The sequence below is a fragment of the Streptomyces violens genome (genome assembly GCF_000717745.1).
In the GTDB taxonomy this organism is placed as follows: Bacteria; Actinomycetota; Actinomycetes; order Streptomycetales; family Streptomycetaceae; genus Streptomyces; species Streptomyces violens.
Window position 1 is genome coordinate 513402 of record NZ_JOBH01000001.1, and the last position, 115343, is coordinate 628744.

The 115343-nt window shown below is 72.3% G+C and carries 98 protein-coding genes, 4 tRNA genes, 2 pseudogenes and 1 riboswitch (2 of these 105 cut by a window edge); of the genes and pseudogenes, 52 read left to right on the forward strand and 52 right to left on the reverse strand.

What is annotated here, in order from left to right; translation table 11 throughout:
• The 6 genes from IF04_RS0102230 to IF04_RS0102260 all read left to right on the forward strand — a co-directional run.
• On the forward strand, positions 1-219 hold the final stretch of the coding sequence (locus tag IF04_RS0102230) for a LacI family DNA-binding transcriptional regulator (protein ID WP_030249973.1). Its footprint begins 900 nt before the window's first position; only the last 219 of its 1119 coding nucleotides appear in the window; the start codon falls outside the window, past its left edge; its stop codon occupies positions 217-219.
• A 26-nt stretch (positions 220-245) separates the two neighbouring features.
• Entirely contained in the window at positions 246-1343 is a 1098-nt protein-coding gene (locus IF04_RS0102235) for a helix-turn-helix domain-containing GNAT family N-acetyltransferase (RefSeq protein ID WP_030249977.1), read from the forward strand.
• Between the two features lie 230 nt (positions 1344-1573).
• Positions 1574-2392 (forward strand): sugar phosphate isomerase/epimerase family protein, encoded by an 819-nt coding sequence (locus tag IF04_RS0102240; protein WP_030249980.1) that lies wholly within the window; start codon positions 1574-1576, stop codon positions 2390-2392.
• Between the two features lie 816 nt (positions 2393-3208).
• Positions 3209-5125, forward strand: coding sequence for a glycoside hydrolase family 3 protein (locus IF04_RS0102250; protein WP_078599719.1), 1917 nt, complete (start codon positions 3209-3211; stop codon positions 5123-5125).
• 324 nt (positions 5126-5449) lie between these two features.
• A complete protein-coding gene (locus IF04_RS0102255) occupies positions 5450-6079 on the forward strand; it encodes a hypothetical protein (RefSeq protein WP_106975531.1) in 630 nt (209 codons plus the stop codon).
• Between the two features lie 168 nt (positions 6080-6247).
• Positions 6248-7825, forward strand: coding sequence for a phosphodiester glycosidase family protein (locus IF04_RS0102260; protein WP_051830584.1), 1578 nt, complete (start codon positions 6248-6250; stop codon positions 7823-7825).
• A gap of 57 nt (positions 7826-7882) precedes the next feature.
• On the opposite strand, the gene IF04_RS0102265 is transcribed toward IF04_RS0102260, so the two are convergent.
• The 6 genes from IF04_RS0102265 to IF04_RS0102290 all read right to left on the reverse strand — a co-directional run bounded on the left by IF04_RS0102265 (position 7883) and on the right by IF04_RS0102290 (position 20719).
• The gene (locus IF04_RS0102265) at positions 7883-9325 is read right to left on the reverse strand and encodes a S28 family serine protease (protein ID WP_030249993.1); all 1443 of its coding nucleotides are present in this window, start codon (positions 9323-9325) and stop codon (positions 7883-7885) included.
• 122 nt (positions 9326-9447) lie between these two features.
• A complete protein-coding gene (locus tag IF04_RS0102270; protein ID WP_030249997.1) occupies positions 9448-13311 on the reverse strand; it encodes an ABC transporter ATP-binding protein in 3864 nt (1287 codons plus the stop codon).
• Positions 13312-13418: 107 nt separating this feature from the next.
• Positions 13419-14456, reverse strand: coding sequence for an esterase-like activity of phytase family protein (locus IF04_RS0102275; protein WP_030249999.1), 1038 nt, complete (start codon positions 14454-14456; stop codon positions 13419-13421).
• 107 nt (positions 14457-14563) lie between these two features.
• Entirely contained in the window at positions 14564-17350 is a 2787-nt protein-coding gene (locus tag IF04_RS0102280; RefSeq protein WP_037957958.1) for a discoidin domain-containing protein, read from the reverse strand.
• Positions 17351-17468: 118 nt separating this feature from the next.
• Entirely contained in the window at positions 17469-19157 is a 1689-nt protein-coding gene (locus tag IF04_RS0102285) for a thiamine pyrophosphate-binding protein (protein ID WP_051830586.1), read from the reverse strand.
• A 98-nt stretch (positions 19158-19255) separates the two neighbouring features.
• On the reverse strand, positions 19256-20719 hold the full coding sequence (locus IF04_RS0102290; RefSeq protein WP_030250010.1) for a sodium:solute symporter family protein: 1464 nt from the start codon (positions 20717-20719) through the stop codon (positions 19256-19258).
• A gap of 133 nt (positions 20720-20852) precedes the next feature.
• Here IF04_RS0102290 and IF04_RS0102295 point away from each other — a divergent pair, with 133 nt between their 5' ends.
• On the forward strand, positions 20853-22412 hold the full coding sequence (locus IF04_RS0102295; protein ID WP_245654243.1) for a PucR family transcriptional regulator: 1560 nt from the start codon (positions 20853-20855) through the stop codon (positions 22410-22412).
• A gap of 257 nt (positions 22413-22669) precedes the next feature.
• Complete coding sequence (locus IF04_RS0102300; RefSeq protein WP_030250016.1) at positions 22670-22870, forward strand: hypothetical protein; 201 nt, start codon at positions 22670-22672, stop codon at positions 22868-22870.
• A gap of 85 nt (positions 22871-22955) precedes the next feature.
• Here IF04_RS0102300 and speB read toward each other — a convergent pair whose 3' ends face one another.
• Entirely contained in the window at positions 22956-23936 is a 981-nt protein-coding gene (gene speB, locus IF04_RS0102305) for an agmatinase (RefSeq protein ID WP_030250019.1), read from the reverse strand.
• 214 nt (positions 23937-24150) lie between these two features.
• Between speB and IF04_RS0102310 the strand changes: the two genes are divergently transcribed.
• On the forward strand, positions 24151-24948 hold the full coding sequence (locus IF04_RS0102310; protein ID WP_030250022.1) for a phosphatase: 798 nt from the start codon (positions 24151-24153) through the stop codon (positions 24946-24948).
• A 21-nt stretch (positions 24949-24969) separates the two neighbouring features.
• On the opposite strand, the gene IF04_RS0102315 is transcribed toward IF04_RS0102310, so the two are convergent.
• The 3 genes from IF04_RS0102315 to IF04_RS0102325 form a co-directional block, all read right to left on the reverse strand.
• Positions 24970-25857, reverse strand: a complete 888-nt coding sequence (locus IF04_RS0102315; protein WP_030250024.1) for an acyl-CoA thioesterase — start codon at positions 25855-25857, stop codon at positions 24970-24972.
• Positions 25858-25866: 9 nt separating this feature from the next.
• A complete protein-coding gene (locus IF04_RS0102320; RefSeq protein WP_030250027.1) occupies positions 25867-27024 on the reverse strand; it encodes an acyl-CoA dehydrogenase family protein in 1158 nt (385 codons plus the stop codon).
• Between the two features lie 134 nt (positions 27025-27158).
• Positions 27159-27764: an SACE_7040 family transcriptional regulator gene (locus IF04_RS0102325; protein ID WP_030250029.1), complete on the reverse strand. Its 606-nt coding sequence runs from the start codon at positions 27762-27764 to the stop codon at positions 27159-27161.
• An 85-nt stretch (positions 27765-27849) separates the two neighbouring features.
• Between IF04_RS0102325 and IF04_RS0102330 the strand changes: the two genes are divergently transcribed.
• Genes IF04_RS0102330 through IF04_RS0102345 form a run of 4 tightly spaced genes read left to right on the forward strand, consistent with a single transcriptional unit; the run spans position 27850 to position 33531 of the window.
• Positions 27850-29466 carry a carboxyl transferase domain-containing protein gene (locus IF04_RS0102330; protein WP_030250031.1) on the forward strand — a complete coding sequence of 539 codons (1617 nt, stop codon included), beginning with the start codon at positions 27850-27852 and terminating at the stop codon, positions 29464-29466.
• An 11-nt stretch (positions 29467-29477) separates the two neighbouring features.
• The gene (locus IF04_RS0102335; protein ID WP_030250033.1) at positions 29478-31418 is read left to right on the forward strand and encodes an acetyl/propionyl/methylcrotonyl-CoA carboxylase subunit alpha; all 1941 of its coding nucleotides are present in this window, start codon (positions 29478-29480) and stop codon (positions 31416-31418) included.
• Complete coding sequence (locus IF04_RS0102340) at positions 31415-32350, forward strand: hydroxymethylglutaryl-CoA lyase (protein WP_030250034.1); 936 nt, start codon at positions 31415-31417, stop codon at positions 32348-32350. The genes IF04_RS0102335 and IF04_RS0102340 overlap by 4 nt, the downstream gene beginning before the upstream one ends.
• A gap of 11 nt (positions 32351-32361) precedes the next feature.
• Positions 32362-33531, forward strand: coding sequence for an acyl-CoA dehydrogenase family protein (locus IF04_RS0102345; RefSeq protein WP_030250036.1), 1170 nt, complete (start codon positions 32362-32364; stop codon positions 33529-33531).
• A gap of 18 nt (positions 33532-33549) precedes the next feature.
• Here the strand turns inward: IF04_RS0102345 and IF04_RS0102350 are convergent, their stop codons facing one another.
• Positions 33550-35136 (reverse strand): beta-N-acetylhexosaminidase, encoded by a 1587-nt coding sequence (locus tag IF04_RS0102350; protein WP_030250038.1) that lies wholly within the window; start codon positions 35134-35136, stop codon positions 33550-33552.
• 210 nt (positions 35137-35346) lie between these two features.
• Between IF04_RS0102350 and IF04_RS0102355 the strand changes: the two genes are divergently transcribed.
• Together IF04_RS0102355 and glmS are read left to right on the forward strand one after the other, a co-directional pair.
• A complete protein-coding gene (locus IF04_RS0102355; RefSeq protein WP_030250040.1) occupies positions 35347-35622 on the forward strand; it encodes a hypothetical protein in 276 nt (91 codons plus the stop codon).
• Between the two features lie 45 nt (positions 35623-35667).
• Positions 35668-37488 carry a glutamine--fructose-6-phosphate transaminase (isomerizing) gene (gene glmS, locus IF04_RS0102360; RefSeq protein ID WP_030250043.1) on the forward strand — a complete coding sequence of 607 codons (1821 nt, stop codon included), beginning with the start codon at positions 35668-35670 and terminating at the stop codon, positions 37486-37488.
• 303 nt (positions 37489-37791) lie between these two features.
• On the opposite strand, the gene IF04_RS0102365 is transcribed toward glmS, so the two are convergent.
• A complete protein-coding gene (locus IF04_RS0102365; RefSeq protein ID WP_030250046.1) occupies positions 37792-38313 on the reverse strand; it encodes a universal stress protein in 522 nt (173 codons plus the stop codon).
• Between the two features lie 442 nt (positions 38314-38755).
• Between IF04_RS0102365 and IF04_RS0102370 the strand changes: the two genes are divergently transcribed.
• The 4 genes from IF04_RS0102370 to IF04_RS0102385 all read left to right on the forward strand — a co-directional run bounded on the left by IF04_RS0102370 (position 38756) and on the right by IF04_RS0102385 (position 41521).
• Positions 38756-39061 (forward strand): hypothetical protein, encoded by a 306-nt coding sequence (locus IF04_RS0102370; RefSeq protein ID WP_030250049.1) that lies wholly within the window; start codon positions 38756-38758, stop codon positions 39059-39061.
• Positions 39062-39430: 369 nt separating this feature from the next.
• Positions 39431-40711, forward strand: a complete 1281-nt coding sequence (locus IF04_RS0102375; RefSeq protein ID WP_030250053.1) for a GlxA family transcriptional regulator — start codon at positions 39431-39433, stop codon at positions 40709-40711.
• A 5-nt stretch (positions 40712-40716) separates the two neighbouring features.
• Positions 40717-41337, forward strand: a complete 621-nt coding sequence (gene orn, locus IF04_RS0102380) for an oligoribonuclease (RefSeq protein ID WP_030250056.1) — start codon at positions 40717-40719, stop codon at positions 41335-41337.
• Between the two features lie 108 nt (positions 41338-41445).
• Positions 41446-41521, forward strand: a tRNA-His gene (locus IF04_RS0102385).
• Positions 41522-41614: 93 nt separating this feature from the next.
• Here IF04_RS0102385 and IF04_RS0102390 read toward each other — a convergent pair.
• Positions 41615-42265 (reverse strand): NAD(P)-dependent oxidoreductase, encoded by a 651-nt coding sequence (locus IF04_RS0102390; RefSeq protein WP_030250059.1) that lies wholly within the window; start codon positions 42263-42265, stop codon positions 41615-41617.
• A 104-nt stretch (positions 42266-42369) separates the two neighbouring features.
• Here IF04_RS0102390 and IF04_RS0102395 point away from each other — a divergent pair, with 104 nt between their 5' ends.
• On the forward strand, positions 42370-43257 hold the full coding sequence (locus tag IF04_RS0102395; RefSeq protein WP_030250062.1) for a helix-turn-helix domain-containing protein: 888 nt from the start codon (positions 42370-42372) through the stop codon (positions 43255-43257).
• Positions 43258-43278: 21 nt separating this feature from the next.
• Here the strand turns inward: IF04_RS0102395 and IF04_RS0102400 are convergent, their stop codons facing one another.
• The 4 genes and pseudogenes from IF04_RS0102400 to IF04_RS0102415 all read right to left on the reverse strand — a co-directional run bounded on the left by IF04_RS0102400 (position 43279) and on the right by IF04_RS0102415 (position 47840).
• On the reverse strand, positions 43279-44316 hold the full coding sequence (locus tag IF04_RS0102400; protein WP_030250065.1) for a LacI family DNA-binding transcriptional regulator: 1038 nt from the start codon (positions 44314-44316) through the stop codon (positions 43279-43281).
• A 190-nt stretch (positions 44317-44506) separates the two neighbouring features.
• Positions 44507-45400: pseudogene (locus tag IF04_RS0102405) on the reverse strand (chitinase); the annotation flags it as partial.
• 320 nt (positions 45401-45720) lie between these two features.
• On the reverse strand, positions 45721-47139 hold the full coding sequence (locus tag IF04_RS0102410) for a sensor histidine kinase (protein WP_030250072.1): 1419 nt from the start codon (positions 47137-47139) through the stop codon (positions 45721-45723).
• Positions 47136-47840: a response regulator transcription factor gene (locus IF04_RS0102415; protein ID WP_030250074.1), complete on the reverse strand. Its 705-nt coding sequence runs from the start codon at positions 47838-47840 to the stop codon at positions 47136-47138. The genes IF04_RS0102410 and IF04_RS0102415 overlap by 4 nt, the downstream gene beginning before the upstream one ends.
• Before the next feature lie 136 nt (positions 47841-47976).
• Between IF04_RS0102415 and IF04_RS0102420 the strand changes: the two genes are divergently transcribed.
• Entirely contained in the window at positions 47977-48543 is a 567-nt protein-coding gene (locus IF04_RS0102420; protein ID WP_211259757.1) for a hypothetical protein, read from the forward strand.
• A 13-nt stretch (positions 48544-48556) separates the two neighbouring features.
• On the opposite strand, the gene IF04_RS0102425 is transcribed toward IF04_RS0102420, so the two are convergent.
• Together IF04_RS0102425 and IF04_RS0102430 are read right to left on the reverse strand one after the other, a co-directional pair.
• Entirely contained in the window at positions 48557-49420 is an 864-nt protein-coding gene (locus IF04_RS0102425; protein WP_030250080.1) for a spermidine synthase, read from the reverse strand.
• 56 nt (positions 49421-49476) lie between these two features.
• On the reverse strand, positions 49477-49863 hold the full coding sequence (locus tag IF04_RS0102430; protein WP_051830649.1) for a hypothetical protein: 387 nt from the start codon (positions 49861-49863) through the stop codon (positions 49477-49479).
• Between the two features lie 280 nt (positions 49864-50143).
• On the opposite strand from IF04_RS0102430, the gene IF04_RS0102435 reads away from it, so the two are divergent.
• Positions 50144-51562 (forward strand): NsdA family TPR-like regulatory protein, encoded by a 1419-nt coding sequence (locus tag IF04_RS0102435; protein WP_030250085.1) that lies wholly within the window; start codon positions 50144-50146, stop codon positions 51560-51562.
• Between the two features lie 36 nt (positions 51563-51598).
• Here IF04_RS0102435 and IF04_RS0102440 read toward each other — a convergent pair whose 3' ends face one another.
• Positions 51599-52192 carry a histidine phosphatase family protein gene (locus IF04_RS0102440; protein ID WP_030250086.1) on the reverse strand — a complete coding sequence of 198 codons (594 nt, stop codon included), beginning with the start codon at positions 52190-52192 and terminating at the stop codon, positions 51599-51601.
• Between the two features lie 237 nt (positions 52193-52429).
• On the opposite strand from IF04_RS0102440, the gene IF04_RS0102445 reads away from it, so the two are divergent.
• The 6 genes from IF04_RS0102445 (at position 52430) to IF04_RS0102470 (ending at position 58109) form a co-directional block, all read left to right on the forward strand.
• Positions 52430-53758, forward strand: a complete 1329-nt coding sequence (locus IF04_RS0102445; RefSeq protein ID WP_425428357.1) for a hypothetical protein — start codon at positions 52430-52432, stop codon at positions 53756-53758.
• The gene (locus IF04_RS0102450; RefSeq protein WP_078599725.1) at positions 53749-55377 is read left to right on the forward strand and encodes a hypothetical protein; all 1629 of its coding nucleotides are present in this window, start codon (positions 53749-53751) and stop codon (positions 55375-55377) included. The genes IF04_RS0102445 and IF04_RS0102450 overlap by 10 nt, the downstream gene beginning before the upstream one ends.
• Positions 55374-56732: an AAA domain-containing protein gene (locus tag IF04_RS0102455; protein WP_211259758.1), complete on the forward strand. Its 1359-nt coding sequence runs from the start codon at positions 55374-55376 to the stop codon at positions 56730-56732. Before IF04_RS0102450 ends, IF04_RS0102455 begins: the two co-directional genes overlap by 4 nt.
• Positions 56733-56813: 81 nt before the next feature.
• Positions 56814-57197 carry a hypothetical protein gene (locus tag IF04_RS0102460; RefSeq protein WP_030250093.1) on the forward strand — a complete coding sequence of 128 codons (384 nt, stop codon included), beginning with the start codon at positions 56814-56816 and terminating at the stop codon, positions 57195-57197.
• 163 nt (positions 57198-57360) lie between these two features.
• Positions 57361-57957 (forward strand): bifunctional DNA primase/polymerase, encoded by a 597-nt coding sequence (locus tag IF04_RS0102465; protein WP_245654244.1) that lies wholly within the window; start codon positions 57361-57363, stop codon positions 57955-57957.
• Positions 57958-58035: 78 nt separating this feature from the next.
• Positions 58036-58109 (forward strand) — tRNA-Lys (locus IF04_RS0102470).
• A gap of 67 nt (positions 58110-58176) precedes the next feature.
• On the opposite strand, the gene IF04_RS0102475 is transcribed toward IF04_RS0102470, so the two are convergent.
• On the reverse strand, positions 58177-59388 hold the full coding sequence (locus IF04_RS0102475; RefSeq protein ID WP_342668105.1) for a M6 family metalloprotease domain-containing protein: 1212 nt from the start codon (positions 59386-59388) through the stop codon (positions 58177-58179).
• A 352-nt stretch (positions 59389-59740) separates the two neighbouring features.
• On the opposite strand from IF04_RS0102475, the gene IF04_RS0102480 reads away from it, so the two are divergent.
• The gene (locus IF04_RS0102480; protein WP_051830588.1) at positions 59741-61663 is read left to right on the forward strand and encodes a putative bifunctional diguanylate cyclase/phosphodiesterase; all 1923 of its coding nucleotides are present in this window, start codon (positions 59741-59743) and stop codon (positions 61661-61663) included.
• 203 nt (positions 61664-61866) lie between these two features.
• Here IF04_RS0102480 and IF04_RS0102485 read toward each other — a convergent pair whose 3' ends face one another.
• The 3 genes from IF04_RS0102485 to IF04_RS0102495 all read right to left on the reverse strand — a co-directional run bounded on the left by IF04_RS0102485 (position 61867) and on the right by IF04_RS0102495 (position 64825).
• Positions 61867-62946: an LLM class flavin-dependent oxidoreductase gene (locus tag IF04_RS0102485; protein ID WP_030250099.1), complete on the reverse strand. Its 1080-nt coding sequence runs from the start codon at positions 62944-62946 to the stop codon at positions 61867-61869.
• Positions 62947-63117: 171 nt separating this feature from the next.
• Positions 63118-63846, reverse strand: a complete 729-nt coding sequence (locus IF04_RS0102490; protein ID WP_030250101.1) for a maleate cis-trans isomerase family protein — start codon at positions 63844-63846, stop codon at positions 63118-63120.
• A gap of 85 nt (positions 63847-63931) precedes the next feature.
• Positions 63932-64825, reverse strand: coding sequence for a maleate cis-trans isomerase family protein (locus tag IF04_RS0102495; protein WP_030250104.1), 894 nt, complete (start codon positions 64823-64825; stop codon positions 63932-63934).
• 198 nt (positions 64826-65023) lie between these two features.
• Here IF04_RS0102495 and IF04_RS0102500 point away from each other — a divergent pair, with 198 nt between their 5' ends.
• Positions 65024-65989: a D-2-hydroxyacid dehydrogenase gene (locus IF04_RS0102500; RefSeq protein ID WP_030250106.1), complete on the forward strand. Its 966-nt coding sequence runs from the start codon at positions 65024-65026 to the stop codon at positions 65987-65989.
• An 89-nt stretch (positions 65990-66078) separates the two neighbouring features.
• Positions 66079-67500 carry an amidase gene (locus IF04_RS0102505; RefSeq protein WP_037957966.1) on the forward strand — a complete coding sequence of 474 codons (1422 nt, stop codon included), beginning with the start codon at positions 66079-66081 and terminating at the stop codon, positions 67498-67500.
• On the opposite strand, the gene IF04_RS0102510 is transcribed toward IF04_RS0102505, so the two are convergent.
• Complete coding sequence (locus tag IF04_RS0102510; protein WP_030250111.1) at positions 67481-68002, reverse strand: DUF3830 family protein; 522 nt, start codon at positions 68000-68002, stop codon at positions 67481-67483. The two genes, IF04_RS0102505 and IF04_RS0102510, sit on opposite strands and share 20 nt — an antisense overlap.
• Positions 68003-68303: 301 nt before the next feature.
• Between IF04_RS0102510 and ehuB the strand changes: the two genes are divergently transcribed.
• From ehuB to IF04_RS0102540, 6 genes are all read left to right on the forward strand, one after another.
• Positions 68304-69224 carry an ectoine/hydroxyectoine ABC transporter substrate-binding protein EhuB gene (gene ehuB / locus IF04_RS0102515; protein WP_245654245.1) on the forward strand — a complete coding sequence of 307 codons (921 nt, stop codon included), beginning with the start codon at positions 68304-68306 and terminating at the stop codon, positions 69222-69224.
• Complete coding sequence (gene ehuC, locus IF04_RS0102520; RefSeq protein ID WP_037957969.1) at positions 69221-69976, forward strand: ectoine/hydroxyectoine ABC transporter permease subunit EhuC; 756 nt, start codon at positions 69221-69223, stop codon at positions 69974-69976. The genes ehuB and ehuC overlap by 4 nt, the downstream gene beginning before the upstream one ends.
• Complete coding sequence (ehuD, locus tag IF04_RS0102525) at positions 69973-70623, forward strand: ectoine/hydroxyectoine ABC transporter permease subunit EhuD (protein ID WP_030250114.1); 651 nt, start codon at positions 69973-69975, stop codon at positions 70621-70623. The genes ehuC and ehuD overlap by 4 nt, the downstream gene beginning before the upstream one ends.
• 34 nt (positions 70624-70657) lie before the next feature.
• Positions 70658-71428: an ectoine/hydroxyectoine ABC transporter ATP-binding protein EhuA gene (gene ehuA / locus IF04_RS0102530; protein WP_078599729.1), complete on the forward strand. Its 771-nt coding sequence runs from the start codon at positions 70658-70660 to the stop codon at positions 71426-71428.
• Between the two features lie 270 nt (positions 71429-71698).
• On the forward strand, positions 71699-72457 hold the full coding sequence (locus IF04_RS0102535; protein ID WP_030250116.1) for an IclR family transcriptional regulator: 759 nt from the start codon (positions 71699-71701) through the stop codon (positions 72455-72457).
• Between the two features lie 83 nt (positions 72458-72540).
• Positions 72541-72614: transfer RNA gene (locus IF04_RS0102540), tRNA-Lys, on the forward strand.
• A 60-nt stretch (positions 72615-72674) separates the two neighbouring features.
• On the opposite strand, the gene IF04_RS0102545 is transcribed toward IF04_RS0102540, so the two are convergent.
• From IF04_RS0102545 to IF04_RS0102560, 4 genes and pseudogenes are all read right to left on the reverse strand, one after another.
• Complete coding sequence (locus IF04_RS0102545; protein WP_030250118.1) at positions 72675-73268, reverse strand: lytic polysaccharide monooxygenase auxiliary activity family 9 protein; 594 nt, start codon at positions 73266-73268, stop codon at positions 72675-72677.
• A 163-nt stretch (positions 73269-73431) separates the two neighbouring features.
• Entirely contained in the window at positions 73432-73848 is a 417-nt protein-coding gene (locus IF04_RS0102550) for an SsgA family sporulation/cell division regulator (RefSeq protein WP_245654246.1), read from the reverse strand.
• Positions 73849-73857: 9 nt separating this feature from the next.
• Positions 73858-74559: pseudogene (locus IF04_RS39460) on the reverse strand (SPFH domain-containing protein); the annotation flags it as partial.
• 731 nt (positions 74560-75290) lie between these two features.
• Positions 75291-76649, reverse strand: coding sequence for a peptidoglycan-binding protein (locus IF04_RS0102560; protein ID WP_030250127.1), 1359 nt, complete (start codon positions 76647-76649; stop codon positions 75291-75293).
• A 316-nt stretch (positions 76650-76965) separates the two neighbouring features.
• On the opposite strand from IF04_RS0102560, the gene IF04_RS0102565 reads away from it, so the two are divergent.
• From IF04_RS0102565 to glxA, 4 genes are all read left to right on the forward strand, one after another.
• Positions 76966-77039: transfer RNA gene (locus tag IF04_RS0102565), tRNA-Lys, on the forward strand.
• Between the two features lie 107 nt (positions 77040-77146).
• Complete coding sequence (locus IF04_RS0102570) at positions 77147-77827, forward strand: FadR/GntR family transcriptional regulator (protein WP_030250130.1); 681 nt, start codon at positions 77147-77149, stop codon at positions 77825-77827.
• A gap of 378 nt (positions 77828-78205) precedes the next feature.
• Positions 78206-80110, forward strand: coding sequence for a glycosyltransferase family 2 protein (locus tag IF04_RS35420; RefSeq protein WP_078599733.1), 1905 nt, complete (start codon positions 78206-78208; stop codon positions 80108-80110).
• Positions 80107-82056, forward strand: coding sequence for a radical copper oxidase GlxA (glxA, locus tag IF04_RS0102580; protein ID WP_030250133.1), 1950 nt, complete (start codon positions 80107-80109; stop codon positions 82054-82056). The genes IF04_RS35420 and glxA overlap by 4 nt, the downstream gene beginning before the upstream one ends.
• A 68-nt stretch (positions 82057-82124) precedes the next feature.
• On the opposite strand, the gene IF04_RS0102585 is transcribed toward glxA, so the two are convergent.
• From IF04_RS0102585 to IF04_RS0102600, 3 genes are all read right to left on the reverse strand, one after another.
• Positions 82125-83180 carry a glycoside hydrolase family 6 protein gene (locus IF04_RS0102585; protein WP_030250135.1) on the reverse strand — a complete coding sequence of 352 codons (1056 nt, stop codon included), beginning with the start codon at positions 83178-83180 and terminating at the stop codon, positions 82125-82127.
• Positions 83181-83509: 329 nt separating this feature from the next.
• The gene (locus IF04_RS0102595) at positions 83510-84148 is read right to left on the reverse strand and encodes a sortase domain-containing protein (RefSeq protein ID WP_030250138.1); all 639 of its coding nucleotides are present in this window, start codon (positions 84146-84148) and stop codon (positions 83510-83512) included.
• Positions 84138-84446: a hypothetical protein gene (locus tag IF04_RS0102600; RefSeq protein WP_030250139.1), complete on the reverse strand. Its 309-nt coding sequence runs from the start codon at positions 84444-84446 to the stop codon at positions 84138-84140. The genes IF04_RS0102595 and IF04_RS0102600 overlap by 11 nt, the downstream gene beginning before the upstream one ends.
• Positions 84447-84588: 142 nt before the next feature.
• Between IF04_RS0102600 and IF04_RS0102605 the strand changes: the two genes are divergently transcribed.
• The gene (locus IF04_RS0102605) at positions 84589-85368 is read left to right on the forward strand and encodes an HAD-IIA family hydrolase (RefSeq protein WP_030250142.1); all 780 of its coding nucleotides are present in this window, start codon (positions 84589-84591) and stop codon (positions 85366-85368) included.
• Between the two features lie 34 nt (positions 85369-85402).
• On the opposite strand, the gene IF04_RS0102610 is transcribed toward IF04_RS0102605, so the two are convergent.
• The 8 genes from IF04_RS0102610 to IF04_RS0102645 form a co-directional block, all read right to left on the reverse strand.
• The gene (locus IF04_RS0102610) at positions 85403-86473 is read right to left on the reverse strand and encodes a 2-aminoethylphosphonate ABC transporter substrate-binding protein (protein ID WP_030250144.1); all 1071 of its coding nucleotides are present in this window, start codon (positions 86471-86473) and stop codon (positions 85403-85405) included.
• Between the two features lie 27 nt (positions 86474-86500).
• Complete coding sequence (locus tag IF04_RS0102615; protein ID WP_030250147.1) at positions 86501-87298, reverse strand: ABC transporter permease; 798 nt, start codon at positions 87296-87298, stop codon at positions 86501-86503.
• Entirely contained in the window at positions 87279-88190 is a 912-nt protein-coding gene (locus IF04_RS0102620; protein ID WP_030250150.1) for a 2-aminoethylphosphonate ABC transporter permease subunit, read from the reverse strand. The genes IF04_RS0102615 and IF04_RS0102620 overlap by 20 nt, the downstream gene beginning before the upstream one ends.
• Positions 88183-89292: an ABC transporter ATP-binding protein gene (locus IF04_RS0102625; protein WP_030250152.1), complete on the reverse strand. Its 1110-nt coding sequence runs from the start codon at positions 89290-89292 to the stop codon at positions 88183-88185. The genes IF04_RS0102620 and IF04_RS0102625 overlap by 8 nt, the downstream gene beginning before the upstream one ends.
• Entirely contained in the window at positions 89276-90010 is a 735-nt protein-coding gene (locus tag IF04_RS0102630; RefSeq protein WP_030250155.1) for a phosphonatase-like hydrolase, read from the reverse strand. Before IF04_RS0102630 ends, IF04_RS0102625 begins: the two co-directional genes overlap by 17 nt.
• Complete coding sequence (locus IF04_RS0102635; RefSeq protein ID WP_030250158.1) at positions 90004-91125, reverse strand: TIGR03364 family FAD-dependent oxidoreductase; 1122 nt, start codon at positions 91123-91125, stop codon at positions 90004-90006. Before IF04_RS0102635 ends, IF04_RS0102630 begins: the two co-directional genes overlap by 7 nt.
• 270 nt (positions 91126-91395) lie before the next feature.
• Complete coding sequence (locus tag IF04_RS0102640) at positions 91396-92160, reverse strand: GntR family transcriptional regulator (protein WP_030250160.1); 765 nt, start codon at positions 92158-92160, stop codon at positions 91396-91398.
• Positions 92161-92198: 38 nt separating this feature from the next.
• Complete coding sequence (locus IF04_RS0102645) at positions 92199-93353, reverse strand: ROK family transcriptional regulator (protein WP_245654248.1); 1155 nt, start codon at positions 93351-93353, stop codon at positions 92199-92201.
• Positions 93354-93409: 56 nt separating this feature from the next.
• Here IF04_RS0102645 and IF04_RS0102650 point away from each other — a divergent pair, with 56 nt between their 5' ends.
• The 3 genes from IF04_RS0102650 (at position 93410) to IF04_RS0102660 (ending at position 96041) form a co-directional block, all read left to right on the forward strand.
• A complete protein-coding gene (locus tag IF04_RS0102650; protein ID WP_030250165.1) occupies positions 93410-94531 on the forward strand; it encodes a Gfo/Idh/MocA family oxidoreductase in 1122 nt (373 codons plus the stop codon).
• Positions 94528-94998 carry a heme-degrading domain-containing protein gene (locus tag IF04_RS0102655; protein ID WP_030250169.1) on the forward strand — a complete coding sequence of 157 codons (471 nt, stop codon included), beginning with the start codon at positions 94528-94530 and terminating at the stop codon, positions 94996-94998. Before IF04_RS0102650 ends, IF04_RS0102655 begins: the two co-directional genes overlap by 4 nt.
• Positions 94999-95069: 71 nt before the next feature.
• A complete protein-coding gene (locus IF04_RS0102660; RefSeq protein ID WP_030250172.1) occupies positions 95070-96041 on the forward strand; it encodes a DUF3048 domain-containing protein in 972 nt (323 codons plus the stop codon).
• A gap of 15 nt (positions 96042-96056) precedes the next feature.
• Here IF04_RS0102660 and IF04_RS0102665 read toward each other — a convergent pair whose 3' ends face one another.
• The 3 genes from IF04_RS0102665 to IF04_RS0102675 all read right to left on the reverse strand — a co-directional run bounded on the left by IF04_RS0102665 (position 96057) and on the right by IF04_RS0102675 (position 98221).
• The gene (locus tag IF04_RS0102665) at positions 96057-96914 is read right to left on the reverse strand and encodes a fumarylacetoacetate hydrolase family protein (protein WP_030250175.1); all 858 of its coding nucleotides are present in this window, start codon (positions 96912-96914) and stop codon (positions 96057-96059) included.
• 146 nt (positions 96915-97060) lie between these two features.
• Positions 97061-97804 (reverse strand): YidC/Oxa1 family membrane protein insertase, encoded by a 744-nt coding sequence (locus IF04_RS0102670; RefSeq protein WP_030250177.1) that lies wholly within the window; start codon positions 97802-97804, stop codon positions 97061-97063.
• Between the two features lie 111 nt (positions 97805-97915).
• Complete coding sequence (locus tag IF04_RS0102675) at positions 97916-98221, reverse strand: DUF6412 domain-containing protein (RefSeq protein ID WP_030250180.1); 306 nt, start codon at positions 98219-98221, stop codon at positions 97916-97918.
• Between the two features lie 162 nt (positions 98222-98383).
• Here IF04_RS0102675 and IF04_RS0102680 point away from each other — a divergent pair, with 162 nt between their 5' ends.
• From IF04_RS0102680 to IF04_RS0102690, 3 genes are all read left to right on the forward strand, one after another.
• A complete protein-coding gene (locus tag IF04_RS0102680; RefSeq protein WP_030250183.1) occupies positions 98384-100204 on the forward strand; it encodes an AMP-dependent synthetase/ligase in 1821 nt (606 codons plus the stop codon).
• A 232-nt stretch (positions 100205-100436) separates the two neighbouring features.
• Positions 100437-101960, forward strand: a complete 1524-nt coding sequence (locus IF04_RS0102685; protein ID WP_030250186.1) for a DUF1996 domain-containing protein — start codon at positions 100437-100439, stop codon at positions 101958-101960.
• A 194-nt stretch (positions 101961-102154) separates the two neighbouring features.
• On the forward strand, positions 102155-103165 hold the full coding sequence (locus IF04_RS0102690) for an SCO0930 family lipoprotein (protein ID WP_037957972.1): 1011 nt from the start codon (positions 102155-102157) through the stop codon (positions 103163-103165).
• Here the strand turns inward: IF04_RS0102690 and IF04_RS0102695 are convergent.
• Complete coding sequence (locus IF04_RS0102695; RefSeq protein WP_157847593.1) at positions 103162-103899, reverse strand: class E sortase; 738 nt, start codon at positions 103897-103899, stop codon at positions 103162-103164. The two genes, IF04_RS0102690 and IF04_RS0102695, sit on opposite strands and share 4 nt — an antisense overlap.
• 43 nt (positions 103900-103942) lie before the next feature.
• Complete coding sequence (locus IF04_RS0102700) at positions 103943-105292, reverse strand: DUF445 domain-containing protein (protein ID WP_030250194.1); 1350 nt, start codon at positions 105290-105292, stop codon at positions 103943-103945.
• A gap of 259 nt (positions 105293-105551) precedes the next feature.
• On the opposite strand from IF04_RS0102700, the gene IF04_RS0102705 reads away from it, so the two are divergent.
• Positions 105552-106859: an SGNH/GDSL hydrolase family protein gene (locus IF04_RS0102705; RefSeq protein ID WP_030250197.1), complete on the forward strand. Its 1308-nt coding sequence runs from the start codon at positions 105552-105554 to the stop codon at positions 106857-106859.
• Positions 106860-106890: 31 nt separating this feature from the next.
• Here the strand turns inward: IF04_RS0102705 and IF04_RS0102710 are convergent, their stop codons facing one another.
• The 4 genes from IF04_RS0102710 to IF04_RS0102725 form a co-directional block, all read right to left on the reverse strand.
• Positions 106891-107589, reverse strand: coding sequence for a DUF1707 SHOCT-like domain-containing protein (locus tag IF04_RS0102710; RefSeq protein ID WP_037957976.1), 699 nt, complete (start codon positions 107587-107589; stop codon positions 106891-106893).
• Between the two features lie 36 nt (positions 107590-107625).
• Positions 107626-108603, reverse strand: coding sequence for an ABC transporter ATP-binding protein (locus tag IF04_RS0102715; RefSeq protein WP_030250202.1), 978 nt, complete (start codon positions 108601-108603; stop codon positions 107626-107628).
• A 2-nt stretch (positions 108604-108605) separates the two neighbouring features.
• Positions 108606-109370, reverse strand: a complete 765-nt coding sequence (locus tag IF04_RS0102720; RefSeq protein WP_078599784.1) for an ABC transporter permease — start codon at positions 109368-109370, stop codon at positions 108606-108608.
• 61 nt (positions 109371-109431) lie between these two features.
• Positions 109432-110235, reverse strand: coding sequence for an ABC transporter permease (locus IF04_RS0102725; RefSeq protein WP_030250206.1), 804 nt, complete (start codon positions 110233-110235; stop codon positions 109432-109434).
• A gap of 329 nt (positions 110236-110564) precedes the next feature.
• Between IF04_RS0102725 and IF04_RS0102730 the strand changes: the two genes are divergently transcribed.
• On the forward strand, positions 110565-112859 hold the full coding sequence (locus IF04_RS0102730) for a transglycosylase domain-containing protein (protein ID WP_030250209.1): 2295 nt from the start codon (positions 110565-110567) through the stop codon (positions 112857-112859).
• Positions 112860-112921: 62 nt separating this feature from the next.
• On the opposite strand, the gene IF04_RS0102735 is transcribed toward IF04_RS0102730, so the two are convergent.
• From IF04_RS0102735 to IF04_RS0102745, 3 genes are all read right to left on the reverse strand, one after another.
• Complete coding sequence (locus IF04_RS0102735) at positions 112922-113242, reverse strand: DMT family transporter (RefSeq protein ID WP_030250211.1); 321 nt, start codon at positions 113240-113242, stop codon at positions 112922-112924.
• Between the two features lie 46 nt (positions 113243-113288).
• A riboswitch (guanidine-III (ykkC-III) riboswitch) is annotated at positions 113289-113354 on the reverse strand.
• A 77-nt stretch (positions 113355-113431) separates the two neighbouring features.
• The gene (locus IF04_RS0102740; protein ID WP_019711573.1) at positions 113432-113734 is read right to left on the reverse strand and encodes a GroES family chaperonin; all 303 of its coding nucleotides are present in this window, start codon (positions 113732-113734) and stop codon (positions 113432-113434) included.
• A 151-nt stretch (positions 113735-113885) separates the two neighbouring features.
• Complete coding sequence (locus IF04_RS0102745; protein WP_030250217.1) at positions 113886-114206, reverse strand: DUF3618 domain-containing protein; 321 nt, start codon at positions 114204-114206, stop codon at positions 113886-113888.
• A gap of 250 nt (positions 114207-114456) precedes the next feature.
• On the opposite strand from IF04_RS0102745, the gene bcp reads away from it, so the two are divergent.
• Positions 114457-114924, forward strand: a complete 468-nt coding sequence (bcp, locus tag IF04_RS0102750; protein WP_030250220.1) for a thioredoxin-dependent thiol peroxidase — start codon at positions 114457-114459, stop codon at positions 114922-114924.
• A 307-nt stretch (positions 114925-115231) separates the two neighbouring features.
• A protein-coding gene (locus tag IF04_RS0102755) for an MFS transporter (RefSeq protein WP_169746105.1) crosses the window boundary here: on the forward strand, positions 115232-115343 show its 5' portion. The gene runs 1358 nt beyond the window's last position; the window shows 112 of its 1470 coding nt (coding positions 1-112); it begins with the start codon at positions 115232-115234; its stop codon lies beyond the right edge, outside the window.

Below are 115343 nucleotides of genomic sequence, written 5' to 3' on the forward strand. Positions count from 1 at the left end.
CTGCGGGTCCCCGAGGACGTCTCGGTCGCCGGCTTCGACGATCTGCCCTTCAGCACGGACGCGGTGCCGGCGCTGACGACCGTCCGGCTGCCGCTGACCGAGGCCGGAGCGCGGGCGGGCCGGCTGGCGATGGGGCGGGAGCCGGCGCCGGCGGACGGCGTGGTGCTGCTTTCATCCGAATTGGTGATACGCAAGTCGACGGCTCCGCCCTATTCTTGACTCAGTCAAGGTTTTTGGGGGATGCCATGACCGTCCAGGAATTCCGCCGCTTCAACCGCTTCTACACCAACCTCATCGGCGCGCTCGACTACGGCCGCCATCTCTACAGTCCGTACACGCTCACCGAGGCCCGGCTGCTGTACGAGCTCGCCAACAGCCCTGGTCAGGTGGACGCCGCGGACCTGCGGGTCACCCTCTCCCTGGACGCGGGGTATCTCAGCCGTCTGCTCGGAAAGTTCGAGGAGCGCGAGCTGATCACCACCGGCCGCTCGGAGGAGGACTCGCGACGCCGGCGCGTCATGCTCACCGCGCACGGCCGGGAGGCGGCGACCACCCTGGAGGAGCGGTCGCAGGACAGCGCCGGCCGACTTCTGGAACAGCTGCCCGGACCGGACCGTGCCCGGCTGGTGGAGTCCATGTCGACGATCCGCGAGCTGCTCGGCGACACCGGCCCATCGGATGCCGGCCCGTCGGATGTCGACCGATCGGAAGCCTGTCCGCAGCCCGCGTCCGACGCCCCTTCCGGGTCGGCGTCGGACCAGGTGGCCCTGCGGACCACGCGCCCCGGTGACCTGGGCTGGATGGTGCAGCGCAATGCCGAGCTGTACGCCCGCGAGTACGGTTTCGACCTCTCCTACGAAGCGCTGGTGGCCCACATCGTCGCCGAGTTCGCCGAGCACTTCGACCCGCACTGGGACCGTGCCTGGATCGCCGAGCTGAACGGCAAACCGGCGGGCCAGGTGATGTGCGTACGGGACCGGCCGGACGAGGGGGCGCAGGTCGATGCCGAGGGGGAGAGCGGGGGCACGACCGAGGCGGGAAGCGGGGGCGGGGAAGGTCAGAGCGGTCGGCGGGAGCGGATACAGCGGATACGCACGGCTCGGCTGCGGTTGCTGCTCGTGGAGCCGGAGGCCCGCGGTCATGGCATCGGGGGGCGGCTGGTGGCGGCCTGCACGGACTTCGCCCGGGACGCCGGGTACGAGGAGCTGGTGCTGTGGACCAACAGCGTCCTGACGTCCGCCCGGCGGATCTACGAGCGGGCCGGGTTCGAGCTGGTCGCCGAGCGGCCGCACCACAGTTTCGGACAGGACCTGGTCGGGCAGGACTGGCGACTGCGGCTGTGAGTCGTCGGCCGGGACGGTGAACCGCCGGCTGGGACTGTGAGCCTTGGCTGCGGCAAGGAGCCGTGGGCTGAGACCGTGGCTGCGGCTGTGGCTATGACTGTCACTGTGACGGGGAGTCGCCGGCCGGGGCTGTGGGCCCGGGGGCCCGGTTGCGGGTCGTTGGGTAGTCGTGCGGTGGGGACGGTACGAGGTTCTTCGTGAAGGGCTGGGAAAGGTAGGGCTGTAGGGCTATGCGATTCGCCTTCTCGACGCTGGGCGTGCCCGGTATGCCGGTACGGGACGTGGCCGGGCTTGCCGCCGGTGCCGGGTACCACGGGGTGGAGCTGCGCGCCCATCCGGAGGAACCGGTGCACACGGGGCTCGGTCCCGGTGAACGTGCCGAGGTCGCCAGGGAGTTCGCGGACGCCGGGGTGGAGATCCTCACCATCGCGGGGTACGCGAAGGTCGCCGAGGCTCAGGACGCGGCGGGTGAGGCGGCGGTCGCGGACGAGTTGGCGGGGCTGGTCGGCCTTGCGGCGGATGTGGGCGCCTCGTACGTACGGGTGTTCCCCGGCGCGGGTGACCGGCCGGCCGCGGAGGCCGACGCGGACGCCGCGCGCCGGCTCGGGGCCATCGCGCCGCTCGCCGCGGACCGCGGGGTGTCCGTGCTGCTGGAGACGCACGACTCGCACCGTACGGGGGCCGCGGCGGCGCGTGTGGTCGGGCCGGTGGGGCACGGGTCGGTCGGTGCGCTGTGGGACGTGCTGCACACCTGGCTCGGCGGTGAGGACCCGGCCGCCACGCAGGCCGTGCTCGCTCCCCATCTGGGCTATGTCCAGGTCAAGGACGTCGCCTCGGCCGAGGACAAGACGCCGCTGCCGCTCGGTGCCGGGGTGCTCCCGCTGGCCGGCTGCCTCGGCGCGCTCGTCGGGGACGGTTGGGACGGCTGGCTGTGCTGGGAGTACGAGAAGCGGTGGTACCGCGAGGCCCCCGCACTCCCCGACCTTCTCCGCCCCGGCCGCCAACATCTGGAGCAGCTCCTGACCACGTTGGAGAAGTTGGAGAAGTAAGGGCGAGCCCAGGGAAGGGAGGAGGATGAGCCCGAGGAGGCGAGGATGAGTCCGGGGAAGTGAGGACCTCGGGGCGGCGCTCGGGCGGCTCTTGGGCCCTCGCGGCGGCCCACCGCGCGGCCCTCGCGGCGGTCCACCGCGCGGCCCTCGCGGCGGTCCACCGTGTGCCAGTAGTACCAATCTGTACCAATCTTGCGGGGTGCGGCTGTTCCGGGGAACCCAGGGCGTTGCCGGTCCGTCACAACGACGTACTGCCGGTGAGTCTCCGCAAAGCGGTGTCGGCCTCGCTGCTGGCTGCGTCGCTGACCACCCTCTCCACCGCCTGCGGCCGGCAGCACACCGCCACCGGCGCACCCCCCTCCTCACGCGCCGGTGGCGGATCTCCGCCCGGACCGACCGCCGTTCGGGGACGCCTCCGCCTCAAGCCCGCCTCCCCGTCGCCACGCTCCCGACACCGCCGCGCCCCGCGCCTCACCGTCGCCACGCACCGGCAGCCCCCTCGCCACACCCCGGCACCCCTGCGCCTCCCCGTCGGCACGCCCCGGCGCCCCCGCGCCTCCCCCCTCCCTACCCCCACTCGCGTGATCACCCGGTTGGTGCTGGGGCATTGACCGGCAATTGTTTTCCGGATATCCGTGTCTCCTTGGCAGTTTCCTTCAATACGCCTATATGCCTGGGACTGGGCGGGTGGGAGCGGTCTGTGTCGCGACCCGGCCATCTGGTGCTACCGGCACTGAGGAAGTCGTCGAGGAAGCCTGAGTAAGTCTGAGTAAGTCACCGAGGAAGCCTCCGAGGAGCCCTCCGGAAGGAGCGCACATGCACTCCAGACGTACCGCTCGCCCCAGCCCTGCCGATCACTCCAGAGCCACCGATCACTCTGCCCCCACCGATCACTCCACAGCCACCGATCACTCCGGCCCCGCCGGCCACTCCAGACGTGCCGTCCTGACCGCTGCTGCTGCCGCGGCGACCGCGGTGGCCACCGCCGGTGCCGCCCATGCCGTGCCCGCCGGGCCGGCGCGGGACGTGCGCGACCGCATGCGGGCGCTCATTGGCCGGATGAGCCTGGAGGAGAAGGTCGGGCAGCTCTTCGTGATGCGGGTGTTCGGGCACTCCGCCACCGCGCCCGATCCCGCCGACGTCGAGGCCAACCGCAAGGAGATCGGCGTCTCGAACGCCGCCGAGCTGATCGCGAAGTACCACGTCGGCGGCATCATCTACTTCTCCTGGGCGCACAACACCCGCAATCCGCGCCAGATCGCCGATCTCTCGAACGGTATCCAGAAGGCGGGCGCCGCCCAGCGCGTTCCCGTGCCGCTGCTGATCGCCACCGACCAGGAACACGGGATAGTGGCCCGGATCGGCGCGCCCGCCACCCTCTTCCCCGGGGCGATGGCCCTGGCCGCGGGCGGCTCGCGGGAGGACGTGGAGACGGTCGGCCGGATCTCCGGCGCCGAGCTGTACGCCATGGGCATCCGCCAGGACTACGCTCCCACCGCCGATGTGAACGTCAATCCCGCGAACCCGGTCATCGGCGTGCGGTCGTTCGGCGCCGACCCCAAGGCGGTGGCCCGGTTCGTCGCCGCGGAGGTGAAGGGGTATCAGGGGGCCGGTGTGGCCGCGACCGCCAAGCACTTCCCCGGCCACGGCGACACCGACACCGACAGCCACATCGGGATCCCGTACATCCACCACTCCGCCGAGGAGTGGGAGCGGCTGGACGCGCCGCCCTTCAAGGCGGCCATCGCGGCGGGGATAGATTCGATCATGACGGCGCATATCGTCGTGCCCGCGTTCGACAAGAGTGAGGATCCGGCGACCCTCTCCCGGCCGATCCTCACCGGCATCCTGCGCGAACGCCTCGGCTACGACGGCGTGGTGGTCACCGACTCGCTCGGTATGGAGGGCGTGCGCAAGAAGTACGGGGACGACCGCGTCCCGGTGCTCGCCCTGAAGGCCGGCGTCGATCAGCTGCTGAACCCGCCGGACCTGGAAGCCGCGTACAAGGGCGTGCTCACGGCCGTGGGCAACGGGGAGCTGAGCGAGCGGGAGATCGACGAGAAGCTGCTGCGCATCCTGGTGCTGAAGGAGCGGCGCGGGCTGTTCGCCGGTCCGTACACCTCGCGGCGTGCGGTGGACCGTACGGTCGGCACGCGGCAGCACCTCAGGACCGCCGACAAGATCGCCGACCGCACCACGACGCTGCTGGTCAACGAGGGCGGCCTGCTGCCGCTCTCCCGGCGCAGCGCCCGCCGCGTCCTGGTGGTCGGCGCCGACCCGGCCGCGCCGTCCGGCACCGGCGGCCCGCCCACCGGAGTGCTCGCGCGCACCCTCGGCGAGCTGGGCTTCACCGCCACCGCGCACTCCACGGGCACGGCGCCCACCCAGGCGCAGACCGACGCGGCGGTGGCGGCGCTGGCGGACCACGACGCGGTGGTCGTCGCCACGTACAACGTCACCGCGGGGTCCTCGCAACGGGGGCTGGTGCGGGCCCTGCTGGACACCGGGAAGCCGGTGGTGCAGCTGGCGATCCGGAACCCGTACGACATCGCCCAGCTCGACGGCGTCAAGGCGGCGCTGGCCAGCTACTCGTGGACCGATGTCGAACTGCGCGCCGCCGCCCGGGTGATCGCGGGCCGCCGGGAGCCGAAGGGCAGACTGCCGGTACCGGTCATGCGCGCGGATGCTCCCGGCACGGAACTCTTCCCGATCGGCCACGGCTTGTCGTACTGACCGCATCGGCCACGGCCTGACGTACTGACGCACTCGCCACGACCTGTCGTACTGACCGCACCGGTGCGCCTGTACCGGCGCCCGTACCGGATCTTCCGTACGGCACGTACCGCACGGGCCGTACAGGACCCTCCGTACGGCCCGTACCGCACGGGCCGTACGGCATCCCTCCTACCTCATGCGCAATACGCCGTTCGCGTCTGGCGTGTGCCCGTCACGGCGGGTCACGCTGGGCCGGCATGGCCTGGCATGGCCTGGCATGGCCTGGCATGGCCTGGCATGGACCGGCATGGCGTGAGTGGGGGCGCAGGGGGGACGGTGGGGGTGCGCGGGGCACGGGGCGTGGGGGCGCTGCTGGGCGCCCTGCTGGCGGTCGGCCTGTTGCTGACGGGGTGCCGGCCGTCGACCAGTGCTGAGGCCCGCGACGCCGGTGCCACGTCCCCGACGGGATACGGCGCGGTCTTCCTGGACCGCGGCGAGTGCAGCAGCCGCGGGCGGGCGTCGGCCTTCCGGGAGGTGGCCTGTGCGAGCGGGGCGGCCGCGGCGCGGGTGCTGGCGCGGCACGCCGGGCGGCAGTCCCGGGGGCCGCTCTGTCCTGCCCGTACCGACTTCGTCCTGCACATCAGTCAGCACCGGCCGGACGCCGACGAGGACGGCGACGGCGCGGTCCCGCAGGGGTACGCCTGCATGCGCAACCTGCGCGCGCCGCACCCCGGCGACCCGGGGCAGGGTGGCGGGCCCCGCACCGTGCCCGGCGACTGCGTCTACCTCGCCGCCGGGCTCCAGGCCCGCGAGACGCCCTGCGCCGCAGCCGACGCCAGGGCGAAGCACCGGCCCCAGTACGAGGTGACGGCGACGGTCGGCGACCGGCCGTCCTGCCCGTTCGGCACGGCCCTGTACCTGCGCCTCCCCGATCACTCCACGGGCTGCGCCCGCCGCCTCACGACGGGCTGAGACCGCCCGCCTCCAGGCCTCCAGCCCCTCTTTTCACCCCCCGGTCACCTCTCTTCCTCCCGGCTTCCTTCCGCACGACGACGTTCCGTGATGCCATCCCCGGTGTTCCGATCCCCGCGTCCGCGCCCCCACCCGTCCCCACTCCGTCCCCGCCCCGAAGGAGCCCAGGTGCCGCACCCCCGCACTCCCCTCTCCCCCGCGCTGACCACCACCCTCGTCGTCACCCTCGCCGCGACCTTCGTGATCCCCGGTTCCGCCGCTCACCGGGCCGACGCCGCGGCCCCGGCCGCCTTCTCGCTGCCCAAGAAATTCGACGGCTGGCAGCACGACCGGCTCGCGCCCGGCGTCGACCTGTACCAGGGCATGCTCTCCGGGCGGCCCGGTGCCGATCACTGGACCGTCACCGTGCGGAAGGACGGCGCGGTGCTGCACAGCCGCGAGACGGCCGACGCGCTGGCCGACGGGCTGCGCGGGGCCGGGTTCGCGCCACGTACCGAGGAGGTCCGCTGGCCGGCCGGCTCCGACCGGCGGGGCACGGTCGGGATACGCGTCCGCACCGGCACGTACGGCGGTCAGAACCAGGCCGACAACGCCCGCAAGGAACTGGCCGCCGCGGGCTTCGACGCCGTCAGCGAGTGGACCGGCGGCGACGGCGCGCCCGGTACGGGACTGGCCCGCGTCAAGGTCGCCGTCATCGACCCGCGGGCGTATCGGGGCCGGCTGGACGCCGGTTACGGGACCGCGGTCGCCGGGCGGGAGAAGGTCACCGACATGGCCGCCCGCGCGAACTCGCTGCTGGCGGTGAACGCCGGGTTCTTCGTGATGGAGGACAAGGACGGCGTACCGGGTGCCGCCGCGGGCATCGCCGCGTACAACGGGCGGCTGCAGAGCGCCGCGACGAACGGGCGGATCGCCGCCATCCTTCGCGGCGACGGCCTGCACCCCGAGTTCCGGCACCTGCGTACGGAGTTGACGGTCACGGCGGGCGGTGCCACCGAGCCGCTGGACGGCATCAACCGCGTCCCGGGCAAGGTCCGCAACTGCGGCGGGATCGGCGGCGATGTGCCCACCGAGCGGCCGCAGCACGATGTGACGTGCACCGATCCGGACGAGATCGTGCGCTTCACGCCGGAGCTGGGGGCCGAAACGCCCGCCGGGCCCGGTGTGGAAGCGGTGCTGAACAGCGCGGGACGAGTGCAGGAGCTGCGTCCGCGCGGCGGTCCGGTGCCGAAGGGCGGCACGGTGCTGGCCGGTATCGGCGCGGGCGAGCGGTGGCTGCGTGACCATGCCGCGCCCGGCTCCGCGGTACGGCTGGACGAGAAGATCACCGACACCGACGGCCGCCCCGTCCGCCTCACGGAACAGGACGACATCGTCAACGGCGGCCCGGAGCTGGTGCGCGACGGCAGGGTGGCCGTCGATTACGCCGCCGACGGCATCGAGCACGCCGGTGACCGCTCGTTCGCGTACACCTGGGGCATCAGGCGCAATCCGCGGATGGTCCTCGGCACCGATCGGGCGGGCCGGATCATCCTGCTCACCAGCGCGGGCCGGCAGCCCGGTTACAGCGACGGGCTCGGGCTGAACGAGGCTGCCGCGCTCATCAGGTCGCTCGGCGCCACCCAGGCCATGAACCTCGACGGCGGCGGCTCCGTGGGCATGGCCGTCGACGGCCGGATGATCACTACCCCGTCGGACGCGACGGGTGAACGCGCCGTGGGAGACGCGCTGTTGCTGACGAAATGACACAGCAGTGGGCCCGGGCGACCGACCGCCCGGGCCCACCACTCGGTCAACCGCCCGTCACGGGCGCAGCATCGGCAGCCGCTGCGACTGCTGCTTGTCCAGCTTCTTGTCGTACGGGGCCACCGGGGCCGACTCGCCCGCGGCCGGGGTCACGCCGGCCCACTTCAGGAGGCGGGCCGTGGCCTTGGTGCGGTCGGCTTCCTTCAGCTTGGTGATGTTGGAGCCGTGGTTGCCGCCGGGGACGGTGAAGACGTAGGAGTCCTTCGCGCCCTTGCCGACCTGGAAGTGTTCCGAATTCCACGGGTCGTACTGGCCGTTGACGAACATCATCCGCTCGGCGTGGTGGCGCACCCAGCGGTCGATGTCCGGCATGGCCTTCTTGTCGAAGGACATGGGAATGTCGCGCGGGACGAAGGTGCGGGAGTTGTTGATGCCCGGGTAGCGGAGCAGGTCCGCGACGTTCGGGTAGTCGTAGCCGGGCTCACCGAGCTGGGTGCCGGCCTGGTAGTAGTACGGCAGGTAGGGCTGCATGCCCTGGTCGGTGTAGCTGTCGAAGCCGCCGACCTTGTCCATCCAGGTCCACAGCGCGTCCGTGGTGACGGTGGGCTCGGGGACCTCGGCGCAGGCGGTGGCGGCGGGCTGGTACTGCCAGAAGCCGAAGACCAGGTCGGTCACCATGATTTCGTACGCGCGGTCGGCGTTCCCGGCGAGCTTGAAGGTCCAGCCCTCGGTGGCCGCCTCCTTCTGGAAGCGGTCGACCATCTCGCCGCGGCGCTTCAGCGCCTCGCGCTCGATCGCGGCGAGGTCCTTGCGGCACTCGGCGGTGCCGACGGTGGCGAAGAAGCGGTCGTAGGCCGAGTCCTCGTCGTTGACGACGTCGTTGGGCGCGACGTAGGCGACCGTGCCGTCCATGTCGTGCGGGTAGAAGCGGCGGTAGTACGTCGCGGTCATGCCGCCCTTGCTGCCGCCGGTGGCGATCCAGTTCTTGGTGTAGATCCGGTTCAGCGCCTTGAAGATGCGGTGCTGGTCGGCGGCGGCCTGCTGGATGTCCAGCTGCTTCCAGTCCGCGGGCTCGGGCCGGGACGGGGTGAAGTAGCGGTACTCCATCGAGACCTGGTTGCCGTCGATGAGCTTGGTGGGCTCGCTGCGCGTCGGCTCGGTGTTGACGTTGTACCCGGAGGTGAAGAAGACGGTGGGGCGGGCGGTCGACTTGTGCAGCACGGTGATGCGCTGCTGGAAGGTGCCCTTGCCCGGATCCCGGTGGTCGACCGGCTGGCTGTAGTTCAGGACGAAGAAGCGGTAGCCGTCGACCGGCTTCTCCTGGACGAGGCTCATTCCCGGTATCGCGAGAAGGCGGTCCTTGATGTCCGCTTCCGCGCGGCTGTCCGTGGTCGTCGCGGTCGGCCCGGCGGCGGTGGCCGCCCCTGCCGTGGCCGTGCCGGCGCCGACCGTGCCTATGAGCACGACGAGTGACAGCAGCCATCTGAGCGTTTTGCGCATGCGCCCTCCCCTGGGGTTCGCAAAGGTCGCGCTGAACCTATCGGGGAGGCTCCCCGCCGACCACCCCCCGACCGGCGGTAGCAGGCCAGGGGGGCGTTCAGTGGGCGGCGGGGCGCTCAGAGCTACACCCTGGCCTCTGCCGGCTCGCCGGTGAAGGAGTGCCACAGTTCCGCGTACCGGCCGCCCCGGGCGAGGAGTTCGGCGTGCGTGCCGTCCTCGGCGACGCGGCCGCGGTCCAGTACCACGACCCGGTCGGCGCGGGCCGCCGTGGTGAGGCGGTGGGCGACGACCAGGGTGGTGCGGCGGCCGACGAGCCGGTCCGTCGCGTGGTTGACGACGGACTCGGTGGCCAGGTCGAGCGCCGCGGTCGCCTCGTCGAGCAACAGCACGTCGGGGTCGACCAGTTCGGCGCGGGCGAGCGCGAGGAGCTGGCGCTGGCCCGCGGAGAGGTTGCGGCCGCGCTCGGCGACCTCGTGGAGGTAGCCGCCGTCGAGCGTGGCGATCATGTCGTGCGCGCCCACGGCCCGGGCCGCCGCCTCCACTTCGGCGTCGGTGGCGTCCGGACGGCCGTACGCGATGGCGTCGCGGACCGTGCCGGGGAAGAGGTACGACTCCTGCGGGACGACGCCGAGGCGGTGGCGGTAGCCGGTCAGGTCCAGTTCGCGCAGGTCGGTGCCGTCGACGCGGACGGCGCCGGTGGTCGGGTCGTAGAACCGGGCGACCAGCTTGACCAGCGTGGACTTGCCGGCGCCGGTCTCGCCGACGAACGCGACGGTCTGGCCGGCGGGGATGGTCAGCGCGATGCCGGAGAGGGCCTCGGCCTGCTCGCCGTCGGCGGTCGAGTAGCGGAAGTGGACGTCGTCGAAGGTGATCTCGCCTGCCAACTCCTTTACCGGGCGGGGGTTTTCGGCCGGCGGGGTGGTGGTCGGCTCGCGCAGCAGCTCCTGGATGCGGCCGAGCGACACGGAGGCCTGCTGGTAGCCGTCGAAGACCTGGGAGAGCTGCTGGACGGGCGCGAAGAAGAGGTCGATGTACAGGAGGTACGCGACCAGCGCGCCCGCGGTCAGGGTCCCGGCGCTCACCCGGTTCGCGCCGACGATCAGCACCAGCGCGGCGGCCACGGACGACAGCAGCTGCACGAACGGGAAGTAGACCGAGATCAGGAACTGGCCGCGGGTGCGGGCCTGCCGGTACGCGGCGCTGCGCTCGGTGAAGCGGGCGACGCCGCTGCCCTCGCGGCGGAACGCCTGCACGATGCGCAGCCCGGCGACGCTCTCCTGGAGGTCGCCGTTGACGACGCTGATCCGCTCGCGCGCCAGCTCGTACGCCTTGACGCTCTGCTTGCGGAAGAAGTACGTGCCGATGATCAGCGGTGGCAGCGTGGCGAAGACGACCAGGGCGAGCTGTACGTCGATGGCCAGCAGGGCGACCAGGATGCCGAAGAAGGTGAGGACGGAGACGACGGCGGTGACCAGGCCGGTCTGCAGGAAGGACGAGAGGGCGTCGACGTCCGTCGTCATCCGGGTCATGATCCGGCCGGTCAGCTCGCGCTCGTAGTAGTCCAGGCCGAGGCGCTGGAGCTGGGCGAAGATCTTGACGCGGAGGGAGTACAGGACGCGTTCGCCGGTGCGCCCCGTCATCCGGTTCGAGCCGATCTGGGCGGCCCACTGGGCGAGCACGACGAGCAGGGCGGCGGCGGACGCGGCCCATACGCCGTTGAGCGCGGCGCGCTGGACGCCGTCGTCGATGCCGTGCCGGATCAGTACGGGCAGCAGCAGCCCGGCGACCGCGTCCACGGCGACCAGCAGCAGGGCGATCAACAGCGGGCGGCCGAAGCCGCGCAGCAGGCGGCGCAGGCCGTAGGAGCTCTCCGGCCGGGCGGCCTGGTCCTCGTCGATGTCGGGGGTGTCGGTGGCCGGGGGCAGCGCCGCGACCCTTTCGAGGAGTTCGGGGGTCGCGGGCATACCGGCCAGTGCGCCGGCCATGCCGCCGGGGCGGCCGGCGAGCGCGGCGGCGGAGGCGCCGCCGCCGTCCCGAGACTCCGCGCCGTCGGACACCTCGCCCTTACGCACCCACAGTTCGGGCGTGACGCCGTCGATGACGCGGCGGGGCCGGGTGTCCTCGGCAGTACCGGCGGTGGCCGGGGGCTCCAGCAGCCCGGTGGCCGCCGCCTCGCCGGAGAACGCCCCGGCCGTCGCGATCTGCCCCGCCGGGTCCCGCTCCACGCCGCCCAGCTCGTCCGGGTCGGTGAGCAGCCTGCGGTACAGCTCGCAGCGCTCCTCCAGCTCCTCCCGGGTACCGATGTCCAGCAGCTTGCCGCCGTCGAGGACGGCAACCCGGTCGGCCAGCGCCAGGGTGGAGGCGCGGTGCGCGATCAGCAGGGTTGTACGGCCCGCCATCACACCGCGCAGCGCCTCGTGGATCTCGTGCTCGACCCGGGCGTCGACCGCGGAGGTCGCGTCGTCCAGGACCAGCACGCGCGGGTCGGTGAGGATCGCGCGGGCCAGCGCCACGCGCTGCCGCTGGCCGCCGGACAGGCTCAGCCCCTGCTCGCCGACCTCGGTGTCGTACCCGTCGGGCAGGGCCGAGATGAAGCCGTCGGCCTGGGCGGCGCGGGCCGCGGCCCGGATCTGCTCGTCGGTGGCGTCCGGGGCGCCGTAGGCGATGTTGTCCCGGATCGAGTCGGAGAAGAGGAAGCTGGTCTCGGGGACCAGGCCGATGGCGCCGCGCAGCGAGTCGGCGGTCAGGTCGCGCACGTCCCGGCCGCCGACGAGCACCCGCCCGGCGCTCACGTCGTAGAAGCGCGGCAGCAGCAGCGAGAGGGTGGACTTGCCGCTGCCGGAGGTGCCGACGACGGCGACGGTCTCGCCGGGCTCGATGCGCAGCGAGAAGTCGTCCAGGACCGGGTGCGTGTCCCCCTCGTCTCCGTATCCGAAGGTGACGTGCTCGAACTCCACGGTGGCGGGCGCGTCGGCGGGCAGCGGCACCGCGTCCGGCCGCTCCTCGATGACCGGCTCGGTGTCGATCAGCTCGAAGACCCGCTCCACGCCGGCGCGGGCCTGCTGGCCCACGGTCAGCATCATGGCGAGCATCCGGACGGGGCCGACGAGCTGCGCGAGGTAGGTGGAGAAGGCGACGAAGGTGCCCAGCGAGACCTGGCCGCGGGTGGCCATCCAGCCGCCGAGCGCGAGCATCGCGACCTGGCCGAGGGAGGGGACGGCCTGGAGGGCGGGGGTGTAGCGGGCGTTGAGGCGTACGGTGCGCAGCCGCCCGGCGAAGAGCCGCCGGCTGACCTCGCGGAGCTTGCCGGTCTCCTGCTCCTCCTGGCCGAAGCCCTTCACGACGCGGACGCCGGAGACCGAGCCGTCCACCACGCCCGCCACGGCCGCGGCCTGGCCCTGCGCGTACCAGGTCGCGGGGAAGAGCCGGAGGCGGCTGCGCTTGGCGATCCACCACAGGGCGGGGGCGACGGCGAGGGCGACGACGGTGAGCAGCGGGGAGAGCATCACCATGATCACCAGGGAGATGGCGAACAGCAGGACGTTGCCCAGCATCATCGGCACCATGAACAGCAGCGACTGCACGAGCTGGAGGTCGCTGGTGCCGCGGCCGACGACCTGCCCCGTGCTGAGTTCGTCCTGCCGCCGGCCGTCCAGCCGGGTGATGGCCCGGTACATCCGGGTCCGCAGGTCGTGCTGGACGTCCAGGGCGAGCCGGCCGCCGTAATAGCGGCGGATGTACGTCAGTACGTACACGGCGAGCGCGGCGACGATCAGCAGGGTGGCCCACGGCGCGAGGGACCGCTCGTGCTTGACGATCACATCGTCGATGATCAGCTTCGGTACGAGCGGGACGAGCGCCATGACGGCCATCCCGGCGAGGGAGGAGCCGAGCGCGAGCAGTACATCCTGTTTGTACCGCCAGCACGTGCGTATCAGGCGCCGCGCCCAGCCCTCTTCCGCCGTATCCGTGTCCGCCCGTGCCACGCGACGCCTCCCGCCGGTCGACTTCTTACCGCAAGGCACCAACAGCGGCGGCCGGTGATTTCATCCCATCGCAACATTTCCCGCGGCCGTCGACCCGGACATGCGCTCTACAAGCGGACGGTCATGTCGTACAGCCGGGTGATCTGCTGCGCCCGCTGGTTGTCGTCGCTGACCAGGAGCAGCTTCAGCCGCCCGTGCGTGCGGCCCAGGACGGTCACGCCCTCGATGTTGTCCAGCAGGGGGTTGATCTGCGGCTGCCGGGCGGGCGCGCCGAGGGAGGGACAGCGCGTGAGGTCGGCGAGCAGGGTCTTGGCGGCGGGACGGGTGGCGCCGGTCAGCTTCCCGGTGTCCCGGGTGTCGTCCGCGCGGCGCGGGTCGGCGAGGTAGAGACGGATGGTGTTGCCCTGGGGCTCGAATTTACGTTCGAGTACGAGCAGACGGCCGTCGTCAAGGGCGGTGATCTCGGGGATCGTCATGCCCTGCTCGGCCGGGTACGCGTACTGCCTGCCGAGGGCGTAGCCGCCGTGCGGCTGCCGCTGCCAGGTCTGGAAGCGGTGCAGCGGGCGGCCCTGCGCGTCGGTGCCGTCGCCGGCGAGCGGGCCCTCCATGGAGGCGGTGAGCGTACGGCCGCCGGGGCCCGCGGTCAGCCCCTCGAAGGTCTGGTTGGCGGTGGCCCGCCCGGCCGGGGCGACCCGCAGCCCGTCCGGTACGGGCAGCCGTCCGGTCGGGTGCCCGGCCCGGTCGTACCGGCGGACGGACGGCTCCACCTCGGAGGTGATCAGCCGGCTGCCGTCCTGCTCGACGACCAGCCCCTCGGAGTCCAGCGGCTTGCCGCCCTCGTCGGCGAGCGGGATTCCGCGCAACGGCTCGCGCGTCCGGCCGTCGAGGGTGACCAGCGCGGACCGGTCGGAGAGCGCGAGCAGGTCGCCGTCGGTGTCGCGGGCGAGCGCGGAGAAGTTCCCGACGTAGAGGCCGTCGACGGAGCGCTTGTCGAGGGCGTCGGAGTAGCGGTCGATGGAGACACGCGGGGAACAGGCAGGGCCCGGTGGGGCCGCGGCGGCGGTCGCGGTCGCGGTCGCCGGGAGCGTTCCGGTGACGAGCAGCGTGGCGGCGAGCGCGGCCGGTATGGCGGTGGCGAGACGCACGGCGGATCCTTCCGGTCGACAGGACGGCAACGGGCGGGGCGCCCGGGGGTTCCTTCCCCCGGGCGCCCCGCCCGCACCATGCGTACCGTCCGGTGGAACGGCGGCCGTCACTCCTTGGCGTCGGCCTTGCCGTTGGCCTCGGCCTCGGCCACCCTCAGCTCCGCGATGCCCGGGTGCGTCTTCGCGTCCGCCTTGCCGCGCACGGTCACCCGGACGTACCGGGCCGGGGACTTCCCGTCGTAGCCGGTGCCGGTCCAGTGCCGTCCGTCGCGGGAGACCTGGATCCGGTACGACTCCGGCTTCGTGTCGGTCCAGCGCGGCGTGACCGCGCCGATGCGGCGGACGCTGCCCAGGTCGGCGGTGAGCGTGCCGGTGGCGGCGTCGGGCACCCACGCGGTGGTGGTGTTGCCGTCCAGCGCGGCGCCCGCGTACATCCCGGGCTCCTCCGAGGTGGCCTTCGCCGTGCGGCAGCGGGCCACGTTGGCGGTCGGCTCCTGGTCGGGGCGGCGGGTCTTGAGCGTCAGCGGCGCGCCCTGGCTGACGATCCGCTCGCCCTCCGGCGTCGCGACCGTCATCGGCTCACCGCCGGTCAGCCGCACCTCGGTGTGGTGCGCGCCCAGCGCGACGTCGTACGTCCGGCCCTGCCAGTGCAGGCCGCGCAGGGTGACGCCGTCGGCGAGCTGCGGCGGCAGCGTCGGGTCCAGGGTGATCCGGTCCTCGCCCAGCCGCAGGCCGGTCAGGCCGTGGGTGAAGACCTGGAGGAAGCCGCCCTTGCCGGTCAGGAAGTCCTGCGTGGGCGAGCCGGCGAGCGGGTCATGGGCGCCGGCCTTCTCGCCGCGCGCCTCGGAGAAGAGGTGGAACGGCCCCCGCATGAACGGCCGCACGGACCGCTGCAGGTAGGTGTACATCGCGCAGCCGGGCTCGCCGATCTCGGCGGCGTCGATGGCGTGCACCGAGTCGGTCATCGCCGGGCCGTCGGGGTCGGTGTGCGCGGCGTAGTAGTCCAGTGTCTTCTGCTGTGCCGCGTCGGACATCGGCCACTGCAGCGGGTACTGCAGCAGCACGGTGTCGGCCTGCTTGATGGTGGTGCCCTTGTAGCCGTCGTACTGCTGGAAGACCTGCTGCTTCTTGTCGTACGGGATGCGCAGCTTGTCCGCGATGGTGTTCCAGGAGGCGGGGGCCTGCTTGCCGAGGACGGCGGCGGCGCGGGTGGCGTGCCGGAGCGCGGTGGCGGCGCCCGCGTTGGTGAACACGCCGTCGTCGACGCCGTTGCTGTACTCGTCCGGGCCCGCGACGTTCTTGACGGAGTAGCTGCCGTCACCGTTCTTGGTGACCCGGGAGGCCCAGAACTGCGCGATGCCCTGCATGAGGGGCCAGCCGCGCTCGCGCAGCCAGCCGGTGTCCTTGGTGGCGAGGTAGTACTGCCAGGCGGCCAGCGAGACATCGCCCATCAGGTGGTTCTGGGTCTTGCAGTGCGGCGGGTCCCAGCTGTGGCACTCCTTCCACAGATCGCCCTTGCCCCCGCTGGTCCACGGGAAGAACAGGCCGTCGTAGCCCAGCTTCTTCGCGTTCGCGCGGGCACCGGCCCGGGTCTTGTAGCGGTACTCGACGATCGACCGGGCGAGCTCCGGATGGGCGGCCAGCAGGCCCGGGTACATCCAGGTCTCGGCGTCCCAGAAGATCTCCCCCGCGTAGTTGTCGCTGGTCAGACCGGCCGGGGCGATGCTGTCCGAGGAGCCCTCGCGGGAGTTGGCGAGCAGTCCGTACTGCGCCGAGCGCACCCAGGCCTGAAGGTCGCGCTGCTCGCGGCCGCGCACCTCGATGTCGGAGCGCCACAGGTTCTGCCAGGCGGTGGCGTGGGAGTGGTACAGGCGGTCCCAGCCCTGCGCCGCGGCCTGCTGGGAGGCGCGGGTGGCGGCGGCTCTGGGGTCGTCGGAGGTGAGCGCGGTGTCCACGCCCACGTACTTGGAGACCTCGTACGTCCGGCCCTTGTGCACGGGGAAGCTGACACCCTGATGCGCCGTCAACTTCTCGGGTGCCTTGGCCTTCTGTTCACTTTCCGAACGAATGCCCGGGCCCGTGCGCAGCGTGGACGCGACCGCGCCGGCGGTGCGGGTCCCGTCGGTACGGAAGGTGACGTCCTGCGTCCGGTCCCCGGAGCGGGCGCCGCCACCGGTCTGCGAGATCCGGCGGGCGCCGCGCCCGTCGAGGGTGTCGGTGACGGTCGCCGGGCCGCTCCAGTGCGGGGTCATCCGCAGCCGTACGGCACCGGTGTGCGCCTGCGTGCGGTCCGCGAGCACGTCGAAGACCAGGTCGGTGGCGCGGCCGTCGGCGGCGGTCCAGGTCAGCGACGTACGGACCAGGCCGCAGCGCAGCAGGAGGGACTGCCGGTAGTGCGAGATCCGGCCGGGCTTCGTCGCCGAGCTGAAGGTCTCGGCGCCGGGACCGCCGGTGGCCACGTTCAGCGTGGACCAGGTGGGCAGCGCCGCGATGGCCTGCCGCTTCTTCACCGACTTGGGGCCCTCGGCATACAGGCCGGCGGCGAACGCGCCGTCGTAGCGCGGGGCGTAGAGGGGCCAACCGGTCTTCTCGCCGGGTGCCGCGTAGCCGGTGCCGTTGGGCGGCACGCGCTGCCCGAGGTAGCCGTTGCCGACGTACGGGTGGTGGCTGTCCTCGGGGTCGATGCGGGTGGACGTGGACTTCCAGTCCGCGCCGTCGGTGGCGCACGAGCCGTCGGCGGCGGGGGTGGCGCCCGTCGCCGGGCCCGTGGCGCGGCCGCCGTCGGGCGTCGCGGCCGACGAGACGGGGGGTACGGCCGCGATGAGCGCGCCCGCGAGCAGGGGGACGAGCATCCGCCGGCCGGCACGCGGCTGCGGACGTGGGGAGTACGACATTGTTCTCCGTCGACGGATCGTCGGGCGTCGGGCACGGGGAGGCAGAGAGGCAGATCTGTCGCTGCCCGCAGCGAACCTAAAGTTATGAACAGATCACGTCAACGGTCCACGCGTTTTGTTAACTTTCCGAAGCCAGGGAATCGCCCGGTCGGGTCGGGGAATCCCCCAGATGAGTCGGTGCGAACATCCGCAGCCGGGCCGGGAGCACGACCACGGAGGGCCCGGGGGCCGCCAGCGCGACGGCGAGGTCGTCCCGCAGCCGCTCCGGGGCACTCGTCACCGCCGGCACCCCGAAGGACTCGGCGAGCGCGGCGAAGTCGGGCCGCGCCAGCTCGGTGCCGGTCGCCTGCCCGAACGCGTCCTCCATGTACTCGCGCAGGATGCCGTAGCCCCCGTCGTCCACGATCAGCCAGGTCACCGGCAGGTTGTACTGGCGGGCCGTGGCCAGCTCGGCGAGCGAGTACATGGCGCCGCCGTCGCCGGAGACCGCGAGCACCGGCTGCGTCGGGTCGGCCGCCGCCGCGCCCAGCGCCGCCGGGAAGGCGTAGCCGAGGCCGCCCGCGCCCTGTGCCGAGTGCATGGTGTTGGGGTGGCGGGCGTCGAAGGCCGACCAGGCCCAGTACGCCAGGATCGTCATGTCCCAGAAGGAGGGCGCCCGGGACGGCAGCGCCTCGCGGACGGCGGCCAGTACGTCCTGTTCCAGGGTGAGTTCCTGGGACGCGATCCGCTCCCCCACCCGGTCCAGCAGCGCCCGTACACGCGCGGGCGCCGTGTCGTCCTCGCGCGCGCCGGCCGTCTCCAGCAGCGCCCGGAGCGCGAGGCGCGCGTCCGCGTGGATGCCGAGCGCGGGGTGGTTGGACTCCAGCTTGCCCGCGTCGGCCTCGATCTGGACGACCCGGCCGCGGGGCCTGAACGTGTGGTAATTCGACGAGAGTTCGCCCAGGCCCGAGCCCACCACCAGCAGGACGTCCGCGTCCGCCAGGAAATCCGTGGTGTGGCGGTCCTCCAGCCAGGACTGGAGAGAAAGGGGGTGGGTCCAGGGAAAAGCGCCCTTGCCGCCGAACGTCGTCGCGACCGGCGCCCGGAGCCGCTCGGCCAGCGCCCGCAGCTCGGGCTCGGCCCCGGCCCGTACGACGCCGCCGCCCGCGAGGATCGCCGGGCGTTCGGCCTTCGTCAGCAGGTCGGCGGCCGCGGCGGTCAGCTCGGGGCGCGGAGGCAGCTCCTCGGGGTCCGCGTCCATGCCGGTGACCACCGGGATCGTCGTCGGCGCGAGCAGTACGTCCTGCGGGATCTCCACCCAGACCGGGCCGTGCGGGGCCGTCAGCGCCGACTTCCGGGCCGCGGCGATCGCGGACGGGATCTGCGAATGCGTGCGGGCGGTGTGCACGGACTTCACGACGCCGCGGAAGGCTGCGCTCTGGTCGGGGAGTTCGTGCAGGTAGCCGTGGCGGCCGCCGCCGAGCCCCGCTGTCGGCACCTGGCTGCCGATCGCCAGGACGGCGGCCGAGGCGGCGGCGGCCTCCTGCAGCGCGGCGAGCGTCATGAGGGCGCCGGGGCCGGTGGAGACCATGAGCGGCGCGATACCGCCGGTGCGGCGGGCGTAGGCGTCGGCGGCGAACCCCGCGTTGTTCTCCACGCGCAGTCCGACGTACCGCAGGGGGCTGCGGCCCAGCGCGTCGAAGAGGCCCAGGGCGTGTTGGCCTGGGAGGCCGAAGACGGTCTGCGCGCCTAGCGCTTGCAGCGACTCTACGACCAGGTCGCCCCCTGTGCGTTGGGCGGCGGGGGCCGGGGGGTTCGTGGTGCTCACGGGGGCCTTTCTGCGGGTGCGTGGGAGTGCGCGTGGATCACGGCCTGGCGGCCGCTCGTCCTCAAACGCCGGACGGGCTGGGTTTGGCCGCGTCTGCCTCAAGTGACGGACGGGCTGGGTTTGGCGGGCTCGGCCGGGGTGGCCAGGCGGGCCCGCCACTCGGCCAGTACCGCCGGGTCCGTCGGGCGGCTTGCCAGGCTGACGAGCACGTACGCCGCCAGCGACACCAGCAGCCCGTAGTAGATGGGCTCGTTCGCCAGGACGCCGCGCCAGGCCATCAGGGCGATGACCGTGAAGCCGCCGGCGGCCACGGCGGCAAGCGCGCCCGTGCCCGTGCCGCGCTTCCAGAGGAGGCCGCCGAGGATCGGGACCAGGAGGCCGCCTACCAAGAGGTTGTAGGCGACCGTCAGGGCCTGGACGACGTCGTTGAGGGCGATGGCGATGCAGATGACGGCGATGCCCATGACGAGGATGAAGACGCGGTTGCCGCGTACCTCGTCGTGGCCTTCGGAGCGGTCCCGGCCGCCGCCGACGACCCCGCGGACCCGGGACCAGATGTCGTTGTTGGCCACCGTCGCGCAGGCGATCAGCGCGCCCGAGGACGTGGACATCACGGCGGAGAGCGCCGCCGCAAGTACCAGTCCGCGTACGCCCATCGGCAGGGCGTCCTTGACGATCGTGGCGAACGCGTCGTCGGGGCTGCCGAGATGGGGGTAGAGCACCTTGGCCGCCGTACCGATCACGGCTCCGGCCAGCGCGTACACCAGGCAGTACGTGCCCGCCGCGGTGCCGCCCAGCCGCGCGACGCGGTCGCTGCGGGCCGTGAACACCCGCTGCCAGATGTCCTGGCCGATCAGCATGCCGAAGGAGTAGATGAGGACGTAGGTGAAGACGGTCTGGGCGCCGATGCCGAGCGGGGCGAAGTAGTCGTCGGGGAGTTCGGCCCGCAGCGCGCCGAAGCCGCCCGCCTTGACCACGGCGATGGGCAGCAGGAGGAGCAGTACGCCGATCGTCTTGACCACGAACTGCACCATGTCGGTCAGCGTGATCGACCACATGCCGCCGAGCGTGGAGTACGCGACGACGATCGCCCCGCCGAGGATGATCGACACCGTGCGGTCGAGGCCGAAGAGGACGTCGAAGATGGTGGCGTACGCGATCGTGGACGTGACCGCGAGCATCAGGGTGTACGCCCACATCACGACGCCGGAGATGACGCCGGCCGAGCCGCCGTAGCGCAGGTCGAGCATCTCGGAGACGGTGTAGACCTTCAGCCGGGCGATCCGGGCGGAGAAGAAGAGGCTCAGCGCGAGCAGCCCGAGGCCGATGGTGAAGACCATCCAGGCACCGGAGAGGCCGTACTGGTAGCCGAGGCCGACGCCGCCGATCGTGGAGGCGCCGCCGAGGACGATCGCGGCCATGGTCCCGGAGTACATGAACGGGCCCAGGCGCCGCCCGGCGACCAGGAATTCGCTCTTGGAGCGGGCACGGCGCATGCCCCACCAGCCCATGGCGAGCATGCCGGCCAGATAGAGGACGATCACCGCGTAGTCGACAGCCATGAGCCATCCCTTCGGCAGGGCGGGGGGAGGTGGGGGTGGGACGGGATTTCGTGGGTTGACCTTAGGAAACGGCGTGGCGGCGCAGAAGTGTACGTTTCCTCCACCGTGCCGCTCGGAAATGGAGGGTCCGCACATGGCTGACGCGTCGCACCCCGCGCCGCCGCCCACCCCGGGCGTCCCGCTGTCCGCACTGCTCGCCCGCGCCGACCTCGGGCTGCGGCAGATCGCCGGGCCGCGCGCCGACGCCGACATCCACTGGGTGCACACCTCGGAGATGGCCGACCCGGAGCCGTATCTGCTCGGTGGTGAGCTGCTGCTGACGGCCGGGGTGCACCTGGACGAGGCCGCGGGGTCCGGGGCCTACCTCGACGGGTACGCGGAGCGCACGGTCGCGGCAGGTGCCGTGGCGCTCGGGTTCGGGATCGCGCCGGTGCACGACGCGGTGCCGCGGGCGCTGGTCGCGGCCTGCGACCGGTACGGGCTGCGGCTGCTGGAGGTGCCGGCGGGGACCCCGTTCACGGCGGTGGAGAGCGCCGTGTGGCAGGCCATGACCGAGGCCCGGCATCGCGAGCTGACCCGCATCGGTGACGGCCAGCGTGCCCTTGCCACGGCGGCCGCCGGGCCCGATCCGGTACCGGCCGTGCTGCGCACGCTCGCCCGCCAAGTGGGCGGCTGGGCCGCGGTGTCGGGACCGGGCGGGGACGGCGAACTGGCCGCCGCCGGACCTCGGCCGCCCGCTCCCGCGCGAACGGCGGCGGCCCGGCTCGCACGCCGGGTGGCGACCCAGGGCGGGCCGGCGGCGGCGAGCGACACGGTGGCGGCGGCCCCGAGCGGCGCCGTAGCAGCCCCTGGCGACCCGGCGGCCCCGAGCGACCCCCCGCCCGATCCGCCCGCCACCCATCTCGCCGCATACACGCTCGGCGGCCGCGCCCCCGACCGGACGCGCGCGCTGATCGTCGCCGCGCCACCGCCCGACCCGGCGGCCCGCGCCGTCGTCGGCGTCGCCGCGGTACTGCTGTCACTGCTCACCGGCCCGTACGCGGAGGCCGCCGACGGCGGGCACTCCGCCGCGCTGGTCCGGCTGCTGCTGGGGGACGGGCCCGCCGACGTGGCGCCGCTGCTGAAGCACCCGCACTGGACCGTCGTGCACGCCCGCGCCCGGCGCGGCAACGAAGCCGCGGCCGCCACCCTCGCCGCCGGGCTGGGCACGTCCCTGGTCGCGCCGGGCGACGACGCCGTCCGGGCCCTCGTACCGGCCGGCCGTGAGGTCACCGCGCAGCCGGGCTGGACGCTCGGCGTGAGCGAGCCCGTACCGGTGTCCGCGCTGCCCGCCGGGGACGCGCACGCCGCGGCCGCGCTGCGCCGCGCGGTGGCCGGCCGGACCCCGCTAGTCCGCCACCGCTCCCCCGGCGTCGGCGGCACCGGCGGCGTCGCCGCGCTGGTCCCGCCGGCCGAGGCCCGCGCGCACGCGGCGGCCGTACTGGCACCGCTCGACGGCACCCCGGCGCTCCGCGAGACGCTGCGCACCTGGCTCTCGCTGCACGGCAGCTGGGACCGTACGGCGACGGCGCTCGGCATCCACCGCAACACGGTCCGGCAGCGCATCGCCCGCGCCGCCGCCCTGCTCGGCACCGACCCGGACGACCCGGACATCCGGATGGAGCTGTGGTTCGCGCTCGGCGTCCGCGATTGAACTCCCGGAAACCGACATATCCTTTTCGGCATGACGTCGGCTCCCTTTGCCGACCCTTCCCCGAATTCCACTGGCCCACTTCCGACATCGACGTCATCGGCGGCCAAAAGCGCACTTCACAGCGCATGCGGTAGGCCATTTCCGACGTAATGCACAGGCCATTGAAGGCGACTTGCCTTACGGGCTCCGACCCCGGCACTATTCCCCGCGTCACCCCCCTGTTCTTCCGCGTCCCCCCATTGAAGGGAAGAAAAGTCATGCGTGACTTCATCGAGACCGCCGAGCTTGCCGACGCCGACCTGGACAACATCGCCGGTGGCGTCGCCACCCTCGGCGGCAGCGTCGCCGGTTACAGCGCCGGTGTGACCGTCGACGGCACCGCCGTGGACGCCGTCGAGGGCCTCGCCCAGGGCACCATCGCCAAGGCCTCCGGCCTGGCCGCCGCCACCGGCGTCTGAGCAAAAGCCTGAAACACACCAGGGCCCCGGAACCTCTCGGTTCCGGGGCCCTGGTGTGTTCGCGGTGCGTTCCGCGTGACCCGCGTCAGCCGCGCGCGGCCGCGATCTGCCGGGACATGATCGTGGTCAGCTCGTACGCCGTGTGGGAGGCGGCGACCGAGGTCATCTCCGCGTGGTCGTACGCCGGGGACACCTCGACCAGGTCGGCGGAGACCAGGTTGCAGGAGGCCAGGCCGCGCAGGATCTCCAGCAGCTCGCGCGAGGTCAGGCCGCCGGCCTCGGGGGTACCGGTGCCGGGCGCGTGCGCCGGGTCCAGCACGTCGATGTCGATGGAGATGTACAGCGGGCGGTCACCGATGCGCTGGCGCAGCTGGTCGGCGACCTCGTCCACGCCGCGGCGCATGACGTCCGCCGAGGTGACGATGCCGAAGCCCATCTTCTCGTCGTCGGTGAGGTCCTTCTTGCCGTACAGCGGGCCGCGCGTGCCGACGTGCGAGAGCGCCGAGGTGTCGAGGATGCCCTCCTCGACCGCGCGGCGGAACGGCGTGCCGTGGGTGTACTCCGCGCCGAAGTACGTGTCCCAGGTGTCCAGGTGCGCGTCGAAGTGCAGCAGCGCCACCGGGCCGTGCTTCTTGGCGACCGAGCGGAGCAGCGGCAGCGCGATGGTGTGGTCGCCGCCGAGGGTCATCATGCGGGCGCCGGTGCCGAGCAGGTCGTCCGCCGCTGCCTCGACCGTCTCGACCGCCTCGTTGATGTTGAACGGGTTGGCGGCGATGTCGCCCGCGTCGGCCACCTGGGCCAGCGCGAAGGGCGAGGCGTCCTGCGCCGGGTTGTACGGGCGCAGCAGGCGGGACGCCTCGCGGATGGCGTTGCCGCCGAAGCGGGCGCCGGGGCGGTACGAGACACCGGTGTCGAACGGGACGCCCACGACGGCCACATCGGCGCGGCCGCCGACCTCGTCGATACGCGGCAGCCGGGCGAAGGTCGCCGGGCCTGCGTAACGCGGGACGCGGGAGGAGTCGACGGGACCGACGGGCTCGGGAGATGCGGCAGATGCGGTGGTCATGGCGCTGAGCGTAGAGTCGGCGCGGCGTTCGCCCCATGGACATTTCTGTGAGGTACGGGGCCGTCATTCGACACGGCGTCCAGCCTCCCGGGCCGTAACGGTGGAGACGTTCACTCACCGTCGGGGCCGACGGCGGTGCAGTCGGCCCGCGCGAGATGTCCACGCGGCGGAACTCCCCCGCCCCGCCCTGATCCGCACCGGCACAATGGGCCTCATGCCGATAACCTCCGCTCCCGCCCCCAGCCGCGCCGAACTGGTCGAGCACCTCGTACGCACCCGCATCGCCGGTGACGTCGCCACGCCCCGCGAGAACAACCTCGACCACTACCGCAAGCTCGCCAACGGCGACCGCCACTACTGGTTCGGCCTGGAGCTGGGCGACAGATGGCGGGACGAGCAGGACGTGCTCGCCGTGATGGCCGAGCGCTGCGGCGTCATCGACGACCCGGACCACCGCCACGGCCAGGACACCATCGACCCCGAGCTGACGGTGGACGCGCTGGAGCGGATGGCGGCGGTGCTGCGCAAGGCGGCCGCCGGCCGGCGGCGGGTGCTCCTCGCGACCGGTCACCCGGGCGGGCTGCTGGACGTGCACATCGCCACGGCAGCCGCGCTGCGGGCGGCGGGCTGCGACATCGTGGTCGTCCCGGACGGGCTGACCGCCGACGACGGCGTGGTCTTCCAGTTCGGCCGGGTCGCGATGCTCGAGCGGGGCGCGACCCTGTGGCACACGCACTCGCCGGCTCCGATGGCGGCGATCCTGGACGGCCTGGAGGCGGCGGGCGAGGCGCTGCCGGACCTGGTCGTCGCGGACCACGGCTGGGCGGGCTGCGCGGGGCAGCGCGGCATCGACGCCGTCGGCTACGCGGACTCGAACGACCCGGCGCTCTTCCTGGCCGAGGCGGAGGGCACCGTCCAGGTCACGGTCCCCCTGGACGACCACGTCCGCAGCCCCCGCTACTACGACCCGCTGACGGCCTACCTGCTGCACGCGGCGGGCCTGGCGGACTGACCCGGCAGTACGCCAGATCCGTCACCGGGGCGTGCGGATCACGCCCTCCTGGATCACCGAGACCGCGAGCTGTCCCTCGGCCGTGAAGATGCGGCCCTTGCCCAGGCCCCGGCCGCCCTGCGCGGTCGGTGACTCCTGGTCGTACAGCAGCCATTCATCGGCCCGTACCGGCCGGTGGAACCACATCGCGTGGTCCAGGCTCGCGCCGACCACGTCACCGACCGCCCAGCCGCCGCGCCCGTGGGCGAGCAGCACGGAGTCCAGCAGCGTCATGTCGGAGACGTAGGTGACCAGGCAGATGTCGAGCAGCGGCCGGGGGATGCCGGTGTCACCGTCGAGCTTGCCCTGGGTACGGAACCAGACCTGGGAGCGGGGCTCGCGCACCTCGCCGGCGGTGGCGAACGGCGGCGCGTCCACGTACCGCAGATCGACCGCGGCCCGGGCCTCCAGCAGCCGCTCGGCGACACCCTCGGCCACGAACCGGTCGGCATACCGGGGCAGCATCTCGGCGGCGGTCGGCAGCGTCAGCGGATCCGGCACCCGCGGCATCGGCTCCTGGTGCTCCAGGCCCTCCTCGTGCGCGTGGAAGGACGCGGTGAGGTGGAAGATCTGCTGGCCGTGCTGGACGGCGACGACCCGGCGGGTGGTGAAGGACCGGCCGTCGCGGATGCGGTCGACGGTGTAGACGATCGGCGCGCCGGGGTCCCCGGGGCGCAGGAAGTACGCGTGCAGGGAGTGCGGCGGCCGCTCGGCGGGGACCGTATGCCCCGCCGCGACCAGGGCCTGCGCGGCGACTTGGCCGCCGAAGACCCGGGGCACGACCGCCGCACGGCTCTGACCGCGGTAGATGTCCTCCTCGATCTGCTCCAGCGTGAGCAGATCGAGGAGGGACTGCAGTGCGTCGTTCACGCGGGCAGCCTAGAGGCCCATCGACTTCGCGATGATCGACTTCATGACCTCGTTGGTGCCGCCGTAGATGCGGTTGACGCGGTTGTCCGCGTACAGGCGGGCGATCGGGTACTCGTTCATGTAGCCGTAGCCGCCGTGCAGCTGGAGGCACTTGTCGATGACGCGGTGCGCGACCTCGGTGCAGAACAGCTTGGCGGAGGCGGCCTCGGCCGCGGTCAGCTCGCCCGCGTCCAGGGCCTCCAGGGCGCGGTCGGCGACGGCCTCGGCGGCGTCCACCTCGGCCTGGCAGGCGGCCAGCTCGAACTTGGTGTTCTGGAAGGACGCGACGGTCTTGCCGAAGACGGTGCGCTCCTGCACGTACTGCTGCGCGAACCGGACCGCGGCCTTGGCCTGCGCGTACGCGCCGTAGGCGATGCCCCAGCGCTCGGAGGGCAGGTTCTTGCCGAGGTAGTAGAAGCCCTTGTTCTCCTCGCCGAGCAGGTCCTCGGCGGGCACCTTCACGTCGACGAACGCCAGCTCGGCGGTGTCGGAGGTGCGCAGGCCCAGCTTGTCCAGCTTGCGGCCGACGGAGTAGCCCTCGGACTTGGTGTCGACGGCGAAGAGGGAGATACCGAAGCGGCGGTCGTCCTCCTTCGGGGCCGACGTGCGGGCGCACACGATCACGCGGTCGGCGTGCACGCCGCCGGTGATGAAGGTCTTGGCGCCGTTGAGGACGTAGTGCGTGCCGTCCTCGGAGAGCTTGGCGGTGGTCTTCATGCCCGCGAGGTCGGAGCCGGTGCCCGGCTCGGTCATCGCCAGCGCCCACATCTCCTCGGCGGAGACGAACTTCGGGAGGTAGCGCTTCTTCTGCTCGTCGGTGGCGAGCATCTTGATGTACGGCAGGGCGAGCAGCACGTGCACGCCGGAGCCGCCGAAGGTGACGCCGGCGCGGGCGGTCTCCTCGTACTGGATCGCCTCGAACTTGTGCGACTCCAGGCCCGCGCCGCCGAACTCCTCGGGGACGTTGATGCCGAAGAGGCCCAGGTCGGCGAGCTTGGAGTAGAACTCGCGGGGCACCTGGCCCGCGGCGAACCACTCGTCGTAGACGGGCACGACCTCGCCCTCGATGAAGGCGCGGATGGTGTCCCGGAACGCCTCGTGATCCTCGTCGAATACCGTCCGCTTCACCCTGTGCCTCCCTGGAGCGACCTGAACTACAACGCTGTCTAAGCGCTTGCTCAGCGAAAGCTACCCGGCGGTTATGTTCGCTGTCCAGGGGTCACGTACGACGCAGTCGTCACACCGGCGCCGGAGCCGGCGGCTCAGCCCTCCCGGCCCGCCGCCGCTCCGAACGCGCCCAGCGCCAGCCGCTTCAGCAGCGCCTCCGTGGCTGTGCGGGGCGGCAGGCTGGCGCGCGGGCTCAGGTGCGGGGTGGAGTTCAGCAGGCCGAAGACGGCGTGCACGGCGGCGCGCGCCTCGGCCTCCGTGCAGGCCGGATAGACCTCGCGGACGACCTCCACCCACAGCTCGACGTACTGGCGCTGGAGCTGGCGCACCCGCTTGCGGTCCGCCTCGCGCAGCCGGTCCAGCTCCCGGTCGTGGACGGTGATCAGCGGCCGGTCGTCCAGGGCGAAGTCGATGTGCCCCTCGATGAGCGCGTGCAGCACTTCCTCGGCGCTCTCGCCGCCGTCGGCGACCCGCAGCCGGCCGCCGTCCAGCAGCCGCTCGCTGATGCCGACCAGCAGCTCGGCGAGCATCGCGTCCTTGCCGGCGAAGTGGCGGTACAGGCCGGGACCCGAGATCCCGACCGCGGCTCCGATCTCGTCCACGCCGACGCCGTGGAAGCCGCGCTCGGCGAAGAGCCGCGCGGCCTCTTTGAGGATCTGCTCGCGGCGGCTGACGGTGGTGGGGGCCTTGGTGCTGCTCATGGCTCCAATTGTAGACAGGCGGGTTAGTGGTCGTTAACCTGGAGGCAATCGTGTTAACGACCACTAACAAGGGGCGGGTACGACGATGGAGCAGGCACCCGTACTGGGGAGCGCCGCAGATCCCGCGGCCGACTCCTGGCGGGCCAACGAGGCCGCGCACCGCGAGCTCGTCGGGCAGCTGCGCGAGAAGCTCGCGGCGGCCCGGCTGGGCGGCGGCGAGAAGGCCAGAGCGCGGCACGCCGCGCGCGGCAAGCTGCTGCCCCGGGACCGGGTGGACACCCTGCTGGACCCGGGCTCGCCGTTCCTGGAGATCGCCCCGCTGGCGGCCGACGGGATGTACGGGGGCGCCGCCCCGGCGGCGGGTGTCATCGCGGGAATCGGGCGGGTGAGCGGCCGCGAGGTGGTGATCGTCGCCAATGACGCCACGGTCAAGGGCGGCACGTACTACCCCATGACCGTGAAGAAGCACCTCCGCGCCCAGGAGGTGGCCCTGGAGAATCGTCTCCCCTGTATCTACCTGGTGGACTCCGGCGGCGCCTTCCTGCCGATGCAGGACGAGGTCTTCCCCGACCGCGAGCACTTCGGGCGGATCTTCTACAACCAGGCCCGGATGTCGGGCGCCGGGATTCCGCAGATCGCGGCCGTGCTCGGGTCCTGCACGGCGGGCGGCGCGTACGTCCCCGCGATGAGCGACGAGGCCGTGATCGTCCGCAACCAGGGCACGATCTTCCTCGGCGGTCCGCCGCTGGTGAAGGCCGCGACCGGCGAGGTCGTCACGGCCGAGGAGCTGGGCGGCGGCGAGGTGCACTCCCGTACCTCCGGCGTCACCGACCATCTCGCCGAGGACGACGCGCACGCCCTGCGGATCGTCCGCACGATCGTCGCAACGCTCGGCGAGCGCGCGCCGCTCCCCTGGACCGTACGGACGGTGGAGGAGCCCAAGGCCGACCCGGCCGGGCTGTACGGCATGGTCCCCACCGACTCCCGCACCCCCTACGACGTCCGCGAGGTCATCGCCCGGATCGTGGACGGCTCGCGCTTCGCGGAGTTCAAGGCGGAGTACGGCCAGACGCTGGTCACCGGCTTCGCGCATCTGCACGGCCACCCGGTCGGCATCGTCGCCAACAACGGCATCCTCTTCTCCGAGTCCGCGCAGAAGGGCGCGCACTTCATCGAGCTGTGCGACCAGCGCGGCATCCCGCTGGTCTTCCTGCAGAACATCTCCGGCTTCATGGTCGGCCGGGACTACGAAGCGGGCGGCATCGCCAAGCACGGCGCGAAGATGGTCACGGCGGTGGCCTGCACGCGGGTGCCGAAGCTGACCGTCGTGATCGGCGGTTCGTACGGCGCGGGCAACTACTCCATGTGCGGCCGGGCGTACTCCCCCCGCTTCCTCTGGATGTGGCCCAACGCCAAGATCTCCGTCATGGGCGGCGAGCAGGCGGCGTCCGTCCTCGCCACGGTCAAGCGCGACCAGCTGGAGGCGCGCGGCGAGGAGTGGCCCGCCGAGGAGGAGGACGCCTTCAAGGCCCCGATCCGCGAGCAGTACGAGACGCAGGGCAACGCCTACTACGCGACGGCGCGGCTCTGGGACGACGGCGTGATCGACCCGATGGAGACCCGGCAGGTGCTGGGCCTGACCCTCACCGCCTGCGCCAACGCCCCGCTGACCGACCCCGCCTTCGGCGTCTTCCGGATGTGAGGACCTCCACCATGTTCAGTACTGTTCTGGTCGCCAACCGCGGCGAGATCGCCGTCCGTGTCCTCCGCACCCTCCGCTCCCTGGGCATCCGCTCGGTCGCCGTCTTCAGCGACGCGGACGCGGACGCCCGGCACGTACGGGAGGCCGACACGGCCGTCCGCATCGGCCCGCCGGCCGCCGCCGAAAGCTATCTGCGGATCGACGCGCTGCTGGCCGCCGCCCGGCGCAGCGGCGCGGAGGCGATCCACCCCGGCTACGGCTTCCTCGCCGAGAACGCCGCCTTCGCACGGGCGGTGACCGACGCCGGGCTGGTCTTCATCGGCCCGTCCGCCGAGGCCATCGACCTGATGGGCGACAAGATCCGGGCAAAGGAGACGGTGCGGGCCGCGGGCGTGCCCGTCGTGCCGGGCTCGTCCGGCAGCGGCCTGACCGACGGCGAACTGGCCGCCGCCGCACGGGAGATCGGCATGCCGGTGCTGCTGAAGCCGTCGGCGGGCGGCGGCGGCAAGGGCATGCGGCTGGTGCGCGACGAGGCGCTGCTCGCGGACGAGATCGCGGCGGCGCGGCGCGAGGCCCGCGGCTCCTTCGGCGACGACACGCTGCTGGTCGAGCGCTGGGTCGACCGCCCGCGGCACATCGAGATCCAGGTACTCGCCGACGGCCACGGCAACGTGATCCACCTCGGGGAGCGCGAGTGCTCCCTCCAGCGCCGCCACCAGAAGATCATCGAGGAGGCGCCGAGCGTCCTGCTGGACGAGGCGACCCGCGCGGCGATGGGCGAGGCGGCCGTGGAAGCGGCCCGCTCGTGCGGCTACGTGGGCGCGGGCACGGTCGAGTTCATCGTCCCGGGCGACGACCCCGCCTCGTACTACTTCATGGAGATGAACACCCGGCTCCAGGTCGAGCACCCGGTCACCGAGCTGGTCACCGGGATCGACCTGGTCGAGTGGCAGCTACGGGTCGCGGCGGGCGAGGAACTCCCGTACGGGCAGGACGACATCACCCTCACCGGGCACGCGGTCGAGGCCCGGATCTGCGCCGAAGACCCCTCCCGGGGCTTCCTGCCGTCCGGCGGCACGGTCCTGGCGCTCGGCGAGCCGCAGGGCGACGGGATACGGACGGACTCCGGGCTGTCCGAGGGCACGGAGGTCGGCTCGCTGTACGACCCGATGCTGTCGAAGGTCATCGCGTACGGACCCGACCGCGCGACCGCGCTCCGCAAGCTGCGGGCCGCGCTCGCGGAAACGGTCATCCTCGGGGTGCCCACGAACACCGGCTTCCTGCGCCGGCTGCTGGCCCATCCGGCGGTGGCGGCGGGGGAGCTGGACACGGGCCTGGTGGAGCGCGAGGCGGACGGCCTGGTGAGCCAGGACGTGCCCGAGGAGGTGTACGCGGCGGGCGCGGCCGTACGTGCGGCGGCGCTGGAGCCTTCGGGTGCGGGCTGGACCGACCCGTTCTCCGTGCCCAACGGCTTCCGCCTGGGCGGTGAGCCGTCCCCGCCCGCCTTCTGGCTGCGCGTGCCCGGCCACGACCCCGTACAGGTGTCCGGCAGCGGTCAGGTCACCGAGGACCGGGTCGCGGTCACCGTCGACGGCGTGCGGCACACCTTCGTACGCGCCGGGGACTGGCTCGGCCGCGACGGCGACGCCTGGCACGTACGCGATCACGACCCGGTCGAGGAGACGCTGCGGGGCGCGGCCGGCGCGCACGGCGCCGAGTCGCTCACCGCCCCGATGCCCGGCACGGTCACGGTCGTCAAGGCCGCGGTCGGCGACCACGTCACCGCGGGTCAGGGCCTGCTCGTGGTCGAGGCGATGAAGATGGAGCACGTCATCTCCGCGCCGCACGCGGGCACCGTCGCCGAACTCGATGTGACGCCGGGCAGCACGGTCGCCATGGACCAGGTGCTGGCCATGATCACCCCCGACGAGCCGGAGGACGACCAGCGATGACACCGGGACTGCCCATGTCCGTACCGGCCCCCGGCCTGCCCGCCCGGGTCCGCATCCACGAGGTCGGCGCGCGGGACGGGCTGCAGAACGAGCAGACCGTGATCCCGACCGAGGTCAAGGCGGAGTTCATCCGCCGCCTCGCGGACGCGGGGCTCGACACCATCGAGGCGACCAGCTTCGTGCACCCCAGGTGGGTGCCCCAACTGGCCGACGCGGAGCGGCTGTTCCCGCTGGTGAGCGAGCTCGCTGCCCGGCTCCCGGTCCTCGTACCGAACGAGCGCGGCCTGGACCGCGCGCTGGCCCTCGGTGCCGACCGGATCGCCGTCTTCGGCAGCGCGACCGAGTCCTTCGCCAAGGCCAACCTCAACCGGACGGTGGACGAGGCGCTGGCGATGTTCGCACCGGTCGTCGCGCGCGCCAAGGAGGCGGGCGCGCACGTCCGCGGCTACCTCTCCATGTGCTTCGGCGACCCCTGGGAGGGCCCGGTGCCCATTCCCCAGGTCGTACGGGTCTGCCGCGCGCTGCTGGACCAGGGCTGCGACGAGCTGAGCCTGGGCGACACCATCGGCGTCGCCACGCCGGGCCATGTCACCACCCTGCTCACGGCGCTGAACGAAGCGGGCGTCGGCACCGACGTGCTCGGCGTCCACTTCCACGACACCTACGGCCAGGCGCTCGCCAACACCCTGGCCGCGCTCCAGCACGGCGTCACCACGGTCGACGCCTCCGCGGGCGGCCTCGGCGGCTGCCCGTACGCCAAGTCCGCCACCGGCAACCTCGCCACCGAAGACCTCCTCTGGATGCTGCACGGACTCGGCATCGAGACCGGGGTCGACCTCGGCCGCCTCACCGCCACAAGCGCGTGGATGGCCGAGCGACTGGGCCGGCCGAGCCCGTCCCGCACCGTACGAGCCCTCTCCCACAAGGAGTGACCCCCATGTCCCTGGACCACCGTCTCCCCTCCGAGCTGGAGGAACTGCGCTCCACGGTCGAGGCGTTCGCACACGACGTCGTCGCCCCGAAGATCGGCGAGTACTACGAGAACCACCAGTTCCCGTACGAGATAGTCCGCGAGATGGGCCGGATGGGCCTGTTCGGGCTGCCCTTCCCCGAGGAGTACGGCGGGATGGGCGGCGACTATCTGGCCCTCGGCATCGCCCTGGAGGAGCTGGCGCGGGTCGACTCCTCGGTGGCGATCACGCTGGAGGCCGGCGTCTCGCTCGGCGCGATGCCGCTGTACCACTTCGGCACGGAGGAGCAGAAGCAGACCTGGCTGCCGAAGCTCTGCTCGGGCGAGATGCTGGGCGCGTTCGGGCTGACCGAGCCGGAGGCCGGCTCGGACGCGGGCGGGACCCGCACGACGGCCCGGCTCGACGCGGCGACCGACGAGTGGGTGATCAACGGCAGCAAGTGCTTCATCACCAACTCGGGGACGGACATCACGGGGCTGGTGACGGTCACGGCCGTCACAGGCCACAAGGCTGCGTCTGATTCCTCCGGCGGCCGCCCCCTGATCTCCGCGATCATCGTGCCGTCCGGCACCCCCGGCTTCACGGTCGCGGCGCCGTACTCCAAGGTCGGCTGGAACGCCTCCGACACCCGGGAGCTCTCCTTCACGGACGTGCGCGTACCCGCCGCGAACCTCCTCGGCGAGGAGGGCCGCGGCTACGCCCAGTTCCTGCGCATCCTGGACGAGGGCCGGATCGCCATAGCGGCGCTGGCCACGGGCCTCGCGCAGGGCTGTGTGGACGAGTCGCTGCGGTACGCCAAGGAGCGGAAGTCCTTCGGCAAGCCGATCGGGGAGAACCAGGCCATCCAGTTCAAGCTCGCCGACATGGAGATGCGCGCCCACACCTCCCGGCTGGCCTGGCGCGACGCGGCCTCCCGCCTGGTGCACGGCGAGCGCTTCAAGAAGGAGGCCGCGCTGGCGAAGCTGTACTCCTCGGAGATCGCGGTCACCAACGCCCGCGAGGCCACCCAGATCCACGGCGGCTACGGCTTCATGAACGAGTACCCGGTCGCCCGCATGTGGCGCGACTCCAAGATCCTGGAGATCGGCGAGGGCACGAGCGAGGTCCAGCGGATGCTGATCGCGCGGGAGATGGGGCTGTGATCAGCACCCCGTGAGCCCTCACCCCGTGGGCCACGGCACCTGCGGCGACCTGTAGTAGTCGATGCCCATCGCGTCCCAGCGCGGCCCCTGGGACGCGAGCCGCACCTTGTAGGTGTCCCAGTCGTGCGTGCTCGCCGGGGACCAGCCCAGCTCCGCGATCCCCGGCAGCCGCGGGAAGGCCATGTACTCCACCTGGTCGCTCTCGGAGAGCGTCTCGGACCACATCGGGGCCTCGACGCCGAGGACGGAGCCGGCCGGAGCGCCCGCCAGGTACGTGCCGGGGTCCCAGTCGTACGAGCGCTGCGCCTCGACGTACCCGGCCCAGCTCAGCCCGAGCTCGGTGTCCTTGGTGTACTTCATGTCCAGGTAGGCGCGGTCCGCGGGCGAGAGGATCAGCCGCGTCCCCTTCTTCGCCGCGTCCGCCACCTGCGCCTTCTCGGCCGCGCTCGTCGCGTCGTAGCCCCAGTACTGCGCCACCGCGCCCTTGACCGGCGTCGCGCCGGTCAGCTGGTGCCAGCCGATCACCGTCTTGCCGTACTTCGCGACCACCGGCTGCACCTTGTTCATGAAGGTGACGTAGTCCTCGTGGCTGGTGGAGTGCGCCTCGTCGCCGCCGATGTGGAGGTACGGGCCCGGGGTCATCGCCGCCAGATCGCGGATGACGTCGTCCACGAAGTCGTACGTCACCGGCTTCGGCACGCAGAAGGAGCTGAAGCCGACCTCGGTCCCGGTATAGAGGGGCGGGGCGACGCCGTCGCAGTTCAGCTCGGCGTACGAGGCGAGGGCCGCGTTGGTGTGGCCCGGCATGTCGATCTCGGGAACGACGGTCAGGTAGCGGCTCTGTGCGTACCGGACGATCTCTTTGTAATCGGCCTTCGTGTAGTACCCACCGGGGCCGCCGCCGACCTGGGTGGAGCCGCCGTACGTGGTCAGCCGGGGCCAGGAATCGATCGCGATGCGCCAGCCCTGGTCGTCGGAGAGGTGCAGATGCAGCTTGTTGATCTTGTAGAGGACCAGCTGGTCGATGTACCGCTTGACCTTCTCCACGGAGAAGAAGTGCCGGGAGACGTCCAGCATCGCGCCGCGGTAGGCGTAGCGCGGAGTGTCGGTGATCGTGCCGGCGGCGATCGTCCAGGGCCCGGGCTGCTCCGTACGCCGCTCCGTCGCCGCGGGCAGCAGCTGGCGCAGCGTCTGGACGCCGTGGAAGAGGCCGGCCGGGCGGCTCGCGCTGAGGGTCACCGCGCGGCCGGTGACGGTCAGCCGGTAGCCCTCCTCCCCCAGCCCCTCGGCGCCGAGCCGGAGCACGATGCCGTCGCCGCCCTTGGTCGTGACGGGCAGCCCGTACCCGGTCGACGGCCGCAGCACGTCCGCGAGGTACCCGGCGACCCGCTTCGTGTCACCGGTGGCGCCCGGGACCCGGATCGCCGTCCGGTCCGTGAGGCGGTAGGCGCCCTGGGCCGGCCGCACGGAGGCCGGGGCGGGGACGACGCGGTCGAGGGGCGCGGGGTCCGCGGCGGGCCGTCCGGCGGCGGGCGCGGGGACCGCCGTGCTCAGGCCGGCCGCGGCCACCAGGACGAGGAAACAGAACAGTCTGCGTGGTCTCACAAGTGGCACGAGCGATCCCTTCGGCGAGCTTCGCGCATGAGTCGTGCATGGCATGGAGCAACCGAACGCTCACCTTGAGTACCGTGTGCCCCACACGCGGTCAAGGTGTAGACCACACCCGATTTGTTTAGACCACTCACCCGACGACGCGCCTGCCCGATATCGGGCAGATTTCTTGCGAAAAGCGCCGCGCTCCATGAGTATCGACGGGTGCTCGATCGCCGTCCGTCCCACGAGGACCTCGTAGAACACCTGGTACGCAGTACGCCGCTGCAGCGCGGCGAGGCCGTCCGGGTGATCCAGGACGTGCTCGCGTACTTCGATGAGACGGCCGAGACGTTCGTGCGTCGCAGACACCGCGAACTGCAGGCCCAGGGCCTGCGCAACGACGCCATCTTCGAGCGGATCGCCCACGAGCTGCCGCACCGCGCCGTGGCCCCGCCCGAGCTCTCGATACGCCAGCTGCGCCGCCTCGTCTACGGCTGAGACGCCGAGCACCTACGCACCGTCAATCCGGGAGGGTCAACCCACATGTGTGGAATCGTCGGTTATATCGGCAAACGCGATGTCGCGCCGCTGCTCCTCGAGGGCCTGCAGCGCCTGGAGTACCGCGGTTACGACTCCGCCGGCATCGCCATCCACGCCTCCGGCAAGGCCGGCGGGCTGAAGACCGCCAAGGCCAAGGGCCGGGTCCGGGAGCTGGAGTCGCGCCTGCCGAAGCGGTTCGCCGGCACCACCGGCATCGCCCACACCCGCTGGGCCACCCACGGCGCGCCGAACGACGAGAACGCCCACCCGCACATGGACGCCGAGGGCAAGGTCGCCGTCGTCCACAACGGCATCATCGACAACGCCGCCGAGCTGCGCGCGAAGCTGACCGCCGACGGCGTGGAGTTCGCCTCCGAGACCGACACCGAGGTCCTCGCGCACCTCATCGGCCGCTCGCAGGCCGAGAAGCTGGAGGAGAAGGTCCGCGACGCGCTGCGGCACATCGAGGGCACGTACGGCATCGCCGTACTGCACTCCGACTTCGCCGACCGCATCGTCGTCGCACGCAACGGCTCCCCGGTCGTCCTGGGCATCGGCGAGAAGGAGATGTTCGTCTCCTCCGACGTCGCCGCGCTGGTCTCGCACACCCGCCAGGTCGTCACCCTCGACGACGGCGAGATGGCCACCCTGAAGGCCGACGACTACCGCACGTACACCACCGAGGGCTCGCGCACGACGTCCTCCCCGGAGACCGTCGAGTACGCCGCCGAGTCCTACGACATGGGCGCGCACGACACGTACATGCACAAGGAGATCTCCGAGCAGGCGGACGCGGTGGACCGCGCGCTGCGCGGCCGGATCGACGACCGCTTCTCCACTGTGCACCTGGGCGGCCTCAATCTGGACGCGCGCGAGGCGCGCGGCGTCCGCCGGGTCAAGATCCTGGGCTGCGGCACCTCGTACCACGCGGGCCAGATCGGCGCGCAGATGATCGAGGAGCTGGCCCGCATCCCCTCGGACGCCGAGCCGGCCTCCGAGTTCCGCTACCGCAACCCGGTCGTGGACCCCGACACGCTGTACGTGGCGGTCTCGCAGTCCGGTGAGACCTACGACGTGCTCGCCGCCGTCCAGGAGCTCAAGCGCAAGGGCGCGCGGGTGCTGGGCCTGGTGAACGTCGTCGGCTCGGCGATCGCGCGGGAGACCGACGGCGGCATCTACGTGCACGCGGGCCCGGAGGTCTGCGTGGTCTCCACCAAGTGCTTCACCAACATGGTGGTCTCCTTCGCGCTGCTCGCCCTGCACCTGGGCCGCATCCGGGACCTGTCCGTGGCGGACGGCAAGCGGATCATCGACGGCCTGCGCCGGCTGCCGGCGCAGATCACCGAGATCCTCGAGGGCGAAGCCGAGATCAAGAAGCTCGCCGAACTGTATGCGGATGCGAAGTCGATGATGTTCATCGGGCGGGTCCGCGGCTACCCGGTGGCGCGCGAGGCGTCCCTGAAGCTCAAGGAGGTCTCCTACATCCACGCCGAGGCGTACCCGGCCTCCGAGCTGAAGCACGGACCGCTGGCGCTCATCGAGCCGGCGATGCCGACGGTCGCGATCGTCCCGGACGACGACCTGCTGGAGAAGAACCGCGCGGCGCTGGAGGAGATCAAGGCCCGCAGCGGCCGCATCCTCGCCGTCGCGCACGCCGTGCAGCAGAAGGCGGACCACACGATCGTGGTACCGAAGAACGAGCCCGAGCTCGACCCCATCCTCATGGGCATCCCGCTCCAACTCCTCGCGTACCACACGGCCCTGTCCCTCGGCCGCGACATCGACAAGCCCCGCAACCTGGCCAAGTCGGTGACGGTGGAGTAACCGCAAAAGGGGGCAAAAAGAGGCGGAGCCTCGCGCGCGCCACCATACGTGCGAGGCTCCGCCTCTCCGGTGCCGGCGTCGCCCTAACGCCGGCAGTGATGCCGCCTTCCCGGGAACCGTCACACCCGGGCGGCAGCACGCCGTGTGAAGGTTTGTACCCCTCGCCGACGCACAACCCACCTCTACGAGTCAGTAGATTTGTCGACTACGACCGGGGTATGACGCTCCGTCATGCCGAGGTGACGTCACACGGTGGACGGGGGGTGAGGCCGGATACGTACGGAAGAGGAGGGCCGCCGGCCGTTACGGCACGACGATCACCGGCCGCTGCGCGCGTCGCGCCAGCCGCCCGGCGACCGAGCCGAAGATCCGCCCGACGATGCCGTGCGTCGAGCCCACCACGATCGCGTCGGCCGCGTACTCCCGGCCGACCTCCTCCAACTCGTGACAGATGTCGCCGCCCCGCTCGACCAGGATCCAGGAGAGCTCGGAGAGATGGTCCGCGCAGGCCAGCTCCAGCCCCAGGACCTCCGTGCGGTGGTCGGGGACGTCGACGAAGACCGGCGGCTCGCAGCCCGCCCAGACCGTCGTCGGGAGCCGGTTGGCGACATGCACGATGATCAGGCCGGAGCCGGAGCGCCGGGCCATGCCGATGGCGTAGGCCAGGGCCCGTTCACTGGACACCGAGCCGTCGAAGCCCACCACCACACCGTGCTGGAAGGCGGGGTCGCAGGAGTGGCGTGACTGTTCCGCCGCTTCGAGGTCCGCCATCGGATCGGCGACCTGCTTGCGGTCCGCGGGTTCGGGGAATTCGTGACCGGCCATGAGTGTCTCGGCGAAGGGGAGCCCTCGTACCCAGAGGCGGAGGGGAACGGCGATTGACTTGTTCGGGGAGTTGACTGAGCTGGGCGGAGAGCGGGGCGACGGCGATGGTTCAATGCCGAACAATACGGCCGGGAATCATCTTCCCAACCCCTTACCCCAAGAGTACGGCGCCACTCCTCCCCTGCCCAGGGCCTCCGTAAACGGCGGTTGTCCCTTTTGACCGGACAGCGCCCCCGAACGTTCCCCGGAGCATGCCGGAGCGTCGCGCCGTTGGCAATGGCCCGCCGCCCTTACATACGGACGCCTCGGATCCATACGGACACCTGTGTTCCGGTACAGCCGCCTCTGCTCCGTCCGTACCCCGCGCGGTGACTCCCCGTGGCCGGCCGCGTTGTCCTAGTGGTCCGCGCGGTCGGCGTGGAGCACTCGGAAGGAGACCCCCTTGCCCGGTACGCCGCACCCGCCGACGGACCCCGTGAGCGACGTGGTCCGCTGGGGCGCGTTCAGCTGTGCACTGGTTCCGCTTGTCCTCCTTGTGTGCGGCTCGTCGCCCGTCGGCGCCGGCGGCACCGCCATCGGCCTCGCCGCGGTCACGTGCGCCTGCCGGGCGCTGCTGCGGCAGTCGGAGCGGACCGCCGCCCGGCTGGCCGTCGAGCGGGCCTCCGTGCACCGCGGCAGGCACGGCAGAACGGGCCTGGGGGCGCACCGGGGCGGGCGCCACGGAGGGGGGCGCACGCCGGGGGATTGAGGCGCTTACGCGCGACTCCGGCGGTGCTCGCACGAGTGCCCGCGACCCTTTTCAGCCAACTTCGACCCCCGTCACATCCCTTGGCAAAAGCGACCCGCAACCGGCCTTTGAACAGGCCGGAAAGGACCGCACGGCGTGGTTGTGCCCTACGACGGACGGGCAGGGGCAGGACGCGTACTTCCCAGCGCGGCCCACGAGTGGAACGCTTCGTGATCGAATGCTTCGCGCCAAGTTGCCATATCGACTTACCAGCAGGTGGTGAACTTGGCACTCCATCCTCACGGGACACAGTAGATTCGATCTTGGCAATCACGGCGGGGGAACAGTGCAGGACCGAGAGGGCGAGACGACCGAGGGGGGCTTAGTGCCATGAGCCAGGACTCCGCTGCCGTACCAGATGCCGCACGCAAGCTCGCCGCCCGACGACGCCGCGAAGTAGTCGCGGTGCTCCTCTTCAGTGGCGGCCCCATTTTCGAGAGCTCCATTCCGCTCTCAGTATTCGGCATCGACCGCCAGGACGCGGGCGTGCCGAGGTACCGGTTGCTTGTGTGCGCGGGCGAAGATGCGCCTTTGCGCACGACCGGCGGACTGGAGCTTTCCGCTCCATACGGCCTGGAAGCGATCTCCCGGGCAGGTACCGTCGTGGTGCCCGCCTGGCGTTCGATCACCCAGGCGCCACCACCTGCCGCGCTGGACGCACTCCGGCGCGCGCATGAAGAAGGGGCCCGCATCGTCGGGCTGTGCACGGGCGCGTTCGTGCTGGCGGCCGCAGGGCTGCTGGACGGCCGTCCGGCAACCACACACTGGATGTACGCACCGACGCTCGCGAAGCGTTATCCGTCCGTCCATGTCGATCCCCGGGAACTGTTCGTCGACGACGGCGATGTGCTGACGTCGGCGGGCACGGCCGCCGGTATCGACCTGTGCCTCCACATAGTGCGGACCGACCACGGCGCCGACGCGGCCAACGCGCTCGCCCGCCGGCTGGTCGTGCCGCCCCGGCGCACCGCGTCGGAGTTGGGGCACCAGCGATACCTGGACAGGTCATTACCGGAGGAGATCGGCGCCGACCCGCTGGCCGAGGTCGTCGCCTGGGCGCTGGAGCACCTCCACGAGCAGTTCGACGTGGAGACGCTCGCCGCGCGCGCTTACATGAGCCGCCGGACGTTCGACCGCCGGTTCCGCTCACTTACTGGGAGCGCTCCCCTGCAGTGGCTGATCACTCAGCGTGTACTGCAGGCGCAGCGGCTGCTGGAGACGTCGGACTACTCGGTGGACGAGGTGGCGGGCCGCTGCGGCTTCCGCTCCCCCGTCGCGCTGCGTGGTCATTTCCGGCGGCAGCTGGGGTCCTCCCCCGCGGCCTACCGGGCGGCCTACCGCGCCCGGCGGCCACAGAACGGCACCGGGGAGCCACCAGGGTCCGCGGTCCGTCAGGCCGAACGGCCGGAGCGCCTGGATCGCACGGGAACCCCGGCGGCCGAGCGCTTCGGGGCCCATGCCCCGGTACCGGGTCAGGGCACTCCGTTCGGTGCGCACGAACCGGGCAAACCGGAGTCGGACGCCTACGCGTCCCGGCTCGGTGAGCCCGCCGTCGGCCGCTCCACCGGACGCCCGGTGCTGCCCAGCCAGCGGGAGCGCCCCGTAGGGTGAGACACATGAACGATCGCATGGTGTGGATCGACTGCGAGATGACGGGGCTCTCGCTGGCGAACGACGCGCTCATCGAGGTGGCCGCACTGGTCACCGACTCGGAGCTGAACATCCTGGGCGAGGGGGTGGACATCGTCATCCGTCCCCCCGCCGAGGCCCTGGAGACCATGCCCGAGGTGGTGCGCGCGATGCACACCGCCTCGGGACTGCTGGCGGAGCTGGACGGCGGGACGACCCTCGCCGACGCCGAGCGGCAGGTCATGGACTACATCAAGAGTCATGTACCGGAGCCGGGCAAGGCCCCGCTGTGCGGCAACTCCGTCGGCACGGACCGCGGCTTCCTGCTGCGCGACATGCCGGAGCTGGAGGACTACCTCCACTACCGGATCGTCGATGTCTCGTCGGTCAAGGAGCTGGCGCGGCGCTGGTACCCGAGGGCGTACTTCAACAGCCCGGAGAAGAACGGCAACCACCGGGCGCTCGCCGACATCCGTGAGTCGATCGCGGAGTTGCGGTACTACCGGGAGGCGGTCTTCGTGCCGCAGCCGGGGCCCGACTCCGACACCGCGAAGGCGATCGCGGCCAAGCACGTCCTGCCTGCGGAGAAGCAGCCGGCAGGAGAGTGACGCAGCTCGCTCCCGGCTGGGGGGAAAGCCGGGAGCGAGCACCCCTTCGGACCCTGTACACTTTTCTTCAGCCGGTGGGGAACAAGTCACCACACAGCACCGGTCATGGTGGGTATAGCTCAGCTGGTAGAGCACCTGGTTGTGGTCCAGGATGTCGCGGGTTCAAGTCCCGTTACTCACCCCAACGGTGAAGGCCCGGTCTGCGGAAGCAGACCGGGCCTTCGTCGTGTCCGGGGCCGCCAGGGTGATGAGACAGGCGCTCAGCACCCGGCTGTTCTCAGTAGCCGACGGTGAAGCGCTCGCCGATGTGGCGGGGCTCCTCGACCTCGTCGAGGAGGGCGACCGCGTAGTCCTCGGTGGAAATCCGGCTGGTGCCGTCCGCCGCGGTGACCAGGTCGTCGGTGGCGGTGCGGTAGCTGCCCGTACGGGTGCCGGGCTCGATCAGGGCCGCCGGGCTGAGGCTGGTCCAGCGCACGTCGGTGACCGTGCGGAAGTACTCCAGCGCGTCGCCGTGCGCGTGCATGATCTGCAGCAGGAACTCCGGCAGCCCGTCCGCGTCCCAGACCTGCTTGCCGTCGGGGGTACGGAGCGAACCGGCGCCGCCGACCGCGATCAGCCGCGGCGCTTTGGTGCCCAGCTTCCGCAGGCCGGCCACCAGGGACTCGGCCGAGGGCTGGATGGTGGCGAGGTGGCCGGGCCCGTCACCGCCGCCGACCGCGCTGATCAGTACGTCCTGCCCCTCGGCGGCCGCGGCCACGGCGGCCGGGTCGAGGACGTCGCCGGTGGCCACGGTGAGCTGCGGGTGGGTCTTGGTGATCTTCGCGGGGTCCCGGACCACCGCGGTGACCTGGTGGCCGCGCGCCAGGGCCTCGTCGAGGACGCGGCTGCCGATGGTGCCGTTGGCACCGAAGAGGGCGATCTTGGACATGGGTACTCCAGGTGAGGGGTTGCCGTTTTTCGTCAACGGTCGCGGTGACGTCTTCTACGCTAGGGGTGGTATCCGGGCATTTCGGGGTAGACACAGGACCGGTGATGGTGAAAAATCGACACGACGTGATTCCCGAGGTGACCTTCTCGGCGCCCGCCGGGCGGCCCGCGGGCGTGGAGGTCATGACGCTCGCTGAGCTGCGCGCGCGGGCCGACGCCTGTGCGCTGACCGTGCCGCACCGCCCCGGCTTCCACCACCTCCTCGCGCTGGACGCGGGCCGGCTCTCCCACACCGTCGACTTCCGCGGTTACGAGGTGACGCCGGGCGACTGGCTGTGGGTACGGCCCGGGCAGGTGCAGCACTTCGGGGACCTGGCGGCGGCGGAGGGTGTCCTCGTGCTCTTCGAGTCCGGCTTCCTCGATCCGGCGACGGCCACGGCGGCCCGGCTGGAGGACTGGTACGGCCCGGCCGTGCGGCATCCGGAGGGCGCGGCCGGGGAAGCCGCGCGGGCGGCGCTCGATCATCTGCACCGCGAGTTCGGCGCGCTGTCCGGGCTGCCGCTGGAGGCGCACCTGGAGGTGCTGCGGCATCTGCTGTCGGTACTGGTGCTGCGCGCCGCGCATCTGGTGCGGGACCCGGCGGAGTACGCCGGTGACTGCGCGGCGACGGCGACGTTCCTGCGCTTCCGGGAGGCCGTCGAGCGGGACTTCGCGGCCAGCCGCCGGGTCGCCGACTACGCCCGGGCGCTGGGCTATTCACCGCGTACGCTCTCCCGCGCCACGGAGGCCGCCGCCGGGGTCGGCGCCAAGGAGTTCATCGACCGCAGGGTGGTGCTGGAGGCCAAGCGGCTGCTCGCGCACGGCGACCTGCCGGCCGCCGGGATCGCCCGCCGCCTCGGCTTCGAGGACGCGACGAACTTCAGCAAGTACTTCCTGCACCGGGCGGGCGTCACGCCGATCGCCTTCCGGGAGAGCGTGCGCGGCGGGGCGTGACGGCGGGTCAGGTACGGAGGCTCAGGAGGACTCGCGGACGACCAGTTCCGTCGGCAGGACGAGCTGCGGGCGCTCGCGGGAGCGTTCGGCGATCTCCTCGATCAGTACTCGGGCCATCGCCCGGCCCATCTCCTCGATCGGCTGCCGCACGCTGCTCAGCGGCGGGTCCAGATGGCGCGCGACGGCCGAGTCGTCGAAGCCGACCAGCGCCACGTCCTCCGGGACCCGGCGCCCGCGTTCCCTCAGTACCGACAGCGCCCCGGCCGCCATCACGTCCGAGGCCGCGAAGACCGCGTCCACGTCCGGGCGGCGGTCCAGCAGCGCGGCCATCGCCCGCCGCCCGCCGTCCTCGGTGAAGTCCGCCGGGACGATCAGCGCCTCGTCCGGGTCGTACCCGGTGTCCTCCAGCGCCTGCCGGTAGCCGGCCAGCCGGCACTGGGCCGCGTACATGTCCGGCGGCCCGGCGATCGTGGCGATCGTCCGGCGGCCGCGCTCCAGGAGGTGCCGGGCGGCGGCCCGGGCCCCGCCGGTGTTGTCGGAGTCGACGTACGGCACGGTCTCGCGGGCGGAGCGGCGGCCGCTGAGCACCGCGGGCAGCTCCAGCCGGGACAGCAGGTCGGGCAGCGGGTCGTCCGCGTGCACGGAGACCAGCAGCACGCCGTCCACGCGGTGTGCGGCGAGGTACTGACCGAGCCGCTCCCGCTCCTTGGGCGTGCGGACCAGGATCAGCAGCAGCTGGAGGTCGGTGTCGGCGAGCCCGGCGCCGACCCCGCGGATGATCCCGGAGAAGTACGGCTCGGCGAACAGCCGGGTCTCCGGTTCCGGGATGACGAGCGCGACGGCGTCGGTGCGGTCCGCGGCCAACGCGCGGGCCGCGCCGTGCGGTACGTACTGCAGCTCGGCGATGGCGCGCTCGACGGCGGCGCGCGTGCGGGGGCTCACCCGGGGCGAGCCGTTGACGACCCGGGAGACGGTGCCGCGGCCGACGCCGGCCCGCGCCGCCACCTCCTCCAGCGTGGGGCGTCCGCCGCGCCGACCACCGCGTCCTGCCGCTGCCATGGCTGCCTCCGGACTCCCGGCCGCGAATGTTTCCCGCCATTACACAGCGGAACGCGACGCAACGGCGGAAAGCGGCACCGGATCGGTGCGGTGCGGGACAAGCGGAAGCGCGGGGCGCAGCGGCTGTGGGGTGGGGGTCCGCTGCGCCCCGCCGTGTGGGGGGCCGGGTGGCCTCTGGTACCGGGGTGGGTCAGCCCTGGTAGGCGCCGAGGGCCTTGGTGAAGTCCAACGGCTGCTGGTCGATGGAGCTGCAGGTCGGCTGAGCGGTGCCGGAGGAGCCGCCGTCGCACGCCTTGTCGCGGGTGGCGGACCACATCGACAGCCAGCCGAGGTGCTTGGTGGCGGCGAAGTCCGCGAGCTCCTTGGCGTCGTCCTGCGTGAAGATCTCGGTCGCCACGTCGTTGACGCCGATCATCGGGGTCACGGCGACCGCCTTCCAGGCGTCCGCCTCGCTCAGCCCCAGCGCCTCCTTGACCTGCTTCTGGGTGGCGGTGGCGGCCTGGATCGCGTACTTGCCCATGTCGCCGTCGTACGAGGCCCCGTAGTCCATCGCCATGATGTTGACGGCGGAGATCTTCACCCCGTTCTTCTTGGCGTCGGTGAGGAGGCCCACGCCGTCCTGGGTCAGCCCTTCGGGCATGACGGGGAGGGTGAAGGAGACGTCCAGGTCCGGGTGGTCCTTCTGGAGCTTCGCGATGGCCTGCGCGCGGCGGGTGTTGGCCTCGGCGTTCGGCAGCGCGCCGCCCTCGATGTCGAAGTCGGCCTTCTTGAGGTCGTACGCGTCGACGACCTTGCCGTACGCAGCGGCCAGTTCGTCCGCCGAGCCGCAGGCGAGCCCCAGCTCGGAGCCGGCCGCGCCGCCGAACGAGACGCGTACGTCGCCGCCTTCGGCGCGCAGCTTCGGTATCTGCTGCGCGACCGGATCGCCGTCCAGGGCGCCGCTGCCGCCCCACTTGGGGTCGCAGCCGCCGCCGGAGGTGATGAAGGCGAGGTTGAAGGTCTGCACCCCCGTCTTCTCCGCCGTCCCCACGATGTCGTACGCGGGGCTGAGCGAGGTGTCGACGTACGGGGCGAACGCGCCGCCCGCCGCGGCCCGTTCGGCCGGCGTGGCCTTGCTCGCCTGCGCCGCGCCGGCGACGGCGAACGCTCCGCCCGCGGCGAGCGCTGCGGCGGCGCCCGCGCCGATCAGCTTGGCCGTGCGGCTCGTACGGCGGCGGTGTGCCGGAGAAGTCATCTGCTGCCTGCCTGTTGTCTCGTGGGGGGGGTGTCTCGTGGGGGGTGTCCCGTGGGGGGTGACGTCCCGCACGCTAGCGAGCGGGAAACGGACAATCGGCAGGTTCCGCGCACCGGGCAGCGGACTTATGGGCCGCTTAAGGAAGCGAAAGGGACGGGTTAAGCGGGGGCTCAGCGCCGCGCTCCGAGGCGCCGGGCCGCGGGCATCCGCCGGCGGAGCCGGCCCAGCCGGCGGCGGGCCCGGTGGCGACGGCCGGACGGGCCGCGGCCGCGCCTGTCGTGCAGCGCGAGCCAGATGCGTACCTCGGTACCGCCCAGGACCGAGCGGCCGATCCGGACGTCGCCGCCGGTGGACTCCGCGAGGCGGCGGACGATGTCCAGGCCCAGCCCGGTCGAGCCGTCGCCGCCGTGGCCGTGGCCGCGCCGCAGCGCGGCGGCCGGGTCGGCGATGCCGGGCCCCGCGTCCGACACCAGGACGATCACCGCGTCCTCGGCGTTGTGCACGTCCACGGCGAACGCGGTGCCCTCGGGCGTGTGCCGGAAGACATTGCCGAGCAGCGCGTCCAGCGCGGCGGCCAGCTCGGGGCGCGCGACGGGGACGCGTACGGGACGGTCCGTGCCCGCCACTCGTACCGTGCGCCCCTCGTCCTCCGCGAGCGCCGACCAGAAGCCCATCCGCTCCCGGATCACCTCGGCGGCGTCGCACCCGCCCGCCGCCGCGACCTGCTGGGTCAGCGCCTGCTGCTCGCGCGCGGTCCGGATGATCTGGTCCACCTCGCGCTCCAGCTGGGCGACGGCGGCGCGGGTGTGCTCGGCGGCCGGCCCCTCGCCGAGCGAGGCCGCGTTCAGGCGCAGCACGGTCAGCGGGGTGCGGAGGCGGTGGCTGAGGTCGGCGGCCAGCTCACGTTCGTTGGCGAGCAGCTGGACGACCTGGTCGGCCATGGAGTTGAAGGCCACGGCCGCCGAACGCAGCTCCTTGGGGCCGTCCTCCAGGACCCGTACGCCCAGTTTGCCGTCGCCCAAGTCGTGCGCCGCGCCCGCGAGCCGCTCGGCGGGCCGCACCATCCGGGTACCGAGCCGGTCGGCGACCGCGACCGAGCCGACGATCAGCGCGAGGCCGACCCCGGCGAGCAGGACCCAGGACGTCGTGACGCCGTTGGTGACCGCCGCTTCGGGAACGAAGACCTCGACCACGGCGGTACCGGAGGCGACCGCGGTGGGCTGGAGCAGCGAGGAGCCGCCGCGGACGGTGGCGACGGACGCGCGGCCGTACCGTGCGGCCCGCGCGACGTCCGCCTTCTCCGCCCGGCCCGCGCCGATCACCGCGGGCGCGCCGCCCCGGCCCGTCGGCGGTACGTGGACGCCGAGCTGGCCGCCGGGCCCGGTCTCGGCGCTGGCGACCGCGCGGGTCAGCGCGGCGCGGTCGGTGGTGATGGCGAGTACCGGGCCGATCGCGGCGGCCTGCCGCTCGGCGTTGGCGAACGCGCGGTCCCGGGCCAGCTCCTTGACGACCATGCCGAGCGGGACGGCGAACGCGATCACCACCATGGCCGTGACCGCGAGCGCGACCTTGACCAGCGCCCATCTCACGGCCGGGGCCCGCCCTGCGGCGGCTCCAGCTTCACGCCGACGCCCCGCAGCGTGTGCAGGTAGCGGGGGCTGGCGGCGGTCTCCCCCAGCTTGCGGCGCAGCCAGGACAGGTGGACGTCGATGGTCTGGTCGTCGCCGTAGGACTGCTGCCACACCTCGGCGAGCAGCTCCTTGCGGGGCACGACCACGCCGGGGCGCCCGGCCAGGAACGCCAGCAGGTCGAACTCGCGGCGGGTCAGGTCCAGCGGCGCGCCGTCCAGGTCGGCCCGGCGGCGCAGCGGGTCGACGGTCAGGCCGCCGACCTGGAGTACCCGGGAGGGCGGCGGCCCGCCGGCGGACCCGTGGGCGCGGCGCAGTACGGCGGCCATCCGGGCGGACAGGTGTTCCACGGAGAACGGCTTCGTGAGGTAGTCGTCGGCGCCATCGTTGAGCAATCGAACGATCTCCGCCTCGTCGTCGCGCGCTGTGGCAACGATCACGGGCACATCGGTGATGCCGCGCAGCATCTTCAGCGCCTCGCTGCCGTCCAGGTCGGGCAGCCCGAGGTCCAGGACGACCACGTCGAAGCCGACCTGGGCCACCTCGCGCAGCGCCTCCAGGGCGGTGCCGACGCTGCGCACGGTGTGTGCGGCGTCGGACAGATGCCGGATGAGGGCCGAACGGACGAACTGGTCGTCCTCGACCACGAGCACACGTGCCATGGGACGGCACCGTACGCCATTCGGGTGCGGTTCCTGACCGGCCATTGACGATCGTCGTCCGTTTCGCAAGGCCCTGTCGTCCGTTTCGCACGGCCCTGCGGCGGAGCGTCGTACGCGGCGCCCGGAGTGGTGCAGTATGAACCGGGTGCTACGAGGACTGATTCATGCGGGCGCCTGGACACTGGCGACGGGCGCCGCGGTCACGCTGTCATGGTTCGGCGTGCACACGGTGGTCTCCGGTACGGCGTACGATCCGCCGCGCGCGCTCCCGATCTCCGACAAGGCGCCCAGCGCGCAGCCCGATTCCGCGAGCGGCGCCGCACCCCGTGCGTCCTCCACCCACCGCCCCAAGCCCTCCGGCACGCCGTCGCCCTCCCCCACCCGGCAGGCCACGCGGCCGGCAGAGCCGGCCGCACCGCCGCACACCCCGGCGCCGAGCCGCTCCGCCACCGCCCCCGCGCCGGACGGGGACGCGGGCACGGTCAGGGGCTACCGCACCGACGGCGGCCGGGTCGTCCTGGACCTGAAGTCCTCGCACGCGGAGCTGGTGTCGGCGACCCCCGGACCCGGCTGGCAGATGCAGGTGTGGAAGCAGGACGGCTGGCTCCGGGTCGACTTCACCCGGGGCAATGACCGCACCTCGGTGATCTGCGCCTGGAACGGCCATCCGCCGGTCGTCACCACGGACAACCACGCCCAGTAGGAGCAGCGCCGCGCTATCGGTCGAAGGTGCCCGGCGGCGGCGCGGGCGAGGCGACCGCGGTGGCGTCCGTGACCGGCACCGCGCCCCCTGCGAAGTCCCGCAGCGCGCGCCCGTGTTCGACGCGGCCGGTCTCCGGGTCGGTCGCGGCCCGCCGGGTCAGCTCGGCGACCGGCAGCGGGCCGTCGGCGGCGAGCAGTACGGCGTTCCCGAAGCGCTTGCCGCGCAGCACCGGGGGCGCGGCGGTCAGGCACAGCTCTCCGAAGACCGCGCCCACGGTGGCGATCTGGGCGCGTACGAAGGCCAGCGGCGGGCCGTCCGCGAGGTTGGCCGCGTACCAGCCGCCGGGCGCCAGCGCCCGCGCCGCCTCGGTGACGAACTCCGTACTGGTCAGATGCGCGGGCGTACGGGCGCCGCTGAAGACGTCCGCGATGATCAGGTCGGCCCAGCCGTCCGGGACCTTGGCGAGCCCGGCGCGGGCATCCCCGCCGCGTACCTTGATGCGCGCCCCGGAGTCCAGCGGCAGCTGCTCGCGGACGAACTGCACGAGGGGGGCGTCGATCTCCACGACCTGCTGGGTGGAGCGGGGGCGGGTCGCCGCGACGTAACGCGCCAGGGTGAGCGCGCCGCCTCCGAGGTGCAGCACGCGCAGCGGCTTGCCGGGCGGGGCCGCGAGGTCGGCGATGTGGCCGAGGCGGCGCTGGTAGGAGAAGTCGAGGTACGCCGGGTCGTCGAGGTCCACGAAGGACTGCGGAGCGCCGTCGATCAGCAGCGTCCAGCCGCGCGGCCGGTCCCGGTCGGGCAGCAGCTCGGCGCGGCCGCCGGTCACCTCGGCCGTCACCGGCTCCCGTGCCGTACGCGCCCGCCTGTTCTTCGCCATCCGGCCAGTATCCCCCGAAGGGATCAGGCCGGGCGCGGGCTCCCCCCGGGCGCCGCTCAGCAGCAGCGGTCGACGGCCTCGATCGTGCGGGCCGCCTCGCCGAGCGCGGCGCGCAGCACCGCGGGGTCGGTCGCCGCGGCGAACGCGCCCTCCGGGGGGACCAGCCAGCCCGTACCGGCGACCGGCGGCACGCCGCTCCCCCGCCCGCCGCCGTACGTCTGCGTACAGGCACTGCCGGGCAGGTCCCAGCCGTCGGCCGTGCCCGGGGGCACCAGGAAGCCGAGGGTGTCGCACGCGCCGTCGTGCAGGACCGGGCCGACGCCGTCCCGCAGCCGGAGGATGTCCACCGCCTCCAGGCCCTGCCGGGCCGGCACCGTGACCAGGTCGAGGTCGCGCGGCGGCTCGGCGGTCCCGGTGACGGCCGCCCCGGCACCACCCTGCACACCCGAAGCGGTCTCGACGACACCCTTGCCCCCGCCGGTCTTCAGCACGGAAACCCCTCCTCCTGACGCGCCGCTCCCTACACCTGATGCAACGCGGAAGCGCGTCAACAGCAACGGCGTCAGGACGCTGTAAAGGATGGCACTTCATGGCGGATGCCGGGTGAGATATCCCTTTTGTAAACAAACTCTCCGTATCGAGTACGTCACGCACGGTACCGTCGTGCCGCCGCGCCGCCCAGCGTGCGGCATCGCCGCACGGATGGCATGGAGAGGGTCCGCCATGACGTCACCCACAGGTCCAGCAGCGCCGGCCCGCGACCTGCCGGCCCGTCCGAACACCGCCTTCCGGCAGTTGCGCGGCCGGCTGTCACCCGGCGAGTTCGCGGCCGCCGTACGCCGGGCCGCCCGTGAGATCGGCGAGCAGGTCTCGTGCGACGCGCGCTACGTGGGGCGCGTCGAGGCCGGGGAGATCCGGTGCCCCAACTACGCCTACGAGCGGGTGTTCCGGCACATGTTCCCCGGCCTCACACCGGCCGACATGGGGTTCGCGCCGCGCGAGACGGTACGCGGACGGGGCGCGCGGGCGCACGCGGGCGCCGCGCTCCCGGACCGGCCCGACCACCACGACCCATCCACTCAGCACCACCGCGACACATCCACTCAGAGCTACGAGGAGAGCGACGTGCTGCGTCGCGCGTTCATGACCGGCGGCCCGGCCGCCGCGCTGGGGATCGCCGGCCTGGCGCCCTTCGGTTCCGCAGAGTCCGTACCGCCTCTCCTGGGCGGCGGGAGACGCGCGGGAGGAGCCGAGGCGGCGGCCGTGGAGGACGCGGTGCGCCGCATCCGGCTGCTGGACGACCGGCACGGCGCCGAGGGCATCTACCAGCGCGCGGCGCAGCCGCTGCGCGCCGCCTACGAACTCCTGGACGCCGGCACGCACCGCCAGTCGGTCGCCGACCGGCTGCACGCGGGCGCCGGCGAGCTGGCCATCTCGGTGGGCTGGCTGGCCCACGACTCGGGCCGCTTCGGGGACGCCCGCTCGCACTACGCGGAGGCGCTGGCCACCGCGCGGGTGGCGGGCGACCCGGCCCTGGAGGCGCACGCGTTCTGCAACACCGCGTTCCTCGCCCGGGACGCGGGCCGGCCGCGTGAGGCGGTACGTGCTGCGCAGGCCGCCCAGCACGCCGCGAAGCACCTCTCCTCGCGCCGCCTGCTGTCCCTGCTGGCGCTGCGCGAGGCGGGCGGCTGGGCGGGGCTCGGCGACCGGGCGGGCTGCGAGGAGGCGCTGCTGCGGGCGCACCGGTTCTTCGCCCACGGACCGTCCGACGCCGACCCGGAGTGGATGTCCTTCTACGGGGACGCCGAACTCGCGGGCCTTGAGGCGCAGTGCTGGTCGGCGCTGGGGGAACGGGGGCGCGCGGTGGAGCACGCGCGCCGCGCCGTGGCACTCCAGAACCCGCACTTCACGCGCAACATCGCGCTGTACACGGCGGAGCTGGCGGGTGATCTGGCGGGCAGCAGCGCGCCCGACGAGGCGGCCGCCGCCGGGCTCCGCGCCCTGGCCCTGCTGGACGAGGTCGGCTCGGCCCGCATCCGTACGATGCTGGCCGGCACGGCCAAGGCACTGCGCCCGCAGCGGCGCGCCACGGGCGTCGCCGACTTCCTGGACCGGCATGCGCTGGCGGCCCGGCCGGCCTGAGCACTCGCCCGGGCCGACCACGGGCACTCAGCTCCGTCAGCCCAGGTGGCCCGTGTCGTTCCAGCGTTCGATGGCCGGTGCCCCGTAGGCCCAGCCGAGGACCGACAGGGAGGTCGGGTCGAGGCGGATGCGGGCCCCGAAGGAGATGTCCTCGCCGAGCCAGCGGGCGCACAGCGAGCGCAGGATGTGGCCGTGCGCGAAGACGAGCACGTCCTGGCCGCCCGCGCGCACCTCCTCGATGACGCCGTCCACGCGCTGTGTCACCTGGGCGAGCGTCTCGCCCTCGGGGACGCCGTCCCGCCAGATGAGCCAGTCGGGCCGGTCCGCCTTGATCTCGGCGGGCGTCATCCCCTCGTACGCGCCGTAGTCGATCTCCATGAGCGCGTCCCAGTCCGCCGCGCGGTCCCCGAAGCCGGCCAGCTCGCAGGTCTCCTTGGCGCGGACCAGGGGGCTCGTGCGCACCGCCACGTCCGGGAGCCCGTCCCAGGGTGCGCGGTGCAGCCGCTCGCCGAGCAGCTTGGCGCCGCGCCGGCCCTCTTCGAGGAGCGGGATGTCCGTACGCCCGGTGTGCTTGCCGGACAGGGACCACTCCGTCTGCCCGTGCCGGGCCAGCAGGATGCGCGGTGCCATGGGATTACCTCTCACCGGCGCGAACCCGCTCGCCGCCGGCCTTGCTCGTTCGTGCCGCCGTACGGGGCCGGCGGCAGTACGTCTCGTTCCGTCCGGTCCATCATCGCGCATGCGTTCCACGGGCCACGTGGGCCCCCGCAGGCGCTGCCCCCGCGGAGCACCCCGCAGCGCACATCCTCGAAGCGCGTGGCGTGATCGTTGTCCGTGCGTGCGGTGGTGCGCCTGGTCTTCGCGCGAATGTCGGTGGTGGATGCGAGACTTCCGCAGGTGAACGTTTTCCGCGACAGTCGGCCCGAGCCGGCGGCGGCGCGCGAGGCGCGGCCGCGGCCGGCAGCGGGGCTGCGCGCACGCCTGGCCGAGCTGCGCGGCCCCGGTGTGCCGCCCCGCCCGCTGGACGCCAGGGCGCTCGCCGCGCTGGCCGCGAACCCCGGCTGTCGGCGCCGCGCGCTGCTGGACGGCGCGGGCGTGGACAAGGCCGCGCTCGCCCGGGCGCTGGGCTCGCCGGCGCCCTTCGGACAGTCCCAGTTCGCGATCGCGCGCGGCCATTCCTTCGAGGCGCGGGTCAAGGCCGACGGCGGCGCCGAGCTGATCCGGCTGGCCGCCGAGCATCTCGGGGGCGGTACGGAGGCCCCGGAGCCCGGCGCCGCGGCCACGCCCGACCTGTCGGCGGCCGGGCCCCAGGGACGGGCCGCGCGGACGGCGCTGGCTCTCCGGGAGGCCGCCGCGCGCGGCGGCTGGACGCTTCTGGACCACCCGATGCTCGCGCTGGACGTGGCCGGTTCGCCCGCGTACTTGGAGCCGGATGCCGTGGTCGTCCGCCCGGACGGGGTGTGGAGCGTCATCGAGATCAAGTCGTTCCCGATGATCGACGGGACGGCCGACACGGCCAAGGTGGGCGCGGCGGCGCGCCAGTCGGCGGTGTACGCCCTGGCGCTGGAGCAGGTCGCCGAGCAGGTGGCGCGGCACACCCCCGAGGGCGCCGAGCACGCGCCGCGGGTCGGCGACCGCGCCCTGCTGGTCTGCCCCAAGGACTTCTCGAACCTCCCGGCCGCCGCCCCGGTGGACCTGCGCAAGCAGCTCGCCACCACTCGCCGCCAGCTGGCCCGGCTCACCCGGGTCGACGAGCTGGCCGCCGCGCTCCCCGAGGACACGACTTTCGACCTGCGCCTCGCGGACGACGGCAAGACCGCGACACGTCCGGCCGAGGAGCTGGCCGAGGCCGTGGAGTCGGTCGGCGCGGCGTACGCACCGGAGTGCCTGGCCGCGTGCGAGCTGGCCTTCCACTGCCGCGGCCGGGCCCGCGAGGCCGGCCTGGTGGAGTCGCTGGGCCGCGGCGTGCGCGGCGAGCTGGGCGGGCTGCGCACGGTCGGCGAGGTACTGGCGGCCGCCTCGGGGAACGGCGAACGGACTCCCCCGGACCCGGCCAGTACGTACGCGACCGACGCCGACCCCGCAGCCGAGGCACTGCGCCGCGCCGCCGCCCTGCGCGCCGAAGCGCTGGCCGCGGCCTCCGCTCCGGTACCGGCACAGGCCCCGGCGCCCCGAGAGGAGGCGGAATGTCGCTGATCGACGTGCTGGCCAGGATGGAGGCCGTGGCGGCGGGGCGGGCCACGCCGCTGGCGACCGTGCGGCACCGCCATCTCTCCGAGCGCCCCCTGGTGTTCGTCCCGCTGACGACCGCCGGCGAGACCGGTGCGCCGCTCGGCGCGCTGGTCGGCACGGACCCCGAGGCGCCGCTGCTGCTGACCGTGCCTCAGCCGCGCGACCGTGACCTGCGGTTCGCGTTCTTCGCCGAGCTGGCCGCCGCCGTCCTGCCGTACGTGGACTCCTTCGCCGACGACGTCGAGCCCGCCGAGCGCAAGGAGACCGACCCGCAGACCGGCAAGCGGGTCACGGTCGAGACCGAACTGTGCGCGGACGCCCCGCAGATGATCGTGGCGAGCGCCGCGGGCGTCGACTTCGTACGGCTGCTGGGCCGGTCCATGCGCTTCCGGCGGACGGCCGAGCAGGACCCGGACACCCCGCATCCCGCGCCGCCGCACGTCCCGCTGCTGGGCCGCTGGCTCACGCACTTCGGTGAGCGGGCCCGGGTGCCCGGGTCGAGCCTGCTGCTGCCGATGACCGGTCTGCTCTCCCGCCATTGGGCGACCGGCCAGAGCCTCGCCGAGGACCAGCACCTGGGCGCGCTGCTCGCCTGGATCGACCCGCCGGAGGGCGAGTCGGGCCAGGACGCCGCGCTGCGTGCCGAGACCGCCAGGGACGCGCGCGGGCAGCTGCTGTGCCCGCCGGCCGGACCCGCGACCGACCCGGCGTTCGACAACGGCCTGCTCGCGCCGGCCATCGCGCGGTACGACGCCGGAGTGCCGGGCACGCGCGAGGAGTTCGACGCGCTGGTGGCGAGCGTGCTGCGGCCGACATGGGACGCGGTGTGGCGCGGCATCGGCCTGCTGCGCGCGCTGCCCGAGGGCGCGCGAGTGGCCGACCGCTGGCGGCGGGACCGCTGGTCGTACACCGCGCATCGCGACCGGGTGCGGTCCGGCGAGCCGCCGCAGCCCCGGCTGGACGACGCGGTCACGGCCGCGCAGAAGCTCGCCTCCCGGGAGACCGCGCAGGCCCAGCTGGACGCGCAGGAGGCGCTGGACGACCCGCTGGTGATGGCCGGGCGGCGGCTCACGGGCGAGGCGCTGGAGGGGGAGGTGACCGAGGTGGAGATGGCGATGTCCGAGGGCAAGCGGCCGATGCCCCGGCCGCTGGTCACGCTGCGCACGGGCGACCGGCCGCAGCTGGAGGAGCGGGCGAAGCTGTACCGCCCGCTGGACGGCGGGAAGACGCAGACCGCGGAGTTCGTGGCGTACGTACCGGAGCAGCCGGGCACGCTGGTCGTGCGGCTGACCGGCGGCATGGGGCGCGGGAAGACGCCGGAGCCCGGCTCGGTGCCGGAGAAGGGCGACCGGGTGTGCTGGACGCTCTTCGAGCACGCGCCGCGCGGCGGCCCCGAGCTGCCCGACCCGGAGGACACGCCGTGGACGCACGGCGGACCGCCGCCGGGCAGCGGTGACGGCGGTACGACCGTCCCGGCGCAGGCCGCGGCGCCCGCGCCCGCGCAGGACCCCGCGCCCACGCCCGCACAGATCGCCGCCCCGCTCCCCGACCCCGACCCCGTGACCGCGGAGGACTTCCTGTGAGCCGCGGAATTCCCGCGCCGGCCCGTACGGACTTCGACCCGGGCGCCGCGGCCACCGCCGCGACCGAGGCGATCCTGCGCGACACGCTGCACGGCGACCGGCGCGGCGTCGTCGTGGACTCGCCGCCGGGCGCGGGCAAGTCCACGCTCGTGGTGCGCGCCGCGCGCGAGCTGGCCGCCGCCGGCCGCCCGCTGATGATCGTCGCGCAGACGAACGCGCAGGTCGACGACCTGGTGCTGCGGCTGGCCGAGAAGGACCCGGAGCTGCCCGTCGGCCGGCTGCACAGCAGCGAGCCCGGCGCCTACGACCCGGCGCTGGAGGACGTCCCCTCCGTTCGTACGGCCGCGAAGGTCGCCGACCTCAAGGGCCTCCCGATCGTCGTCGCCACCGCGGCGAAGTGGGCCTACACGAAGGTGGACGAGCCCTGGCCGCACGCGATCGTGGACGAGGCGTACCAAATGCGGTCCGACGCGCTGCTCACTGTTGCGGGGCTGTTCGAGCGTGCCCTGTTCGTCGGCGATCCGGGCCAGCTCGACCCGTTCAGCGTGGTGGGCGCCGACCAGTGGGCGGGCCTGTCGTACGACCCGTCGGCGAGCGCGGTCTCGACCCTCCTCGCGCACAATCCGGACCTCCCGCAGCACCGCCTCCCGGTCTCCTGGCGGCTGCCCGCCTCGGCCGCGCCCCTGGTGTCGCACGCGTTCTATCCGTACACCCCGTTCCGCAGCGGTACCGGCTACGGCGACCGGCGGCTGACGCTGGGCGTGCCGTCGGACGGCTCGGCGGTGGACCGGGTGGTGGACGAGGCGGCGGAGACCGGCTGGGGCCTGCTCGAACTGCCCGCGCGCCGCACGCCGCGCACGGACCCCGAGGCCGTGCAGGCCGTGGCCCAGGTGGTGCGGCGGCTGCTGGACCGCGGCGGCGCGACGGTCAGCGAGCGCGGCCCGGACCCGGCGCCGCTGACGGCCGACCGGATCGCGGTCGGCACGGCACACCGCGACCAGGCGGCTGCGGTGCGCGCCGCGCTGTCCGGGCTGGGCGTCACGGGCGTCGCGGTGGACACGGCGAACCGCCTCCAGGGTCGCGAGTTCGACGTCACGGTCGTCCTGCACCCACTGTCCGGCCGCCCGGACGCGACGGCCTTCCACCTGGAGACGGGCCGCCTGTGCGTACTGGCCTCGCGGCACCGGCACGCGTGCATCGTGGTGTGCCGGGAGGGCGTGACCCAGCTGCTGGACGAGCATCCGTCCACGGAGCCGGTCCAGCTCGGCGTCACGGTGAAGTTCCCGGACGGCTGGGAGGCGAACCACGCGGTGCTGGCGCATCTGGCGGAGCACCGCGTGCCGTGGCGTCCGTAGCGGCGGTGGTCCCGGCTGCCCGGGGCGTACTTGCGCGGCGCGGGACAATGGGACGCGGCAGACGATTCTGGAGGTAGGTACATGTCCGAGCCGCAGTCGGCTCCTGATCCGCGCGGTGCGGCCCCCGCGCCCCGGCGTCTGAAACCGGCGCCGCTGCTGTTCGAGCCGCCCGAGGCCACGGCGGACCCCGAGCACTTCTTCGACCTGGAGTCGATCGAGGATCCGCGCGAGCTGCTGTCCCGCTCCACGGAGCTGGCGCTCGCCTTCCGTGCGGCGGCCGACCGGGCTACGGAGTTCCAGGCGATGGCGGCGGCGCAGCTCGCCGATCCGCGGCGGTTCGACCGGCTGCCGCTGGCGGTGCTCGCGGAGCGGGCGGACTGGACCGAGGACTACGCCCGCAAGATGGTGGAGTTCGGCCGGTCCCTGATGCGGGACGGCGGCACCCGCCCGGACGAGGTCGGATAGACCGCCCGGAGGCGCCGGGCCGGCTCGCGGCTCATGATCCGTACTGCGGTGATCATGGGCCGTTGGCATATGCGGGTAGGAAGATACTCCGTCTCACTCTCCCGTGTCCCGTTTTCCGCCGAACTGCAGAAACGGAACCTCATCTACCGGTAAACCTGTCGGCATGAGCGACTGGCCCCAGCCCCCGGCCCCCGACCGCCACCCCGCGTCCTTCGTCACCCTCGCCGGAGCCGACTGGCTCGCCTCGGCGAGTCCGCACCCCCGCCGGGTGCACCACCTGTGGGCCACCCATCCCACGGCACCGAGCGTGCTGCCCTGCGGCACCGTCTTCGACGTGATCAACGCCCCCGCCCTCTTCGGCCGCCGGATGGCCGACTGCTTATGGGCCGCGGGCCCCGGCTCCGGGCCCGTCGCGATGCACCGCGGGCGGCTGCTGCTGTTCGCCGCGCGCGGCACCGCCCAGCGGCTGCCGGCGCTGCTCTCCTGGGAGGAGTGGGCGCGGTCGGTGCCGCCGATGCTGTGCCATGGCGCGGGGGACGCGGTGAGCATTCCGCCGCTGCATCCACTCCGGGCCGCGCCGGACGCCCCGCCGCCGTCCTCCCGCTGGCTGGTCGCGCCCGACGTGCGGCACCCCTGGCTGCCCGGCCCGGACGTGCTGCTGTGGGCGTGCGTACGAGCGGCCCGCACTGCCCCCGAGGAGAGCCCCGCCACGCCCGACGCCGTACGCCCGGCCACGACGGGCGCCGGCGCCCGCCCCTGAACGCCCGCCCCCTTGAGCACCGGGCGAATCGATTTTTGCCCTCCCCGATCAGGGTGCTAAGGTTTTCCACGTCAGCAGGCGCCGCTAGCTCAGTTGGTTAGAGCAGCTGACTCTTAATCAGCGGGTCCGGGGTTCGAGTCCCTGGCGGCGCACAGACACACGAAGGCCCTCACTCCGGTGAGGGCCTTCGTCGTATGCCGGGACCGGCCGGCCGCGGGCTCACTTGCGCGTGACCCTGACCGTCCAGTCGCCCGTCGCCGTCCGGCCGGTCGCCGCCACCCGTACGCCGTCCCCCGCGTCCAGGCTCTCGCCGACACCCAGCGGTGCGTCCGCGAGCGGCGGGTGGACCGAGGCGCCCCAGCAGGCCGAGGAGTGCGGGTGGCCGTCGACCACCTGTACCGGACCCTCGCTGGAGGGCGTGGCGCTGCGGATGCGGTAGACGAGGACGCCCTCGCGGCAGATGCCGCGGTCGTTGCCGGCCGCGTTCCGCGCCTCCACGGCGATCGCGCCGTCCTCCCCCGTCCGCGCGACGAGCAGTCGCGACCGCTGCCGGTCGCCGGGGCGCACGGGTGCGGAGAGGGGGTGCAGCGTGCGCACCGCGCTCCCGGTCGCGGGGATGCAGTCGACCTGGCGGTGGGAGAGCCAGCCGAGCTTCCACTTGTGCCAGGCGAAGGGCTCGGGAGCCATTCCGAACTGGCTGCCCATGAGGTCCCAGTCCCCCACGTACGTGTCCCAGTCGCCCATGCCGTCGGCCGGCCGGTGGTAGAGGTCCGGCAGGTCGAAGACGTGGCCGGTCTCGTGGGCGAGGACGTTGTGGTCGGGCGGGTTGTTCTCGAAGACCGTGACGAAGCGGTGCAGCGGGGCGCCGTCCGCGGTCAGCGGCTGGTCCAGGTTGACGACCTTGGTCGCGTCGGAGTCGACGCCGGGCGCGTCCGGGTCGGCGACCAGGTAGACCATGTCGTACCGGCCGAAGTCGACCTCCGCGTCGGCCGCGGCGACCGCGTCGTCGAGGTACGCGCTGCGCCCCGCGGCGTCCCAGTCGCGCTGTATCCCGTACGCGGTGGACGTGCGCGGCATCTTCACCCAGTGCCGCTGGACGTGCGGGCGCAGCCGGAACCTGCCGTACGAGGCCGTGTCGAAGAAGCGGCTGGTGGCGGGGAAGTACTCGGTGGCGAGGCGGCGGGGGGCGACGCGCGGCCGGGCGTCGGGGAAGGACAGGAAGACCATGACGGCGTCGAGGGTGCGCAAGGGGCGCGGGTAGGTGCCGTTCCAGGAGTCCAGGCCCTCGGAGTGGTGGACGTCGGCGCGGGGCAGGGCGCAGGAGAGCGTGGCCTCGGAGGCGGTGGCGGGGGCGGCGACGAGGGAGGTGGCGACCAGGGCGACCAGCGAGGTGGCGATCGCGGCGAACCGCCGCAGCCGTCCGCGGTCCACCCCCTGGAGTGTCTGGGAGTGCGGCACATCGACCTCCCGGAACGGATTCGGAACACCCCATCCACCCTGTGGTGGTTCGTTGGGGTTCGTCCTGTTCCATGGGGCCAGTTGAGTGACAGCCGCACCCCGCTCCGTGATCACGGAACGTCACAATCGATCGGTCAGCGCCGACCGTCGAACAGACGCGCACAGAAACCATCAAACATCCGTCATCGATGCCGTTCATCGCGGTGGTGTTGCTGGCTAGGCCGTCCGGGAAACCTCTATGATCGCCACACTTACACCGCGGATTCCCCCCTTCCCGAGTTTCCCGAGATCGACCGACCGGACCAGCGCCAAGCGGGAGCGAGCAGTGAGCGGACACTCCGACGGCACGAGCCGCGCGCCCGGAGCGACACTGCCCTCGGTCACGGAGGGTGACGAATCGGCCAACGAATGCGACGGGGACGCGCCTGCGGGCGCCGAGCACGCCGCCGCCCCGGACGACACCCCGGAAACCACCCCCGGCACCGCCCCCGCCCCCCTCCGCGTCTCCCCCGGCGGCTACCGCGCCGCCTTCGAGGCCGCCCGGCTGCCGATGGCCGTCCTCGGCCGCGACGGGCTGGTGACCGCCGCCAACCCCGCCTTCGGCGAGCTGCTGGGCAAGGACCCGCGCGCGCTGGTCACCGCCTCCGCCGCCGACCTCACCGACCTCGGCGGCGACCCGCACATCTGGAGCGCGTACCGCGACGTGCTCGCCGGCCGCAGCGACCGGCTGCGCTGCACCCGCCGCCTGAAGCACCCCGAGGGCCACTCCCTCTGGGCCGAGGTGAGCGTCGAGCCGCTGCCCGGCGGGGACCGCCTCCTGCTCTCGGTCACGGACGTCAGCGACCGGCACGACCTGCAGGCCCGGCTGCGCCACCTCCAGATGCACGACCCGGTGACCCGGCTGCCGAACCGCGCCCTCTTCTTCGAGCGGCTGGCCGCGGCCCTGGAGTCGGCGACGTACGACCGGGGCGGCACGGGCCGGATCGGCCTCTGCTACCTCGACCTGGACGGCTTCAAGGCGGTCAACGACACCCTCGGGCACCGCGTCGGCGACCGACTGCTGGGCGCCGTGGCACAGCGGCTGACCGGCTGCGGCGAGCGGCCCTCCGGCCGGGCCGGGCGCGGCGGGCAGCTCGTGGCCCGGCTGGGCGGCGACGAATTCGCGCTGCTGGTCGAGGATTCCACCGGTACCGAGCAGCTGGCCGACCTGGCGCAGTCCGTGCTGGACGCGCTGCAGCGGCCGTTCGATCTGGCGGGGCAGCGGCTGTCGGTGTCGGCGAGCATCGGGGTCGTGGAGCGGGCCGCGGCCGGCACGACGGCGACGGGCCTGATGCAGGCCGCCGATACGACGCTGTACTGGGCCAAGGCGGACGGCAAGGCCCGTTGGACGCTCTTCGATCCGGAGCGCAATGCGCACCGGATGACCCGGCAGGCGCTCTCCAGCACGCTGCGCCCGGCCGTGGACCGCGGCGAGTTCACCCTGGAGTACCAGCCGCTGGTCGGACTGGGTGACGGCCGGGCGCAGGGCGTGGAGGCGCTGGTGCGCTGGCGGCACCCGCAATTCGGGATGCTTCCGCCGAATCGGTTCATCGGATTGGCGGAGGAGAACGGCGCGATCGTCGAGCTGGGCCGCTGGGTCCTGGAGCGCGCCTGCCACCAGGCGCGTGCCTGGCAGCTGGCCCGCCCCGAGGAGCCGCCGCTCTTCGTGAGCGTGAATGTGGCCGTCCGTCAGGTCTGGGACTCCGACCTGGTCGCGGACGTGGCCGGGATCCTCGCCGAGACCGGCCTGGCACCCGAGCTGCTGCAACTGGAGCTGACCGAGTCGGCCGTGATGGGCTCGGCGGGCCGCCCCCTGCAGGCGCTTCAGGCGCTCAGCGACATGGGGGTCCGCATCGCCATCGACGACTTCGGCACGGGCTACTCCAACCTGGCGTACCTCAGCCGGCTGCCCGTCTCCGTACTGAAGCTGGACGGCTCCTTCGTCCGCGGCTTCCGCTCCGAGGAGCATCCGAACCCGGCGGACGAGACGATCGTGGAGGCACTGGTCGCGCTGGCCCACCGGCTGGGCCTGACGGTCACGGCGGAGTGCGTGGAGAACGCCGAGCAGGCCGCACGGCTGCGCCGCATCGGCTGCGACACCGGCCAGGGCTGGCTGTACTCCCGCCCGCTGCCGGCCGACCGGGTCCCGGCGCTGCTGACCGGGCCCCCGGAAAACTCTGAAAACCCCGAAGAGGGGAACCGGGGTTGACGGGGCCCGTCACCGCCCCGGCAGCCCCGTCCCCCGTCCAGGGCGCGTCTTTCGGATCATCCCGGGGCCGCCACGCCTGGCACGGCACCTCGCCGCGTTGTCGCATTTCCCACGTACAACCCGGTACGAGGGGCAACGCTCCGCCTTGCGATGCACCGCACCAGACGCGGCGACCTGATCCGGGCTGATCCAAAAGACACGCCCTAGGCCGACGCGCCCGGCAGCCCGTATGCGTCCGCGATCAGCTCGTACGAGCGGAGGCGGGCCGCGCCGCCGTGGGCGTTGGCGGTGATCATCAGCTCGTTGGCGCCGGTGCGCTTGGCGAGGTCGTCGAGGCCCTGGCGGACCGCGTCGGGCGTGCCGTACACGACGTTGCCGAGCCAGCTCTCGACGAAGTCCTCCTCGACCATGCTGTACGGGTGGTTCTCCGCCTCCTCCGGCGTGGGCACGAGGCCGGGGCGGCCGGTGCGCAGCCGGATCATGGAGAGCGCCCCGGCCAGCACCTGGCGGCGGGCCTCCGCCTCGGTCTCGCTCGCCAGCGCGCCGACGCCGATCAGCGCGTACGGCTCGTCCAGGACGGCCGACGGGCGGAAGGTCTCGCGGTACAGGTCCAGCGCGGGGATGGTGTTCTGCGCGGAGAAGTGGTGCGCGAAGGCGAACGGCAGGCCGAGCTGGGCGGCGAGCCGGGCGCTGAAGCCGGAGGAGCCGAGCAGCCAGACCGGCGGGCGGTGCGCGGACTGGACGCCGCCGGGCGAGGTGGCCTGAACGGGGCCCGGTACCGCGTGAATACGGGCATAGGGGTGCCCGTCGGGGAAGTCGTCGTCCAGGAAGCGGATCAGCTCGGCGAGCTGCTGCGGGAAATCGTCCGCGCCTTCGTTGAGCCGTTCGGTGCGGCGCAGCGCGGCGGCGGTGGCGCCGTCGGTGCCCGGCGCGCGGCCGAGGCCGAGGTCGACGCGCCCCGGAGCCATCGCTTCGAGGGTGCCGAACTGCTCGGCGATGACCAGCGGCGCGTGGTTGGGCAGCATCACACCGCCGGAGCCGAGCCGGATGGACTCGGTCTGCGCGGCCAGGTGGGCCAGGATGACGGCCGGCGAGGAGGAGGCGACGCCGGGCATGGAGTGGTGCTCGGCGACCCAGTAACGGTGGTAGCCGCGGCGCTCGGCCGTCTGCGCGATGGCGGCGGCGGTGCGCAGCGCATCGGTGGCGGTGTTGCCGGCGCCGACGGTGAGCAGGTCCAGTACGGACAGCGGTACGGGCGCGGTGCCGTGCGCCGTGCCCCGGATCTCGTTGTCGGTGGCGGGCGTGCCGGAGGCCCGGTCGGGTTCAGGGGCCGGGCCCCGGCTGTCGTCGTGGTGGCCGCTCACGGTGCGGGTCCTCCTAGGTAGCGGGTCTTCCCCGCGACCAACCGGAGTAGAACTCCGTTTATTCCCGGCGGCCCGTTCGCGAGGCCCCGGTCATCCCTCCAGCCGCGGCCCCGCGAAGAGGGTGCCCAGCTCCGGCCGGACGATCTCCCGGTCCAGCAGCCGCAGCCCCTCCCACACGGTGACCTGGTTGGCGGTGAGTACCGGCTTGCGCAGCGCCTCCTCCACGGCGGGGAGGTACGCCGCGGTGTGCAGCGCGGTGTCGGGCAGCAGGACCACCTCGGCGTCCGGATGGTCCCCCGTACGGGCGAGATGCAGTACCTCGTCCAGACCCCACGTACCCACCTCGGCAGCGGTAATGATGCCGCTGCCGCAGGTCGACACGACCTCCGTACCGGCGGACTTCAGGAAGGCACGGAAGTACTCGGCCACGTCCTCCGGATAGGTCGCCGCGATCGCCACCCGCTCGGCACCCAGCGCCTGGATCGCCCGCGCGAAGGCGAAGGAGGTACTGGAGGCGGGCAGCCCGGCGGTGGCCGACAGCTCCCGGACCTGCTCCTGCGCGCCCTCCCAGCCGAAGACGAAGCTGGCGCTCGTGCAGGCCCAGACGACGGCCTCCGCGCCCTGGTCCTTCAGGTCGGCGACCCCGGCGGCCAGCCGCGCCGCCGACCCCATTTCGAGCAGTGCGTCCACCCGGTGCGCGTCCTCACCGATGTCGGTGTGGACCAGCGGCAGCCGGACGCCGCCGCCCAGGAGGGACTCGATACGGGGATAGTCGTCCTCGGCGGAGTAGCCGGGGTAGAGGAAGCCGACCGTGGCCATGCAGTTCTCCCATCCGTCATGCGGGTGCGGGGGTACGGAGCGACGTGCTGTTCAGGTGGCGTACGCGCCGGCGGCCGAGGGGCCGTCAGGCGTCGTACGTATCGTCCGGAAACGGCGGGACGTCGAGGCCCTCGGCCGCTTCGGCCTCCGGTGCCGCGGGCGGCCCGGCGAAGGCCGCCTCGGGCTCCTGCCGGTGCCGCGGCACGGCGTCCGGCGATCCGGACAGCGCCGCGGGGCCGCGTCTCGCGACGGGGTCGAGCAGCGCCTGGTACGGGCCTACCGCGTGGCTGCCGATGGCACGCAGCGCGCCCCACATGGTGACCTGGTTGGCCGACAGGACGGGCATCCGCAGCTCGGCCTCCAGCTGCGGGATCACGTCGTACGTCGGGAGGTTGGTGCAGCTGATGAAGAGCGCGTCGGTCGCGCCCACCACCGCCTGCCGCGCCATGTCGACGACGTCGCGGTAGGGCACCTTCCAGATGTGCCGGGTCAGGCCCAGATAGGCGCGGCCCGTGACCGTGATGCCGGCTTCTGCCAGATAGTCCTCCAGCGAGTCGGTGACGGATTTGGTGTACGGCGTGACCAGGGCGACCCGCCGTGCGCCGATCTCGCACAGCGCGTCCAGCAGCGCCCCCGAAGTGGTCATCGAGGGCACCTCACCGGCCTGCTGCATGGCGGCGCACATGGCGCGCTCGCCCGCCACGCCGCCGACGAAACTGCCCGAGGTGCAGGCGTACGAGACCACCCGCGGCGATACCGCGGACAGCGCCTGCACTGCCTCCCGGAGCGTTTCGTGCTCACTGACGAGCCGGGCGAGGTCGAGCGAGACCTCGACGGGCACGAAAGGGGTGCGGGTGAGGTGGAGGGACACGTCGTCGGGAACCCAGCGCCACAGCTCGCGGTCGAGTGCGAAGTCGAAGGGCGCGACGACGCCCACACCACACTGAGGCTGTGGGCCCCCGAGAAAAGAGACGTCCATGAATGGCCCCTAGAAGAACGAAGGGCTAGGCCATTGGCCAGGGATTCTGAAACTGCCGGCACAAGCCGGGACGTCGGGACAGAGCCGTTGTTGACACGGTAGATACGACTTCTTAGCGTGGTCAATCCTCGCATCTCAGGCATCTGTCGGCGCCTCTTTCATTTAAAGGGGCTCACGTTTCAGAACGGTTTCTGGCCCATGACCGAAAACACCGTCCTTGTCCTTGGCTCCGACCCGCCGCCGAAGCTCGACAGACTGTCCGGACGCGCGAAAGTGATCTTCGCGGACGAGACCACGCTGGCCGGCCAACTTCCCACCGCCGATGTGCTCTTGGCCTGGGATTTCACCTCCGACGCCATCCGCGACGCGTGGGCCGCCGGCGGCCCCCGGCCCGCCTGGGTGCACACCGCGAGCGCCGGCGTGGACCGGCTTTTGTGCCCCGGTCTGATCGAGGACGAGACCGTGGTGACCAATGCGCGGGGCGTTTTCGAGCAACCCATCGCGGAGTACGTCGCCGGTTTGGTGATCGCGATGGCCAAGGATTTTTATGGCAGTTGGGAACTCCAGCGGCAGCGGCGATGGCAGCACAGGGAAACGCTGCGGGTGGCCGGATCGCGGGCCGTCGTGGTCGGTTCCGGGCCGATCGGGCGGGCCATCGGGCAGACCCTGAAGGTACTGGGCATCAAGGTCGACCTGGTCGGACGCCGGGAGCGGCCGGATGATCCACAGTTCGGACTGGTGCATGCGAGCGACGCGCTGGACGGGCTGCTGCCGACCGCCGACTGGGTGGTGTGCGCCGCTCCGCTCACCGAGGAGACCCGCGGCCTTTTCGACCGGCGGGCGTTCGGCCGGATGAAGGAATCGGCCCGTTTCGTGAACGTGGGGCGCGGCCCGATGGTGATCGAGCAGGATCTCGTCGAGGCGCTGCGCGGCCGGCAGATCGCGGCCGCCGCGCTGGACGTCTTCCAGCAGGAGCCGCTGGACACCGACAGCCCCCTCTGGGACGTCCCGCACCTGATCGTCTCGCCGCACATGTGCGGGGACACCCTCGGCTGGCGGGACGCGCTCGCCGAGCAGTTCGTGGACAACTACGACCGCTGGATGGCCGGCGAGCCGCTGCTCAACGTCGTCGACAAGCGGCTGGGGTACGTGCCGGTGCAGTAGCCGCGCGTACGTCCTCCGCCGCGCCCGCCCGCGCCCCGGCCCGCCGGGGCGCATTCCGCGCACACTCCACTCCCCCGATGGAGGGCTTGATGACTCAACTGGCGGATCTCACAGCACTGCGGCTCACGGCCGGTTACGCGGCCGGCGAGTTCTCCCCCGTCGATGCGGCGCGGGCCACGCTGGAACGGGCGGAGCGGGTGCAGCCGCACGTCAACGCCTTCACCCGGCTGGAGGCCGACGAAGCGCTGTCCGCCGCGAAGGAGTCCGCGGAACGCTGGCGGGCCGGCACCCCGGCCGGGCCGCTGGACGGCGTACCGGTCACCGTGAAGGACATCATCCTGATGCGCGGCGGCCCGACCCTGCGCGGCTCCCGGACCGTGCGCGCGAACCAGGCGTGGGACGAGGACGCGCCCTCGGTCGCCCGGCTGCGGGAGCAGGGCGCGGTCTTCATCGGGAAGACCACGACGCCCGAGTTCGCCTGGAAGGGCGTCACCGACAGCCCGCTCCACGGGATCACCGGCAATCCGTACGACCCGCAGCGCACCGCGGGCGGCTCCAGCGGGGGCGGCGCGGCGGCGGTGGCACTGGGCGCCGGGCCGCTGAGCCTGGGGACGGACGGCGGCGGCTCGGTCCGCATCCCCGCCTCCTTCTGCGGCGTCTTCGCGCTGAAGCCGACGTACGGGCGGGTGCCGATGTATCCGTCCAGCCCGTTCGGGACGCTGGCCCACGTAGGGCCGATGACGCGGGACGCGGCGGACGCGGCGCTGCTGATGGACGCGATCTCCGGCCCGGACTGGCGGGACTGGTCGCAGCTCGGCCCGGTCTCCGGCTCGTTCGTGGAGCAGCTCTCGGGGCCGGTGGCCGGGCTGCGGGTGGCGTACAGCCCGGCGCTCGGCTGGGACGTGCCCGTACGGCCCGAGGTCGCGGCGGCGGTCCGCCGGGCCGTGGAGAAGCTGGCGGAGCTGGGCGCGCACGTGGAGGAGGTCGACCCGAAGATCGAGGACCCGGTGGAGGCGTTCCACACCCTGTGGTTCAGCGGGGTGGCCCGGGTCGTGCAGCCCCTCGGGGAGGAGGCGCGCGAGCTGCTGGAGCCGGCGCTGCGCACGGTGTGCGAGCAGGGCGCGCGCTACAGCGCGCTGGACTACCTGGCGGCGGTGGACGTACGGATGGCGCTCGGCCGGCAGATGGGGCGGTTCCACGAGACGTACGACCTGCTCGTCACGCCGACCGAGCCGATCACCGCCTTCGAGGCGGGCGTGGAGGTGCCGAAGGGATCGGGGCACGAGCGGTGGACCGGCTGGACGCCGTTCACGTACCCCTTCAACATGACGCAGCAGCCCGCCGCGACGCTGCCGTGCGGCGTGGACGGCGACGGGCTGCCGATCGGGGTGCAACTGGTCGGCGCGCGGCACGCGGACGCTCTGGTACTGCGCGCCGCGCACGCCCTGTACGGGACCGGGGTGGCGGACATCCCGGCCCCGGCGCTCGTGGCTACGCCCGGCGGAAGCTGAGCGTCTCGCCGAGCGCGCCGGCCCGCCAGAGGTCCTGGCAGGCGTCGGCCATCCGGTCCAGGCCGTCCACGACGGAGCCCCAGACGATGCCCGGGACCCAGCCCGCGTCGCCGTTGATCAGCAGGTTGTTGCGCTCGTAGAAGAGCGCGAGGTCGACGACGGTGGCGCGCTCGGCGTGCGCGGCCTTCCCGCCCTGTCGCTCGGCCGCCGCCTCGTATCCGTACGAGGAGGTGGCCAGCTGGGTGTCGGTGAAGGTGAAGTAGCACAGGTCGCCGGGGATCGGGGTGATCGTGGGGTTCTCCAGCGGCGGCTCCTCGGGGGCGAAGGGCGGCACCAGAGCGTAGATCTCGTTGCGGGCGTACTTGGCGTGGTAGACGTCGCCGCCGAGCGGGAGCGCGTCCCAGACGGCGGCACAGGTGACGGGCGCGCGGTCGTCGAGCAGCTTGGCCGTGCAGCGCACGCCGCGCTTGTCCAGGGAGACCTCGATGAAGCGGTCGGCCATGATGACCCCTCTTGGTTGATTACCATGCTTGCCGGGCTTACGGCACTTACCAGTCAATGCCGGTCATTGGCGACGTATCACCCGGCACCCCGAGCGTAGGGCGTCCCCGGACACTTCCCCGGGCGGCACAGGAGAAGTCATTTCCCTTCTGTCCCAACGACCCCATACATAGCCGCTGTTACTCCCATGTTTCTCCCGGCAACTCCGTGTACCACCCCTTCGGTACCGGAAGCATCAAGGGCCGGAAACGATCGGCATAGGTCCGCCGGCTTCGGGTAGTCGCGCGCCCATGGCTCCACCAATGGGGAACACCAAAGAAATCGGGCGAAGTTCGGGAAGCGGCCTCCGCCGCCGCACGCTGCTCGCGGGGGTGGCGGCGCTCGGCGCGGCGGGCGCGATGGGCGCCACGAGCGCCTGCAGCCGGGTCTCGACGGCCGACACCGGAGACGGCGGGCACCTGCTGGAACAGCTGCGCGCCAAGGGCGCCGTAAGGCTGGGCCTGGCCGGCGAGCAGCCGTACAGCTACATCGGGAAGGACGGGAAGATGACCGGCTCGGCGCCGGCCATCGCCGAGCGGATCTTCAAGCGGCTGGGCGTGCCGAGCGTCCAGCCGTTCGCCACGGAATTCGGCTCGCTGATCACCGGGCTGAATTCCCTCCAGTTCGATGTCGTGGCCGCCGGGATGTACATCAATCCGGAACGCTGCGAGCAGGTGATTTTCGCCGATCCCGAATACCAGATGCTCGATGCCTTCATCGTGCCGAAGGGGAATCCGAAGAACCTGCGCAACTACAAGGACATCGCCAGGACCGGCGCCCATATGGCGACCGGCGTCGGCTTCGCGGAGATCGACTACGCCAAGGAGGCCGGGGTCGAGCACATCACGACCCTGCCCGACGCGCTCGCCGGGCTGCTCGCGGTCGAGCAGGGCCGCATCGACGTGTTCGCCGGCACCGCGGTGACCGTGCGGAACGTCGTGCGCGAGACCGAGACGACGAAGGCGGAGGCCACCGAGGAAGTCACGCCGTACGTGGACGGAAAGCCGGTCATCGACGTCGGCGGCTTCGCCTTCCGCAGCCCGGAGACTCATCTCCGGGACGCATTCAACCGCGAGCTGCACAAGATGAAGAAGAGCGGCGAACTCCTGGACGTCATGCGGCCTTTCGGCTTCACGAAGGACCAGATGACGACCATCACCGCTAAGGAGAAGTGCAAGCCATGAGCGAAATCAGCTGGGGTTTGTGGGAACTCCTCCTCAAAGGCGTCTGGATCACCGTTCAGCTGACGGTCTACAGCGCCGCACTCGCCGCCGTGGTGGCCTTCGTCATCGGCCTGGCCCGGGCCCACCGGCTGTGGATCGTGCGCTTTCTCTCCGGTGCGTACTTCGAGATCTTCCGCGGCACGTCCGCGCTGATCCTGATGTTCTGGATCTTCTTCGTGCTGCCGATCGGCTTCGGCTGGCAGCTCGTCCCCATGTGGGCCGCCACCCTCGCCCTGGGCCTGAGCTACGGCGCGTACGGGTCCGAAGTCGTACGCGGTGCCGTGAACGCCGTCGCCCCCGCCCAGCGCGAGGCGGGCATCGCGCTCAGTTTCAGCCCCGCCCAGCAGCTGCGGAAGATCATCCTGCCGCAGGCGTGGCCGGAGATGGTCCCGCCGTTCAACAACCTGCTGATCGAGCTGCTCAAGGGCACGGCCCTGGTCTCGATCATGGGCGTGGCCGACATCGCCTTCGGTGCCTCGCTGGTGCGCAACGCCACCGGCCAGAGTGCCCCCGTCTACACGATCATCCTGGTGATGTACTTCCTCCTCGCCTTCCTGCTGACGCGCGGGATGCGGGTCGTGGAGCGGCAGGCCAAGGCCGGGATCGGCCAGGCCCCCACGAAGCGTGAGGGCCTGCGCAGCAAGCTGAGCGCCGGCCAGGTCGGCGACATCACGCGCTCCGGCGCGGCCCCGGCGGGAGGTGCCGGCCAGTGAACTGGAACTGGAACGCGGTCGGCGACTTCATGCCGATGTTCTTGCACGGCCTCCTGGTCACCCTGGAGGCCCTGGCGCTCGGCTCGCTGATCGCCTTCGTCCTCGGGCTGGTCTGGGCCATGGCGCAGCGCTCCGAGCACGCCGTGGTGCGCTGGCCGGTGGTGGGGGTCACCGAGTTCATCCGTAACACCCCCCTCCTCGTCCAGCTCTTCTTCCTCTACTACGTGCTGCCCGAGTGGGGGATCACGCTCTCGGCGCTGACCACCGGCGTGATCGGCCTCGGCCTGCACTACTCGACGTACACCGCCGAGGTCTACCGCGCCGGCATCGACGGCGTCCCGGTGGGCCAGTGGGAGGCGGCGACCGCGCTCAGCCTGCCGCGCATGCGGACCTGGGGCGCGGTGATCCTGCCGCAGGCGATCCGCCGGGTCGTCCCGGCGCTGGGCAACTACGTCGTCGCGATGCTGAAGGATACGCCGATGATCTTCGTGATCGGCGTGCTGGAGATGCTGGGCGAGGCCCGCCAGTTCTCCTCGCAGACCTTCCAGACCATCGAGCCCTACACGGTCGTCGGCCTCGCCTTCATCGTCATCGCCTACCCGGCTTCCCTTCTCCTGCGAGTCCTGGAGCGTCGCCTTGTCCGCTGACAGCAGCACCACGAATGAAACGACCAACCCCGCGGTGGACGGCAGCGAGCTGATCCGCTTCGACCACGTCACCAAGCGCTTCGGTACCAACACGGTCCTGGACTCGCTGGACTTCTCGGTCAAGTCCGGCAAGCACGTCACGCTGATCGGCCCGTCCGGGTCCGGCAAGACCACGATCCTGCGGCTGCTGATGACGCTGCTGAAGCCGGACGAGGGCACGATCAAGGTCGGTGGGGAGTACCTCACCCACGAGAGCAAGGGCGGCAAGCTCGTACCGGCCGGCGAGAAGCACACCCGCGAGGTGCGCAAGAACATCGGCATGGTCTTCCAGCAGTTCAACCTCTTCCCCAACATGAAGGTGCTGCGCAACGTCACCGAGGCGCCGGTACACGTGCTGGGGATGCCCAAGGAGGCGGCCGAGGAGCGCGCCCACGAGCTGCTGGACCTGGTCGGCCTCACCGAGCACGTGGACAAGTACCCGACCCAGCTCTCCGGCGGCCAGCAGCAGCGGGTCGCCATCGCGCGCGCCCTGGCCATGCGGCCGCAGGTACTGCTCCTGGACGAGGTCACCTCGGCGCTCGACCCGGAGCTGGTGGCCGGCGTGCTGGACGTGCTGCGGGACATCGCGCACACGACCGACATCACGATGCTGTGCGTGACGCACGAGATGAACTTCGCACGCGACATCTCCGATGACGTCCTGATGTTCGACTCGGGCCGGGTCATCGAGTCCGGGCCGCCGGAGAAAATCTTCACGGAGCCGGAGCACGAGCGGACGCGGGAATTCCTGAGCGCGGTGCTCTGATCCCCCGGCGCGTCAGCGGCCCGCCGCCCCACCAGGGGCGGCGGGCCGTTTTTCCCTCCGGAATCCTGCCTATGGCATATGCCGTGGTGGTGAATCGCTGAACAGAAGCGCGCTGGACGACGATTTTCACTCAAGCCCCCCTCCTGTAAGCCCGGTTGGCCGCTATCGTGGTACGAGCCCCGCCACCCGGTAAGGCCGCGCGACGCATGGCGTCCGTGACGGGCGGCGACGGTGACGATGCAAACGGTCACAACCTGCTAGGGGGACACCGTGGCGCCGACGTACGAGCCCACCGCGCCTTACCACTCGGTGCGCTACGCACTCCGTGTGCTCGAAACGGTTTCCCGGCACCCCACCGGCACGACCGATGCGCAGATAGCGCGCGAGACCGGCCTGCCCGCCGCCCATCTCACGCACATGCTGGCGATGCTGCGCCGCGAGGGCTACCTCGACCAGCTCTCCGACGGCGCATACGTGGTCGGGGACTCCCTGTCGCTGCTCGGCGGCGGCGTCGACCGCGCCCAGGCGCTCAACGACAAGCTGCAGACCTCGCTCGACGAGCTGCGCGACTCCGTCGGCGCCGCGGTCTACATCAGCCGCTACATCGACGGCGAGGTGCGCATCCTGCACTACGCCGACGGCCCGCAGACCCCCAAGGTCAACGAATGGGCGGAGTTCCACCGCACGGCGCACGCGAGCGCGATGGGCAAGTGCCTGCTCGCCCAGCTCGACCACGACGGCCGGCGGGACCACCTCTCGCGGCACAAGACCGCCCGGCTCACCTCCCGGACGATCACCAACGAGAAGGTGCTCTTCCACAAGCTCGACAGCCAGCCGGCCTCCGTCCCCGTCCTGGACCTCCAGGAGTACGCCGTCGGCACGGTCTGCGCGGCCGTCCCGATCACGGCCGGCGCGACGGTGGGCTGCCTCGCGCTGTCGATGCCGCTGGAGCACGCCCACCGGCTGCGCAAGGCCGCCGACACGCTGAACCGCAGGGCGGCTCCGGTCCTGCTGTCGCTGGCGCTCTGACCGGCGAAGGCCCCGACGGTGTGGCCGGGGCCACATGGTTCGGAGCACCCCTCGGGACCAGGTAGTATTTACGTCGTCAGCAGGCGCCGCTAGCTCAGTTGGTTAGAGCAGCTGACTCTTAATCAGCGGGTCCGGGGTTCGAGTCCCTGGCGGCGCACAGACAGCGAAGGCCCTCACTCCGGTGAGGGCCTTCGTCGTGTGCGGCACCGCTCCGCGGTTACGACAGGTTCACGTCGGCGCAGGAGTAGAAGGCATTGCCGGTGTCGGCGATGTTCCAGACGCCGAGGATCATGTGCCGGCCGGTGTGGCCGGTCGGGACGGTGCCCTGCTGGGACCAGACCTCCGGCGGCTGCTTACCGCCCAGCGGCACGGTCATGAAGGGCTGCGATTCGAGTGCCGCGCGGGTGAGCGGCTTGCTCGGGTCCCAGCCCTGCTTGGTGATGTAGTACCGGAAGTCCGTCGTGGCGTGCCGCGCGGTCATCTTCCAGCTGAAGGTGAAGCCCTGGCCCGCCTTGAGGGCGGTCGCGGGCCACTGACCGCCGCGCGGGTCGTCCAGCTCGGCGAACGAGGAGTTGCCGCCGGCACAGATCTTGCCGTCGGCGGGGCCCGCGGCCGGGAAGCCCTTGGGGCCCTCGACGCTCTGCGGCTCCCATTGGATGGCGCCGCAGTTCTTGACGGTGCCGGCGGCGCACAGCGACTGCCGGCTCGGGGGCTGGGTGCCGTATCCGTGGCTGGAGGCACTGCCGGTGGCGAGCAGGGAGGCGCCGGCCATTCCGAGGGTGATCATGGCGACGCTGATCTTCTTGCGCATGCTTCGCTCCTGAACGTGGGGGAGGTTCCGTGAGAGCCGTGCAGTGCGGTCTAGACCAAGTCGCAGCGTAATGACGGCTGTTGCACTTGTCCAGACCAATTGCCGACGCTCTCAGTTCACTTCCGTCCCGCTCGGTTCAGCCTCGGTTCAGCTCGGTTCAGCCTCAGTTCCGCTCCGCGAAGAGCCGGGCGAGGTGTGCGTCCAGGTCGAGGAAGCGGCCCTCCTCCCCCGGCGGCACCACCTCGGCCGTCGCCCGTACCCAGGCCGCCAGGTCCGTCGCCTCGGCCGTCAGCGCGCACGCGCTCCCGGTGGTCCGCAGCTCGATGTGGACCCGGCGGACCCCGACCGCGTCCCGGAACGGCCGCATCCGTACGTCCCCCTCGCCCGCCGGGCCGCGCAGCCCGGCGAGCAGCAGCTCCCGCGAGAACACCCAGGTCGTGACCGTACGGCCCTGGCTGACGAAGGCGACCCGCACCTCGTACGGGCGGTCGCTGCGGTAGCCGAACCGGCCCGCCACCGGGACGACGGTGTCCGGGCCGAGCAGCAGCTGGAGTTCAAGGGTGCGCGTCGTGGCGGCCACCACGGCGCCTCACTCCTGCGCCGCCGCGCTGCCGCGGGCGGTGTAGAACGCCACGGTCAGGTCCTTGACCAGCGCCTTGCGTTCGTAGTCGTCCAGCTCCACCAGCCCCCTGGTGGTGAGCCGCCGTACCGTGTCGTCCACCGCGTCCACCACCGAGGTCAGCACGGTGTCGCGGTGCCGGGCATCGATCGCGGCGATCTGCCGGCGGTGCATGGCGGCCGCCACCTCCGGCGCGTACTCGATGCGCGTGGGCTGCGCGGAGAAGACCTCGATGCCCACCGGGCGGCAGTCGGCGGCGAGCTGCGCGGTCAGCGCGTCGCCCACCGCGTCGGCGTCCCGCAGGCTCGGGGACTCCTCGTGGAAGGCGTCGGCGGGCAGCCGGCCGAGCACCCGCGCGGTCCCCGCCTCCACCTGTTCGCGCAGGTAGGTGACGTGATCGTCGACCGCGTACCGGGCCCGCGCGGCATCCACGACGCGCCAGACCACCAGCACCACGGTCCGCAGCTGCACCCCGGCCGCGTCCACCGCCGGCATCGGCTCGCTGCGCCAGTGCCGCAGCCGCACGTCCACCCGGCGGCGGCGCAGCACCGGGCTGATCCACACGAGACCGGTGCGCCGGACGGTGCCGCGGTAGCGCCCGAAGAGGCTGAGCACCCAGGCGCCGCCGACCCGGCCGCGGGCCAGCCCGCCGAGCGCGAAGAGGGTGGCCGCGCAGCCCAGTACGAGCAGCGCGAGGTCGCGGGGCGACAGCGGTGTCGGGGTCCGGCCGGGCAGTCGCAGCAGGCGTACGGCCTGGTCGGGCAGCATCCCGTGCCACCACAGCAGCGCCCCGCAGCACGCGGCGGCGAGCAGCCCGGCGCACAGCGCGTACCCGCCGGGGAGCGAGGGGCCGCGCCGCTCGGTGAGGTCCGGGTCCTCGTCGGGGACGCGCCGGCTGCCGGGCCGCACGGAGGCGGGGCGGCCCGCGCCGGTCTCCCCGGTGGCGGCCGGGGAGGTCACCCGGCTACCGGCGTCGACCACGCCGAGGGCGTCGGTCAGTACCGCGCGCTCGGCGGTGTCGAGCAGCTCCTCGGCGGCCTCGATGCCGGCCGTCGGCGGCAGGTCCTGCGGCCCCGGGTCCGGCTGGGGCTCCGGCACGGGTTCGGGTTCGGGCTTCGGTACGGGCGCGGGGTCGGGCATCGGCTCGGAGGCGGCCGCCCAGTACGGGGCGGGGGGCCGGCCGGGGGGTACGGGGCCCGCGGAGTCCGTGGGTGCGGCTCCCGGCGAGCCTGTGGGTGCGCCCCCGGCCGGTACGCCGAATTCGTCCACGAAGGGGAGTCCCGTGTCCGGGTCCATCAGGGGGACCATCCGCGGTGCCGGGCCGTATCCCCGCGCCTCGGCCCCCGCCGGGAACGCGGTCTCCGGCTGTCCGCTGTCCGTTCTGCCTGCCATGAAGTGCTCCGTCATAGGAAGAGTCGCCGCCAGGTCTCGGGGCCGGGACGGCCGTCCGCGTCGGCGCCGCGCCAGCCCTGCGCGCGCTGGAACGCCTCGACGTTCCTGCGGTCCGCCTCCGACCAGCGCGGTCCGGGGCCCGAGGTGTAGTACTTGCCGTAGCCCTTCTTCACGAGCTGCCGGCCGAGCCGGGTGATGTGGTCGCCGCTCTCGCCGGGCCGGAAGTGCCGGACGCCGGGGAAGCCGCCCGCCTTGCCGGCGGCCGAGTGGCCGCCGATGTTCCGGCCCTTGCCGCCGGTCAGATACGCCCAGGTGTCCGGCCCGGGCAGGCCGTCGGCCTCCGTGCCGCGCCACCCCTGGGCGCGCTGGAAGGCCCGGGTGGCGTCGCGGTCCGCCGAGCTCCAGCGCGGCCCGGGGCCCGAGCGGTAGAACGTGCCGCCGCCGCGGGCGACCAGCAGCCGCCCGAGCTTCGTCACCCACGCGTTGTCGGCGCCGGGCCCGAAGTGCCCGAGGCCGGGGAAGGCGGACGAGAAGCCGTCCGGGAGCCCGCCCTGGGGAAGCCCGCCGTCAGGCAGTCCACTGTCGGGGAGACCGCTGTCCGGGAGGCCACTGTCGATCAGGTTCCGGTAGCGATAGGGCACGTATTTGTCGGCGTTGCTCCAATACGCGTACGGGGTGACCTTCTTCCGGGCGTGTTGCGGCGCCAGTTCGTACGCGACGTACTTCTTCCGGGAGGCGTCCGCCCAGCCGCCGAAGATGGTCACGTGCGAGCCCGCCGACGGGTTCCCCGCGTTGTGGTACAGCAGGATGTCGCCGGGTCGCAGCTCGTCCTTCGTTATCCGCACGGCGTACCGGCTGAGCGATCCGGTCCACTGGTTGCTGCCCAGCCCCCAGGCCATCGAGACGAAGCCCGAGCAGTCCTCGCGGTAGCCGTCGGACCAGAAGCCGTTCATGTTGTACGGCACCCGTGCCGCGATCCACGCCTTCGCCCGCGCGATGATCGCCGCGCGCGTGGTGGAGCGCGGCTCGTCGGCGGGCCGCGCGCGCCCGCTGCCCGTACCGCCGTACAGGCCGCTGACCGGGCCCTGGGTGCCCGGCGTCGCCTCCGGGTCCGGGGCCGGTACCGCGCCGCCGGCCGGGCCCGCCGCGGGACGGCCGGCCGCCGCCTCGGGGAGGGCACCGGCGGCGGGGGTGGCCAGGACCGTGCCGGCAGCGGCCGCCAGCACCAGCGCGCGGCGGGCGCCGTGCGCGGCGGGGTGGCCACCGTCCCTGAGCCGCGCCGCCTGCGCGAGGGCGCGCCGCTGCTGCGCGCAGCCCGCGCAGGGGCAGTCGTCCGCGGGCTCGAATTCGATGAACACCGGCACCGTCATTCCCGTTCCCCTTCCGGCCACTGCGTTCTCATTGGCCTCAACGGGCACAGCTTCTCAACTACCGGTACATATCGCATGCTGACGGGGCAACTGATGACCTTGCACACGGAAACCCTCTTCCCCGGAGCAAAACCGGCGAACCGTCGGGCGAAATCGCGTCAATCGGTCCCGGCGGGGAATGCGACACGCGGGAGAAAAGCCGGACGGCACCCATACCGGCAGGAGTGTCACACCTCACACATTCGGCGGGTGGTCGGACACCCTTCCGCGGTGCGGAGCACCCCTGGAGTTCGTGTAAAGTTTTCCAGGTCAGCGCGCGCCGCTAGCTCAGTTGGTTAGAGCAGCTGACTCTTAATCAGCGGGTCCGGGGTTCGAGTCCCTGGCGGCGCACGTAGGTCAAGACCCCCTCGTCACGACGAGGGGGTCTTGGTCATTTTTACCGCTTCCTTGAACGGAAGTGCTGGTCAAAACGGTGGCCCGGGGTGCAGAGTCACGGGATGGCGAGGGACATCCAGGAACGCATCAAGAGGCTGATCATCGATGGGCGGCTGCCGTCCGGGGCGTCCCTGCCGACCGAGCCGGAGCTGATGGAGCTGCTCGGGGTCAGCCGGAACTCCGTGCGCGAGGCGCTGAAGGCGCTGCAGGCGATGGGCATCGTGGAGATCCGGCACGGCTTCGGCACGTATGTCGGGCCGATGTCGATGGCCCCGATGATCGAGGGCCTGACCTTCCGCACGGTGGCCGGGCACTACCGGGGCGAGGACAGCCTGCTGCAGCTGCTGGAGCTGCGCGAGGCGGTGGAGACCGGGCTGATCGCGCGGCTGGCGGGGCGGGTGCCGGAGGCCGACCTCGCCGAGCTGGACGGGATCGTGGCGCGGATGCGGACGGAGGCGGCGGCCGGCGGCGTCCGGGCCGAGACCGACCGGGCATTCCACGCCACTCTCCATCGCGGGCTGGAGAACCTCCTGCTCAGTGAGGTGCTGGAGGCGTTCTGGGACGCCTTCCACCGGGTGCGCACCGATCTCGTCGCGGCGCACGCCGACCCGGAGACCACGGTCCGCCAGCACGAGGAGATCCTGGCGGCGGTGCGGGACGGCGACGGTCCCCGCGCCGAGCGGGCGGTCCGCGACCACTTCGACAACATCCGCCACAGGCTGCGCAGTTCCGGCGAGCGGTGAGGCCCTCCGCCTGAAGGAGAGGGCGCACGGATCGCCGCGCACTACCCCGAGTCCGCCAATCCGCCCACACCTCCCGTAACCGCTCATTCCTCCCTTGCGATCATGAAGGCCGGTTAGGGACCCTGACGTGACGGATGGGTCGAACATGGCCTTGACGAGCACATGGGGAGGAACGCCCGGTTGCGCCGTACGAGGGGTTGGGGAACCCTGCGCGCGGCCATGCCGGCGGAGCACGACCGGGCAACCGGAAGGCGGACGGCACACGTCTGAAGACGTGGGCGGCCGAGACCACAGGGCCGAGCCGGTCGAGGGGGACCGAAGACTCGGGAAGCGAGCACACGGACACGCAGCCAGTACTGCGTGCGGGGGGATGGAGTCATGACGTCGACGCCTACCGGCGCCCGGCAGGAACACCAGTACGACCCGTCCGCGACGACGCGCTTACGCCTGCCGCGCCACCAGCGCCGGCGACCGGTGGAGAAGAAGCCGCTCCCGCGCTACGACTACGAGCATTACAGCCGGCTCGCCGGCCCGCTGACACAGCCCGAGCCCGGCAAGCCGTACAAGGTCCGGTACCGCAGCCTGCTCGCCGACGAGCCGCACCGCTTACGCGCGGCCCTGCTGCTCGGCGCGGCCCCGCTCGTCTCCCTCGGGCTCCTCGCCTGGCTGCTGCAGCCGGCCCACTGGACCCACCGGGACTACCCGCAGTTCGCCTTCCTCCCCGTCCTCGACGTCGTCATGCTCGTCTCGATCGGCCTGATCGAGTTCTTCCGCTGCATGAACGTCCTCTCCAACGCGCACGCCACGCTCGTCGCCCGTGACCCCGTGCCGGTCGTCCCCGAGAACGGCACCCGCGTCGCCTTCCTCACCTCCTTCGTGCCCGGCAAGGAGCCGCTGGAGATGGTGACGAAGACGCTGGAGGCCGCCGTCCGGGTGCGGCACCGCGGTGTGGTGCACGTCTGGCTGCTGGACGAGGGCGACGACCCGGCCGTCAGAGAGGTCTGCGCGAGACTCGGGGTGCGCCACTTCACCCGGCACGGCATACCGGAGTGGAACCGCGCCAAGGGCCCGCACCGCGCGAGAACGAAGCACGGCAACTACAACGCCTGGCTGCAGGCCCGCGGCGACGACTACGACTTCTTCGCCTCGGTCGACACCGACCACGTGCCGCTGCCCAACTACCTGGAGCGGATGCTCGGTTACTTCCGCGACGAGAACGTCGGCTTCGTCATCGGCCCCCAGGTCTACGGCAACTACGACACGTTCGTCACCAAGGCCGCCGAGTCGCAGCAGTTCCTCTTCCACGCGCTGATCCAGCGGGCCGGCAACCGCTACGGCGCCCCCATGTTCGTCGGCACCTCCAACGCCGTGCGCATCAAGGCCCTCAAGCAGATAGGCGGGCTGTACGACTCGATCACCGAGGACATGGCCACGGGCTTCGAGATGCACCGCCACCGGAACCCCGCGACGGGCAAGAAGTGGCGCTCGGTCTACACCCCCGACGTGCTCGCCGTCGGCGAGGGCCCGACCGCCTGGACGGACTTCTTCACCCAACAGCTCCGCTGGTCGCGCGGTACGTACGAAACGCTGCTCAAGCAGTTCTGGAAGGCGCCCTTCACGCTGTCCCCGGGCCGCTTCTTCAACTACACGATGATGGTCATCTTCTACCCGATGTCCGCGCTGAACTGGATACTCGCCGCCCTCAGCTGCGCGCTCTTCCTCGGGCTCGGCGCCTCCGGCGTGCAGATCGACCCGGCCGTGTGGATGATGCTCTACGGCAACGCCTCGGCGCTCCAGATCGGCCTGTACATCTGGAACCGCCGGCACAACGTCTCCCCCCATGAGCCCGAGGGCTCCGGCGGTGTGGCCGGCATGCTGATGTCCGCGCTCTCCGCGCCGATCTACGCGCGCTCCCTCTTCGACGCGGCGCTGCGCCGCAAGAGCAAGTTCGTGGTGACCCCCAAGGGCGACTCCTCCAGCCCCGACACCCTCTTCGGGACCTTCCGGGTGCACCTCTTCTTCCTCCTGGTCTTCGGCTCCTCCCTGATCGCCTCCTTCTTCTTCGGCCACGCCCACCCGGCGATGATCGTCTGGGCCGTGCTGGCCCTGCTGGTCTGCTGCGTGCCGATCGCCCTCTGGCGCTGGTCGATGCGCCGGGAGGCGCGGCCCGCCGGGGACACCGAGGCCCCCGAAGCGGCCGAGGCCGGAGCCGTCGAGACCGGGACCGCCGAAGACCAGATCGCGCAGACCGTGCAGATTCCCGTGGGGGGAACCAACCGATGAGATACCGACCGAGCCGCCGCACCCGCCGTTTGGGGATAGGTGCGGTGGTGGTGATCGCGCTGGCCGCCATGAACGGCCCGGCCGTGTACAGCTTCGCCTCGGAGCAGTACCACGCGTACAAGATCAACCGGCCGGAGTACAAAGCGCGCAACGGCCACTGGGACGTGGTGAACGTCCCCGCCGAGTACCGCATCAACACGATCCACGCGGCCCTGCTGCACACCGGCAAGGTCCTGCTGGTCGCCGGCTCCGGCAACAACGCCAAGAACTTCAAGGCCAAGTCCTTCCGCACGGTCCTGTGGGACCCGGCGAAGAACACCTTCAAGAACATTCCGACGCCCACCGACCTGTTCTGCTCCGGCCACACCCAGCTCCCGGACGGCAAGCTGCTGGTGGCGGGCGGCACCCAGCGCTACGAGACCCTCAAGGGCGATGTGAAGAAGGCCGGCGGCCTGATGATCATCTACAACGAGGACCCGGACGGCCCGAAGACCTTCCCCGCCGGCACGCTCTTCACCGGCAAGGAGAACGGCAAGACGTTCGTCTCCAAGGACCCGGTCGTGGTGCCGCGGGCGAAGAAGATCAAGGACAAGGTCACCGGCAAGGTGCGGGTCGAGCACAGCGAGGGCCGGGTCTACGTCGAGGCCCGCAAGCAGGGCCGCCAGTACGCCACGGGCGCCCAGGACAACTACCGCATCCACGGCCTGACCGGCGCGGACGCCCGGAACTTCTACGGCATCGCGCAGAAGCTGTCCTTCGACAAGAAGGACTTCCAGGGCATCAAGGACTCCTTCGAGTTCGACCCGGTCGCCGAGCGGTACATTCGCGTCGACCCGATGAACGAGGCCCGCTGGTATCCGACGCTGACCTCCATGGAGGACGGCAAGGTCCTCTCGGTCTCCGGGCTGGACGAGATCGGCCAGGTCGTCCCCGGAAAGAACGAGCTCTACGACCCGAAGACCAAGAAGTGGACGTACCTGCCCGAGCAGCGGTTCTTCCCGACCTACCCGGCGCTCTTCCTCTCCGGCAAGGGCCAGGTCTTCTACACCGGCTCCAACGCCGGGTACGGCCCGGACAACAAGGGCCGCAAGCCCGGGATCTGGGACCTGAAGAGCAACAAGTTCCAGGTGGTCCCCGGGATGAGTGATCCGGACATCCTGGAGACGTCCATGTCCGTGCTGCTGCCGCCCGCGCAGGACGAGCGGTACATGGTCCTCGGCGGCGGCGGGGTCGGCGAGGACCCGCGCGCCACGGCCAGGACCCGCATCGTGGACCTGACCGATCCCAAGCCCCGCTTCCGCGACGGTCCCGATCTGTACGCGAAGACCCGCTATCCGAGCAGCGTGATCATGCCGGACGACACCGTGCTGACCACGAACGGCTCCGGCGACTACCGCGGCCGCAGCGACTCCAACATCCTGGCGGCCGAGCTGTACGACCCGGCGAAGAACACCTCGCGCCGCGTCGCCGACCCCCTGGTCGGCCGGAACTACCACTCCGGCGCGCTGCTGCTCCCCGACGGCCGGGTGATGACCTTCGGCTCGGACTCGCTCTTCGCGGACAAGGACAACACCAGGCCGGGCGTCTTCGAGCAGCAGATCGACCTCTACACCCCGCCGTATCTCTTCCAGGGCGCCCGCCCCGACCTGAAGGCCAAGGGACCCACGACCGTGCAGCTGGGCGGCAAGGCGACGTTCGGGACGTCGCACAGCTCCTCCCTCAAGAAGCTGCGGCTGATCAGGCCCGGCTCGTTCACCCATGTCACCAACGTCGAACAGCGCTCCATCGCGCTGGACTTCACCACGAAGGACGACTCGGTGACCGTGACCCTGCCCAAGGACCCCGCCCTGGTCCCGCCGGGCTGGTACATGCTCACCGCCGTCGACGACGAGGGCACGCCGTCGAAAGCGGTGTGGGTGAAGGTGCCCGCGGCCGACAAGCCCTAGCGACGCATACGGACGGAGGGGGCGCCCCGTACTCGGGGCGCCCCCTCTCCGCGTCTCCGCCGCCGGAACTAACGCGCGTTGCGGGCCAGCTCCAGTGCGTACGACGGCCACCACTTGCCCGCCTGCGGGCCGCCCTTGCACGGGCCGTCCGACTCCCCGGGCCGCTTGATCCAGAGGTACGCGTCCACCAGCCCGTCGTCCGTCCTGACGGTCGGCGGCTTACCCAGCGCCCGGCCCCGCGGGTTGCACCAGTTCTCCGGGTCGTCGCCGCCCGGCGCCGGGCCGTTGCCGTTCCGGCTGGTGTCGATGACGAAGTGCTTGCCGCCCACCATCGCGGAGAGCCGCTTGCCGTACTTCTCGTTCTCCTCGGTGGTCTGGTAGTTGGAGATGTTCAGCGCGAAGCCGTCGGCCTGCTCGATGCCGGCCCGCTTCAGGGGCTCCACCATCCGCCCCGGGTCCTTGATCCAGTGCGGGTTGCCCGCGTCGAGGTAGACCTTGGTGCGCGGCAGCGCCTTCAGCTTGCCGACGGCCTCGGTCAGCAGCGCGTACCGCTCCTCGTGGAACTCCTCCGGCGTGCACTTGTCCTCGATGTGCGGCAGCGCGTCCGGCTCCAGGATCACCGTCGTGGCACGGTCGCCGATGCCCTTGACCACGCCGTCCAGCCACGCGCGGTACGCGTTGCCGTCGGCGGCGCCGCCCTTGGAGTAGCTACCGCAGTCGCGGTGCGGGATGTTGTAGAGCACCAGCAGCGCGTCGCGGTCCGCCTTCGCGGCCGCCTCGGTGAAGCCGCGGGCCTCGCCCTGCGGGTCCTCGATGCCGATCCACTCCGCGACGGGCTGCGTCGCGATGCGGTCGATCAGCGCGGCGTCGTCCTGCTTCTCGCCCTTGCGGTACGCGGCCGCCTGCCGGGCCGCCTTGCCGTCCGGATTGACCCAGTACGGCACGGTGGCCCTGGGCCGCTGCTGCGGCGGGCCGCCGCCGGCGCCGTCGGACGAGGAACATCCGGCCAGCGCCCCGGTCGCCACCAGCAGCGCTGCCAGCGCCGGTACGGCACCCCTCATCGCGCGGCGGTCACCGCATCGTCCCTTCGAAGTCCCCCCGGACCCCGGTACTTCGCCGTACATCCACTCCCCCCTCGGAGCACGGAACTTGGCCGGTCGCAGCAATCCTGGCACACCCGTGTGCACCGGCGACGGCCCGTGGGCAACCTGTTACAGCCCGCTGCCAACGCCCTCTATGCGGAGGGCGCGCAGGCGTTCTAAAGTGTGGGTCTGGCCCTGGCCCCCGGCCTGGAACGCGCACTTCATGGCGCCTCCCGCCGACGGCAGGGCAACTCCCGCAGTCCTGAATCGCGGCGGTCGAGGACCGGTCGGCCGGCGGTTCAGGGGGGAGCGAGCCGCCGGCCCGGCCGGGCGATCGTCTGCCGTGTTCCTGCTGCACTCCACTCCTCCTCTCAGGGACCGCTGACCGCGCTCAAGTAGGCCGAGACGACGATCCGGTCGTCACTGACGAGACGCAGCTCGGCGCGGCCGCGCTCGTGCGCGCCGGTGATCCGCCCGGGGTCGAACCGCGCCTGCGAGTACGCCTGTACGTCCTCCACCGTGAACTCCGCGATGGAGCCGTCCGACCGGGCGACCCGTACGGTCTCCCCGGCACGGACCTCGCCCAGATCGGCGAAGACGCCGCGCCCCGGGCCCTCGGCACTGTGCCCGGCCAGCACCGCCACGCCCGGCCGTCCGGGCTGCGGCCCGGCCGCGTCCCAGGCCACAGCGCTTGGCGTACGGGCCGGTGGCGCAAGGAGGCCGCTGCGCGCGTCGGCGGCGGCCGGCACCACGTCCGCGTGGGCGGTGCCCAGCGCGCCGATGCCGATCGCGGTGGGCCGGGCGGCGGGCAGCGGGGCGTGCGCCCGGGGAAGTTCCTGGAGGAGGGGGCGGCCCACCGCGGCGACGTCGCCGGTGGTGGCGGCGCCCGGCAGCTGTCCGTCGGCGGGTCCGCGGCCCCACACCCACAGCCCGAGGAGCAGCAGCGCCCAGGCCACGCCGGCCAGCAGCCGGCCATGTCCGCCCAGTACGGACAGGCCCTCATTCGGCATCACCGCCACCCCGCTTCCGCAGCACGTGCACGATGCGGCCGATCACGACGAGGGCCGCGCCGACGGCCACCACCAGGCCCGCCGACCGGCCCGAGTTCATCCCGCCCACCGGCCGTTCCCCGATCACGGGGCGGTACTCGGCGGGCGGCGGCGTGGTGGGCCCCGCCGTCACCCCCGCGGTCGCGGCGACCGGCCCGGGCTGCCCGTCGAGCCGGCCCGCCGGGTGCGCGGTGCCGGCGAGGACCACACAGGCGGTGAAGGCCGTGCAGGTGCAGACGGTGAAACGCGGTGGACGCATGGTGAACCTCCGGATACTTCGAAGGTCCGCCCACCGGCCGCTGTCCGCATCCTGAGCGGGCCGCCGCTTGCGCCGCCGGGGTGACAGGAAGCTCTCCTGTCACCCCTGATGCACGCGAGCAGGAGTGCATAGCATGGCGGCCATGACAGAGCGCAAGCCGATCGAATCCTGGCTCACCGACATGGATGGCGTGCTGATGCACGAGGGCATCCCCGTCCCCGGAGCCGACGCCTTCATCAAGAAGCTGCGCGACGCCGGTCGCCCCTTCCTGGTGCTCACCAACAATTCGATCTACACGGCCCGGGACCTGCACGTCCGGCTGAGCCGCATCGGGCTGGAGGTGCCGGTCGAGAACATCTGGACCTCGGCGCTCGCCACCGCCAAGTTCCTGGACACTCAGCACCCCGGCGGCACCGCCTATGTGATCGGCGAGGCCGGGCTGACGACCGCTCTGCACGATGCCGGTTACGTCCTGTCCGACCATGACCCGGATTTCGTCATCCTGGGCGAGACCCGTACCTATTCGTTCGAGGCGCTGACCAAGGCGATCCGGCTGATCAACGACGGCGCGCGGTTCATCGCGACCAACCCCGACAACACCGGGCCGTCCCCCGAGGGCGCCCTGCCGGCCACCGGTTCGGTCGCCGCGCTGATCACGAAGGCGACCGGCAAGGACCCGTACTTCATCGGCAAGCCGAACCCCTTGATGATGCGTACCGCGCTGAACACCATCGGGGCGCACTCGGAGACCTCCGCCATGATCGGTGACCGGATGGACACCGATGTGCTGGCGGGCCTGGAGGCCGGCATGGAGACGTTCCTGGTGCTCACCGGGCTGACGGGCAAGGCCGACCTGGACCGCTACCCGTTCCGGCCGACCAGTGTCGTCGACTCGATCGCGGACCTGGTCGACCTCGTCTGACCCGTGCCGGTGAGCTGACCCGTGCGGTGTGCGGTCAGCTGCCGGTGGCCGACTTCCAGGCGTCGATGTAGGTGTCGAGGTTCTTGTCGATGTCCTGCCAGTCCGGCTCGAAGATCTCGACGCCCTTCATGATCTTCTCCAGCTCCTTGGCGTTGGCGTCGGTCGCCTTGACGTCCGTACGGGAGGAGAAGCCGCCGCCCACCGAGGAGACCTCCTGCTGGACCTCCGGGCTCAGCAGGTAGTCCAGGAACTTCTTGCCGTTCTCGGTGTGCGGGGCGTCCTTCACCAGGCCGGCGGCGTACGGCAGCGCGAAGGTGGAGGGCTTGCCGCCCTTCTTGGCCGCCGGGAAGAAGATGCCCTGGTCGGGCATGGACTTCATGTTGGCGAAGTTCATCTGGACGTCGCCGTTGGCGACCAGCAGTTCGCCCTTGGCGGTCTTGGGCGCGAGCTGGCCGGTGGAGGAGGACGGGCCGACGTTATTGGCCTGGAGCTTCTTGAAGTAGTCCATGGCCTGATCGGTGCCGCCGAGATCGTGCATGGCCTTGATGACGACGGCGGTGCCGTCCCCGGCGACGCCCGGCGTGGAGTACTGGAGCTTGTTCCTGTACTTGGCGTCGAGCAGGTCCTGCCAGCTCTCCGGGGGCGTCTTGAGCTGCTTCTTGTTGTAGATGAAGCAGAAGTAGTTGTTGACGATCGAGGTCCACTTGCCGTTCGGGTCCCGGTCGGCGGCGGCGACCTTGTCGTACCCCTTGGGCTCGTACTTCTGCAGCAGGCCCTTGCCGTCGGCCTGCTGGATGAACGGCGGGAGGGTGACGACCACGTCCGCCTGGGTGTTCATCTTCTCGCGGGCGAGCCGCTGGACGGTCGCGCCGGAGCCGGCCTCCACGTAGTTGACCTTGATGCCGGTCTTCTTCTCGAAGTCCTTGAAGACCTTGTCGTAGAAGCCGTCGCCCTTCTCGCCCTTGAGGCCGTCGGCGCTGTAGACGGTGACTTCCTTGGCGTTCGGGTCGGCCGCCGTGCCGCCGCAGGCGGTGAGTCCCGCGCCGAGCGCGAGGACGGAGACGGTGGCGGCGACCGGCTTGAGGGAGGGGTGGTGGCTGCGCATGGGTGTCTGGCTCCTTGGGAGGGCGCGTCAGCGGTACGAGGCTCTGGTGCGGATGCGGGAGACGCCGAAGAGGACGAGCAGCGTCGCGGCCATCAGGGCCACCGCGAGGGCCGCGCCGCTGAAGAGGGCGCCCCGGTCGGTGGTGGCGAAGATCTGGACCGGCAGCGGCAGCCAGTCGGGCGGGTAGATCATCATCGTGGCGCTCAGCTCACCCATGGACAGCGCGAAGCACAGCCCGGTGGCCGCCGTCAGCGAGGGCAGCAGCAGGGGCAGCTTGACCCGCCACAGGACGTAGGCCGGGCGGGCGCCGAGCGCCGCGGCGCTCTGTTCGTACGCCGGGTCCAGCCGGTCGAGGGCCGCGCTCACCGACTGGTGGGCGAACGCGGTGACCAGCACCGTATGGGCGATGATCACGATCTGCCGGGTGCCGTTGAGCAGCAGCGGCGGCTGCGAGAAGGCGACCAGCAGGGACAGGCCGACGGCCACGGAGGGCACCGCGACCGGCAGCATGAAGAGGGTGTCGATGACCTTCTTGCCGCGGCCGCCGAGGCGCTGCGCGGCGAGCGCCGCCCAGGTACCGGCGGCCAGCGCCAGCAGGCTCGCGGCGAGCGCGGTGAGCAGGCTTGTGACCAGCGCGTTCAGCGAGTCGCCCTTGGCGATGTCCTGATAGTGCGTCAGGGTCGGGCCGGAGGGCAGCGCGCCGCTCCAGGTGGTGGCGAAGGACGCGGCCAGGATCACGGCGAACGGCAGCGCGAAGAGGGGGACGAAGAGGAGGAGAAAGCCGGTCCAGATCACCGCCCTGGCCTTATTGCTGTGCACGAGCACGGCGGGCACCTCCCTCGCGTCGTCCGGTGCGGGCCACCAGGGCGCGGTAACCGGCGTACAGCGCCACGGACAGCGCGATGTTGACGACCGCGACGACGCACGCGCCGGTGTAGTCGCCGTCGAGGATGGCCTTCGTATAGACGAGGACCGGCAGCGTGACCACGTCCTTGGCGCCGGTGAAGAGCACGATCCCGAACTCGTTCAGGCACATGACCAGGACGAGCGCGCCGCCCGCCGCGAGCGAGGGCAGCGCCTCGGGCAGGATCACCGTGCGGACGATCCGCCGGGGCCGGGCGCCGAGCGACGCGGCGGCCTCCAGCTGCCCGGTCTCCACCTGCGAGAACGCGGCCAGCAGCGGCCGCATCACGAACGGCGTGAAGTAGGTGATCTCCGCCAGCAGCACGCCCCAGGGCGTGTGCAGGAAGTCGAACGGGCCGCTGCCCGCGCCGGTCGCCGAGGTCCACAGCCCGTTGGCCACGCCCGTCGTGCCGTAGACGAAGAGCAGCGCGAGGGTGATCAGGAAGGACGGGAAGGCCAGGAAGATGTCGATGAACCGGCCGAGCGCGCGGGCGCCGGGGAACGGTACGAAGGCGACGACCAGGGCGAGGGCGAAGCCGAGCACCAGACAGCCGAGGGTGGCCCCGGCCGCGATCAGCACGGTGTTGACCAGCGCGTCCTGGAAGGACGCCTCGGCCAGCACCTCGCTGTACGCGGCGGTCATCGGCCCGCCCTCGTCCGGCGTGAACGACTGCCGGACCAGCAGGAAGAGCGGATAGAGGAAGACCAGCGCGAGCGCGGCGACGGGCGGCAGCGCCCACAGGCCGCGCGGCAGGGCGCGGACCCGCGTCCGGGCCGGGGCGCCGAGGCGCACCCGCTGGGTGAGGCTAGCCATCGGTACCCGCCCCCACCGGTATCAGGACCGCGTCCTCGGGCGCGAAGTGCACCGTCACCTCGTCACCCACCGCCGGGGTGTCGCGGAGCTCGCGCACGTCGGCCATGACACGGTGGCCGGCGACCTCGACGTACAGCCGGTGGGTGGCACCGCGCCACTGGAGTTCGGCGAGCCGGCCGCGCAGCGCGTTCGGTCCCTCCCCCAGCCCGACCAGGTGCGGCCGTACGCACAGCGTGGCCTCGGCCCCGGTTGCCACGCCCTCCGTGCCGCGCACCGCCAGCTCCGTACCGGCGAAGGTGACGGCCCCGTCCCCCGCACCGGCCGTCACCGGCATCAGGTTGGCGTTGCCGACGAACGAGGCGGTGAACTCGGTGCGCGGCGCCCGGTACAGCTCGCGCGGCGTGCCGCAGTCCCGCAGCCGTGCCCGGTCCATGACCGCGATCCGGTCGGCGAGGGTGAGCGCCTCGACCTGGTCGTGGGTGACGTACAGGATCGAGACGTCGGGCAGTTCGCGGTGCAGCCGCGCCAGCTCGGCGAGCATTCCGGAGCGGAGCTGCGCGTCCAGCGCGGACAGCGGCTCGTCCAGGAGGAGCACGCCGGGCCGGATGGCGAGCGCGCGGGCGATGGCGACGCGCTGCTGCTGGCCGCCGGAGAGCTCGCGCGGGTAGCGCCGGGCGTACCCGGCCATACCGGTCAGCTCCAGCGCCTCGGTGACCCGGTCGGCGATCTCGGCGCGCGGCACCTTCTGGGCCTTGAGCCCGAAGGCCACGTTGTCGGCGACGCGCATGTGCGGGAAGAGCGCGTAGCTCTGTACGACCATGCCGATGCCGCGCTTGTAGGGCGGCAGGCCGGTGACGTCCCGGCCGCCGATCAGCACCCGCCCGGAGGCCGGCGTCACGAATCCGGCGACGGCCCGCAGCGCGGTGGTCTTGCCGGACCCGGACGGTCCGAGCAGGGCCATCACCTCGCCCGGCTCGACGGTCAGGTCGAGCCCGTCCAGCACGGTGTGGGTGCCGTACGCGACGGAGACGTTCTCGAAGCGGATGCCGGAGGCGGCCCTCCCGGCCACCGGGGCCGCGGCCGTGTCAGGCAGGGCGGTCATCGCGTACCACTCCCAGCAGGGCGGGCAGTTCGGCGACCGAGCCGAGGACATGGGTGGCGCCGGCGGCCTCCAACTGCGCCTTGTCGTGGGCGCCGGTGAGCACTCCGGCGACGACCGAGGCACCGGCCCGGCGGCCGGAGAGCATGTCGTACGAGGTGTCGCCGGCGACCGCGATCTTCTGTACGGAGTCGGTGGCGCCGGTACGCAGCAGGGCGGCGAGCACCATGTCGGGGTAGGGGCGGCCGCGCCCGCCCGCGTCGGCCGGGCAGAGGGTGAGCGGGACGAGGTCCTGCCAGCCGAGCGCGGCGAGGATCGCGTCCTGGGTGACGCGGGCGAAGCCGGTACTCAGGACGACGGTGATCCCCGCGGCCTGCAGCGCCTCGATGGCCTCGCGGGCACCGGGCACGGGCGCGATCAGCCCGCCGTCGACCAGCTCGCCGTACGCCTCCTCGAAGCGGGCGTTGGCGGCCCGGGCCGCCTCCTCGTCGCCGAAGAGGTGCCGGAAGACGGAGATCTTCGACTCGCCCATGGTGGCGCGCACGTAGGCGAGCTTCTCAGCGTGGTCGGGGGTGCCCGGCTCGACGCCGAGGTGCCGCGCCGCGGCGTCGAATGCCTGCTCGACGAGACCGCCGTCGGCGACGGTGGTGCCGGCCATGTCGAGGACGACCAGTTCAATGGCCTGGTTGTCTGCTGCGTTCGTGGTCAACTCGCTCACCATCCCAGTTCGTTCGCGGTCTTTTCGGCGATCGCCGGGGAGCAGGTCATGCCGCGCCCGCCGGGCCCGGTGACCAGCCACACGCCGTCGCTCGCCTGTTCCCGGTGCACGACCCGGCTGGTGTCCGTGCACTGCGCGTACACCCCGGCCCAGCGGTGCCGGATGCGCGGCAGCGGGCGGCCGAGGATCGACTCGACGACGCCGGTGAGGTGCTCGTACGGCTCCTCGACGGTGTCGAAGGCGAACGGCGTCTCGTACTCGTGCGTGTCGCCGATGGTCAGCCCGCCGTCCGCGCGCTGGACCATCAGGAGCTGCATCTTGTGCGCGGCGGCGGTGGGCGTCTGCGCCTGGCCGGCGTTCAGCGCGTCGAGCGCCTCGCTGCCGTACGCCGGGTAGTAGCGGAAGCTGTCCGCGTCGGCGACGGAGGTGGTCAGCGGCTCGCCGAGCGGGTCGGTCTGCATCATCTGCAGCCGTACGCGGCGGACGGGCAGGTCCGGTACCAGCTCGCGGACCAGGCCGCTCAGCCAGGCGCCGGTGCAGAGCACGACGGCGTCGCCGCGGTGGACGTCGCCGTGGTCGTCCCGTACGGCGGCCTCGCCCACCACGTCGCGGACCTCGCGCCCGCCGAGGTAGGTGTAGCGACCGGAGGCGAGCAGCGCCTGCTTCAACTCACGCTGTGCGACGCGGGGTTCGACGGCGGCATCGCGCTCGCACCACAGGGCGCCGAGGAAGTCGCCGCGCAGCGCGGGGTTGATCCCGCGGGCCTCCTCCGCGTCCAGCAGCTTGTAACCGCGCGCGGCGGCGTCCGGGCGGCGGGTGGCGGCCTCGGCGACGGCCCGCTCGGCCTCGTTCTTCACCACCGTCAGCGAGCCGATGGCGCGGAAGCCGAGGCCGGGCACCCGGGCGCCGATGCCCTCCCACAGCTCGCGGGCGCGCAGCGCGGTGTCCAGTTCCTCACCGCCCGCGCGGCCGCTGACCCAGATCTGCCCGAAGTTCCGCACGGAGGCGCCGCGGGCCTCGGCCTCCCGCTCGATGTGCACGACCTCGTGGCCGCGTTCGACTGCATGCCAGGCGTGCATGGTCCCCAGCACGCCGGCTCCGACAACTATGACTCGCATGCGGGTGACGCTCGTCGCGCCGGGTTTACCGGAACGGTCTGTTCGGCGACGCGACGGTTAACGGGCCATCAAACTTGGCCTAGACCCGTTATCTTCCTGTGACCTACAGGTCGGACGGGACCGCGCCGTGGGGGCGAGGGAGGTGGCCGACGTGCCCGCCGCGACGGTTGCGCGCGCAGTTCCCCGCGCCCCTTACGGGGCCCGGTCAGGGGCGCGGGGAACTGCGCGACCAGCCACGACGCGACCGCAGTCGGCCACCGGGCCGCAGGCCTACGGCGCGCCGCCGAGCCGCGTCGTGAATGAGAACCGGTCCCCCCGGAACAGCGTCCGCACCCGCTCCAACGGCCGCCCCTCCGTATCCCGCGAGACGCGGTGGATCAACAGCATCGGCAACGCCCCCGGCGTCCCGATCAGCAACGCCTCCCGCGGCGTGGCCAGCACCGTCTCCAGCCGCTCGTCCGCGTCGCCGAACCCTATGCCGAGCCGCTCGTGCAGATACGCGTAGAAGGAGGAGTCCGGCTCGAAGTCGGAGTCCAGGTCCGGTACCCGCGACACCGCCACGTACGTACTCTCCAGCCCCACCCGCTCGTCATCGGCGAGCAGCACCCGCTCCATGTGCCACACGGGCTCACCGGCAGCCAGCCCGAGCTCCGCGGCGAGCGCCGCATTGCACGGGAAGCGGTCCAGGCCGATGAGGTGACGGCCCGGGCGGCGCCCCTGCTTCCGCACCCCCTCCGTGTAGCTCGCCAGCGCAAGCGGCTGTTCGAGCTTCGGCCCCGCCACGACCGTGCCGCGGCCCAGGCGGCGGATGCGGCCCTCGAGGACCAGCTCGCGCAGCGCCTGCCGCAGCGTCTCCCGCGAGACCTCGAACCGCAGCGCGAGATCGCGCTCGGTCGGCAGCGGCTCGCCCTCCCCCAGCTCGTCCAGCAGCTCGGCGATCCGTACCTTCGCCGCGTAGTACTTGGGGATGCGGCCGTGCTCGGGGATGCCGGCCCTGATCGGCGCGCCGGGCGCCTGCTCGTTCGGGTAGTCCACCGGCCGATCCTCGCATGGGCGCCGCCTGCGCCCCCTGGTCAGGCCCGCGCGCTCCCCAACGCCCCGCGGGGAGAGGCGAAGAGGGAGGCGAGGACCAGGTGGGCCGCGCCGAGCGCCACCGCGTGCGCGCCGCCGGGCGCGAGCGCGACCGGAACGGTACGGGCCCCGGCGGAGCCGTGCGCGCGCAGCTGCCCGTCGAGCGAGGCGGCGACTCCCCGTACGTACGCCTGCGGGTCGGCCAGTACCGTACGGCCGCCCAGCAGGACCCGGTCCACGTCGAGCAGCTCGACAAGGTTGGCGGCGCCGACGCCGAGCACTCGCGCCGCTTCCGCCGGCTCGCCCGCCGCGACCGCGGCAAGGCACAGCGCCTCGATACAGCCCCGCTTGCCGCAGCCGCACCGCGGCCCGTCCAGCTGTACGACCTGGTGCCCGAACTCCCCCGCGCCCGTACGCGCACCCCGGTGCACCGCGCCGCCGAGCACCAGCCCGGCGCCCAGCCCCGTCCCCAGGTGGAGATAGCCGAACGACTCGGCGCCGTCCGGCTGCTGGGCCAGTCCGTGCGCCGCCGCGTTGGTGTCCTTGTCCAGGACCACGGGCAGGCCGAGCCGCTCGGCGAGCGCGGCGCGCAGTGGGTAGCCGTCCCACTGCGGGAGGCCGGTGACCCGGTGCAGTACGCCCGTACGGTGGTCCAGCGGTCCGGGGCAGGCCACGCCGGCGCCGATCACCTGCGCCCCGGGGGCCGCGGCGCGCACCTCGGCGACCTGAGCGGCGGCCGCCGCCAGTACCTCGTCCGCGTCCGCGCCCAGGTCCAGCGGTGCGCGGCGGACCGCGATTGGCTCGCCCGCCAGGTCGGCGAGGACCGCGACGCTCTCGTCCCGGTCCAGGTGCAGCCCGATCGCGTACCGGGCGCCGGGGACCAGCCGCAGGACCGTACGGGGCTTGCCGCCCGTGGACGCGCGCCGCCCGGCCTCGGTGGCGAGCCCCGCCTCCCGCAGCCGTGCCGTGATCTTGCTGACCGCCTGCGGGGTCAGCCCGCTGCCCTCGGCCAGCTCCAGCCGGCTTACCCCGCCCTCCCCCGCCGCGCGCAGCAGCCCGAGCAGCACGGCCGCGTTGTGCCCGCGCAGCAGGGGGAGGTTGGCGCCGCCGAGCGCACGCTCGGCCAGGTCGGAGGGGGGAGGATTTTCGCTGGTCACCCCTCCATTGTGCGGACCGCTTGCACTTTGGCAACAGCGTTGCTTAAGTGGGAGGCATGAGCAGCCCGAGCGACTCCCCCGGTACCGCACTCCCCGGCAGCCCCCTGCGCGTCGGCCTCATCGGTTACGGCCTGGCCGGCTCCGTCTTCCACGCCCCGATGATCGCCGCGACCGAGGGTCTGGTCCTCGACACGGTCTCCACCTCCAGCCCCGACCGCCAGGCGCAGGCCCGCGCCGAGCACCCGCAGGTGCGTACGGTCGGCACCCCTGAGGAGGTGCTGGCGCGCGCCGCCGAGCTGGACCTGATCGTGCTCGCCTCGCCGAACAAGACGCATGTACCGCTGGCCACCGCCGCCCTGGAGGCCGGCCTGCCGGTGGTCGTGGACAAGCCGCTGGCCGGGACCGCCGCCGAGGCCGAGCAGCTCGCCGCCCTGGCGAAGGACCGCGGGCTGCTCCTCTCCGTCTTCCAGAACCGCCGCTGGGACAACGACTTCCTGACTCTGCGCAAGCTGGTCGAGGAGGGCGCGCTCGGCGAGGTGTGGCGCTTCGAGTCGCGGTTCGAGCGGTGGCGGCCCAAGCCCAAGGGCGGCTGGCGCGAGTCCGGCGACCCGGCCGAGATCGGCGGGCTGCTGTACGACCTGGGCAGCCACGTCGCCGACCAGGCCCTCACCCTCTTCGGCCCGGCCGTCTCTGTGTACGCGGAGTCCGACGTGCGCCGCCCCGGCGCCGAGGCCGACGACGACACCTTCATCGCGATCACGCACGCGAGCGGCGTCCGCTCCCACCTGTGGGTCAGCGCCACCACGGCCCAGCTCGGTCCGCGCTTCCGGGTGCTCGGCAGCGAGGCCGGTTACGTGAAGTACGGCCTGGACCCGCAGGAGGCGGCGCTGCGCGAGGGCCGCCGGCCCGGCGCTGCCGACGCCGAGTGGGGCGTGGAGCCGGAGTCCGCCTGGGGCCGCATCGGCGCCGGGGAGTCCTCGCAGACCGGCGGCGGCGAGCCCGTCCCGACGCTGCCCGGCGACTACCCCGCGTACTACGCCGCGGTCGCCGAAGCGCTGCGTACGGGCGGCGAGCCGCCGGTCACCGCCCTGGAGGCGGCCGCCGCGCTGCGCGTCCTGGAGGCCGCCAAGCTCTCGGCCGCCGAGGGCCGCACGGTCCGGATCGAGGCCACCCGATGACCGCCGCCGACGACATCACCACGCTCGAAGAGCACGAGCGCCGGCTGGTCCTCGACCGCTTCAGCAACGAGGACGCCTGGGCCCTCGGCAACCTCCTCGTCGACCTGGCGCGCGAGCGGAACGCCGCCGTGACGATCAGCATCCGGCGCGGCGCCCAGCGCCTCTTCCACTACGCACTGCCCGGCACCAGCGCCGACAACGACGCCTGGCTGGACCGCAAGTGCCGGGTCGTCGAGCGCTACGGCGAGGCGTCCTTCCTGGTCGGCGCACGCTTCCGGGCCAAGGGCCGGACCTTCGAGGAGTCCTCCCGGCTGGATCCGGACACGTATGCCGCGCACGGTGGCGCCTTCCCCCTCCGCCTCCGCGGTACCGGAGTCATCGGCGCGGTGGCCGTCTCCGGCCTCGCCCAGGCCGACGACCACGCGCTCGTCGTCGAGGCGTTGGAGCGGTTTCTGCGCCCCGCCTGACGGAATCCGTGCGCCCGCCCGATCCACCGGGAAAGCTGTGGGGGAACCGGCGAGAGAGAGGCGGTACCCCCATGGCGTGGACGGGCGGGCGGACGGGCTGGACCGGATCATCGCGGCGGACCGTGCTGGCGGCGGGCCTGGCCGCGGGCCTGTCGCCGCTGGTGGCGGGCTGTCAGGCGGGCGACGACGGGAAGTCGCCGTTCACCGGCAAGGACGGGGCGGGCGACAAGGTACTGGCCGTCAAGATCGACAACGTCGCCGCGGCCCGCCCGCAGACCGGCCTGGAGGACGCCGACATCCTCTACACCGAAGAGGTGGAGGCCGGCCTCTCCCGGATACTGGCCGTCTTCGCCGGCCACCTCCCGGACCGCGTCGGCCCGGTCCGCAGCGCCCGCGAGTCCGACCTCGAACTGCTCCGCCAGTTCGGCCACCCGGCACTGGCCTACTCCGGCTCGCAGGCCAAGCTGCGCCCGACGCTGGAGTCCGCCCCGATCACCGCCCTGCCACCGGGCAAGGCCCCCGACGCGTACGTCCGCAGCACGGACCGCGCCGCGCCGCACAACCTGTATCTGCGCCCGGCCCGCGCCCTGGAAGCGGCCTCGGACGCCTCGGCCCCCGCCGACATCGGCTTCCGCTTCGGCGCCGCCCCCTCGAAGGGCGGCACCAGGACGACGCGGCAAGAAGTCCGTTACCCGGCGGCCCGCTTCTCCTTCACCTGGTCCGAGAGCCGTGACCGCTGGCTGGTCGCCATGGACGGCACGCCCTTCCGCACCACCGGAGCCGGCCAACTGGCCGTCGCCACGGTCGTGGTCCAGTACGTGACCGTCCGCTCGTCCCGCCTCCACGACAAGTGGGGCAGCGTCACCCCGTACACGCAGACCGTCGGCTCGGGTGACGCCCTGATCCTCCGCGACGGCAAGAAGTACCAGGCCGAGTGGTCCCGCGGCACGGCGGACAACGGCACCACCTTCACCACCCCCGAAGGCCACGCCCTCCCCTTCGCCACCGGCCCGGTCTGGGTGGCCCTCATCCCCAAGGGCTGAGAGCCACCCCGTCCGTCACGCGTCCTTCAGCTCCTGGCGCTGGCGGCCCAGGCCGTCGATTTCGAGTTCGACCACGTCGCCGGCGCGGAGGTACGGCTTGGGGTCGGGGTGGCCCATGGCGACGCCGGCCGGGGTGCCGGTGTTGATGATGTCGCCGGGGTACAGGGTCATGAACTGGCTGAGGTAGCGGACGACTTCGGCGACCGGGAAGATCTGCTCGGCCGTCGTGCCGTCCTGCTTCAGCTCGCCGTTCACCCACAGGCGCAGGCCGAGCGCCTGCGGGTCGGGGACCTCGTCGGCGGTGACCAGCCAGGGGCCCAGCGGGTTGAACGTCTCGCAGTTCTTGCCCTTGTCCCACTGGCCGCCGCGCTCGATCTGGAACTCCCGCTCGGAGACGTCGTGCGCGATGGTGTAGCCCGCGACGGCGGCGAGCGCCTGCTCGTCGGTCTCCAGGTAGCGGGCCGTGCGGCCGATGACGATGGCCAGCTCGACCTCCCAGTCGGTCTTCACGCTGCCGCGCGGGACGAGCACGGTGTCGTCCGGGCCGACGACGGTGTCCGCGGCCTTCATGAAGACGATCGGCTCGGCCGGGATCGGCGCGCCGGTCTCCCGGGCGTGGTCGTGGTAGTTCAGCCCGATGCACACGACCTTGCCTATGCGGCCGAGCGGCGCGCCCGTGCGCAGCCCGGCGGCGTCCAGCGCCGGCAGGTCACCGGCCGCCGCTGCCGTACGGACGCGGTCCAGCGCCGTCTCGTCCGCGAGCAGCGCTCCGTCGATGTCCGGCACGACGCCCGACAGATCACGCAGGGTTCCCGACTCGTCCAGCAGCGCCGGGCGTTCCGCCCCCACCGGTCCGACACGCAGCAGCTTCATCAGTACAACTCCCGTGGTCGTATGCGAAGGGTCGGCCCGGGAGAGGGATCTCCCGGGCCGGCCGATGGAGTGCGGCCATCGAGCGATTTGGCCGATCCTCCAAGAACGGGGTCCCGCCCGCAAGACCCCGTTCACGTACTGGACCTTTACTCGGCGGTAGCGGGCGCGAGGCCGGCGGCGGGCTTGCGGTCCCGCATCAACAGGCCGCGTTCGCAGACCGTCCACGTCGTACTCGTCACGACGTACAGGGCGGCGGCCAGCGGTACGACGGCAATCGTGAGGAGCGTGCCGAAGGAGAGGAGGGGGGCAAGCTTCGTCACGGCAGCCATGCCGGGTACTGCTTCACCGCCGGCCCCGGCCGGTGCGGCCCCGGTGGCCTTACGGGCCCGCCGGTAGTTCACCGTCGCCACGGCCGCGACGATCACGAAGAGGGCCAGGTACACCAGCCCATGCGGCCCGAACGGGCCGCCGTCGGCGAGCGCGTCCACCCAGCGGCCGCCGAGCGGCGCGTCCAGCAGCCCCTCGCCCAGCAGCCCGGAGCTGGGGGAGGTGAAGAGGTGGTACATCAGGAAGAACACAGGGAGCTGGAGCAGCGTCGGCAGGCAGCCGGCCAGCGGCGAGGCGCCCGCCTTCCGGTAGAGGTCGGTCACCTCGCGCTGCATGCGCTCGGGGTCCTTCGCGTACTTCCGGCGTATTTCGGCCATCTGCGGGGCGAGCGCGGTGCGGGACTTCTCGCCGCGGACGGCGGCGCGGGCGAGCGGGTGCAGCGCGGCGCGTACGGCCAGGGTGCAGACGATGATGGCGGCGGCGGTCGCCGAGGCGCCGAACACCGGGGAGAGAACGTCGGCGAGGTGACCGAGCGCGGCGCCGAGCGGGGCGAAGACGGACATGGGTGAGCCCTCCGGGGGTCTCGTCAGTACCGGAAAAAGCAATGCTGAATTCGGTGTGACGAGCCGCGTGGCAGGGCCGTACGCGGAGAAGGAGAGCGCGCGCCTGCGCGTCTACGCGGCCGTCGGGAGACGGCGGCCGGGTGCCCTGGGCCGCGGGCGGCCCGCGGCGTCGGGATCGCGCTGGGGCAGGAAGGCCGTACGGCGTTCCCGATCCCGGATGGCGGTGCGGACCCGGCCCGGCGGGGCGGGTCCGGCCAGCGTGGCGACGAGCACCGCGCGGCTGAGGAGGAGGACGGCCGCGGTGGTCGCGGCGGCGGTCAGGGCCGAGGTCAGGCCGCTCTGCGTGAGCAGCACGCCGGCCAGGAGGAACATGAGCGCGCCGACGTGCAGCCGCCAGGCATCGGCGATGCGCCGCATACGTGCTCTCCTCTCCCCGCTCGGCTCTTCCCGCCCGGGTTCATTCCCGCTCGGTTTTGTCCTCTTCCGCACAAGAGTAACCAGGGATCTGTGCAGTAGGGCCACCAGCGGGTAACTTGCGTCCACCCCGGCCGTACGGCGGGGGCGGACGAGGGAGGTGTGGTGCGCGACGTCAGCACGCCCGCCCTGGTGACCCCGGCCCGTACCGGCGGCCTCGCCGACACCGTCCACGACCTGGCCGACCGGGTGCCCGCGCTGGCCCAGCTCGCCCGCCGGGACCCCGCGGACCCCGGCCGCTGGCACCACGTGTCCGCCGCCGCCTTCCGCGCCGAGGTAATGGCGCTGGCCAAGGGGCTGCTCGCGGACGGTCTGCGGCCCGGCGACCGGGTGGCGGTGATGTCCAGGACCCGGTACGAGTGGACGCTCTTCAGCTACGCGGTCTGGTCGCTCGGCGCGCACCTCGTCCCCGTCTACCCCACCGCCTCCACCGAGCAGCTGCGCGCGCTGCTGGCCGCGACCGGGGCCGACACGGTCGTCATCGAGCACGAGCAGCACGCCATGACCGTGGCGGCGGCCTGCGGCGCCGACCGCCCGCTGCGCCGCGTGTGGCAGCTCGACGAGGACTGCGTCGGCCTGCTCAGCGGGCTCGGCGGGCATCTGCCCGACGCCGAGGTGCACCGGCTGCGCGGGGCCGTCACCCCGCGGGACACCGCGGCGGTCGTCCAGACCTCCGGCACCACCGGACGGCCGCGCGGCTGCGTGATCACCCATGGCAACCTCGCCGCCGAGTGCGACACGCTGCTGGCGGGCTGGGGCCGGCTCACCGGGCCGCCCGGCACGCAGCCGTCGGTCCTGGCGTTCCTGCCGCTCGCGCACAGTTACGGACTGATGGTCCAGGTCGCCTGTCTGCGCGGCGGCATCCTGCTCGGCCACGAGCCCGAGCTGACCCCACAGGCGCTGCTGCCCGCGCTCGCGTCCTTCCGGCCCACCTTCCTCTTCGGCGTCCCGTACGTCTTCGAGAAGATCTACGACACCGCGCGCCGGACCGCCGAAGAGGCCGGCCGGCTGCGGCTGTTCGACGTCGCGACGGCCACCGCGCTGCGGTACGCACGCGCCGTCGAGCGCCGGGAGCAGGGCGGCGGGCACGGTCCGGGACCGGCCCTGCGCGCCCGGCACGCGCTGTACGAACGGCTGGTGTACGGGCACATCCGCGGGGTGCTGGGCGGGCGGGTGCGCAACGCCGTCTCGGGCGGCTCGCCGCTCCGCGCCGACCTCGGGCGGATCTTCGCCGGGGCCGGCCTGACCGTCTACGACGGGTACGGCCTCAGCGAGACGAGCGGCGCCGTCACGGCCCATCCGCCGGGGCGGGTGCGGTTCGGCACGGTCGGGCGGCCGCTGCCCGGCTGCGCGGTACGGATCGCCCAGGACGGCGAGGTGTGGGTGCGGGGCGACGTGGTCTTCGCCGGGTACGTCGACGAGCACGGGACCTCGCCGCACGACGGCTGGCTCGCCACCGGCGATCTGGGGCACCTGGACGAGGACGGCTACCTCGTGATCACCGGCCGCAAGAAGGACATCATCATCACCAGCGGCGGCAAGAGCGTCGCCCCGCTCGGCCTGGAGGAGCGGGTACGCGCGCACCCGCTGGTCTCGCAGTGCCTGGTGGTCGGCGACAACCGGCCCTACGTCGCGGCGCTGATCACCCTGGACCCCGATGCGCTGGCACACTGGCGGCGCTACCGCGGCGGGCTGCTCGACGCGCGCCCCGGCGACCCGCCGGAGGAAGGCGTGCGAGCGGCGGTGCAGCGGGCGGTCGCGGTCGCCAACGCCTCGGTCTCGCGCGCCGAGTCCATCCGCGCCTTCCGCATCCTGCCCGGCGAGTTCAGCGTCGCCGACGGCCTGCTGACGCCCTCGCTGAAGCTGCGCCGGGCGGCGATCGAGCGGGCGTACGCGGCGGAGATCGACGCGCTGTACGCGGGCTGAGCGACGCTCTCCGGGCGCGGAGCCGCAACACGATGGTGCGGCGACCGGCCATTCGTACGAATGCGGTCGTCCCGGACCACATCACGGTCCTGAAAAGTGCCGGCCCGGTCGACTTCGGCAACCTGGCGGCGGCCCGGCTCCGGCAGCCGTACGTTTCCCCGAACACCCGACCGCACCCCCACCCCACTCTCCCCACCACTTCCCACCACTCCCCACGAAGCGAAGTGATCGCATGACTCCACAGGCCCACAAACGCTCGCGCCTGACCACCCGGCTGGTGGCCGCGGCCGCCGCGTTATTACTCGGCGGCGGCGGGACCGCGCTGATCGCCGCCGGCGCCTCGGCCGACGGCGCGGACGAGAACGGAGCGGCGCAGAGTGACGGCCCGGCGGCCGTGGCCTCGACCGTGTCCTGTCCGGACGTCGGCGACCGGCTGCGCCAGGTGCCGCGCGGCGCCCAACTGCCGGTCTCCCGCGGGCTCGCCGCGCTGGACCGTCAGGTGGCGGCGGCGTACGAGAAGATGACGGCGGGCGGGCGCGGCGGCGGTACGGGCGCGGTGCTCCAGCAGCTGCAACAGCAGCGTGAGAAGACGATCGGGACGATGGCCAATGCCATCGGCCGGTCGGCACCCCGCCCCGACGCCCTGCTGAACATGAGCGCCTGCGAGCTGAAGCCCACGGGGCAGCCCATATCGGTGGGCGAGCAGCAGGGTGAAGGAGACGCGGCCCAGCAAGACCAACAAGGTCAGCAAGACCAACAAGGCCAGCAAGGTCAGCAAGGCCAGCAAGGCCAACAAGGCCAACAAGGCCAACAAGGCCAACAAGGCCAACAAGGCCAAGAGGACGCACAGCAAGGCCAGGACGGTGGCGCGAAGCTGCCGCCCGGCGGCCCCTCCCCCGACGACTTCGCCGACATCCTGTCCGTCCAGCCCAACGCCCAGCAGCCGCCGCAGGGCGACGGCGCCTCCACCGGTACGTTCGTCTCCGAGTGCGGCGTCAACGAGGAGGGCCACTTCAACTCCGACAACGTCATCGTGACGCCGGGCGTCAGCAACGGCGCGCACCACACCCACGACTACGTCGGCAACGAGTCCACCGACGCCTTCTCCACCGACGAGAGCCTGGCCGCGTCCGGCACCACCTGCGGCAACGGCGACCTGTCCACGTACTACTGGCCCGTCCTGCGCACCCTGGACGGCACCTCGGAGCACAAGCCGGGCGCGGGCCACGACGGCAATGTGGGCTCGGTCCTCACCCCGTCCGACGTCAAGCTCACCTTCAGCGGCAGCCAGGCCGGCGACGTGACCGCGATGCCGCGCTTCCTGCGCATCATCACCGGCGACGCCAAGGCGTTCACCAACGGCCCGGCCAACGCCAACGCCTCCTGGAGCTGCGTCGGCTTCGAGGACCGGCAGCTGAAGGACAAGTACCCGATCTGCCCGGACGGCGCCGACGTCGTCCGTACCTTCAACTTCCAGAGCTGCTGGGACGGGCAGAACACGGACAGCGCCAACCACCGTACGCACGTGGCGTTCGCCCAGGAGGACGGCTCCTGCCCGGCCGGGTTCCGCGCCATCCCGCAGCTCCAGGAGAAGATCACCTACGACGTGCCGGCCGGCGAGCAGTTCGCCGTGGACAGCTTCCCCGAGCAGCTCCACAAGCCGGTCACCGATCACGGCGACTTCATCAACGTCATGCCGGAGCAGCTGATGGACGAGGCCGTCGACTGCATCAACAGCGGCCGCGACTGCGGCTGATGCGTACCGCGGCCCCGGACCTGATGCGGTCCGGGGCCGCCACCGTCCGTGCCGGTCCGGTCCGCCGTCCACCGCTTTCTGACGTGAAGTGACAACTTTCGCAGGCGTTGAACGGCGGCCGCCCCGCCCCCCGTATCCCGCTCCGTATCCCCGTTCCGACGGCACCTCCGCCGCCCCCACCGAAGGAGATCCCCATGAGCAACCGAACCGCCCCGGTCAACAGGCGACAGGCGGGCATCGCCGTCACCGCCCTGGCCGTGCTCGCCCTGACCGCCGCCTGCGGCGACAAGGACTACGCCGCGTCCGGTGACCGGGTCCAGCCCGCCGGCCAGGGCGCCGCCGACAACGGCTACGGGTCGGGGTCGGACAAGGCCGGCGGATACGGCGAGGACGCCGCCGGCGGCGCCGCGGCCGGCGGACTGGGCGCGGCCGCCAAGACCCTCGCCGTCAAGGAGGCGCCGGGGCTGGGCAAGGTCGTCACCGACGGCCAGGGCTTAACCCTGTACCGCTTCGACAAGGACACCGCCAAGCCGCCGAAGTCCAACTGCGCGGGCGACTGCGCCTCGACCTGGCCGCCGGTCCCCGCGGCCGACGCCAAGGCCGCCACCGGCATCAACGCGGCCGACCTCGGCTCGGTCACCCGTGCCGACGGCGGCAAGCAGCTCACGCTCGGCGGCTGGCCGGTGTACCGGTACGCCAAGGACACCGCGCCCGGCGAGACCAAGGGCCAGGGCGTGGGCGGCACCTGGTTCGCGCTCGCCGCCGACGGCGGCAAGGCCGGCGAGGCGCCCGCGAAGAAGGAGAAACCCCCCGCCGCGCCCAAGGCGGACGTCTCGGTCGCCGACAACCCCCGCCTCGGCAAGCTCCTCGTGGACGGCAAGGGGCGCACGCTGTACCGCTTCACCAAGGACAGCCCCTGGCCGATGAAGTTCGCCTGCACCGGCGCCTGCCTGGACACCTGGAAACCCGCGGAACCGGCCGACAAGAGCAAGATCGAGGGGGTCCCGGCCAAGCTGATCACCACCGTCAAACGCCCCGACGGCACGAAGCAACTGGCCGTGGACTGCTGGCCCATGTACCTGTTCAAGGGGGACAAGGCGCCCGGCGACGTCAACGGGCAGGGCGTCAAGGGCACCTGGTTCGCGGTCGGCGCGGACGGCGAGAAGATCAGCAAGTCGGCGAAAGCGGCACCCAGCGCGTACTAGCGGGGCTCGGCCTTCGCCAGCCGCCCCCACACCACCAGCCGGTACGTCGAGGTGTACTCCGGTGTGCAGGTCGTCAGGGTGAGGTAGTACCCGGGCTCCGTGTAGCGGTGGCCGGGGTGGACGGAGCTGTACGGGATCCTCGCCAGCACCGTCCCGTCACCGGGTGTGGTCTGCGGCAGCGTCCGCTCGACGAGGTAGGTGTAGCGGGCGTCGGCGGTGTCGATGCGTACGGTGTCGCCGGGCCGCAGCCGGTCGAGGCGGCGGAACGGCTCACCGTGGGTGTTGCGGTGCCCGGCCAGCGCGACGTTCCCCGCGCGGCCGGGCTGCGCCGTCCGCGGGTAGTGGCCCACGTACCCCTTGTCGAGCACGCCCCCCTTGTCGACCCCCTCCGCGACCGGCGCGGTGACGCCGAGGCGGGGGATGCGGAGGACGGCGTACGCCAGGTCCGGGCGCGGGCCCGGCGACGGCGACCCGGACGGCGATTCCTCGATCACCGTCCGGTGTTCGCTGCGCATGCTCGGCGACGGCAGCGGTTCGAAGGCCGGCGGCGTGCCGCGCCACTCCCGCTCCAGCTCCGCCACCTGCCGCCGGGCGCTCGCCAGCGCCTCCCGGTTGGTCCACCACAGCTGGTGGACCACGAGCAGCATCAGGACGGCGCCGAGCGTCACTGCCAGCTCCGCCGCCGTCCACACCAGCCGCACCACCACCGGTATCCGCTTCCGCACGCGGGGCACCGTACGGCGTGCGGCCGGCAATCACCAGAGCGACGGCCCGGCTTCAGCCGCCCAGCGCGTGGGACACCGCGTAGATGCACAGGCCCGCCAGCGCGCCCACGACCGTGCCGTTGATCCGGATGAACTGCAGGTCCCGGCCGATGTGTGCCTCGATCTTCTTCGAGGTGTGCTCGGCGTCCCAGCCCGCGACCGTGTCCGTGATCAGCGACGTGATCTCGGCGCGGTACGTCGTGACGACGTACACCGCCGCGCCCTCCAGCCAGCCGTCGACCTTGTTCTGCAGCCGGCCGTCGGCGGCCAGCCGCTTGCCCAGCGACAGCAGCGCGCCGCGCACCCGCAGCCGCAGCTCGCTCCGCTCGTCCTCGGCGGCCGCGACCATCATCGCGCGCACCGAGCCCCACGCCGACGCGATCAGGTCCTGCACCTCGCCGCGGCCCAGCACCTCCGACTTCAGCCGCTCCACCCGCGCCCGGGTGTCCGTATCGGTCTGCAGGTCGCCCGCGAAGTCGGTCAGGAAGCGGTCCAGCGCGCCGCGCGCGGGGTGGTCCGGCATGTCCCGCATCTCCGTCACGAAGCGCAGCAGCTCCTTGTAGACCCGGTCGCCGACCTTGCGGTCCACGAAGCGCGGGGTCCAGCCGGGCGCGCCGCCGGCCACCGCCGCCATGACGGGCGCTGAGTGCGTGACGAGCCAGTCGTGCGCCCGCGCGCACACCAGGTCCACCATCCGGGTGTGGCCGCCGTCCGCGACGACCTTCTCCAGCATCGTGCCGAGCCCGGGGGCGATCTCCTGCGCGTCGGCGCGGCGGGTGATCGCCTCGCCGACCACGGCCTGTACGTCGGAGTCGCGCAGCACGGTCAGCGCGCCGCGCAGCGCCGTCGCCAGCTCGGCGGTGACCCGGTCCGCGTGCTCCGGCTCGGCGAGCCAGTGGCCGAGCCGGCGGCCGATGCCGACCTTGCGCAGCCGCTGCCGTACGACCTCGCCGGAGAGGAAGTTCTCCCCGACGAAGTCGCCGAGTGACTGCCCGAGCTGGTCCTTCTTCGTCGGGATGATCGCGGTGTGCGGGATGGGCAGCCCGAGCGGCCGCCGGAACAGCGCGGTCACCGCGAACCAGTCGGCGAGCGCGCCGACCATGCCCGCCTCGGCGGCCGCCGCCACATAGCCCGTCCAGCCGCCGGCCCCGGCCGCGCCGGCCCACTTGGCCAGCGCGTACACCACGGCGACGGCCAGCAGCAGACACGTGGCGAGGGTCTTCATGCGGCGCACCCCGCGCCGCTTCTCCTCGTCGGCCTCGTTGAATGTGAAACCGGCCACAGGGCCGCCCGCGGGGCCGGCCGCGGGGGCTCCCTCCGCACCGGCGGCCACGTCCGTCTCCGTCCGTTCCATCCGCTCCATCCGTTCGCCCCGTCCCCGTGTATGTCCAACTGTGACCTAGTCCCGGTCCCGCTCCTGGAACGAACCACGAGTTCCCGTCGTCCCACAGGTCGAGCGCAACGCCTCTCAGCCTGCCCGGCGGGAGGGAGCCGCCGGGCATCCGCACCGGCCGACATGGGATCATGACGGATCGATCGGACTGCGACGGCGCCGCTGATCAGACGCTGCCCTTGCCCATCCGGAGCCAGTGGCTCCGCCTTCTCCAGGAGAACGCCCCCGCATGAACAAAAGTGTGGGTTACGCCCTGCTCGCCGGCCTGGCGGCAGTGGTGGTCCTCGTCTCGACCGCGATCTTCGTCGGGGTCGGCGGCAACGGCGGCGGCACCGGCAGCGAGCCGCACAATCCGAACTCCGCGGCCCCCGCCGTCTCCGGCCAGTGGGTCGGCACCTGGTCCGCCTCCGCCGCGGCGGCCGAGCCGGGCACCCTCGACGGGTACGCGGGCATGTCGATACGGAACGTGATCCACACCAGCGTCGGCGGCTCCAGCGCCCGCATCCAGCTCTCCAACCTCTACGGCACCCGCCCGCTGGCCATCACCCACGCCACGATCGCGCTGGCCGCGGCCCCGAACAACCCCACCGCGGCGGCCGGCACGATGCGCCGCCTCACCTTCGGCGAGCGCACCTCCGTCGTCATCCCGGCCGGCGGCGCCATAACCAGCGACCCCGTGCGGCTGGACGTGCCGCACGACGCGGACCTGCTGATCACCACGTACTCCCCGGCCCCCTCCGGGCCCGTCACCTACCACCCGTACGCCCGCCAGACCTCCTACCTGGCGCGCGGCGACCGGGCCGCGGACGACGCGGGCACGGCGTACACCGAGCAGAGCCCGTACTGGCGCTACCTCACCGGCGTGGACGTGTACAGCCGCGAGGCCAAGGGCTCGGTCGTCGTGATCGGCGACTCGATCACCGACGGCATCACCTCCACCATGGGCGCCAACCACCGCTGGACCGACTTCCTGGCCGAGCGGCTGCGCGAGGAGCCCGGCGCGCCCCGCCTGGGCGTCCTCAACCAGGGCATCAGCGGCAACCGCCTGCTGATCGACGGCAGCCGCTACTCCCCCAACAACGGCCCCAGCGTGCTCACCCGGCTGGACCGCGACGCGCTCTCCCGCTCCGGCGTGCAGGCCGTCATCGTCGAGATCGGGCTGAACGACCTGTTCAAGACGCCGCGCCAGTGGGATCCCGAGAAGCTGGTCGCGGGCATGCGCAAGGTCGTCAAGCAGGCTCACGCACGCGGTCTGCGGGTCACCGGCGGCACGCTCACGCCGTTCTACGGCCACCGCGGCTACTCGGTCCGGATGGACCAGGTTCGACAGGCCGTCAACGCGCAGATCCGGGCCGGAAACGTGTACGACAACGTGGTCGACTTCGACAAGGCGCTGCGCGACCCCGCCCAGCCGAACCGGCTGCTGCCCGAGTACGACTCCGGTGACCACCTGCACCCCAGCGACGAGGGCTACAAGGCGATGGCCCGCTCGGTGAACCTCAAGCACCTCAAGGGGTCGGCGCCGGCGGCGCTGTAAGGACAGCGACCACCAGGGCGGCGGCGCGGGGCTAACCCAGCTCCTTGCGCCGCCGCTTCTCGTCCTTCTCCACGGCCCTGCGCTCGCGGCGCTCGGCCTTCAGGCGCTGCTTCTCCGCCTTGGTGACCTTCCGCTCCACGCCGACGCCGCCCCAGAACGCCAGGCCCGTCACGATCACCCGGGGCGCCCCGGGCTCGCCCGGCTCGCCCGTCAGGCCGTGGTCGAAGCCGCCCATGATGCCGATGCCGCGCACGTCGACCTCGACGCCCGGCGGTACGACGATGTTCACCCCGCCCATGATCGCGATGCAGTTGACGACCACCTCGCGGTCCGCGAACCGCGCCTCCCGCAGGTCGATCTCGCCGCCGCCCCAGAACGCGACCGCGGTGAAGCGCCGCCCGATGGTCCACCGGCCCGTGCGCTGGAACCCGCTCATGATGGCGATCCCGGCCGAGGAGCTACCCTCGCTGCCCACGATCCGCTCCGGCCAGGACGTCCCGTCGCCGCGCCCGGCCACCGGCAGCACCGGCTCGGCACGGCCGCCGGCCACCGGCAGGTCCGCCGTCAGCGGCACCAACTCGCCGTACGTACGCGCCGCGTACGCCGCCTCCAGCCGCTCGTCGAATTCCTCCATCCCCAGCCGGCCCTCCGCCAGCGCGTCCCGCAGGACCTCGGCGACCCGGTCCCGGTCGGCGTCCGAGGCCCGCAGCTCGGGGAGTTCGTCACTCATACGGACAGCGTAAACAGCGAACCGCCCGCCCGGTCCTCATTCGGCGCGGCCCGTGTACATCCGTGCGATCACGTCCTCGATGTCCGGCTCCCGTACCGACAGATCCACCAGCGGCCAGCGCTCCGCGACCGCCGCCACCACCGGCGCCGCGCTCTGCGACGCCGGGAACGCCAGCCACTGCCGCGGCCCCTCCACCTTTACCGTCCGCGCGCCCGGCACACCCTCGATCGGCGCCATCTCCCGCGCCAGGTCCACCACCAGCGTCCGCTCGCTCTCCCCCACCTCGTGCAGCCCCGCGAGCCCGCCGTCGTACACCAGCCGCCCGTGGTCGATCACCATCACCCGCCGGCAGAGCTGCTCGATGTCGGTGAGGTCGTGGGTGGTGAGCAGGACGGTCGTGCCCAGCGAGGCGTTCACCTCGCGCAGGAAGTCCCGCACCCGCGCCTTGCTGATCACATCGAGGCCGATCGTCGGCTCGTCCAGGTACAGCACCTCCGGGTCGTGCAGCAGCGCCGCCGCGATGTCCCCGCGCATCCGCTGCCCCAGCGAGAGCTGCCGCACGGGCGTCGCCAGCAGCGGCCCGAGATCCAGCAGTTCCACGCACCGGTCGAGGTTCTTGCGGTACGTGTCGTAGGGCACCCGGTACATCCGCCGCACCAGTTCGTAGGAGTCCCTGAGCGGCAGGTCCCACCACAGGGTCGTGCGCTGCCCGAAGACCACGCCCATCCGGCGGGCCAGCCGGGTGCGTTCGCGCGAGGGGTCGATGCCCGCCACCCGGATGCGACCGGAGCTCGGCACCAGAATGCCCGTCAGCATCTTGATGGTGGTGGACTTTCCCGCGCCGTTCGGCCCGATGTAGCCCACCATCTCGCCGCGCCCGACGGTGAAGGAGATACCGTCCACGGCCCGCACCTCGTGCCTGCTGCGCCGCAACCGGCCCGCCTTGCGCCGCACCTGGAAGGCCTTCGCCACCTCCGCCAGCTCGATGAAACCCGGCTCCGTACCGTCCGTCATGATCAGCTCCCCGTGCTCCGGTAACCGCGCAGCCCCGCCCGCCACGCCAGCGCCGCGCCCCCGCACATCACCGCGGCCACCACGGGCCCCAGGAAGTCCACCCAGCCCGGCAGCCCCAGCGGATCGTCGCGGCCGAGGAGGCGCAGCGCGGGCAGCCAGTTCACGAAGGCCAGCGGGATCACGAAGGTGGCGCCCCGGACCAGCTCCCTGGAGAAGACGGTGGGCGGGTACTGCAGCATCGCGTTTCCGCCATATGTGAAGGAGTTCTGCACCTGGGCGGCGTCCTGGGCGACGAACTGGAAAGCGGCACCGAGGGTGAAGATCGCGCCGAAGATGGCCGCGCCGCTCAGCAGCATCGCCACGACCAGCACCACCCGGCCCGGCGTCCAGTCCACCTGAACACGGGTCAGCGCCCAGCCCAGTACCGCCAGGGCCTGCAGCGGCCGCCCGATGCGACGCAGCGCGAAACGGTCGGCGGCCACCTGTACGTACACCGGTGCCGGGCGCACCAGCAGGACGTCCAGCGTGCCGTCGCGCACCCGGCTGCCGAGCCGCTCCACATTGCCCAGCAGCAGGTCCGCCAGGCCCAGCGCGGTGGCCGACGCACCGTAGAGCAGGGCCACTTCGGGCAGCCCGAAGCCGCCGAGCGCGTCGATGTGCGAGAACATCAGAAGGATCGCCACGAACTCCAGGCCGCTGCCCGCGGCATTGCCGACGGCCATGATCACAAACGACGCCCGGTAGGTGAGTGTGGACCGGACCCACATCGCTACGATCAGCAGGTACGCCCGTACGCCGTGCCGCACCGACGCGGCCCGCCCGAAGGACTCAGCCACCCTGCACCACCACCTTCCGGGTGGCCGCGGCCTGCAGCAGCCGGCCCGCCGCCAGCAGCACCGCGGCCCAGCCCGCCTGGAACGCCAGCGCACCCAGCAGTCCGAGGCCCGGGTACCGCCCCAGCAGCACATCGGCCGGCACCTGATGGGCCGAGGACCACGGCAGCATCCGCACGACCTCGCCGAACGTCCCTGGGAAGACCCGCAGCGGCAGCAGCGTGCCGGAGAAGAACATCGCGGCCAGCCCGCTGAGTACGGCCACTCCCGAGCTGTCCAGCAGCCAGAAGCCGGACAGCGCGACGAGGTAGCGCAGCGCGAAGCTGACCGTCACCGCGAGCGCCACCGACGCCAGGAACGCGGCCCACAGCAGCGGGGAGGCGGGCAGCGCGAGGTCGAAGAGGAGCGCGCCGGCCACCATCGGCAGCACGCCGCGGCCCAGCAGCTGGAAGCCGGCCCGGCCCAGGTCGGCGGCGAGCCACCACAGTTGCAGATCGGCCGGGCGGTACAGGTCGACCGCTATGTCGCCGCTGCGGATGCGCTCCTGCATCTCCTCGTGGAAGCCGCCGCCCATGGTCAGGGCGACGGTCGCCAGCAGCGCCTGGCCGACCCACACGAAGGTCAGCGCCTGCGCCTGGTCGTACCCGCCCAGGTGCGGCCGCTCGTGCCAGAGCGCCTGGAAGGTGTAGGCGATGAGGCAGCCGAAGACGGTGTTGGTGAAGACGCCGGCCGCCGTGGCCGTACGGTACGTCGCGTACCGCCGGAAACCGCCCCGCGCGACGGCCGCGTACAGTGCCACGGCTCCGCCCACTGCCCCGCCCCCCGCCGTCCGGTGCCAAAACACCCGAGGCTAGCTCTCTCGGCGGGGACGCACCACGCGTTTATCACCCGTGCCGGTGAGGCAGGGAACCCATTCGGCCGGTCACAGACCGGTCACATGTGCGTGCCACCCTCTGGGCCTGGAACGCATGATGCGAGAGTTTCTTATCGGGCGACAGTTTCTTTATCGGGCGACAGCTTCTTTTTGCAAGATAAGGGCTTTTTTTGGCGTAGGGCGCTAATCGCCCGCCACGACACCGATCCCGCCGCGGCACAACCATCGGCGGCGGCCGAGGAGTCAGTACTGACATGAACGACGATCCGCAGCAGGACGGCCAGGGAAGTAACGGTTCCCCGGGAGACGAACCGGGCACCGCCCCGCCCTCCGGCAAGAAGGGCCGCCCACGGCGCACCGGCTGGCGCCGCGCCGTGCCCACCTGGCGCATGACCCTCGGCGGCATCCTGGTGATCCTGCTGATCATCGTCGGCGGCTTCCTCGCCGGCTACCTCCTCGTCGGCATCCCGCCCGCCAACCAGGCCGCCAAGGCCCAGAGCAACGTCTTCCTCTTCACCGACGGCTCCCAGCTCGCCCGCGACGGCGACGTGAACCGCGAGAACGTCAAGCTCAACCAGATCCCCAAGAAGGTCCAGCACGCCGTACTGGCCGCCGAGGACCGCAACTTCTACAACGAGTCCGCGGTCAACCCCGTCGCCATGATCCGCGCCGCCTGGAACACCGTCATCGGCAAGGGCAAGCAGTCCGGCTCCACCATCACCCAGCAGTACGTCAAGAACTACTACCTCGGCCAGGAACAGACCGTCACCCGCAAGGCCAAGGAATTCTTCATCGCCATCAAGCTGGACCGCGAGGTGAGCAAGGACGAGATCCTGGAGGGCTACCTCAACACCAGCTACTACGGCCGCAACGCCTACGGCATCCAGGCCGCGGCCCAGGCGTACTACAACAAGGACGTCGAGGACCTGAACGTCGCTCAGGGCGCCTACCTCGCCACCCTGCTCAACGCCCCCAGCCAGTACGACATCGTCGTCCACCCCGAGAACCGGCAGCGCGCCGAGGCCCGCTGGAACTACGTCATGGACGGCATGGTCAAGAAGGGCTGGCTCACCGGCTCCCAGCGCGCCGCCATAAAGTTCGACCCGCCCGGCGTGGCCAAGACCCCCTCCGGCCTCGCCGGCCGCCGCGGCTACTTCGTCAACGCCATCAAGGACTACCTCACCGAGAACGACATCCTCGACAAGGACGACCTGGCCGGCGGCGGCTACCGCATCACCACCACCATCGACAAGAAGAAGCAGCTCGCCCTCGAAAAGGCCGTCGACGACCGCCTGATGGACCAGCTCGACAAGAAGAACCGCGACGCCGACAAGAACGTCCGGGCCGGCGGCGCCTCCATCGACCCCGCCACCGGCAAGGTCGTCGCCATGTACGGCGGCATCGACTACGCCCAGCAGTTCGTCAACGGCGCCACCCGCGCCGACTACCAGGTCGGCTCCACCTTCAAGCCCTTCGTCTTCGCCTCCGCCGTCGCCAACCACGCCACCACCCAGGACGGGCAGACGATCACCCCGCAGACCGTCTACGACGGCACCAACAAGCGGATGACCATCAGCGACGGACAGCCCACCGGCTTCGCCCCCGCCAACGAGGACGACAAGAGCTACGGCCAGATCACCGTCAGCGAGGCCACCGACAAGTCCGTCAACGCCGTCTACGCCCAGATGGGCATCGACGTCGGCCCCGACAAGGTCCGGGACACCGCCGTCGACCTCGGCATCCCCGCGCAGACCCCCGGCCTCGCCGAGTCCCAGGGCGCCATCTCGCTCGGCACCGCCACGCCCAGCGTGCTGCAGATGACCGGCGCGTACGCGACCCTCGCCAACCACGGCAAGCGCGTCCCGTACACCTTCGTTCAGAAGATCACCAAGAACGGCGAGAACCTCACCCTGCCCGACCGGCCCGAGCAGACCGCGATGCCCCGCGAGGCCGCCGACACCACCACCTCCATCCTGCGCAGCGTCGTCGAGAGCCCCGGCGGCACCGGCGCGGCCGCGCGCGCCGCCGGCCGCCCCGCCGCCGGCAAGACCGGCACCGCCGAGGAGGACAAGGCCGCCTGGTTCGCCGGGTACACCCCCGACCTGGCCACCGTCGTCGCCGTACTCGGCCAGAACCCCAAGACCGCGGCGCAGGAACCGCTGTACGGCGCGGGCGGCCTGGCCCGCGTCAACGGCGGCGGCTTCCCCGCCGAGATCTGGGCCGACTACACCGCGGCCGCCCTGGAGGGCAAGCCCGTCGAGGACTTCGACCTGGAGCTGGAGAGCGGCGCCACCGAACCGGCGCCCACGGCCACCGCGCCGCCCACCACCCCGGGCGGCGACACCGGGGCGCCCAGCACCCCGACGCAGACCCCGCCCACGGCCACGCTCCCGCCGACCACCGCGCCGCCCACCACCGTCGACCCGCCGGAGCCCACCTTCCCGTCCGAGCCGCCGCCCACCACGGCACCCACCGAGGACTTCCCGACGGTGGAACCGGGCGGCGGCGGCCCGGGCGGAGCGCCGGACACGCCGCCGGGACAGCAGTAGGACACACCGGACCCCGGTGGCCAGGCGGCCACCGGGGTCCTTTTTGTTCGTTTGTGACGGGCTCAGTGCCCGGAGGTCGCCTTCAGGCCCACGACGGCCACCAGCAGCAGACAGATGAAGAAGATCCGGGCCGCGGTCGCCGGCTCACCCAGCACCACCATGCCCACCACCGCCGCACCGGCGGCGCCTATGCCCACCCACACGCCGTACGCCGTACCGATCGGCAGCGTCTTCGCCGCGTACGACAGCAGGGCCATGCTCGCGATGATGCCCGCGCCCGTGAACAGGCTGGGCCACAGCCGGGTGAACCCCTCCGTGAACTTCATCCCGATCGACCAGCCGACCTCCAGCAGACCGGCGACGAGCAGCAGTATCCATGCCATGACGGCACCTCCATGACCAGCGCACTCGCGTGCGCGCATCTACAGGGGTGCGTCGTCTTGTCATGACCCGGTACGGCGCGTCTCGTCGGGATGTCTTCGACCATAGCAAGCCATGGCGAAACGGGCGGTGACGTCGGTCACCGCCCGCGGAAATATGGATTCGTGCAGGTCAGGCCAGGCGAGGCTAGGTCAGAGATACAGCCCGGTGGAGTCCTCGGCGCCCTCCAGGCGCTCCGCCGCCACCGCGTGCAGATCCCGCTCCCGCATCAGTACGTACGCGACGCCGCGCACCTCCACCTCGGCACGGTCCTCCGGGTCGTACAGCACCCGGTCCCCCGGCTCGACGGTACGGACGTTCTGCCCCACCGCGACGACCTCGGCCCACGCCAGCCGGCGGCCCACCGCGGCCGTCGCCGGAATGACGATGCCGCCGGTCGAGCGCCGCTCGCCCTCGGCGATATCGGTACGGACGAGCACCCTGTCGTGCAGCATCCGGATCGGCAGCTTGTCGTGGCTGTCCTGAGTGTTGTTCGGGCTCACGCCAAGACCGTACCTGCACCCGCGCACGGACCGGGCCCCGGCCCGGCAGGTAAGGCCCCGGAGCCTACGACTGGTACGTACGACCGGTGCCTACCACTGGTTCCTACGACCGGCGCTTGCGGGCGCTCATCGCGATCAGCCCCACCAGACCCACCGCGACCAGCGCCACCGGCACGATCCGCTCCATCCGCGGCGCGCCGTCCTCCGACACGAGCTGCGAGCGGACATCGGAGACCGCCCTGTTCGCCACCACGTACGCCCGCCCGGCCGTACGGTCCACGGCCGCCGCCGCCTTCGCCTTCGCGTCGCCGACGATCGTCTTGGGGTGCAGCCGCACGCCGATCTCGTCGAGCGTCACGGCGAGCTCCTGCCGCCGGCGGAGAATGTCCGCCTCGATCTGCGCAGGGGTCCTGGCATCCGACACCGCGCTGCCTCCGTCGTTTCGGCCGGTGAATACAGATCCTCAATGGTTCCTGATGGACAGTCTGTCAGCTCACCCCCCGTCCCGCTCCACGGCACCCCCGATCAACCCGCCCAAGCGTCGTACAAAGAGAGGAACCGGCCGATGGCGTAAGGGCCTGTCGGCGGCCCTCAGTAACCTCGGGACGGAACACATGTCCACCGAGGTCGGCACGCACCACCGACCCACCCTTTTCCCACTTCCGAGGAGAGCCATGAGCGAGCGACTGCAGCCCGGCGACACCGCCCCCGCCTTCACCCTCCCCGACGCGGACGGCAAGCAGGTCTCGCTCGCCGACCACAAGGGCCGCAAGGTCATCGTCTACTTCTACCCCGCGGCCCTGACCCCCGGCTGCACGAAGCAGGCGTGCGACTTCACCGACAACCTCGACTTCCTGGCCGGCCACGGCTTCGACGTCATCGGCATCTCCCCCGACAAGCCCGAGAAGCTCGCGAAGTTCCGCGAGAAGGAGGAGCTGAAGGTCACCCTCCTCGGTGACCCCGACAAGAGCGTCTTGGAGGCGTACGGCGCCTTCGGCGAGAAGAAGCTCTACGGCAAGACGGTGACCGGCGTGATCCGCTCCACCGTCATCGTCGACGAGGAGGGCAAGGTCGAGCGCGCCCTGTACAACGTCAAGGCCACCGGCCACGTCGCCAAGATCATCAAGGACCTGGGGCTGTAAGTCCCGAGGTCGTGCGGGGCGGCCTGCCGCCGGGGGGGGACCCTCCGGCGGCAGGCCGCCCCACTACGCCCCTCCGCCCTCAACCGCCCCACACCCGCCCTAAACGGCCCACACCGAGTGACGAATCTCGCGTTCTGCCTTCAAAGTGGTTTGACCGGCTCCCTATCCGCGCAGGCGCCCCTTTCGAAACGAGCCCACCGCGCAGTGCGCGGACCGACCGAGCGAGAGGACCGCACTCGTGCCGACCGGCAGTACCGATGCCGTCTCCGGGACCGAGCAGGACCGGGAAGCAGTCAGGCGCCACCGCATGCTCTTCCGTGCCGTCGCGCGCCGCAGGAACCCCAAACTCCGCCGCACCGACATCACCATCACCGACGAAAAGGTCGTGAAGCGCGCCGTCAAGGCCGCCGCCGTCGGTA

Coding starts and splice junctions, on each gene's coding strand:
- IF04_RS0102235 (WP_030249977.1), top strand. CDS start 246: ATGACCGTCCAGGAATTCCGCCGCTTCAACCGCTTCTACACCAACCTC.
- IF04_RS0102240 (WP_030249980.1), top strand. CDS start 1,574: ATGCGATTCGCCTTCTCGACGCTGGGCGTGCCCGGTATGCCGGTACGG.
- IF04_RS0102250 (WP_078599719.1), top strand. CDS start 3,209: ATGCACTCCAGACGTACCGCTCGCCCCAGCCCTGCCGATCACTCCAGA.
- IF04_RS0102265 (WP_030249993.1), bottom strand. CDS start 9,325: ATGCGCAAAACGCTCAGATGGCTGCTGTCACTCGTCGTGCTCATAGGC.
- IF04_RS0102280 (WP_037957958.1), bottom strand. CDS start 17,350: ATGTCGTACTCCCCACGTCCGCAGCCGCGTGCCGGCCGGCGGATGCTC.
- IF04_RS0102290 (WP_030250010.1), bottom strand. CDS start 20,719: ATGGCTGTCGACTACGCGGTGATCGTCCTCTATCTGGCCGGCATGCTC.
- IF04_RS0102295 (WP_245654243.1), top strand. CDS start 20,853: ATGGCTGACGCGTCGCACCCCGCGCCGCCGCCCACCCCGGGCGTCCCG.
- IF04_RS0102300 (WP_030250016.1), top strand. CDS start 22,670: ATGCGTGACTTCATCGAGACCGCCGAGCTTGCCGACGCCGACCTGGAC.
- speB (WP_030250019.1), bottom strand. CDS start 23,936: ATGACCACCGCATCTGCCGCATCTCCCGAGCCCGTCGGTCCCGTCGAC.
- IF04_RS0102310 (WP_030250022.1), top strand. CDS start 24,151: ATGCCGATAACCTCCGCTCCCGCCCCCAGCCGCGCCGAACTGGTCGAG.
- IF04_RS0102325 (WP_030250029.1), bottom strand. CDS start 27,764: ATGAGCAGCACCAAGGCCCCCACCACCGTCAGCCGCCGCGAGCAGATC.
- IF04_RS0102330 (WP_030250031.1), top strand. CDS start 27,850: ATGGAGCAGGCACCCGTACTGGGGAGCGCCGCAGATCCCGCGGCCGAC.
- IF04_RS0102335 (WP_030250033.1), top strand. CDS start 29,478: ATGTTCAGTACTGTTCTGGTCGCCAACCGCGGCGAGATCGCCGTCCGT.
- IF04_RS0102340 (WP_030250034.1), top strand. CDS start 31,415: ATGACACCGGGACTGCCCATGTCCGTACCGGCCCCCGGCCTGCCCGCC.
- glmS (WP_030250043.1), top strand. CDS start 35,668: ATGTGTGGAATCGTCGGTTATATCGGCAAACGCGATGTCGCGCCGCTG.
- IF04_RS0102365 (WP_030250046.1), bottom strand. CDS start 38,313: ATGGCCGGTCACGAATTCCCCGAACCCGCGGACCGCAAGCAGGTCGCC.
- IF04_RS0102375 (WP_030250053.1), top strand. CDS start 39,431: ATGAGCCAGGACTCCGCTGCCGTACCAGATGCCGCACGCAAGCTCGCC.
- orn (WP_030250056.1), top strand. CDS start 40,717: ATGAACGATCGCATGGTGTGGATCGACTGCGAGATGACGGGGCTCTCG.
- IF04_RS0102390 (WP_030250059.1), bottom strand. CDS start 42,265: ATGTCCAAGATCGCCCTCTTCGGTGCCAACGGCACCATCGGCAGCCGC.
- IF04_RS0102395 (WP_030250062.1), top strand. CDS start 42,370: ATGGTGAAAAATCGACACGACGTGATTCCCGAGGTGACCTTCTCGGCG.
- IF04_RS0102400 (WP_030250065.1), bottom strand. CDS start 44,316: ATGGCAGCGGCAGGACGCGGTGGTCGGCGCGGCGGACGCCCCACGCTG.
- IF04_RS0102415 (WP_030250074.1), bottom strand. CDS start 47,840: ATGGCACGTGTGCTCGTGGTCGAGGACGACCAGTTCGTCCGTTCGGCC.
- IF04_RS0102420 (WP_211259757.1), top strand. CDS start 47,977: ATGAACCGGGTGCTACGAGGACTGATTCATGCGGGCGCCTGGACACTG.
- IF04_RS0102425 (WP_030250080.1), bottom strand. CDS start 49,420: ATGGCGAAGAACAGGCGGGCGCGTACGGCACGGGAGCCGGTGACGGCC.
- IF04_RS0102435 (WP_030250085.1), top strand. CDS start 50,144: ATGACGTCACCCACAGGTCCAGCAGCGCCGGCCCGCGACCTGCCGGCC.
- IF04_RS0102440 (WP_030250086.1), bottom strand. CDS start 52,192: ATGGCACCGCGCATCCTGCTGGCCCGGCACGGGCAGACGGAGTGGTCC.
- IF04_RS0102445 (WP_425428357.1), top strand. CDS start 52,430: ATGTCGGTGGTGGATGCGAGACTTCCGCAGGTGAACGTTTTCCGCGAC.
- IF04_RS0102450 (WP_078599725.1), top strand. CDS start 53,749: ATGTCGCTGATCGACGTGCTGGCCAGGATGGAGGCCGTGGCGGCGGGG.
- IF04_RS0102460 (WP_030250093.1), top strand. CDS start 56,814: ATGTCCGAGCCGCAGTCGGCTCCTGATCCGCGCGGTGCGGCCCCCGCG.
- IF04_RS0102465 (WP_245654244.1), top strand. CDS start 57,361: ATGAGCGACTGGCCCCAGCCCCCGGCCCCCGACCGCCACCCCGCGTCC.
- IF04_RS0102490 (WP_030250101.1), bottom strand. CDS start 63,846: ATGGCCACGGTCGGCTTCCTCTACCCCGGCTACTCCGCCGAGGACGAC.
- IF04_RS0102495 (WP_030250104.1), bottom strand. CDS start 64,825: ATGGACGTCTCTTTTCTCGGGGGCCCACAGCCTCAGTGTGGTGTGGGC.
- IF04_RS0102500 (WP_030250106.1), top strand. CDS start 65,024: ATGACCGAAAACACCGTCCTTGTCCTTGGCTCCGACCCGCCGCCGAAG.
- IF04_RS0102505 (WP_037957966.1), top strand. CDS start 66,079: ATGACTCAACTGGCGGATCTCACAGCACTGCGGCTCACGGCCGGTTAC.
- IF04_RS0102510 (WP_030250111.1), bottom strand. CDS start 68,002: ATGGCCGACCGCTTCATCGAGGTCTCCCTGGACAAGCGCGGCGTGCGC.
- ehuB (WP_245654245.1), top strand. CDS start 68,304: ATGGGGAACACCAAAGAAATCGGGCGAAGTTCGGGAAGCGGCCTCCGC.
- ehuC (WP_037957969.1), top strand. CDS start 69,221: ATGAGCGAAATCAGCTGGGGTTTGTGGGAACTCCTCCTCAAAGGCGTC.
- IF04_RS0102545 (WP_030250118.1), bottom strand. CDS start 73,268: ATGCGCAAGAAGATCAGCGTCGCCATGATCACCCTCGGAATGGCCGGC.
- IF04_RS0102560 (WP_030250127.1), bottom strand. CDS start 76,649: ATGACGGTGCCGGTGTTCATCGAATTCGAGCCCGCGGACGACTGCCCC.
- IF04_RS0102570 (WP_030250130.1), top strand. CDS start 77,147: ATGGCGAGGGACATCCAGGAACGCATCAAGAGGCTGATCATCGATGGG.
- IF04_RS35420 (WP_078599733.1), top strand. CDS start 78,206: ATGACGTCGACGCCTACCGGCGCCCGGCAGGAACACCAGTACGACCCG.
- glxA (WP_030250133.1), top strand. CDS start 80,107: ATGAGATACCGACCGAGCCGCCGCACCCGCCGTTTGGGGATAGGTGCG.
- IF04_RS0102585 (WP_030250135.1), bottom strand. CDS start 83,180: ATGTACGGCGAAGTACCGGGGTCCGGGGGGACTTCGAAGGGACGATGC.
- IF04_RS0102595 (WP_030250138.1), bottom strand. CDS start 84,148: ATGCCGAATGAGGGCCTGTCCGTACTGGGCGGACATGGCCGGCTGCTG.
- IF04_RS0102600 (WP_030250139.1), bottom strand. CDS start 84,446: ATGCGTCCACCGCGTTTCACCGTCTGCACCTGCACGGCCTTCACCGCC.
- IF04_RS0102605 (WP_030250142.1), top strand. CDS start 84,589: ATGACAGAGCGCAAGCCGATCGAATCCTGGCTCACCGACATGGATGGC.
- IF04_RS0102610 (WP_030250144.1), bottom strand. CDS start 86,473: ATGCGCAGCCACCACCCCTCCCTCAAGCCGGTCGCCGCCACCGTCTCC.
- IF04_RS0102620 (WP_030250150.1), bottom strand. CDS start 88,190: ATGGCTAGCCTCACCCAGCGGGTGCGCCTCGGCGCCCCGGCCCGGACG.
- IF04_RS0102625 (WP_030250152.1), bottom strand. CDS start 89,292: ATGACCGCCCTGCCTGACACGGCCGCGGCCCCGGTGGCCGGGAGGGCC.
- IF04_RS0102630 (WP_030250155.1), bottom strand. CDS start 90,010: ATGGTGAGCGAGTTGACCACGAACGCAGCAGACAACCAGGCCATTGAA.
- IF04_RS0102635 (WP_030250158.1), bottom strand. CDS start 91,125: ATGCGAGTCATAGTTGTCGGAGCCGGCGTGCTGGGGACCATGCACGCC.
- IF04_RS0102650 (WP_030250165.1), top strand. CDS start 93,410: ATGAGCAGCCCGAGCGACTCCCCCGGTACCGCACTCCCCGGCAGCCCC.
- IF04_RS0102655 (WP_030250169.1), top strand. CDS start 94,528: ATGACCGCCGCCGACGACATCACCACGCTCGAAGAGCACGAGCGCCGG.
- IF04_RS0102660 (WP_030250172.1), top strand. CDS start 95,070: ATGGCGTGGACGGGCGGGCGGACGGGCTGGACCGGATCATCGCGGCGG.
- IF04_RS0102665 (WP_030250175.1), bottom strand. CDS start 96,914: ATGAAGCTGCTGCGTGTCGGACCGGTGGGGGCGGAACGCCCGGCGCTG.
- IF04_RS0102670 (WP_030250177.1), bottom strand. CDS start 97,804: ATGTCCGTCTTCGCCCCGCTCGGCGCCGCGCTCGGTCACCTCGCCGAC.
- IF04_RS0102675 (WP_030250180.1), bottom strand. CDS start 98,221: ATGCGGCGCATCGCCGATGCCTGGCGGCTGCACGTCGGCGCGCTCATG.
- IF04_RS0102685 (WP_030250186.1), top strand. CDS start 100,437: ATGACTCCACAGGCCCACAAACGCTCGCGCCTGACCACCCGGCTGGTG.
- IF04_RS0102690 (WP_037957972.1), top strand. CDS start 102,155: ATGAGCAACCGAACCGCCCCGGTCAACAGGCGACAGGCGGGCATCGCC.
- IF04_RS0102700 (WP_030250194.1), bottom strand. CDS start 105,292: ATGGAGCGGATGGAACGGACGGAGACGGACGTGGCCGCCGGTGCGGAG.
- IF04_RS0102705 (WP_030250197.1), top strand. CDS start 105,552: ATGAACAAAAGTGTGGGTTACGCCCTGCTCGCCGGCCTGGCGGCAGTG.
- IF04_RS0102710 (WP_037957976.1), bottom strand. CDS start 107,589: ATGAGTGACGAACTCCCCGAGCTGCGGGCCTCGGACGCCGACCGGGAC.
- IF04_RS0102715 (WP_030250202.1), bottom strand. CDS start 108,603: ATGACGGACGGTACGGAGCCGGGTTTCATCGAGCTGGCGGAGGTGGCG.
- IF04_RS0102720 (WP_078599784.1), bottom strand. CDS start 109,370: ATGTGGGTCCGGTCCACACTCACCTACCGGGCGTCGTTTGTGATCATG.
- IF04_RS0102730 (WP_030250209.1), top strand. CDS start 110,565: ATGAACGACGATCCGCAGCAGGACGGCCAGGGAAGTAACGGTTCCCCG.
- IF04_RS0102735 (WP_030250211.1), bottom strand. CDS start 113,242: ATGGCATGGATACTGCTGCTCGTCGCCGGTCTGCTGGAGGTCGGCTGG.
- IF04_RS0102740 (WP_019711573.1), bottom strand. CDS start 113,734: ATGCTGCACGACAGGGTGCTCGTCCGTACCGATATCGCCGAGGGCGAG.
- bcp (WP_030250220.1), top strand. CDS start 114,457: ATGAGCGAGCGACTGCAGCCCGGCGACACCGCCCCCGCCTTCACCCTC.